Source organism: Corynebacterium sp. HMSC074C03 (assembly GCF_001838285.1).
Classification (GTDB): Bacteria; Actinomycetota; Actinomycetes; order Mycobacteriales; family Mycobacteriaceae; genus Corynebacterium; species Corynebacterium amycolatum.
On record NZ_KV836202.1, the window covers coordinates 57,672 to 173,014 of the forward strand.

At 58.6% G+C, this 115,343-nt stretch carries 97 protein-coding genes, 3 tRNA genes and 2 pseudogenes (1 of these 102 only partly in view); 50 read left to right on the plus strand and 52 right to left on the minus strand.

Features of this window, described 5'->3' with window-relative positions:
- On the plus strand, nt 1–1,734 hold the 3' portion of the coding sequence (locus HMPREF2847_RS03580) for an alkaline phosphatase family protein (protein WP_070851558.1). Its footprint begins 219 nt before the window's first position; 1,734 of the gene's 1,953 nt are visible here — the last part of the coding sequence; its start codon lies beyond the left edge, outside the window; its stop codon occupies nt 1,732–1,734.
- 13 nt (nt 1,735–1,747) lie between these two features.
- Here HMPREF2847_RS03580 and HMPREF2847_RS03585 read toward each other — a convergent pair whose 3' ends face one another.
- Both HMPREF2847_RS03585 and HMPREF2847_RS03590 read right to left on the minus strand, forming a co-directional pair.
- Nucleotides 1,748–2,086, minus strand: a complete 339-nt coding sequence (locus HMPREF2847_RS03585) for a hypothetical protein (RefSeq protein WP_070851559.1) — start codon at nt 2,084–2,086, stop codon at nt 1,748–1,750.
- On the minus strand, nt 2,083–2,310 hold the full coding sequence (locus HMPREF2847_RS03590; RefSeq protein WP_070429074.1) for a CopG family transcriptional regulator: 228 nt from the start codon (nt 2,308–2,310) through the stop codon (nt 2,083–2,085). Before HMPREF2847_RS03590 ends, HMPREF2847_RS03585 begins: the two co-directional genes overlap by 4 nt.
- A 271-nt stretch (nt 2,311–2,581) precedes the next feature.
- On the opposite strand from HMPREF2847_RS03590, the gene gyrA reads away from it, so the two are divergent.
- The 4 genes from gyrA to HMPREF2847_RS03610 all read left to right on the plus strand — a co-directional run bounded on the left by gyrA (nt 2,582) and on the right by HMPREF2847_RS03610 (nt 5,816).
- Nucleotides 2,582–5,098: a DNA gyrase subunit A gene (gene gyrA / locus HMPREF2847_RS03595; protein ID WP_246821932.1), complete on the plus strand. Its 2,517-nt coding sequence runs from the start codon at nt 2,582–2,584 to the stop codon at nt 5,096–5,098.
- 4 nt (nt 5,099–5,102) lie between these two features.
- Nucleotides 5,103–5,435: a DUF3566 domain-containing protein gene (locus HMPREF2847_RS03600; protein WP_038627114.1), complete on the plus strand. Its 333-nt coding sequence runs from the start codon at nt 5,103–5,105 to the stop codon at nt 5,433–5,435.
- A gap of 203 nt (nt 5,436–5,638) precedes the next feature.
- Nucleotides 5,639–5,712, plus strand: a tRNA-Ile gene (locus HMPREF2847_RS03605).
- A 31-nt stretch (nt 5,713–5,743) separates the two neighbouring features.
- A tRNA-Ala gene (locus tag HMPREF2847_RS03610) sits at nt 5,744–5,816 on the plus strand.
- A 283-nt stretch (nt 5,817–6,099) separates the two neighbouring features.
- On the opposite strand, the gene HMPREF2847_RS03615 is transcribed toward HMPREF2847_RS03610, so the two are convergent.
- Nucleotides 6,100–6,993 (minus strand): hypothetical protein, encoded by an 894-nt coding sequence (locus HMPREF2847_RS03615; protein WP_070851560.1) that lies wholly within the window; start codon nt 6,991–6,993, stop codon nt 6,100–6,102.
- A gap of 305 nt (nt 6,994–7,298) precedes the next feature.
- On the opposite strand from HMPREF2847_RS03615, the gene HMPREF2847_RS03620 reads away from it, so the two are divergent.
- Complete coding sequence (locus HMPREF2847_RS03620) at nt 7,299–7,835, plus strand: peptidylprolyl isomerase (RefSeq protein ID WP_369707163.1); 537 nt, start codon at nt 7,299–7,301, stop codon at nt 7,833–7,835.
- Nucleotides 7,836–8,533: 698 nt separating this feature from the next.
- Here the strand turns inward: HMPREF2847_RS03620 and crgA are convergent.
- Nucleotides 8,534–8,803: a cell division protein CrgA gene (gene crgA / locus HMPREF2847_RS03625; RefSeq protein WP_005511903.1), complete on the minus strand. Its 270-nt coding sequence runs from the start codon at nt 8,801–8,803 to the stop codon at nt 8,534–8,536.
- Nucleotides 8,804–8,938: 135 nt separating this feature from the next.
- Between crgA and HMPREF2847_RS03630 the strand changes: the two genes are divergently transcribed.
- Nucleotides 8,939–9,610 (plus strand): aminodeoxychorismate/anthranilate synthase component II, encoded by a 672-nt coding sequence (locus HMPREF2847_RS03630; RefSeq protein WP_070851561.1) that lies wholly within the window; start codon nt 8,939–8,941, stop codon nt 9,608–9,610.
- A gap of 3 nt (nt 9,611–9,613) precedes the next feature.
- On the opposite strand, the gene pknB is transcribed toward HMPREF2847_RS03630, so the two are convergent.
- From pknB to HMPREF2847_RS03665, 7 genes are all read right to left on the minus strand, one after another.
- Entirely contained in the window at nt 9,614–11,677 is a 2,064-nt protein-coding gene (gene pknB, locus HMPREF2847_RS03635) for a Stk1 family PASTA domain-containing Ser/Thr kinase (protein ID WP_070851562.1), read from the minus strand.
- A gap of 53 nt (nt 11,678–11,730) precedes the next feature.
- A complete protein-coding gene (locus HMPREF2847_RS03640; RefSeq protein ID WP_070851563.1) occupies nt 11,731–13,227 on the minus strand; it encodes a serine/threonine-protein kinase in 1,497 nt (498 codons plus the stop codon).
- Nucleotides 13,228–13,229: 2 nt separating this feature from the next.
- Nucleotides 13,230–14,666, minus strand: a complete 1,437-nt coding sequence (locus HMPREF2847_RS03645; protein ID WP_070851564.1) for a penicillin-binding transpeptidase domain-containing protein — start codon at nt 14,664–14,666, stop codon at nt 13,230–13,232.
- Nucleotides 14,667–16,028: an FtsW/RodA/SpoVE family cell cycle protein gene (locus HMPREF2847_RS03650; RefSeq protein WP_070851565.1), complete on the minus strand. Its 1,362-nt coding sequence runs from the start codon at nt 16,026–16,028 to the stop codon at nt 14,667–14,669.
- Entirely contained in the window at nt 16,025–17,380 is a 1,356-nt protein-coding gene (locus tag HMPREF2847_RS03655; RefSeq protein WP_070851566.1) for a PP2C family protein-serine/threonine phosphatase, read from the minus strand. Before HMPREF2847_RS03655 ends, HMPREF2847_RS03650 begins: the two co-directional genes overlap by 4 nt.
- Nucleotides 17,377–17,838, minus strand: a complete 462-nt coding sequence (locus HMPREF2847_RS03660) for an FHA domain-containing protein FhaB/FipA (RefSeq protein WP_016421758.1) — start codon at nt 17,836–17,838, stop codon at nt 17,377–17,379. Before HMPREF2847_RS03660 ends, HMPREF2847_RS03655 begins: the two co-directional genes overlap by 4 nt.
- Nucleotides 17,839–17,987: 149 nt before the next feature.
- Nucleotides 17,988–18,896 (minus strand): DUF3662 and FHA domain-containing protein, encoded by a 909-nt coding sequence (locus HMPREF2847_RS03665; RefSeq protein ID WP_070851567.1) that lies wholly within the window; start codon nt 18,894–18,896, stop codon nt 17,988–17,990.
- Between the two features lie 297 nt (nt 18,897–19,193).
- Between HMPREF2847_RS03665 and HMPREF2847_RS03670 the strand changes: the two genes are divergently transcribed.
- Nucleotides 19,194–19,277, plus strand: a tRNA-Leu gene (locus tag HMPREF2847_RS03670).
- A gap of 653 nt (nt 19,278–19,930) precedes the next feature.
- Nucleotides 19,931–20,746, plus strand: coding sequence for a hypothetical protein (locus tag HMPREF2847_RS03675; RefSeq protein ID WP_070851568.1), 816 nt, complete (start codon nt 19,931–19,933; stop codon nt 20,744–20,746).
- 38 nt (nt 20,747–20,784) lie between these two features.
- On the opposite strand, the gene HMPREF2847_RS11860 is transcribed toward HMPREF2847_RS03675, so the two are convergent.
- Together HMPREF2847_RS11860 and HMPREF2847_RS03685 are read right to left on the minus strand one after the other, a co-directional pair.
- Complete coding sequence (locus HMPREF2847_RS11860) at nt 20,785–20,907, minus strand: hypothetical protein (RefSeq protein WP_255468945.1); 123 nt, start codon at nt 20,905–20,907, stop codon at nt 20,785–20,787.
- 124 nt (nt 20,908–21,031) lie between these two features.
- Complete coding sequence (locus HMPREF2847_RS03685; RefSeq protein ID WP_070851569.1) at nt 21,032–22,294, minus strand: aminotransferase class I/II-fold pyridoxal phosphate-dependent enzyme; 1,263 nt, start codon at nt 22,292–22,294, stop codon at nt 21,032–21,034.
- On the opposite strand from HMPREF2847_RS03685, the gene HMPREF2847_RS03690 reads away from it, so the two are divergent.
- Nucleotides 22,293–23,666 (plus strand): aminotransferase-like domain-containing protein, encoded by a 1,374-nt coding sequence (locus HMPREF2847_RS03690; RefSeq protein WP_070832942.1) that lies wholly within the window; start codon nt 22,293–22,295, stop codon nt 23,664–23,666. The two genes, HMPREF2847_RS03685 and HMPREF2847_RS03690, sit on opposite strands and share 2 nt — an antisense overlap.
- 24 nt (nt 23,667–23,690) lie before the next feature.
- Here HMPREF2847_RS03690 and HMPREF2847_RS11865 read toward each other — a convergent pair whose 3' ends face one another.
- Nucleotides 23,691–23,813 (minus strand): hypothetical protein, encoded by a 123-nt coding sequence (locus HMPREF2847_RS11865; protein ID WP_255468944.1) that lies wholly within the window; start codon nt 23,811–23,813, stop codon nt 23,691–23,693.
- Nucleotides 23,814–23,949: 136 nt separating this feature from the next.
- Between HMPREF2847_RS11865 and HMPREF2847_RS03700 the strand changes: the two genes are divergently transcribed.
- Nucleotides 23,950–25,332, plus strand: a complete 1,383-nt coding sequence (locus HMPREF2847_RS03700) for a DHA2 family efflux MFS transporter permease subunit (RefSeq protein ID WP_070851570.1) — start codon at nt 23,950–23,952, stop codon at nt 25,330–25,332.
- Here HMPREF2847_RS03700 and HMPREF2847_RS03705 read toward each other — a convergent pair.
- Both HMPREF2847_RS03705 and HMPREF2847_RS03710 read right to left on the minus strand, forming a co-directional pair.
- Nucleotides 25,316–26,008 (minus strand): AAA family ATPase, encoded by a 693-nt coding sequence (locus HMPREF2847_RS03705; protein WP_049181219.1) that lies wholly within the window; start codon nt 26,006–26,008, stop codon nt 25,316–25,318. The two genes, HMPREF2847_RS03700 and HMPREF2847_RS03705, sit on opposite strands and share 17 nt — an antisense overlap.
- Nucleotides 26,005–27,018 carry an App1 family protein gene (locus tag HMPREF2847_RS03710; RefSeq protein WP_070851571.1) on the minus strand — a complete coding sequence of 338 codons (1,014 nt, stop codon included), beginning with the start codon at nt 27,016–27,018 and terminating at the stop codon, nt 26,005–26,007. Before HMPREF2847_RS03710 ends, HMPREF2847_RS03705 begins: the two co-directional genes overlap by 4 nt.
- A gap of 93 nt (nt 27,019–27,111) precedes the next feature.
- Between HMPREF2847_RS03710 and HMPREF2847_RS03715 the strand changes: the two genes are divergently transcribed.
- The gene (locus HMPREF2847_RS03715) at nt 27,112–27,438 is read left to right on the plus strand and encodes a transglycosylase family protein (RefSeq protein ID WP_005511827.1); all 327 of its coding nucleotides are present in this window, start codon (nt 27,112–27,114) and stop codon (nt 27,436–27,438) included.
- On the opposite strand, the gene HMPREF2847_RS03720 is transcribed toward HMPREF2847_RS03715, so the two are convergent.
- Entirely contained in the window at nt 27,435–28,664 is a 1,230-nt protein-coding gene (locus HMPREF2847_RS03720) for an HNH endonuclease signature motif containing protein (RefSeq protein ID WP_070851572.1), read from the minus strand. The genes HMPREF2847_RS03715 and HMPREF2847_RS03720 overlap by 4 nt on opposite strands.
- Nucleotides 28,665–28,958: 294 nt before the next feature.
- Between HMPREF2847_RS03720 and HMPREF2847_RS03725 the strand changes: the two genes are divergently transcribed.
- The gene (locus tag HMPREF2847_RS03725; RefSeq protein ID WP_070851573.1) at nt 28,959–29,480 is read left to right on the plus strand and encodes a GNAT family N-acetyltransferase; all 522 of its coding nucleotides are present in this window, start codon (nt 28,959–28,961) and stop codon (nt 29,478–29,480) included.
- On the opposite strand, the gene HMPREF2847_RS03730 is transcribed toward HMPREF2847_RS03725, so the two are convergent.
- Nucleotides 29,437–30,390 (minus strand): NAD(P)-binding domain-containing protein, encoded by a 954-nt coding sequence (locus HMPREF2847_RS03730; protein ID WP_070851574.1) that lies wholly within the window; start codon nt 30,388–30,390, stop codon nt 29,437–29,439. The two genes, HMPREF2847_RS03725 and HMPREF2847_RS03730, sit on opposite strands and share 44 nt — an antisense overlap.
- A gap of 54 nt (nt 30,391–30,444) precedes the next feature.
- Between HMPREF2847_RS03730 and HMPREF2847_RS03735 the strand changes: the two genes are divergently transcribed.
- Nucleotides 30,445–31,428, plus strand: a complete 984-nt coding sequence (locus HMPREF2847_RS03735; RefSeq protein WP_070851575.1) for an LLM class oxidoreductase — start codon at nt 30,445–30,447, stop codon at nt 31,426–31,428.
- Here HMPREF2847_RS03735 and mgrA read toward each other — a convergent pair.
- Complete coding sequence (gene mgrA / locus HMPREF2847_RS03740; protein WP_070851576.1) at nt 31,412–32,449, minus strand: L-glyceraldehyde 3-phosphate reductase; 1,038 nt, start codon at nt 32,447–32,449, stop codon at nt 31,412–31,414. The genes HMPREF2847_RS03735 and mgrA overlap by 17 nt on opposite strands.
- 146 nt (nt 32,450–32,595) lie before the next feature.
- Here mgrA and HMPREF2847_RS03745 point away from each other — a divergent pair, with 146 nt between their 5' ends.
- From HMPREF2847_RS03745 to HMPREF2847_RS03760, 4 genes are all read left to right on the plus strand, one after another.
- Entirely contained in the window at nt 32,596–33,924 is a 1,329-nt protein-coding gene (locus tag HMPREF2847_RS03745; RefSeq protein WP_070851577.1) for a PepSY-associated TM helix domain-containing protein, read from the plus strand.
- A gap of 73 nt (nt 33,925–33,997) precedes the next feature.
- A complete protein-coding gene (locus HMPREF2847_RS03750) occupies nt 33,998–34,348 on the plus strand; it encodes a hypothetical protein (protein ID WP_048731934.1) in 351 nt (116 codons plus the stop codon).
- A gap of 4 nt (nt 34,349–34,352) precedes the next feature.
- On the plus strand, nt 34,353–34,742 hold the full coding sequence (locus HMPREF2847_RS03755; protein ID WP_048731936.1) for a hypothetical protein: 390 nt from the start codon (nt 34,353–34,355) through the stop codon (nt 34,740–34,742).
- Between the two features lie 136 nt (nt 34,743–34,878).
- Complete coding sequence (locus HMPREF2847_RS03760; protein ID WP_241482040.1) at nt 34,879–35,097, plus strand: hypothetical protein; 219 nt, start codon at nt 34,879–34,881, stop codon at nt 35,095–35,097.
- Nucleotides 35,098–35,125: 28 nt separating this feature from the next.
- Here HMPREF2847_RS03760 and HMPREF2847_RS03765 read toward each other — a convergent pair whose 3' ends face one another.
- Entirely contained in the window at nt 35,126–35,461 is a 336-nt protein-coding gene (locus HMPREF2847_RS03765) for a type II toxin-antitoxin system HicB family antitoxin (RefSeq protein WP_048731939.1), read from the minus strand.
- A gap of 2 nt (nt 35,462–35,463) precedes the next feature.
- The gene (locus HMPREF2847_RS03770; RefSeq protein WP_048732076.1) at nt 35,464–35,685 is read right to left on the minus strand and encodes a toxin HicA; all 222 of its coding nucleotides are present in this window, start codon (nt 35,683–35,685) and stop codon (nt 35,464–35,466) included.
- A gap of 169 nt (nt 35,686–35,854) precedes the next feature.
- Between HMPREF2847_RS03770 and HMPREF2847_RS03775 the strand changes: the two genes are divergently transcribed.
- Entirely contained in the window at nt 35,855–36,190 is a 336-nt protein-coding gene (locus tag HMPREF2847_RS03775; protein ID WP_048731941.1) for a YciI family protein, read from the plus strand.
- 9 nt (nt 36,191–36,199) lie between these two features.
- Here HMPREF2847_RS03775 and HMPREF2847_RS03780 read toward each other — a convergent pair whose 3' ends face one another.
- The gene (locus tag HMPREF2847_RS03780; RefSeq protein ID WP_048731943.1) at nt 36,200–37,051 is read right to left on the minus strand and encodes an SDR family NAD(P)-dependent oxidoreductase; all 852 of its coding nucleotides are present in this window, start codon (nt 37,049–37,051) and stop codon (nt 36,200–36,202) included.
- Complete coding sequence (locus HMPREF2847_RS03785) at nt 37,048–38,265, minus strand: saccharopine dehydrogenase family protein (RefSeq protein ID WP_070851578.1); 1,218 nt, start codon at nt 38,263–38,265, stop codon at nt 37,048–37,050. The genes HMPREF2847_RS03780 and HMPREF2847_RS03785 overlap by 4 nt, the downstream gene beginning before the upstream one ends.
- A gap of 107 nt (nt 38,266–38,372) precedes the next feature.
- On the opposite strand from HMPREF2847_RS03785, the gene HMPREF2847_RS03790 reads away from it, so the two are divergent.
- Complete coding sequence (locus HMPREF2847_RS03790; RefSeq protein ID WP_070851579.1) at nt 38,373–39,581, plus strand: MFS transporter; 1,209 nt, start codon at nt 38,373–38,375, stop codon at nt 39,579–39,581.
- A 184-nt stretch (nt 39,582–39,765) separates the two neighbouring features.
- On the plus strand, nt 39,766–41,004 hold the full coding sequence (locus HMPREF2847_RS03795; RefSeq protein WP_222866918.1) for a Fic family protein: 1,239 nt from the start codon (nt 39,766–39,768) through the stop codon (nt 41,002–41,004).
- Here the strand turns inward: HMPREF2847_RS03795 and HMPREF2847_RS03800 are convergent.
- Together HMPREF2847_RS03800 and HMPREF2847_RS03805 are read right to left on the minus strand one after the other, a co-directional pair.
- Nucleotides 40,995–41,381 (minus strand): Rieske (2Fe-2S) protein, encoded by a 387-nt coding sequence (locus HMPREF2847_RS03800; protein ID WP_016421777.1) that lies wholly within the window; start codon nt 41,379–41,381, stop codon nt 40,995–40,997. The two genes, HMPREF2847_RS03795 and HMPREF2847_RS03800, sit on opposite strands and share 10 nt — an antisense overlap.
- A 30-nt stretch (nt 41,382–41,411) precedes the next feature.
- Entirely contained in the window at nt 41,412–42,134 is a 723-nt protein-coding gene (locus HMPREF2847_RS03805) for a YggS family pyridoxal phosphate-dependent enzyme (RefSeq protein ID WP_070601376.1), read from the minus strand.
- Nucleotides 42,135–42,218: 84 nt separating this feature from the next.
- Here HMPREF2847_RS03805 and HMPREF2847_RS03810 point away from each other — a divergent pair, with 84 nt between their 5' ends.
- A complete protein-coding gene (locus tag HMPREF2847_RS03810) occupies nt 42,219–43,385 on the plus strand; it encodes a glycosyltransferase 87 family protein (RefSeq protein ID WP_246821923.1) in 1,167 nt (388 codons plus the stop codon).
- Nucleotides 43,386–43,397: 12 nt separating this feature from the next.
- Here the strand turns inward: HMPREF2847_RS03810 and HMPREF2847_RS03815 are convergent, their stop codons facing one another.
- The gene (locus HMPREF2847_RS03815; protein ID WP_070851582.1) at nt 43,398–45,815 is read right to left on the minus strand and encodes an ATP-dependent RNA helicase; all 2,418 of its coding nucleotides are present in this window, start codon (nt 45,813–45,815) and stop codon (nt 43,398–43,400) included.
- A gap of 43 nt (nt 45,816–45,858) precedes the next feature.
- Here HMPREF2847_RS03815 and HMPREF2847_RS03820 point away from each other — a divergent pair, with 43 nt between their 5' ends.
- The 4 genes from HMPREF2847_RS03820 (at nt 45,859) to HMPREF2847_RS03835 (ending at nt 49,032) form a co-directional block, all read left to right on the plus strand.
- Nucleotides 45,859–46,752, plus strand: a complete 894-nt coding sequence (locus tag HMPREF2847_RS03820; RefSeq protein WP_070851583.1) for a cation diffusion facilitator family transporter — start codon at nt 45,859–45,861, stop codon at nt 46,750–46,752.
- A gap of 153 nt (nt 46,753–46,905) precedes the next feature.
- A complete protein-coding gene (locus tag HMPREF2847_RS03825; RefSeq protein ID WP_070851584.1) occupies nt 46,906–47,853 on the plus strand; it encodes an alpha/beta hydrolase family protein in 948 nt (315 codons plus the stop codon).
- A 12-nt stretch (nt 47,854–47,865) separates the two neighbouring features.
- Nucleotides 47,866–48,366, plus strand: coding sequence for a methylated-DNA--[protein]-cysteine S-methyltransferase (locus HMPREF2847_RS03830; RefSeq protein ID WP_048731960.1), 501 nt, complete (start codon nt 47,866–47,868; stop codon nt 48,364–48,366).
- A 3-nt stretch (nt 48,367–48,369) separates the two neighbouring features.
- On the plus strand, nt 48,370–49,032 hold the full coding sequence (locus HMPREF2847_RS03835) for a nitroreductase family protein (protein ID WP_048731962.1): 663 nt from the start codon (nt 48,370–48,372) through the stop codon (nt 49,030–49,032).
- A gap of 5 nt (nt 49,033–49,037) precedes the next feature.
- Here HMPREF2847_RS03835 and HMPREF2847_RS03840 read toward each other — a convergent pair whose 3' ends face one another.
- Nucleotides 49,038–51,098 carry an oxidoreductase gene (locus HMPREF2847_RS03840; protein WP_070851585.1) on the minus strand — a complete coding sequence of 687 codons (2,061 nt, stop codon included), beginning with the start codon at nt 51,096–51,098 and terminating at the stop codon, nt 49,038–49,040.
- Between the two features lie 183 nt (nt 51,099–51,281).
- Here HMPREF2847_RS03840 and HMPREF2847_RS03845 point away from each other — a divergent pair, with 183 nt between their 5' ends.
- Complete coding sequence (locus HMPREF2847_RS03845) at nt 51,282–52,043, plus strand: SDR family oxidoreductase (protein ID WP_070431859.1); 762 nt, start codon at nt 51,282–51,284, stop codon at nt 52,041–52,043.
- A gap of 24 nt (nt 52,044–52,067) precedes the next feature.
- On the plus strand, nt 52,068–52,799 hold the full coding sequence (locus HMPREF2847_RS03850; protein ID WP_070851586.1) for an SDR family oxidoreductase: 732 nt from the start codon (nt 52,068–52,070) through the stop codon (nt 52,797–52,799).
- Nucleotides 52,800–52,881: 82 nt separating this feature from the next.
- On the opposite strand, the gene HMPREF2847_RS03855 is transcribed toward HMPREF2847_RS03850, so the two are convergent.
- Both HMPREF2847_RS03855 and HMPREF2847_RS03860 read right to left on the minus strand, forming a co-directional pair.
- Nucleotides 52,882–54,579, minus strand: a complete 1,698-nt coding sequence (locus HMPREF2847_RS03855; protein ID WP_048731970.1) for an AMP-binding protein — start codon at nt 54,577–54,579, stop codon at nt 52,882–52,884.
- Nucleotides 54,580–55,118: 539 nt separating this feature from the next.
- Entirely contained in the window at nt 55,119–55,964 is an 846-nt protein-coding gene (locus HMPREF2847_RS03860) for an HNH endonuclease family protein (protein WP_246821924.1), read from the minus strand.
- A 325-nt stretch (nt 55,965–56,289) separates the two neighbouring features.
- Here HMPREF2847_RS03860 and gltB point away from each other — a divergent pair, with 325 nt between their 5' ends.
- Both gltB and HMPREF2847_RS03870 read left to right on the plus strand, forming a co-directional pair.
- Entirely contained in the window at nt 56,290–60,912 is a 4,623-nt protein-coding gene (gltB, locus tag HMPREF2847_RS03865) for a glutamate synthase large subunit (protein ID WP_070851629.1), read from the plus strand.
- On the plus strand, nt 60,905–62,446 hold the full coding sequence (locus HMPREF2847_RS03870; protein ID WP_070851588.1) for a glutamate synthase subunit beta: 1,542 nt from the start codon (nt 60,905–60,907) through the stop codon (nt 62,444–62,446). The genes gltB and HMPREF2847_RS03870 overlap by 8 nt, the downstream gene beginning before the upstream one ends.
- 8 nt (nt 62,447–62,454) lie before the next feature.
- On the opposite strand, the gene HMPREF2847_RS03875 is transcribed toward HMPREF2847_RS03870, so the two are convergent.
- Both HMPREF2847_RS03875 and HMPREF2847_RS03880 read right to left on the minus strand, forming a co-directional pair.
- Nucleotides 62,455–65,016, minus strand: coding sequence for a multicopper oxidase domain-containing protein (locus tag HMPREF2847_RS03875; RefSeq protein ID WP_070851589.1), 2,562 nt, complete (start codon nt 65,014–65,016; stop codon nt 62,455–62,457).
- Between the two features lie 132 nt (nt 65,017–65,148).
- Nucleotides 65,149–66,138 carry an LCP family protein gene (locus HMPREF2847_RS03880; RefSeq protein WP_141737765.1) on the minus strand — a complete coding sequence of 330 codons (990 nt, stop codon included), beginning with the start codon at nt 66,136–66,138 and terminating at the stop codon, nt 65,149–65,151.
- A 366-nt stretch (nt 66,139–66,504) separates the two neighbouring features.
- On the opposite strand from HMPREF2847_RS03880, the gene HMPREF2847_RS03885 reads away from it, so the two are divergent.
- Genes HMPREF2847_RS03885 through HMPREF2847_RS03910 form a run of 6 tightly spaced genes read left to right on the plus strand, consistent with a single transcriptional unit; the run spans nt 66,505 to nt 74,405 of the window.
- Complete coding sequence (locus HMPREF2847_RS03885) at nt 66,505–68,391, plus strand: polysaccharide biosynthesis protein (protein WP_070851590.1); 1,887 nt, start codon at nt 66,505–66,507, stop codon at nt 68,389–68,391.
- 9 nt (nt 68,392–68,400) lie between these two features.
- On the plus strand, nt 68,401–69,645 hold the full coding sequence (locus tag HMPREF2847_RS03890; RefSeq protein ID WP_070851591.1) for a lipopolysaccharide biosynthesis protein: 1,245 nt from the start codon (nt 68,401–68,403) through the stop codon (nt 69,643–69,645).
- 3 nt (nt 69,646–69,648) lie between these two features.
- Nucleotides 69,649–70,839 (plus strand): glycosyltransferase family 4 protein, encoded by a 1,191-nt coding sequence (locus HMPREF2847_RS03895; protein WP_070851592.1) that lies wholly within the window; start codon nt 69,649–69,651, stop codon nt 70,837–70,839.
- Nucleotides 70,839–72,017, plus strand: coding sequence for a DegT/DnrJ/EryC1/StrS family aminotransferase (locus tag HMPREF2847_RS03900; RefSeq protein WP_070851593.1), 1,179 nt, complete (start codon nt 70,839–70,841; stop codon nt 72,015–72,017). Before HMPREF2847_RS03895 ends, HMPREF2847_RS03900 begins: the two co-directional genes overlap by 1 nt.
- Nucleotides 72,014–73,741, plus strand: coding sequence for a hypothetical protein (locus HMPREF2847_RS03905; RefSeq protein ID WP_070851594.1), 1,728 nt, complete (start codon nt 72,014–72,016; stop codon nt 73,739–73,741). Before HMPREF2847_RS03900 ends, HMPREF2847_RS03905 begins: the two co-directional genes overlap by 4 nt.
- A gap of 10 nt (nt 73,742–73,751) precedes the next feature.
- Nucleotides 73,752–74,405: a sugar transferase gene (locus HMPREF2847_RS03910; RefSeq protein ID WP_070429100.1), complete on the plus strand. Its 654-nt coding sequence runs from the start codon at nt 73,752–73,754 to the stop codon at nt 74,403–74,405.
- Nucleotides 74,406–74,434: 29 nt separating this feature from the next.
- On the opposite strand, the gene HMPREF2847_RS03915 is transcribed toward HMPREF2847_RS03910, so the two are convergent.
- Both HMPREF2847_RS03915 and HMPREF2847_RS03920 read right to left on the minus strand, forming a co-directional pair.
- Nucleotides 74,435–75,130, minus strand: a complete 696-nt coding sequence (locus HMPREF2847_RS03915; protein ID WP_070429134.1) for a NeuD/PglB/VioB family sugar acetyltransferase — start codon at nt 75,128–75,130, stop codon at nt 74,435–74,437.
- Nucleotides 75,131–75,188: 58 nt separating this feature from the next.
- Entirely contained in the window at nt 75,189–75,716 is a 528-nt protein-coding gene (locus tag HMPREF2847_RS03920) for an HPP family protein (protein WP_224784065.1), read from the minus strand.
- Nucleotides 75,717–75,856: 140 nt separating this feature from the next.
- On the opposite strand from HMPREF2847_RS03920, the gene HMPREF2847_RS03925 reads away from it, so the two are divergent.
- Nucleotides 75,857–76,150 (plus strand): RNA-binding S4 domain-containing protein, encoded by a 294-nt coding sequence (locus HMPREF2847_RS03925; protein WP_070566500.1) that lies wholly within the window; start codon nt 75,857–75,859, stop codon nt 76,148–76,150.
- Nucleotides 76,151–76,153: 3 nt separating this feature from the next.
- Complete coding sequence (locus HMPREF2847_RS03930; RefSeq protein ID WP_070566502.1) at nt 76,154–77,035, plus strand: glyoxalase/bleomycin resistance/extradiol dioxygenase family protein; 882 nt, start codon at nt 76,154–76,156, stop codon at nt 77,033–77,035.
- Between the two features lie 249 nt (nt 77,036–77,284).
- Here the strand turns inward: HMPREF2847_RS03930 and HMPREF2847_RS03935 are convergent, their stop codons facing one another.
- On the minus strand, nt 77,285–78,469 hold the full coding sequence (locus HMPREF2847_RS03935; protein ID WP_070851595.1) for an isocitrate/isopropylmalate family dehydrogenase: 1,185 nt from the start codon (nt 78,467–78,469) through the stop codon (nt 77,285–77,287).
- A 44-nt stretch (nt 78,470–78,513) separates the two neighbouring features.
- The gene (locus tag HMPREF2847_RS03940) at nt 78,514–79,062 is read right to left on the minus strand and encodes a thiamine biosynthesis protein (RefSeq protein WP_070851596.1); all 549 of its coding nucleotides are present in this window, start codon (nt 79,060–79,062) and stop codon (nt 78,514–78,516) included.
- 202 nt (nt 79,063–79,264) lie between these two features.
- Between HMPREF2847_RS03940 and HMPREF2847_RS03945 the strand changes: the two genes are divergently transcribed.
- The 4 genes from HMPREF2847_RS03945 to HMPREF2847_RS03960 are packed head-to-tail and all read left to right on the plus strand — an operon-like array spanning nt 79,265 to nt 82,972.
- Complete coding sequence (locus tag HMPREF2847_RS03945) at nt 79,265–80,380, plus strand: heme/hemin ABC transporter substrate-binding protein (protein ID WP_070851597.1); 1,116 nt, start codon at nt 79,265–79,267, stop codon at nt 80,378–80,380.
- Nucleotides 80,381–80,391: 11 nt separating this feature from the next.
- On the plus strand, nt 80,392–81,471 hold the full coding sequence (locus HMPREF2847_RS03950; protein WP_070841496.1) for a FecCD family ABC transporter permease: 1,080 nt from the start codon (nt 80,392–80,394) through the stop codon (nt 81,469–81,471).
- A complete protein-coding gene (locus tag HMPREF2847_RS03955; protein ID WP_070841495.1) occupies nt 81,471–82,253 on the plus strand; it encodes a heme ABC transporter ATP-binding protein in 783 nt (260 codons plus the stop codon). The genes HMPREF2847_RS03950 and HMPREF2847_RS03955 overlap by 1 nt, the downstream gene beginning before the upstream one ends.
- A 32-nt stretch (nt 82,254–82,285) precedes the next feature.
- The gene (locus HMPREF2847_RS03960; RefSeq protein WP_070851598.1) at nt 82,286–82,972 is read left to right on the plus strand and encodes a biliverdin-producing heme oxygenase; all 687 of its coding nucleotides are present in this window, start codon (nt 82,286–82,288) and stop codon (nt 82,970–82,972) included.
- Between the two features lie 55 nt (nt 82,973–83,027).
- On the opposite strand, the gene HMPREF2847_RS03965 is transcribed toward HMPREF2847_RS03960, so the two are convergent.
- The 4 genes from HMPREF2847_RS03965 to HMPREF2847_RS03980 form a co-directional block, all read right to left on the minus strand.
- On the minus strand, nt 83,028–83,702 hold the full coding sequence (locus HMPREF2847_RS03965; RefSeq protein WP_222866917.1) for a hypothetical protein: 675 nt from the start codon (nt 83,700–83,702) through the stop codon (nt 83,028–83,030).
- A gap of 464 nt (nt 83,703–84,166) precedes the next feature.
- Nucleotides 84,167–85,930: a phospho-sugar mutase gene (locus HMPREF2847_RS03970; RefSeq protein ID WP_070851600.1), complete on the minus strand. Its 1,764-nt coding sequence runs from the start codon at nt 85,928–85,930 to the stop codon at nt 84,167–84,169.
- A 10-nt stretch (nt 85,931–85,940) separates the two neighbouring features.
- The gene (gene deoC, locus HMPREF2847_RS03975) at nt 85,941–86,591 is read right to left on the minus strand and encodes a deoxyribose-phosphate aldolase (RefSeq protein WP_070851601.1); all 651 of its coding nucleotides are present in this window, start codon (nt 86,589–86,591) and stop codon (nt 85,941–85,943) included.
- 120 nt (nt 86,592–86,711) lie between these two features.
- Nucleotides 86,712–87,998: a thymidine phosphorylase gene (locus HMPREF2847_RS03980; protein WP_070851602.1), complete on the minus strand. Its 1,287-nt coding sequence runs from the start codon at nt 87,996–87,998 to the stop codon at nt 86,712–86,714.
- A 169-nt stretch (nt 87,999–88,167) separates the two neighbouring features.
- Here HMPREF2847_RS03980 and HMPREF2847_RS03985 point away from each other — a divergent pair, with 169 nt between their 5' ends.
- Together HMPREF2847_RS03985 and HMPREF2847_RS03990 are read left to right on the plus strand one after the other, a co-directional pair.
- Nucleotides 88,168–88,587: a cytidine deaminase gene (locus HMPREF2847_RS03985; RefSeq protein ID WP_049189792.1), complete on the plus strand. Its 420-nt coding sequence runs from the start codon at nt 88,168–88,170 to the stop codon at nt 88,585–88,587.
- A 45-nt stretch (nt 88,588–88,632) separates the two neighbouring features.
- Nucleotides 88,633–89,850, plus strand: a complete 1,218-nt coding sequence (locus HMPREF2847_RS03990) for a NupC/NupG family nucleoside CNT transporter (RefSeq protein WP_049189791.1) — start codon at nt 88,633–88,635, stop codon at nt 89,848–89,850.
- Here HMPREF2847_RS03990 and HMPREF2847_RS03995 read toward each other — a convergent pair.
- From HMPREF2847_RS03995 to HMPREF2847_RS04005, 3 genes are all read right to left on the minus strand, one after another.
- Complete coding sequence (locus HMPREF2847_RS03995) at nt 89,845–90,942, minus strand: YihY/virulence factor BrkB family protein (RefSeq protein WP_070851603.1); 1,098 nt, start codon at nt 90,940–90,942, stop codon at nt 89,845–89,847. The two genes, HMPREF2847_RS03990 and HMPREF2847_RS03995, sit on opposite strands and share 6 nt — an antisense overlap.
- A gap of 143 nt (nt 90,943–91,085) precedes the next feature.
- A complete protein-coding gene (locus tag HMPREF2847_RS04000) occupies nt 91,086–92,114 on the minus strand; it encodes a sugar-binding transcriptional regulator (protein ID WP_070851630.1) in 1,029 nt (342 codons plus the stop codon).
- A 261-nt stretch (nt 92,115–92,375) separates the two neighbouring features.
- Nucleotides 92,376–94,409: a M13 family metallopeptidase gene (locus HMPREF2847_RS04005; protein ID WP_070851604.1), complete on the minus strand. Its 2,034-nt coding sequence runs from the start codon at nt 94,407–94,409 to the stop codon at nt 92,376–92,378.
- A gap of 106 nt (nt 94,410–94,515) precedes the next feature.
- Here HMPREF2847_RS04005 and HMPREF2847_RS04010 point away from each other — a divergent pair, with 106 nt between their 5' ends.
- Nucleotides 94,516–95,505 carry a glycoside hydrolase family 25 protein gene (locus tag HMPREF2847_RS04010; RefSeq protein WP_070851605.1) on the plus strand — a complete coding sequence of 330 codons (990 nt, stop codon included), beginning with the start codon at nt 94,516–94,518 and terminating at the stop codon, nt 95,503–95,505.
- Nucleotides 95,506–95,532: 27 nt separating this feature from the next.
- Here HMPREF2847_RS04010 and HMPREF2847_RS04015 read toward each other — a convergent pair whose 3' ends face one another.
- The 8 genes from HMPREF2847_RS04015 to HMPREF2847_RS04045 form a co-directional block, all read right to left on the minus strand.
- The gene (locus tag HMPREF2847_RS04015; protein ID WP_070851606.1) at nt 95,533–96,561 is read right to left on the minus strand and encodes a TIGR00730 family Rossman fold protein; all 1,029 of its coding nucleotides are present in this window, start codon (nt 96,559–96,561) and stop codon (nt 95,533–95,535) included.
- Nucleotides 96,562–96,601: 40 nt separating this feature from the next.
- Nucleotides 96,602–100,000, minus strand: a complete 3,399-nt coding sequence (locus HMPREF2847_RS04020) for an arabinosyltransferase domain-containing protein (RefSeq protein WP_070851607.1) — start codon at nt 99,998–100,000, stop codon at nt 96,602–96,604.
- Between the two features lie 132 nt (nt 100,001–100,132).
- A complete protein-coding gene (locus HMPREF2847_RS04025) occupies nt 100,133–102,166 on the minus strand; it encodes a galactan 5-O-arabinofuranosyltransferase (RefSeq protein WP_070851608.1) in 2,034 nt (677 codons plus the stop codon).
- A 74-nt stretch (nt 102,167–102,240) separates the two neighbouring features.
- Nucleotides 102,241–103,761 carry an MATE family efflux transporter gene (locus tag HMPREF2847_RS04030; RefSeq protein ID WP_246817651.1) on the minus strand — a complete coding sequence of 507 codons (1,521 nt, stop codon included), beginning with the start codon at nt 103,759–103,761 and terminating at the stop codon, nt 102,241–102,243.
- On the minus strand, nt 103,677–104,738 hold the full coding sequence (locus HMPREF2847_RS04035) for a PLP-dependent cysteine synthase family protein (protein ID WP_069359689.1): 1,062 nt from the start codon (nt 104,736–104,738) through the stop codon (nt 103,677–103,679). Before HMPREF2847_RS04035 ends, HMPREF2847_RS04030 begins: the two co-directional genes overlap by 85 nt.
- Before the next feature lie 18 nt (nt 104,739–104,756).
- A complete protein-coding gene (locus tag HMPREF2847_RS11220) occupies nt 104,757–106,145 on the minus strand; it encodes an alanine racemase (RefSeq protein WP_076772194.1) in 1,389 nt (462 codons plus the stop codon).
- Nucleotides 106,139–107,131: an ornithine cyclodeaminase gene (locus tag HMPREF2847_RS04040; RefSeq protein ID WP_046648446.1), complete on the minus strand. Its 993-nt coding sequence runs from the start codon at nt 107,129–107,131 to the stop codon at nt 106,139–106,141. Before HMPREF2847_RS04040 ends, HMPREF2847_RS11220 begins: the two co-directional genes overlap by 7 nt.
- Nucleotides 107,128–108,096 (minus strand): TauD/TfdA family dioxygenase, encoded by a 969-nt coding sequence (locus HMPREF2847_RS04045; RefSeq protein ID WP_070851609.1) that lies wholly within the window; start codon nt 108,094–108,096, stop codon nt 107,128–107,130. The genes HMPREF2847_RS04040 and HMPREF2847_RS04045 overlap by 4 nt, the downstream gene beginning before the upstream one ends.
- Before the next feature lie 164 nt (nt 108,097–108,260).
- Here HMPREF2847_RS04045 and HMPREF2847_RS04050 point away from each other — a divergent pair, with 164 nt between their 5' ends.
- The 5 genes and pseudogenes from HMPREF2847_RS04050 to HMPREF2847_RS11925 all read left to right on the plus strand — a co-directional run.
- Nucleotides 108,261–109,793 carry an ABC transporter substrate-binding protein gene (locus HMPREF2847_RS04050; RefSeq protein WP_070851610.1) on the plus strand — a complete coding sequence of 511 codons (1,533 nt, stop codon included), beginning with the start codon at nt 108,261–108,263 and terminating at the stop codon, nt 109,791–109,793.
- Nucleotide 109,794: 1 nt separating this feature from the next.
- Entirely contained in the window at nt 109,795–110,742 is a 948-nt protein-coding gene (locus HMPREF2847_RS04055) for an ABC transporter permease (RefSeq protein ID WP_246821926.1), read from the plus strand.
- Complete coding sequence (locus HMPREF2847_RS04060) at nt 110,739–111,530, plus strand: ABC transporter permease subunit (RefSeq protein WP_070851612.1); 792 nt, start codon at nt 110,739–110,741, stop codon at nt 111,528–111,530. The genes HMPREF2847_RS04055 and HMPREF2847_RS04060 overlap by 4 nt, the downstream gene beginning before the upstream one ends.
- 95 nt (nt 111,531–111,625) lie before the next feature.
- Nucleotides 111,626–112,037: pseudogene (locus HMPREF2847_RS11920) on the plus strand (ATP-binding cassette domain-containing protein); the annotation flags it as partial.
- A gap of 365 nt (nt 112,038–112,402) precedes the next feature.
- A pseudogene (locus HMPREF2847_RS11925) lies at nt 112,403–112,993 on the plus strand (ABC transporter ATP-binding protein); the annotation flags it as partial.
- A gap of 40 nt (nt 112,994–113,033) precedes the next feature.
- On the opposite strand, the gene HMPREF2847_RS04070 reads toward HMPREF2847_RS11925, so the two are convergent.
- Both HMPREF2847_RS04070 and HMPREF2847_RS04075 read right to left on the minus strand, forming a co-directional pair.
- Entirely contained in the window at nt 113,034–113,795 is a 762-nt protein-coding gene (locus HMPREF2847_RS04070) for a decaprenylphospho-beta-D-erythro-pentofuranosid-2-ulose 2-reductase (protein ID WP_069359684.1), read from the minus strand.
- A 25-nt stretch (nt 113,796–113,820) separates the two neighbouring features.
- Nucleotides 113,821–115,290 (minus strand): decaprenylphosphoryl-beta-D-ribose oxidase, encoded by a 1,470-nt coding sequence (locus HMPREF2847_RS04075; protein ID WP_005510894.1) that lies wholly within the window; start codon nt 115,288–115,290, stop codon nt 113,821–113,823.
- Nucleotides 115,291–115,343: the final 53 nt, after the last annotated feature.

Consider the following 115,343-nt stretch of genomic DNA (forward strand, 5'->3'; position numbering starts at 1 on the left):
CGAGGTGTGCGAGGGTACAAAGACAACTCCGCTTTACCGGGTGTATTCAACCAGAGTGGGGTCAGTCCATATCTAATCCGCAACGCCGCTAATCGTGGTGATCTCTCGGTGGAGTACATTGCGAGTCTGCCGCACGGTTGGGAAGACGGGCAGGTTGCACTAAACGGCGGCCGCTGTAACGGCTGGATCGAGGCCAAGGGTAAGGGCACGATGGCCTGCTATGACCGCCAGGACATTGCGTTCCAATTCGCTCTCGCAGAGACGTTCACCATCTGTGATGGTTACTTTTCCTCGATGCCTACGTCGACAAGCCCGAACCGCAACTACCTGTTTTCGGGTGACACCCGAAAGGAACCGTGGGGGACTGGAGCGGTTGGCAATGCGGCGTATGAGCCGACGCACCCGGGGTATAAGTGGCGCACTTATGCCGAGGAGCTCACGGAGGCAGGGGTGCCGTGGCGTGTCTACCAGGAGTGGGATAACTACACGGACAACAACCTGGATTTCTTTGCCGCGTTTCGAAATATTGGCCGCAAGGTTATCCGTGAGGCCGGGCTGCCTGGTCTCGACATGACGGATTTTCATGAGAAGCTACTGGAACTGGGCGATGGCACGCCGCCAACTACAGAGCAACAGGAGATGGTCGATCGCCTGAATGCCGCTGTGGAGAAGCTGCCTGACGCGGAACGGGATCTCTATGATCGCGCGCTGCACCGCCGCCCGCCGGGCACGCTAGCCGACGCTTTCCGACGAGATGTTGAATCTGGGCAGCTGCCAAAGGTGTCCTGGATTGTGCCTTCGTCTGCGGAAAGCGAGCACCCGGGAGCGTCCTCGCCGATTCAGTCGGCGAATATCACTTACCGCCTGTTGGATGCGTTGGCCTCCAACCCGGAGGTGTGGGCCAAGACCGTCTTCCTGATTAACTTTGACGAGTTTGATGGTTACTTCGACCATGTGGTGCCGCCGTTGCCGCCGAAGAATGAGCCGGGGGAGTGGTACCTGGGCAAGCCGAAGGGGCTCGGTTTCCGCGTCCCGATGACTGTCATTTCACCGTGGTCGGTGGGTGGTTTGGTGTCCTCAGAGGTCTTCGATCACACTTCGGTGATCCGTTTCCTGGAGCAAGTCACCGGCGTGAGCTGCGGAAATATCACTGATTGGCGTCGTCGGGTATGTGGTGATTTGGTATCCACACTGGACTTCTCGGCGTCTACGGGAATGCAGCTTCCAGAGCAGCCGGGACCAGCGCCGGAGTTTGTGAAGCGCTGGGAGGCGGAGCCGGCCGGTGACTATCCTGTGCAGGAGTCCGAGCAGGCGACCGCGCTGCCGACACCGTACCGGCTGCACGCCTACCTCAAAGGCGGCAATCTTGTGCTGGTCAATGACGGTTCCCGTGAGGCTGTTTTCGCTGTTTACAGTGGCAATAAGGTGGAGCATCACACGGTGCTCGGTACGTTAGAGCTGCGAATTGGACTCCTGGAGCGCGAACTTACCGTGTGCGGCCCGGACCGCTTCCTGCGTGTATTCAGCAAGACGGCGAAAGAGTTGCCGGAGGTCACTTTGGAGCACGCGGCGGGACGTGTTCTAGTTGGCGGGCAGGACCGGACGGCTGATTATGTCCGTGATGGTTGGTACGAGGTTGAGCTGGCTGAAGGTGAGGCCACGGCGTATTACACGGGCCGGCTGGAGTCCGGCAATCGCATTCCGACCAGCCCGTTTACCCGAAAGAGTGACTAGGCCCTGTCCCCGGCTAAGTGCCGCCTTTGACCAGATCCCACGTCTCTGCGAATGACAGCTCTTCGCCGTTGGTGGTGAGGAGTATGTGTGCAAGTAGTGCGCCCAGTGCGGTGTTGCCAAAACTTAGTGGTTTCACGTGAAACGTTGCGTAAGCGACCGCCTGCGCTGCCGCAGAAATCGCGGGAAAGCTACGGTGGCCAGCAATGACTCCTGAGCTGGCGGCGACAATAGCGCTGATTGTCCATGGTCTCGCAAGTGTAGCGTCGGCCAATTCCGGCACTGTGGCCACCAGTTCATCGGTGGCCGCCAGGATAGCGGCCTCGCTGAGAAGCTGAATCTGGAGCGCGCTCATTCCTGTGCTCCCCGGGGCCTCGGGGAGCACAACTTTCGCAGCAGCGCCATGTCAGTATCAATTACGCTTGCCGTAATTTCCCGAGCCTGACCTTGCTGAAGGGCTCTCGCTGCGGCGGATTCGATGGCGCGAATGGCGGCCTCGTGTTTAGACACGCCCTCCATGTGCGCCAGCAGCGCCAGGGCGGTGTCCTGTTCTTTCGTGAGCCTTAAGGTCATCGCCATCGCGCACTTGCTCCTTGCTGCCTAGCCGCGCTTCCTAACTGCGCTGGTTTGTTTCCGCTATCAGGCTTAAAAACCAAGCATCTGATACCACAATGGTATCGAAAAGTTGCACACGGCGTCGTAAAGCGGGCTCTAAAGCCCTGTAGAATGGATGCGAACCTCTTTTAAGTAAAGGAAGCAGTCATTGAGCGACGATAACAACAACGACGGCTCATCCTTCGGAAGTGGAGTATTGGGCCACCAGGTTCGCCCGATCGACATCAATGAAGAGATGCAGTCGAGCTATATCGACTACGCCATGAGCGTGATTGTGGGCCGTGCGCTGCCGGAGATTCGTGATGGTCTCAAGCCGGTGCACCGCCGCATTCTCTACGCCATGTTCGACAACGGCTACCGCCCGGAGCGCGGCTATGTGAAGTCCGCTAAGCCGGTTTCGGACACGATGGGTAACTACCACCCGCACGGCGACATCGCTATTTACGACACCATGGTGCGCATGGCGCAGCCGTGGTCCATGCGCTATCCGCTTGTCGACGGTCAGGGTAACTTCGGCTCCCGCGGTGACGACGGCCCCGCAGCTATGCGTTATACGGAGGCCCGTCTGACGCCGTTGGCCATGGAAATGGTGCGCGACATTCGCGAAAACACCGTCGATTTCCAGCCGAACTATGACGGTCGTACGACAGAGCCTGTTATTCTGCCGTCGCGTGTCCCGCAGCTGTTGATGAACGGCTCCGGCGGTATTGCCGTCGGTATGGCTACCAACATCCCACCGCACAACCTTCGTGAGGTCGCGGATGCCATTAACTGGTGCCTGGACAACCCGGATGCGGATGAAAAGACCACGCTGGATGCGGTCATGGAACGCATCAAGGGCCCGGATTTCCCAACTGCCGCCCAGATTGTCGGCGACAAGGGCATCAAGGAGGCCTACACCACCGGTCGCGGTTCGATCCGCATGCGCGGTGTGACCTCGATTGAGCAGGAGGGCACTCGTCAGTCGATTGTCATCACTGAGCTGCCGTACCAGGTCAACCCGGACCGCATGATTGCCAACATCGCAGATCAGGTCAAGGACGGGCGTCTGCAGGGCATTGCCTCGATTGATGACGAATCCGACCTGAAGTGGGGCATGCGTATCGTCGTCAAGCTCAAGCGCGACGCCGTACCGCGTGTGGTGCTGAACAACCTGTACAAGCACTCCCAGCTGCAGACCAGCTTCGGTGCGAACATGCTCGCCATCGTCGACGGTGTGCCGCGTACGCTGCGCATTGACCAGATGGTGACGCTGTACGTCGCCCACCAGATTGAGGTCATTGTCCGACGGACCCAGTACCGCCTGGACGAGAAGGAAAAGCGTGCCCATATCCTGCGTGGTCTGGTCAAGGCCCTGGATATGTTGGACGAGGTCATCGCCCTGATTCGTCGGTCCGCCACGGTCGATACCGCACGCACGGGCCTGATGGGTCTGCTCGACATCGACGAGATTCAGGCTGACGCCATCCTGGCGATGCAGCTGCGTCGTCTGGCTGCTCTGGAGCGCCAGAAGATTATCGACGAGTTGGCTGAGATCGAGCTCGAGATCGCCGACCTGAAGGACATCCTGGCTAACCCGGATCGTCAGCGCGCCATCGTCAAGGAAGAGCTGACCGAGGTCGTGGAGAAGTACGGCGACGACCGTCGTACCCAGATCGTGGCCGCTGAAGGCGACGTCACCGAAGAGGACCTCATCGCCCGCGAAAACGTGGTTGTGACCATTACCTCCACGGGCTACGCCAAGCGCACTAAGGTCGATGCCTACAAGGCACAGCGCCGTGGTGGCAAGGGTGTACGCGGCGCGGATCTGAAGCAGGACGACATTGTCCGCCACTTCTTCGTCTGCTCCACGCACGACTGGATTCTGTTCTTCACCAACAAGGGTCGCGTCTACCGTCTCAAGGCCTACGAACTGCCGGAGGCCACTCGCGCCGCCCGCGGTCAGCATGTCGCCAATCTGCTGGAGTTCCAGCCGGAGGAGCGCATCGCCGAGGTGCTGCAGATTCAGAGCTACCAGGACAGCCCGTACCTGGTGCTGGCCACCAGCGAAGGCAAGGTCAAGAAGTCCCGCCTGGAGGACTACGAGTCCGCTCGCTCCGCTGGCCTGATTGCCATCAACCTGCGCGAAGGCGACTCCCTCATCGGTGCTCGTCTGTGCTCTGCTGACGATGACCTGCTGCTCGTCTCTGAGCGTGGCCAGGCCATCCGCTTTACGGCTTCCGACGACGCGCTGCGCCCGATGGGCCGCGCCACCGCCGGTGTCCAGGGCATGCGCTTCAAGGGCGACGACAAGCTGCTCAGCATGGTCGTGGTCGAGGAAGAGCACAACCTGCTGGTCGCCACGACCGGCGGCTTCGGCAAGAAGACCAAGCTCAGCGAGTACACCCCGCAGAACCGCGGCGGTATGGGCGTGCTGACGCTCAAGTACGACCCGAAGCGTGGACCGCTGATGGGGGCCCTGGTGGTCGACAATGACGACGAAATCTTCGCTGTCACCTCCGCCGGCGACATCATCCGCACCAACGTCAACGAGATTCGCGCCACCTCGCGTGCCACCAAGGGCGTGCGCCTGGTCAACCTCGCTGATGGCGTGGAACTGCTGGCTATCGACCGCAACGTTGAGGATGAGGGTGAGGAGACCGCTTCCAAGGTCTCTGAGGCCGGAACCCTGGACGTAGTCCCGAAGCGCACCGGCGCCACCAAGAGCACCGGTGCCGCCGAGTCCGGTGACTCGGAGGCGGAGAAGGAGTAAGCGCATGGCCGAAACTAACTTGGTAGTCGACAAGGTGAGTCCCTGGTCCGCCATGCGCATTACGGCGGCCACTGGCTTCATTGGCTTCCTCGTCTGGCTTGCCGCGGTTGGCCTGCTCTACCTCTTGCTCTCCGGGATGGGATTGCTCGCTCCGATTAGTGAAATGATTGGCGGGGAGGATTCCATCAGCGCGGGTCTTGTCCTTGGCCTGGCGGCCGCTGTAGGAGCGCTGTGGTGGGTGCTGTCGATTGGGTTCATGGCCCTCGGCGCAGTCATCTACAACGCGTGCGGCGGTCTCGTCGGAGGTCTCAAGATTTCGCTTGCCGACGACAGCTAGGCTGCCTAGCCTCCCGCTGGCCCCGGTGTCACCCCCGTTCGGTGGCCCCGGGGCCGCGTTGGTTCAGAGGTGTTTTCAGCGATCTGGTCGTGGAGTAGCCGTAATAGCTACTTAATGACTGCTTTTTAACTCAATATTTAGGCCTCTGACCAGGCGATTTGTGAAGTGTCATGGTTACGGGTTAAGTTATATCTCGTTCCACGGGGCCTATAGCTCAGGCGGTTAGAGCACTTCGCTGATAACGAAGGGGTCGGAGGTTCAAGTCCTCCTAGGCCCACTACCGAACAAGGTATAATTGCTCGGTGTACGGGGCTTTAGCTCAATTGGTAGAGCACCTGCTTTGCAAGCAGGAGGTCAGGGGTTCGATTCCCCTAAGCTCCACAAGGAACAAAATCCCCCGGTCGTAAGGCCGGGGGATTTTTGCGTTTTGGGGATGTAGAAGGGGAGGGGGCAAGAACGCCGAGTTACTGACTGCGTTTATGACAAAAATGGCGTGAAAAATGGCTTGAAAGTGTCATAAACTCGCACAGTTTCACACTTGCAGCCCGTCTTTTGAAGTTGTCAGGTTTGCTGCTTAACCAAAAACGCCCGACCGTCGGCGCATCTACTGCACAGAACGATCGGGCGTGAAAAGGCTTTTGGCTATCTAGCCCCAGCCGCCTATTTACTTCTTGCGAGCCTGACCCGGCTTCGGAGCTGGCTTGGACGGCTTGGAAGAGATCTTCTTAGCGTCCTCAGCGTTCTTCTTCTCGGTCTTGACCTCGTCGACCTTGATCTGAGCCTGCTTGGAAGCCTCAGCAGCCTTCTCCTCAGTAGTCTTCTTGGCTTCAGCAGCCTTGTCCTTGGCCTCGTCGGCCTTGTCAGCTGCCTTGCCCTTTACCTCTTCAGCCTTTTCCTTAGCCTCGGAAGCCTTCTCCTCAACGGTCTCCTTGACCTCGGAGGCCTTTTCTTCGACCTTGTGCTTAACTTCCTGGGCCTTCTGCTGGTACGGAGCCGGGTCGACCGGGAGCTTGTCGTCCTTGCGTAGCTTCCAGACGATGACGCCGACGATTGCTGCAACAACAGCGAAGACCAGGGAAGCGGTTGCAATGCGGCCGTTCTTGGCGCGCTGCTCTTCCTTACCGGTTACCTTGTCGATAGCCTTCTGGGTACGCACCTCGAGGTCCTTGCGAGCCTTCTTGGCCTTCTTTTCCGCCTTCTTAGCTTCGCAGCGAGCCTTGCAACGGGTCTTCTTGCCCTTGCGCTTCGCGTCCTTCTCGGCCTGCTTCGCCGCCTTCCTAGCCTGCTTCTTGGTCTCCTTGGACTTCTTCTCAACCTTGCCGGTCAGTTCTTCAGCCTGCTCAGCGAGCTGATCGCGAGCGTCGGAAACCTTTTCCTTAACGTCTTCTGCCCAATCGGATGCCGCGTCCTTTGCGGCCTCGTTCTGTGCAGCTGCCACCTTCTTAGCCTCCTGCATCGTGTCGTAGAGCTCTGCAGCCTTCTTGTCCCGGTAATCCGAGTAGCTGTCGTAAGCGGACTTCAGTCCCTTGACAGCCAGCGAGATTGCGTTGGGGTTCATGACTCTCCTTAATTAGTGCATCGCCAACAGGCATCGCCTTTAATTTTCAATCAATGATTAATACTGCTGCAGCGCCAGTGCCTCTGAGACCAAGATGCTTCTAAGTCCAAGAGCTAGGGCCCAGTTAGGTCTAGCACCAAAATATTTGCAGCAGGCTCACATTCCAGCTTAGGCACTATTTGGCCTCCATGGGGGTCAACGAAGAACTCTTTTCCTTATCTTGGGAAAACATTTTCGCTGGTTTCTGCCACGGAGAAACTCACCAGTAGGAGCAATTGGCCACCAAGGTCGGTATCCTAAGGAACGTGACTATTAAGACTGCTACTGCAACTGTGCACACCAACCATGGCGATATCGTGATTGACCTGTTCGGCAACCACGCGCCGAACACTGTCGACAACTTCATCGGCCTGGCAGAGGGCACGAAGGAGTACAAGGGTCAGAACGCCTCTGGCACCGAGTCCGGCCCGTTCTACGATGAGGCCATCTTCCACCGCATCATCGCCGGATTCATGATTCAGGGTGGTGACCCGTTGGGCACCGGCACCGGCGGCCCGGGCTACATGTTCGACGATGAGATTCACCCGGAGCTCCAGTTCGATCGTCCGTACCTGCTCGCTATGGCAAACGCCGGCAAGCGCGGCGGCCGTGGTACCAACGGTTCCCAGTTCTTCATCACCGTTGTTCCGACCCCGCACCTCAATGGCGCTCACACCATCTTCGGTGAGGTCGCTGATGATGCCTCGAAGAAGGTTGTCGACGAGATCGCTCGTGTGGCTACCGATCACTGGGATCGCCCGCTGGAGCCGGTCGTGATTACCTCCATCGACATCGAGAAGTAATCCGCTAGCTTCTACGCTCTTTAACCCGTCCGGTTGTTCCGGGCGGGTTTTTTCATGCCCATTTTCGCTTTACGACGGCCCGTAACTTCAATGTTGTGTTTAGGGGTAGTGGGGGTAGTAGCACATCGTGTTGATTCTCCACATGTCCACAGCCCTGTGGAAAAAATACTCCACTGTTCACCTAGGTGAACACGGGCCAAGAAGCACGTTACGGGTTCCAATTTTCACAAATTACAACAATTCACAGTTGTCCACAGACTTGTGCACATGTGTGGATAATTCCATTCTTGTAATTTACGAACCAGCGTTCGAAAGTGGTCGAACTCCGCAGAATATTGGAGTTACGCACAACTTGACTTGCAACTATGTTACTTGTTCACAGAGTTATCCACAGGCTGTGGATACTGTGGACACAGGGGATAGAACCAAAGTTGTCATGCTTTACGGTTTCTGTCACGTAACCCGTGAGAAATTTGGGACGAAATCTCTCCACAGTTATCCACAAATTACATGATTGTTACACAGGTTTCTGTGGATAACTTTTTTGCGCGATCAGTAGGAGAGAAATCCTCATTCGTCGAAAAACGTGTGGGAAACGGGTGTATTGACGGGGGTGAATTGACCTGGGTTTTTAGGTATGAAAAAAAGGCGCATCCAAAAGTGGATGCGCCTGAGGGGGTGCGATGTATTAGAGCTGACTAACGCCAACCCATAGTCATCAGCAGACCAACAATGAAAAGACCAAAGCCGATGACGTAGTTCCATGCGTTCAAAGTCACCATGAACGGAATATGCGGACCCGCGATGTAGTTGACCAGCAGCCAGCCCAAACCAATCAGCATGAACCCGAACATCAGCACCTTGTACCACACCGGTGTCTGAGTGCTATTGATCTTGACCGGGGTACGGCTGACGGAGGAGCCACCGGATTGTGGTGAATTAGTGCTTTCAATCTTTGCCTTAGGCATAGCGCTTTAAACTCCTTAGGTTGTGGTCAGCAGGTTGCGATCAGCGCGGTATCAACACTCCCGCGATATATGCATAATTGTAAACTTTGCATCCGAACTTACCAGTGAAGTTCGCAGGCAGTAGAATTCCCAGTTATGCAGATTCTCGTCGTCGATAACTATGACAGCTTCGTATTCAATCTGGTCCAGTACATAGGCCAGCTCGGCGAAACGGTGACTGTCTGGCGCAATGATGATGCGCGTCTCCGCGATGTTGACGACGTCGTAAAGCAATTTGATGCAATCCTACTGTCGCCCGGTCCCGGTGAGCCGTCCAATGCTGGATGGACAGAGGACATTATTCGCGCGGTGAGCAGGCAGGACGATCCGACACCGGTGTTGGGTGTGTGCTTGGGTCATCAGGCGATTGGTGAGGTCTTTGGTGCGCAGGTCGTGCGTGCCGACGAGCTGTTGCACGGCAAGACTTCCCCGGTCACTCATGACGGCACGGGTGTTCTGGCCGATGTGCCCAGTCCTTTTATTGCCACGCGCTACCACTCGTTGACGGTGGATCCGAAGACACTGCCGGAGGAACTCATTGCCACGGCATTCACGGATTCGGGCATGCTGATGGCGATGCGCCACCGCGACCTGCCGATTCACGGCGTGCAGTACCACCCGGAGTCAGTACTCACCCAGTACGGGCACCGCATGCTGGTCAATTGGCTGCGGCTGGCCGGCGGCGAGTACACCGAGGAACTCCTGGCGGAGTTGGAAGAGCAGCAGGCGGTGTACCAGCGCGCCTTCTCAGACGTGCTGGCACACTAGCCGCTAGTTAGGCAGCAGATCCGGCAGCCTTATGGGAGGTTCCGGAGCAGGCCGTTCCTCTGAAGAGCTCTCCGGGGCGACCCCCAGCCGGTAGACGCGTAGGGTGACCTCGCCGTCCTTGTTGAGCTTGGATCCGGCCGACGGGTTGGCTTTCTCCACGTGGTCGACCTTGGACAGATCCAGCGTGGTGACTTCCTCGGTGCGGATAGTTCCCTCGAAGCCGGCATCGGTGAGTGCCTTCTCCGCATCGCGGAGAGTCTGGCCCTCAACTCGTGGCATCTTAATTTGGTTGCCGCGCGAAACGTGCAGCTCGACAGTCGTTCCGACGGTGAGCTCCGTGCCCTTCTGGGGAACCTCAACAACGGTTCCCTGTTCCTCAGTGGAGTCAACCTCCACCACCTCGACAACGAAACCAGCGGACTCGAGGGTCGTGCGGGCGGAATCCAACCTCTGACCAGTGACATCCGGAACAGTCTTGGTCTCGATACCGGAGGAGACAGTCAAAGTTACACGGGTTCCCTTCGACACCTGAGAACCGGCAGCTGGAGACTGCTCGATGACATTGCCGCGCGGAACGTCCTCACTCGGTTCCTCTTGCAGCTTCGGATTGACGACAAGCCCCGCCTCCTCGAGTAGGCGGCGAGCTTCCTCGGCCTGTTTGTCGCGTACATCCGGCACATTGGTCAACTCTGGGCCCGAAGATACGCGCAGCTTGATACGAGATCCCTGCGGCAACCCCGATCCGACACCCGGTTCCGTGGCAATCACCGTGTCTCGGGGGACATCTGGGTTCGGCTCATCGACGCGGTTGACTACAAAACCAGCCTCCTCGAGAACCTGCGTTGCCTCATTGACATTTAGACCCTCGACCTGCGGAATGGCAACGGTCTCGACCTCGGTGGACGAGTTGAAGAGCTGGTAGGCGCCGTAGCCGACACCGCCGAGAGCCACCATTGCAGCAGCCACCAGCGCGATAGTTTTTCCTGCGCTGCCCTTCTTATTCTCAGGCTCGTCAGTGTTAGCGATCTGAGCAGGGGCTTCCGGCTGGGCAGCTGCTTTCTCCGGTTCCGGCGTCGGTGCAGGAGCAGGGACAGGGGCCGGAGTTGCCTGCTGTGCAGGGGTCACCCGAGTCTCAGCATCCGACGGAGCTGCCGGAAGGAATTCGGTGGTCTTCGCGTCGTCGTCATGCGCGCCGTGGTGCGCCAGCGCCAACGGATCCTCGCCGCGTGCAAGACGACGCAAATCCTGGGCGAAGTCCTCTGCGGTGTCGTAGCGCTCCATCGGATCCTTGGCCATCGCGGTCAACAGCACCGCGTCGAGGCCCTGAGCCGTGTTCGGGTCGGTGTTGAGCTTCTCCGAAGGGCGCGGCGGCTGATCCTGAACATGCTGGTAAGCGACAGAAAGAGGGGTTTCACCGGTGAATGGCGGGGCGCCCGTGACGGCCTCGAAAAGTACGCAACCGACAGCGTAAATATCAGAACGTGCATCGGCGGTCTTACCGCGCGCCTGCTCCGGCGAAAGGTACTGCGCGGTACCCAGCACGGCCGCAGTCTGCGTCATCGTGGTGGAATCACCGAGCGCGCGAGCGATGCCGAAGTCCATCACCTTCACCTTGCCGGTGTTGGTCAGCATGATGTTCGCCGGCTTGATGTCACGGTGAATGATGCCGGCATGGTGGGATGCCGTCAGTGCGTCACACACCGATGCCATTATCGACGCGGCTTTCTTCGGGTCGAGCCGCCCCTCACGACGAACAACGTCACGCAGCGTCTCACCCTGAATCAGCTCCATGACAATGAAAGGCACGCGCCCCATCGGGCTATCCGTCTCGCCGGTGTCATACACCGACACGATAGACGGGTGATTCAGTAGTGCTGAGTTTTTCGCTTCACGACGGAACCTTGCGAGGAAGTTCTCATCCCTGGCAAGGTCGGCCCTCATCATCTTGACCGCGACAGAGCGACCGAGAACTGTATCTTCAGCGCGGTAAACATCGGACATGCCGCCAACGCCAATGAGCTCGCCGAGCCGATAACGGCCCGAGAGGAGATCGTCATTGCCAGACATTGTTCGTCAGTCCCTTCGGAAGGATTTCCACCAAAACACCTTGTACCTGAATATTACTGTGCATCTGGAGTCCCCAAGGTATTACCGGACCCATTTTCCGGGGGCAGTTGAATACCGGGCAGACCACCGCCAGTGGAGTCGTCGCTATTGTCGTTGCCCGAATCCTGAGTCGGTTCGGAAGTATCCGGGGCGGTCTCGCTGGTGTCCTGTTCAGTGGAGCTGTCAGAAGCACCATCATTGTTGCCACCGTAGTTTTCACCAGAGTTGTCGCCGTAGCTGCCACCGTCGTTATTTCCCCAGTTACCGGAATTGTCGTCCGACCAACCGGAACCGGAACCGTCGTTGGGGTCGGTGTTTTGCTCTGTGGTTTGCTGCTGTGACTGGTTCGGAATGTACTGCTCCAAGTTCGGAATGGTTGGCAGTGAACCGGTTGTCGACAGCGAATAGACAACAGCGATAGCACCGGCCAGCAACACTAGCAGCACCAACAGCACAATGCTGCCGCAGCCACAACCGCAGCCGCTGCGCTTCTTTGCCGGCTTTCGCTGCCGAGTGGGTTGCTGCGGTGGCCGCTGTGGTTGCTGCTGTGGTTGCTGCTGTGTTTGCGACACCGGCATGGGCGGTCGCGTCATGGCACCGAGTTCGGTGGTCGCCGGGTTGGCAGCGTTGGATTGACGGTGCACCGTTGGGGTCACACCACGCGGCTGCGGTGGGCGGTGCCCCGCGCGCACTCGCAAAACAGCCTGTGCCAGCTCGCGGCCATCGGCATAGCGACGCTGCGGATCCTTGCGCAGCATAATGCCGATAAGTTCGCGGATATGCGGATTGACCGTCGGCGCCAACGCAGGCGGTGCCTCGTTGATGTGTGCCACGGCAACCGCGACGGTGGAGTCGCCCTGGAAGGGGCGGGCGCCGGCCACCATTTCGTAGGCGACACAGCCAAGCGAGTAAATGTCAGTCGCCGGACTCACCTGTTTGCCCTGCGCCTGCTCCGGTGAGACATACTGCGCGGTACCGACGACCATGCCGGTACGCGTCAGAGGCACCGCTTCGGCGGCCTTGGCAATGCCAAAGTCGGTAATCTTCACGGTGCCCTCCGGCGTCACCAGCAGGTTGCCCGGCTTAATGTCGCGGTGGACAAGGTTCGCAGCGTGAATTGCCGACAGGCCGTGCGCAGTCTGCTCCAGCACGTCGAGCATCAGGTGCTCTGGCAGGGTGCGACGTCGCTGGAGCACCTGCGACAGAGATTCGCCACGGATGTACTCCATGACGATGTAACACGCGCCGTGGCTGCCGATATCGCCTTCCTCGTACGTGACAATCTTCACCACGTTTGGGCTGTTGACGCTGCGTGCAGCAGCGGCTTCGTTCTGGAAGCGCTGCCGGAACTCGTAGTTGTCCGAGTACTCCTGATTCAGAAGTTTGATCGCAACTAGTTCGCCGCTGGTGGCGTCGTCGGCAAGCCAGACGGTGGACATGCCGCCACGGCCGAGCAGACGGCGTACGTGATAGCGGTTGCCGACGATATCTTGAACTTGGTGGGCATCCATGCTTATCGACCCGCCTGTTCGACCGCGTTAATGAGCGCGCGGCCAATCGGGGCAGCGACGGATGCGCCGGTGGCGCCTTGGCCCTGACCGCCACCGTTTTCCACGACGACAGCCACGGCGACATCGGAGTCCGGAGCGAAGGCGATGTACCAAACGTGCGGTGCGTACTCGCCGCGGACAGCACCGTGTTCCGCGGTACCGGTCTTGGAGGCAATACGCGAACCGTTGCCGCCCGAGTGTGACTCGGAACCGCGCATCAGCTCAGTTACGGTTTCTGCGATCTCCGGCGAAATCGCCTCGTCGGCTTCAATCGGCTTGAAGGACTTGATCTCGGAGAGGTCGGCACCTCGCACCGATTTGATGATCTGGGGTTCCATGCGCACGCCACCGTTGGCAATCGTGGCGGCGATGATGGCGTTGTCCAGTGGCGTAAACGACACGTCGCGCTGACCAATGGAGGTTTGCCCCAGCGAGGACTGATCCGGAATCTCACCGACGGTGGAGGGCTGAATCGGCAGACCCGCGTCGTCGTGGGTCTCACCGATGCCGAATCGCTTGGCGACGTCCTTGAGCGCATCGGCCCCGTACTGCATACCGAGCTCCGCGAAGGCCGTATTACAGGACTGCGCGAAAGCCTGGCGGAGAGTCGTAGTAGCCCCGCCGCAGGTCGAGCCACCGTAGTTTTCCAACGTGGTGGTGGTATCCGGCAGCGTAATCTGCGGTGCGCCAGTGACCGAGGTGTCCGGGGAGGCGCCTTGCTCCAGTGCCGTGACCGTGGTCAACACCTTGAAAGTGGAACCCGGCGGCAGCGGACGCTGAGTGGCGTGGTTGAGCAGCGGTGCACCCTCATTGTTATTGAGGGACTGCCAGGTACTCTCGTCGCCGGCCGCGATGTCATTCGGGTTGAACGACGGTGTGGAGGCCATCGCGAGAATTTCACCCGTCGATGGGCGAATGGCGACGGCGGAGCCGACGTAGCCGCGTTCAGCGAGTTGTTGGTACGCAGTCCGCTGAGCGTTCGGCAACAGCGTCAGCTCTGCGGAAGCCCCAGAAGGTTCCTTGCCCGTGACCATGTCGAGGGCGCGGGAAGTAAACAGCGAAGGGTCGCTGCCGTTCAAGATCTCGTTTTGAGAGCGTTCGATACCGGCGGAGCCGTAGATGTCCGACAGGTATCCGACCACCGCGGCATATGCCTCCGGGTCGGTGTCGTAGCTGCGGTCATAGAAGCCGTTCTCGCCCTTGACCGAGTGGGCCAGAATGTCGCCGTCAGTGGTGATCTGGCCGCGAGGTTTGGACTTTTCCTCCAGGAACTGGCGGCTATTCAGCGGATTGTGGGCGTACTTATCCTGCTGGAAGCCCTGGATGTAGGTCAGGTTCGCCAGTAGAAGAACGAAGAGTCCGAGTACGACAACAAAGATTTGGCGAATGGTCTTATTCATCTACTGGTTCACCCCCTGAGCTGCGTTGGCATTGCCGTTGAGGCCAGAAGGGGTGCTTGGAATGCCCCAGGGGCGGTTGGCCTCGTCAGATACACGCAGCACGATGGCCAACATGATGTAGCTGGCCAGCAGTGAGGAACCACCGGCTGACATGAACGGTGTGGTCAGACCGGTCAGTGGCATCAGCTTGGAAACGCCGGCTGCAACCACGAACAGCTGAATGGCCATCGAGAATGCGACACCGGCCGCCAGCAGCTTGCCGAAGGAATCACGCACCGCCAAGCTGGCCGAAATAGCGCGGGAAATCAGAATCGCGAACAGCAGGATGATGGCACTCAGACCGGTAAAACCGAGCTCCTCACCAAAGGCGGAGAGGATGAAGTCAGAGTGTGCCACTGGGATGTTCTGCGGGTAGCCCTGGCCCAGACCGGTGCCACCGATGCCACCCCAGCTCATGCCGAACAGACCCTGCGAGAGCTGGTAACCGCCCTCATCGTAGGAACCCAACGGGTCCAGGAAGTGCGTGACGCGCGCCTGAATCTTGTCCGACACCATGTAGACGCCGACGCCACCGATGGTCACCAGCCCCATGCCTATGATGAGCCAGGAACCACGACCGGTGGCAGCGTAGAGCATTGCCAGCACAGTGCCGAAGAGCACCAGCGCCGGACCAAAGTCATTCTGCAGAGCCATGATGACGGTAGCAATGCCCCAAATCAGCAGAATCGGGCCCAGATCGCGAACACGCGGGAAATCAATGCCCAGGAAACGCTTGCCTGCGACATTGAACAGCGAACGCTTATTCACCAGCAGCTGCGCAAAGAAAATCAGCAGCATAACTTTGGCGAACTCACCAGGCTGCATGGAAAACGGGCCGATGGAAATCCAGATGCGGGCATCAGCATTAATCGACGACGGCCACACCAGCGGTAGCGCCAACAGAATCAAGCCGCCGAGACCCAGCAGATACGAGTACTGCGACAGCGAGTGATGGTTGCGCAGCAGGACGATCACGCCGATAAACAGTGCGACACTGAGTACGGTCCACATGATCTGGTTGCGCACTAACGAGGTGTCATTGGCCAGGTCGAGGCGGTGAATCATCACCAACCCCAAGGCATTGAGAGTGGCTGCAACCGGCAGCATCACCTGATCGGCGTTGGGCGCCACAAAGGTCAGTGCGATATGCGCCACTGCAAAGATCACAAAGAATCCGCCAATGATGTAAAAGACATCGGCGGTCAGAGAGTTGCCCTGAGCCAGTTCCAGCGAAATAAGTGCCAAAAGCAACAATCCTGCCGACAGCAGCAGCAGGAGCATTTCCTTCATCCGAAGCTGTCGCTTCGCGGTAGTTTCACTCATTTTCGCACCTGCCTACAGTTGACTCCTGGCTTCGAACCCAGCTTTTCATCCTTCTTGTCGGCGGAAGTTGCGTCCTTGTCGTCGTCGGACACGGACAGACATACTGGCAGTGCCGACTCCGCCAAACGGCCAATCTGGTCGCTGACACCGTCGTAGGAATCAGCCGGCAGACCTTCCAGCGAATTGCGTGCCGCCGGCGAGAGATCTTCCGGCGTCATGATGTGGCAGTTGACCTTCTCCTTCGGCGTCCCAGCCGGAGGCAGCTGAACTTTGTTGTCATCGGTCAAACAGATGAACTGATGCGGCTCTTGCAGATTGAAGCCCAGCAAACTACCGGGCACGCCGTGCATCAACTGCACCTGCCCGTCAACCACCGCGAGATGGTACATCGATTCCTTCTTCTGCCAGCCCCAAATACCAAGGCCGGCCAAACCGGCCACCAGCACCAGCACCACAGAAACAACTAGCCACTTGCCCTTGGAAGCCTTCTTCTCCGGCGCCGAAGTCACTGCAATTTCCTGCGACTTCCGCGGGCGGAGTGCCGCCGCGCGACCCGCTGCAGTATTGGGGCGGGGGAGTTCCTCCTCCGCACTCTGCAGGGCACCGGCCAGGGCGGGCTCGTAAGGCGTGCGTGCCGACGAGTCGACAACATCGGCAACCACCACGGTGATGTTATCCGGACCACCGGACTTCAACGCGTAGTCAATGAGCTTGGTAGCGGCCTCGTCCGGAGTGCCCTCCGAGAGCACATCCTTGATGGTGTCCGCGGACACTGGATCGGATAGACCATCCGAGCACAGCAGGTAGCGATCGCCCTCGTGAACATCGCGATAAGACAAAGTAGGCTCCACCGGGCGACCGGTGAGAGCCTTCAAAATCAGTGAGCGCTGAGGGTGAATTGCCGCTTCTTCTTCGGTGAGATTGCCCTCGTCCACCAGCGACTGCACATAAGTGTCATCCCGGGTAATGCGGATGAGCTCCCCGTCGCGCAGCAGATAGCCACGCGAGTCACCGACATGGCACATGCCCAGGCGGGTGCCGTCGAAAAGCAGAGCAGTCAGCGTAGTACCCATGCCTTGCGTAGAGGGGTTCTGCTCAATTTCATCCGCAATGGAGTTATTGCCCTCTATGCAGGCGCTGCGCAGGGACTCGAGCAAATCGGGGCCGGGCTGATCATTGTCCAGCCGAGAGACGGCCGCAATCATCAGCTGAGATGCGATTTCTCCGGCGGCGTGGCCACCCATGCCGTCGGCAAGCGCGAGCAGACGCGAACCCGCATAGGCGGAGTCCTCGTTGTTCTGTCGGATGAGGCCGCGGTCAGAGCGGGCCGTGTAATTCAGAGCAAGACTCATGGTTGCAACCTCAAAGTTGTACGGCCAATACGAAATTCCATACCCGAAGCCAGGCGTTCCGGCTGTTCCACGCGCTGGCCATTGAGGAATGTGCCATTGCGGGAGTCCAGGTCTTCCAGGTACCAGATGCCGTCGCGGTTGATGACGCGAGCGTGCTGGCCCGAGGCGAAGTCATCGTTGAGGACGAAGGCATTCGACTCTGAACGGCCAATAGTGATGTCGCGTTGGTTGTTTAGGTTCATGCGCGAACCCGCCAGCGGCCCGGAGGTGACAAGGAGCTGATGTGGAGTCTGCGAGCGCTGGAAACGCTTGGCCGGAGCACTGCTGGCCTGCCGAAGTGGGCGCAGCGGAGCCGAGCCTGTTGTTTCTGTACGCAGGGTGCGAAGCGTCATCCAAATGAAAAACCACAGGACGACCAGCACGCCGATGCGCGAAAGCAGAAAAACGATAGCTTCCACGTCCGAGGAACCTCCTTATGTAGAGCTGGTGGGTCCGCAAACCGAACACACGGACGTAATTATTCCAGGAATGTGTCGGCAAACCTAGGGCAGTGGCATGTGAACCTGGTGAACCTCACTACTTAGCGGATCTGAATCAGCGGATTTAACTAGCGGATCTGAACTTCGAGAACAGAATGCCCCAGCGAGATTTCGTCGCCGTCAGCCAGCAGCCAGTTCTCAATGGGTTCGCCATTGACAATGGTGCCGTTGGTCGAATGCAAATCGACGAGCACAGCGTCCTGGCCGTCCCACGTGATCTCGGCATGCTGGCGGGAAACACCAGTATCCGGGAGACGGAAGTCGGAAGCGGTGCCGCGGCCGATGATGTTCGAACCATGGCGCACCTCGAATACGCGCGAGGAGCCGTCTTGCAACAGCAGGGTGATGGTCTTTTCCTGGGACTGGTCTTCGTCCACGGCCGGGTTGCTCAGCTCAGTTGCCGCTTCCGGGTCGACCGCGGGGATGGGGCGGGAAGCGGTGGGGAACTGCTCGGCTTCTGGCTGCGGGTGGTAGGCGGCAGAGGTCTCTGCGGCTTGGGGTTCGTCATCGCTTTGCGACGGGGCTGCGTCAGTGTTGGCATTGTCGGCACTCTCAGCATTGCCGTCGAATGGAACGAACTCCGAAGTGCTTACGGTGTCCTCGGTGAAAGTGCTGGCCGTCTTCAGCTGGCCGGTGTGGAGCGACTCCACTGCCTGCAGGTGGACGCTGATGGTCCCGGTGAAACCCCAGCCGTTGTTACGGCAGTAGCGCGTCATGCGGTCAGCCAATTGATTCGGCAGGTTGGGCTCTGACGCGGAGAGGTTTTTGTAATCGGCGGCGCTGATGCCAATGCGGAAATCATTGGGTGCCAAGTACTGACCGTTGGCGTCCTGCATCAGGAAATCTTCAATTTCCTGCTTTAGGCATTCTTCTAACTCATTCGGGACAACCTTGCCGCCGAACACGCGCGCAAAGCTGTTGTCGAGCCCGCGCTGAAGCGAGCTATCGAGCTTGCGGATGCGTCCTAGGAAATCCATCTGACTAAAGAAATTCGCCTTCTCCCGCCAAACCGCGGCGGGTTACGTGAAAAATGTGCATAAAAATTATCGATACTTTAGCAACAGTATAGAGCCCTACACCTTCAGTTAAGGGCTAGGAACTGCTGAGGTTTATCAAATAGTGACGACGCTTGTGGGGTAGGTTGCTATTGCTAAGTGCGAAAAAGGCGCCTTAAATGCCGTTGGAAAGTGCTTGAAAAGTGGTGAAAAACGCGCGCTGGCCTGGGGATTTGGTGGTGTATTAGCGCGGGGTGTTATAGTTCTATTCGTTCCCACGGGCGAGTGGCGGAATGGCAGACGCGCTGGCTTCAGGTGCCAGTGTCCTTTACGGACGTGGGGGTTCAAGTCCCCCTTCGCCCACAGTGAAGATCCTCGGAAGTGTAAAAGCTTCCGAGGATTTTTTGTTTGTGGTGGGGGTTAGCGTGGGGGCTTGGATTGAAGCAGAGGCAGATGCTGAGCTGAGGTTGTTGGCTTGTCCTGTAACCCTCCTTTAACCCTGTCCGGCACTTATGGCCAGGTTTCGGGGACTTATCGATGTATTTCTCTCACTTATCGATGGATTCTCCTGACTTATCGATGGTTTTTCGGCACTTATGCGCACGCTGTGGGCCAGACCCTCTCACTTGTCGATGCGCTATTCACTTGTGGCCACGCTGCAGTGCATCGATAGGTGAATAGCGTGGCCACAAGTCGTCGGATGCGTCGGCCAGCTGGTATTGCAGCCGGCTCGCGAGAAGGGAAGTATAAATCCCAAAACTGATTTTGTATTGAAAGTGGAAGAAAACTCGAATAGTTTTGAGATGTGCATGAGGACAGTCGACCCCATCTGCGACATTGGTATAGCGGTGTTCAGTCATGAATTTGGCTCACGGCCATATTTTAACGATCATTTGGTATCTGTTTATATCGTGAAAAATCAACTCAAGAATGTGTAAGAAATATTAAGAGAGAGCTTGCATGGTGAGGAATCTTCTTCCGAGGAAAGCCTGTCCGTTCATAGTCGGAAGGTAAGCATGAAAATTATATTTAGAGCAATTCTGGTTACCGCAATTATTCTTGAAGTAGTTCTTTTCCTTCTTATGAATGTGGTATCTGGTTTGCCGGGTTGGGTATTCCTGTTACCACTTGCCGTTGTAGTTGCGGCTCTTCTCTTACTGTTTGGAGGTATGCGGCAAGACTATCTCAGAAATGGTAGGTCATGGGCTGCTTCGCTGTCCGAGACGTCAAAGAATTTTGGCGTACCTCGAAAAATACTAGCGCTACTTGTTTCGGAAGTTAGCTCACTGATAGCTGCTTTTACATTCTTTAGACCTCAGAAAAATGTCGACAGTGAAGTCAGATCCTTTACTGTGCACAAAAATCTTCGAACTGTTGTTTTTATGGTATTAGCGCTGAGCATTGTAGAAATCGGCATAGTGCATTTTGCTATTTCTAATACATTTTGGCGATATTTCTTGCTGGTAATTAGTGTTTATGCCGTAGTTCTTTTATCTGGATTTTACGTAACTGTTCGGAACCATCCACATCTCATAACACCGCAAGGACTCGTACTGCGAAATGGGCGAAGGCTTATTTGCGAAATTCCATGGTCACACTTACGCCATGCGAGCTCCGTAACGGCAGGTGAAGGAGGGGACGTAGCAATTGACGAAGACGGCAATCTCAGGGTGCCTGTTTTGAGTGAAGTGAACGTTAGGCTAGAAGTGGATTCGCCAGTCGTGGCAGAAGATCTTTACAAGGGGCTAATGATGGTTTCCTCGATTGAGATATACTGCGACGACAAAGACGCATTCCTCCGTAATCTCGCTGAGGAAAGGAATGCGCATTAAACGCTTGACAGCTTCCAGGTCCGGCAACCAACCCCGACCTATCGCCAGAACTTGGTCATCCCGCGCTTGTCCTCCATGTTGAACTCAATCATCTTGGTTAGCAGGTCCAGCGGCATGGACTCGGCCTTGCCGTCCTTCGGCCAGGGGAAGCGGACCATCATCTTGCCGTAGGAGAGGCCGCGGGCATCGAACTCGTCGGTGAACTTTTCAACACCTGCGCGGGTCGAAGATGGACGGCCATTATTGATGAGGATGCCCTGGCGGATTTAGCGATGTAGGTAGGGGCTAGCGCTTAGCGTACTTCTCCAGGTGAGCTGCGAAGCGAGCGGCGAAATGGTCAATTGTCTCGACCTCAGGAAGAAAAGTAATCCGGACATATGTCCCGCCTTTCACATTGAAAGCGCTGCCTTGGACGATGTGAATGTGTTCTGCTTCCAGAAACGAGAGAACGAAGTCCTCATCCTTATCAATTTCGTAAATATTGCCGTCTAGTCGAATGAAAATGTACAGCGCCCCTTGCGGCTCGATGAACGAGATTCCGGGAATCTTGCTGAGTGCTGTAGTGGCAGCAACTTTTTGTTCGAAGAGGCGGCCACCGGGTCGTACTAAATTGTCGATGCTGTGTTCTTTGCCCAGCACGGCAGCAATCGCGTGCTGGGCCGGAATTGAGGCGCACATCCGCATTGAGGCCAGTAGTCGAATTCCTTTAAACAGGGTGTCCTGTTCGCGAAATCCAGTTGCAGTCACCCATCCAGCTCTCAATCCGGCCAAGCGATGCGTCTTGGAAAGGCCGGAGAACGTTAAGCAGGGGACATCCTGCGCTAGGCAAGCTGTTGGAGTGAATGAGGCTCCAGGGTACACAATGCGGTCGTAGATTTCGTCGGAAAGCAGCACTAGATTGTGCTCACGTGCGAGCTGGGCAATCTGGGAGAGAGTCTCCGGTGAGTAGATGGCGCCTGTGGGATTGTTTGGATTGATGATGACAATCGCCCGAGTTTTGGCTGTGATGGACTCGCGTATGTCATCGACGTCTGGCTGCCAATTATTTTCTTCTAGGCAGAGATAGTGCACGGGGACTCCGCCGGCGAGGGTGGTGGATGCGGTCCAGAGTGGATAGTCGGGTGAGGGGATGAGGATCTCATCACCGTCGTTGATGAGAGCTTGTAGACATAGGTTTACCAGCTCCGAGACACCATTTCCGACGAGAACGTGATCGCTATCGAGGGCGGGGAAGTCCTCATTCTGCGAGTAGTAGTCCACGACAGTCTGACGGGTGTCACTCAGGCCGAGGGAATTTGAGTATCCAGAAGTTTCCTCGAGGCCACGGTGCATAGCGGAAAGTACCTCTGCAGATGGCCGGAAGCCGAATGGGGCAGGATTTCCGACATTGAGGGGAATGACCTTTACGCCCTGACGCTGTAGCTCGTCGGCCTTGTCCTGAATTGGTCCGCGCAGGTCATAGAGAACATTGTCGAGGTGATGCGAAAAATGGATTGGGCAGGATAGCACTGCGCGCTTCGATACGATAGCGCTACTATGTATATTCATGGTTAACAGTAGCACGTCTATGTTGGTCGGCGAGCTGGAAACGTGGATTGCGCAACACAAAGCCGGAGAAAAGCTGCCATCCAGCCGTGAAATAACGCGGTCGTATTCGGTTAGCCCGGTGACAGTGCGAAACGCTATCCACGAACTGGCTACCCGCGGACTGGTAGAAGTGCGAGTCGGCGTGGGGGTATTCGTCAGGCATCGCCAACAACTCCCACGGGCGGACTTTAGCTGGCAAGTCGGAGCGCTGGGACCTCAGCCCAATACCGGAAGGGTTCTGGCCGCCACCCAGAGAGCTTCCACTGATGAGGCAATCAGTCTGCATTCCGGTTATCCGGATGAATCTCTGCTGCCAACGAACTTGGTACGAAGAGCGCTTACCAGAGTCAGTAAATCGCACGATGCCTATCGACGAGCACCGGTGCGGGGGATGGCAGAACTGCGGCAGTGGTTTGCTTCGCAACTGGTACGAGCAAATGAGCGCGATGTGGTTATTGTTCCAGGCACACAGAGCGGGCTCGGTGCTATTTTTCGTGCCATTTCACCGAAGGAACTCATCATTGAGTCGCCTTCATATTGGGGTGCAATCCTGGCTGCTCGGCAGGCTGGGATTTCTCTACTACCAGTGGAAAGTGATGATGAGGGGCCAATCCCCGAGAGTCTGGAGAGGCTGCTACGAACGAGTTCTGCACGAGCTTTTTATGGTCAACCCACGTTCGGTAACCCTCATGGGAAACGGTGGTCGACAGCTCGTCGTAAAACAATTATTGAAATCATAAGAGCGTTCAACGCTTTCCTCATTGAGGACGATTGGGCACATGATTTCGCATTCGACGCACCTGATGTTCCGATAGCGGCGGATGATGCCGAAGGGCATGTCATCTATCTGCGATCGCTGACAAAGGTGATTTCGCCTGCAGTTCGGGTAGGGGCAGTAATTGCCAAGGGGCCGGTTCTTCAGCGGATACTCGCAGAAGTTTCAGCCGAAGCGTTGTACACCAGTGGAATTTTGCAGGCCGTGGCGCTGGACGTCGTCAAGCAAAGTGCGTACGCGACGCACCTCAAAAATATGCAGGTCGCACTGCGACAGCGACGAAATGATTTGCTTGAAGCTTTATCCAGATATGCGCCGTCGGTGGAAACTCCACACGTGCCTCAAGGAGGACTCAACTTGTGGTGCAGGCTTCCCGATGGCACAGACCCCCAAGAGGTTGCCGAACGTTGCGAAGGACGGGGACTGATAGTTGCGCCAGGACGGGACTGGTTTCCCTCCGAGGAAATCGGCCCGTATTTACGCCTGAACTTCGCGGGTCCCCATCCCGAGAGATTTGTTGATGCAGCGATGATTCTGGACAGCGTGGTTTCGGGCTAGCCACTAAATTCGACGGAGACCTTCCTACCGCCAAAACTTGGCCATCCCACGCTTGTCCTCCATGTTGAACTCAATCATCTTGGCAAGCAGGTCCAGCGGCATGGACTCGGCCTTGCCGTCCTTCGGCCAGGGGAAGCGGACCATCATCTTGCCGTAGGAGAGGCCGCGGGCATCGAACTCGTCGGCGAACTTTTCAATACCTGCGCGTCCGGGGCAATGGCCATGTGCTTCTTGGCGTAGGAGAAGCCGATAATGAAAGTGCCATCAACTAACATGACTCCGAGTGGCTACAGATTTGAATACTCAGTTTGATTCCAAAAAGGCGTGGCCAGCGCTGTGGACCGTTTTGCTCGGCTTCTTCATGATTCTGGTCGACGCCACCATTGTCACCGTTGGTATTAACACCATCCAGCATGAACTGGGCGGTGAGCTCAACCAGGTCATGTGGGTGACCAGCGGTTATTTGCTGGCCTATGCTGTGCCGTTGCTTATTACCGGCAGGCTCGGTGACCTCTGGGGAGTCAAGCACACCTATGTAGCAGGCCTGGTTATCTTCGTGTTGGCGTCGCTGGCGTGTGGGTTGGCGCCGTCGTTAAGCATGCTGATCATTGCCCGCGTGGTGCAGGGACTGGGGGCCGCGCTGTTGACGCCGCAGACGATGGCGCTGATTACGCAGATGTTTCCGCCGGCGCATCGCGGTGCGGCGATGGGGCTGTGGGGAGCGGCGGCTGGAATTGCCTCGCTGACGGGGCCGCTGGCTGGTGGCGTGTTGATTGAGCTGCTGAGTTGGCGCTGGATTTTCCTTATTAATGTGCCGATTGGCCTGATCGGGCTCGTTTTTGCGTTTCGCTATCTACCGACCTTTGAGACGCACCGCAACAAGATTGACTATCTGGGCGTTGTGCTCAGCGCGATTGGTATGTTCCTGCTGGTCTTCGGCATCCAGGAGGGGGAGAGTGCTGGCTGGTCCGGTTGGATCTGGGCACTGATTGCCGCCGGTGTGGTGGTTCTTGGCCTGTTTACGGTCTGGGAGGCCAAGACGACGGCCGAACCGCTGATGCCGCTGTCCCTTTTTAAGGATCGCAACTTCACCGTCTCCTCGTTGGCCATTGCCGTGATGGGAGCGCTGGTGGTCGCGGTTGGTTTCCCGATCATCCTCTTCGCCCAGAATGCTCGCGACCTATCGACCATCCAAGCCTCACTACTGCTCGTGCCGCAGGCGCTCATTTCTGGTGTCATGGCGCCGTGGACTGGGCGAATGCTGGACCGGCTGAAGTTCCGCGAGTTCGCGCTGATCGGTTTTGGGTCCTCGCTGGTGGGCATGCTTGGGTTCCACTACCTCATCCACGAGGACCTCTCCGTGCTGTGGCTGCTACTGCCGGGCGCCGCATTCGGTGTGGCCAACGCATTTGTGTGGGGCACGCTGTCGACGGCCGCGACCCGCAACATTGACCCGACCCTCGCCGGTGCTGCCTCCGGTGTGTACAACACCATCCGCCAGATCGGCAGTGTGCTGGGTAGCGCGCTGATCGCCACCGTCATGGCTGCGGCGCTCAGCAGCAACCGTGGCGACTTCACCACCGCAATGAGTAACGCCATGTGGTTGCCGGTAGCACTGTCGGCCCTGGGTGTTATAGCGGCGCTGGGGCTTAAGAATCCGAAGTAAAACGCTCCACCATGTAGTCCGCGATACCGACGGGATCGGCTAGGAAATCCCTGGTCGCCCGTACCGCGAGGGTGTCTTCGAAGTGGGTGGTGTCGGCGTCGTCAAGCGAAATGATCGTTGCTTCCGGTGCGGCGAGCAGGATGGGGGAATGCGTCGCCATGATGATCTGTGCGCCGGCTTCTGCGAGCGCGCCGAGACGGCCGAGGAGTTCCAGCTGGCGCAGTACCGACAGTCCGGCCTCGGGTTCGTCGAGGAAGATCAGCGATTCGGCACCGAAGCGGCGTTTGGCCAGCGCCATGATGGATTGGCCGTGACTCATCTGGGTGAGGTCCGCCATGCCGTCACCGCCGGGGAGACTGCCGATCGATGCGTAGAAACGCGCGAGGTTTAAGTGCGCGTCGCCGCGGAAGAAGAACGTATCCGGGGGATTGCGCTTGGTCAGCGCGAGCGGAATCGGGGAGGTGCGCTCCTGCGTTTTAAACCGCGAGCCGCCGTCCGTGTCGACCCCCATCGCCGACGCCAACGCCTCCAGCACTGTCGACTTTCCCTTACCGTTTTCGCCGGTCAAGATGGTAATCGGCGTGGTGAAGGCCATGGGGAAGGGCAACGCGAGCTTTACGACGTAAGCCGGGAGCTCGGCATCATCGTGAATACGGGCCTGGCGGAGGTAGATCATGGTTGCGGCAGTTGGTCGATCTGTTTGAGCAGCTTAAAGCCGTCGGCACCCTCGATGAACGGAACCTCCTTGTTCTCCAGCTTTTCAATTGGCACTGCCGTGCCGTGGGAGAGCACGTGTTCACTGGGCGTGAGGTTGCGGATTGCGATTGCCGCGACCTTATCCGGATGCTCCGCCGCGGCTGTGCCGTAGATGAGCGGGTCGTATTGGCCGTCATCACCGACGAGAATCCAGTTGATTTCGGGGAAGTCAATAAACAGGTCCCGCAGTCGCACCTTCTTATGTTCCTTGCCCGAGCGGAACAGGCCAGTGGGCGTTGGCCCCCAATCGGTGAGCAGTAGCGGGCCCTTCGGCAGGTTGTTTCGGTGCAGGAATTTTTTTAGTGTGCCGAAGGTGTTCCATGCGCCGGTGGAGAGGTAGATGACGGGAACGTCCGTGTCCTCGTCGGTTTTGCTCGCGTAACGACGGCGAAGTTGCGCATAGAACTCGTTGAAGCCAGCGACGGCCTTGCGCTCGTCTGTCTCCTTGACCCAAGAGTTGTAGGCGGCGATGAGGGCGCGCGGCAGCATGGTGACCAGCACCGTGTCATCAATATCGGAGACGATGCCGTATTTGGTTTCCGGGGAGAGGATGAGGACCTCCGCGGGAGTGTCGTTGATGGTGATTTCGTGCCAGCCGGGTTCGAGGCCGTGATTCCGAATCAGCACCTCGATGTAGCCGTTGCTATCCGTGGTGGTTTCCACCGTGCGATTGCCGGCAGTGATGGTGACGGGAAAGTCCGCGAGTTCGACGGTAAAGAACTGCCAAAACCCGCGTTTTTTGTTTCGTTCTTCGTCTCGTTTTTTGGCCGGATCCTTCATGAGGACACGGCCGAGTACGCGAACGCGCTCTGCATTTCCGTACCCGGTGAATCCGATGATTTCCGGTTCCCAACCAGCGTTTTTGGAACGCTTGGCGGCCAGCGCGTTGATTCTTCTCTCGGTTTTGCGGACGACATCTGCCACGGACATGCTTTCCAGGATACGGGTTGACAGGGCGGGGGAGGGTGCGCGTAGGTTGGTCGGCCAAGAGAAAAGTCAACCCTTTAGGAGTGTTCTCTCTTTATGCGTTTTTCCGGTAAGTTCATCGCATCCGCCGCCGTGGCAGCAGGCATGATTGCTGCCCCGACCGCCGCCGCTAACGCTGCATCAGTCAGCGCCTGGGATCAGGTTGCGGCATGTGAGTCCGGCGGAAATTGGCAGACCAATACCGGTAACGGCTACTACGGCGGACTGCAGTTCTCGCAGCAGACCTGGAGCGGCCACGGCGGTGACCAGTACGCACCAACGGCTGACCAGGCCACCAAGGAGCAGCAGATTGAGATTGGCGAGCGCGTGCTTGCCTCCCAGGGTGCTGGCGCATGGCCGAACTGCGGTGGCCCGCTGGGTTAATCCTCCCCATCATCAAAGACTAAATCTGGCACCGCCGCGAATGACAGCCACCACTTCATGTAGTGGTCATGGCGTGCTTTCGTCTTCTGAGTAGCGCGCTTGTCAAAAGTCTGTCGCCCGAACCCGGCTAACGGTCCGGCCGGGACGGTCGCCGCGGTAACGCCGTCGGCAGAGGACCACACCTCTGAGCCGTCCTCATAAGCCGTGATATCCCAGAGCTTGTGGGTTTTCAGGTTGTGGTGCTTCCGGCATAGGCAGTGCAGATTCTGTGTGTCGGTGGGGCCACCGGCTTCGGGGTCTTCCTGGTTGTACGGTGCGATATGGTCAATATCGCACTTGTACGCTGGGACTTCGCAGCCGGGGAAGCGACACGTGCCGTCACGACCGTGGACGCGGGCAACCTGCGCTGGGGTTGGGCGGTAACCATTGGTGGCGCTGTCTGCTGAGAGGCGGACATGCGTCACCTTTTGCATCCACTCTTCCGTGACCAGCGCGCCGAGCCAGCCGGCACCGTCCAGCCAGGCGTCATCACTGTGGGGTTCGCGGAAAACGTTGAGCACAACTTCCGCATTGGTGCGCTGGTGAATCAGTTCCACAAATGCATCCGCCTGCGTCATTTCTTCATTCGCGCGGAAGACCGTTTCAATTGCGCACATGGCGAAGTAGGCGCGATCCGGGCGCAGCGTGAGAATGATTTGGGAGTAGCTGTCGGGGCGTTCCACCAGAGTCACCGATTCCGTATCGGTGATGGTGGGAATTGTGCCGTCGGCGCGAGCACGGTCGTCCAAATCCGCAGCAATATCACCAATTTTGGTGGTAAGCGTGCGAGGACCAATCATCGCTTGACGACGCTTCCGTGGCGTAACCAATGCCAGAATTTTCTTCTCCGCATCGGGTATTTGGTCTGGCTCGATGCCGACCACGCCATGTGCAATGATGCCGAGTTGCCGCATGGATAACGCGTAGCTTTCCCGGGCGTAGGCCGCTAGCTGAGGCATTTTCTCCAGCAACAGACCAATGTCACAGATACGCAGTGCTTCACTGCGGGTGATTCCCAGGCGAACGCTGATGCGAGCGGCATGGTTTTCAACGTCATCATCGCCTGCCGGGCAGCAGGCTTCAATCAACTCAAGGTGGGTGCGGTTAGTAGCCCGCGCGAGTGCTGAGAGCTCATCTTCAGGATTTTCATGAGCCCAATATGGTTCGGGTACTTGTTCGGACTTCATTGGATCCCCCTGGTGTTCCAATGGTTGTCGGTTTTCTTTCGAACTTACTTGCTATCGTACAGGTGCCGTTCTGGTTTGTAAAGAGAAGTGGTGAGAGATTTTGAATGGTTTTTGTAGATGTCGGCTGACCGAAAAAGCGTTTGTTACCAGGTTGTTTGCAGGTGGCGCATGGAGAGTTGCGGAAAAATATAAATAAAACACCCGTTCGAAACTGGAAGCTTGATAATCTCGCATCTATAAAGGCGGAGCTGTAAGAACCAGTGCAGAAACCAGCGCAGAAAACGGGGCAGAACCATGATTATCCGGCAAGCAACACGGGAGGACGCCGAGGCAATCGCGGAGATTTACAACGAGGCCGTAATCAACACCGTCGTCATCTGGAACGATGACACGGTCAGTGCGGAGAATCGCATTGCATGGATGGACGCTCACTGGGACAAGGATTACCCGGTTTTCGTCGCCACGCTTGACGACGAAGTCGCTGGATATGCCACCTTTAGTGACTTTCGTGACTTCGACGGGTTTCGGTACACAGTGGAAAACTCCATCTATGTGCATCCGAACTTTCAGGGCCGGGGCATTGGCGGGGCGCTCCTACAAGTAACCATTGATGCTGCCCGGGAGGCGGGAAAGCACGTTTTGGTTGCAGCAATTGACGGCAGTAATGAGGGGTCGATTGCGCTGCACGAAAAGTATGGTTTCCAGCGTGTTGGGCTGTTGCCTCAGGTAGGGACAAAGAACGGGCGTTGGTTGGACATGTTGTTAATGCAGGTCATGCTGACAGACGAGCAGCCACCCGCTGAGCCGCGCGCTTAGCGAAGGGGCCAACGCCCATAATCGTGGCTGCACCGGGGCCAACCCAGTCGCCGTAGCCGACGAACTCGATGAGGTTGGAATCGACGCTGCGGAAGGGGCTGAGCGCAGGGCGGAAACCGGTGCACCAGATGAGGTGGTCCGCGTGGACGTCGTCAAGCGAAGAGAACATGGGTGTCCAAGTGAGGGCACCGGAGTCGCGGGCTTTGCGGACGGACGGCAGGACAACGATGTCGCCGATACTGTCGGAGGGGCCGGGGTCGGGTTCGCCACGTGCGATGGCGAGTGCTCGCTGACGGTTGCGTTTGAACAGGACGCGACCGTCGACGTCGTCGGGCATCCAGCGCGGTTCGTGGCGGGTGAACCAGGTGGTGTCGATGTCGGAAAGTATCAGTTCAGCGGCGATTTGGGCGCCGGAGTTCGCCGCGCCGACAACGGCAACGCGGGAGCTTTCGAAGGGTTCGGGGCCTGGGTAGTTGGCCGAATGCCACTGCTTTGCGGAGGTCGTGCCGGGGTAGTGTGGGACGAAGGGGCGGTTGCCGGTGGCGGCGATGAGCTGGCGGGATTTGAAGTCTCCGACATCGCTGGTGAGGTGGAAGGTGCCGTCGTGGGTGACATGGGTGACGTTAACCGGACGCTGAACGCGCAGTTCGTAGCGCTTTTCGTAGGAGCTGAGGTAATCAATCACATGGGAAGCGGGCGGGAAGCCGTCATAATCGGGCATCTGGATGCCCGGAAGGTTGGAGAAACCCGGGGTGGAAAATAGTGTCATCGAGGGCCAGACACTGCGCCAGGAGCCGCCGGGAGCCGGCTGATTGTCCAGAATGAGCGGATCAATGCCGTGTTTGCGCAGGTAGTAGGCGGTAGCGAGGGCAGCTTGGCCGCCTCCGACGATGATGACATCCTCAAGCATGGTTCCAGCTTAACTGCGGGTGCCGTGGCTCAAGCTGTACTACCGTTAAACACCATGAGCTCGTTGTTTGATCTTTCGGACAAGCCCATTGACGAACTACCCGGTTACCAGCGCACATTCGCGCCGGGCAGGCTAACTGTGGGGCTCAGTCTGCCCATCGAGCAGGACGCCGAAGCCGAACCCAAGGACGCGCTGAGCAATCAGATTCGGCTGATTCAGAAAGCCGAACGCGCAGGCATCGCGGCGGTGTGGGCGCGCGACATCCCGCTGCGTGTGGAAACATTCGGCGACGTCGGCCAGGTCTACGACCCCTGGATGTACCTCAGCTACATCGCCGCACACACCACTGACATTGCACTCGGCACCGGTGCAATCGTCGTGCCTTTTCAGCATCCGCTGGTGATGGCCAAGCGCGCTGCCACGCTGGACAGGCTTTCCGACGGCCGTTTCCTCTTCGGCGTTGCCACCGGTGACCGGCCCGAGGAGTTCCCCGCCTTTAACCAGGACAAAGGCAAGCGCGGTGACCGCTTCCGCGAGCATATCGAGGTCTATGAAAAGGCTATGAGCACTACCTACCGGCCAATCCGGTGGTCTGAGGGCAAGATGGGCGGATCCGATGTGGTGCCCAAGCCGCTGGCACGCCGAGTTCCGCTGTTGGCCACCGGCTCCTGTCAGCAGAGCCTGGAGTGGAAGGCCGCGCATACCGACGGGTGGTTCATGTACCACAAGGGTTTGGAGATGCAGAAGAAGAACATCGCCAACTGGCAGGAAGCGGTGGCCAAGGAGTGTGGCGTGGACGTGTTCAAGCCCTTCCTGGAATCACTGTGGATCGACCTGCATGACGACCCCGACGCACCTGCGCAGGGCGGTCACTTCGGGTACCGCCTTGGCCGCAACAAGCTCATCGAACTGCTGCACTCCCAGCGACAGCTCGGCATCAGCCACGTCAGCATCAACTTCCGCACCTCTAAACGGGATGCGGAAGAGCAGATTGATGAGCTGATTGAGTATGTGCTGCCGGCTATACAGACTCCGTAGCGCCCTGCCACTGATTAATCCCGCGGTCGACAGCCCACTTGTCGATCTCCGCGAGTTCTTCATCGCTAAACGGTGCAGCGTCCAGGGCGCCGAGGCTGTTCTTCAGCTGCTCCACTGACGAAGCCCCAATTAGGGCGGAGGTCACTTCGTCACGGCGAAGAACCCACGAAATGGCCATCTGTGCCAGAGACTGGCCTCGTCGTAAAGCCATGGCGTTGAGCTCACGGATGGCGGTGAGCGTGTCGTCGTTGAGGAACCCCGAGTTCATCTTGTGCGCCCCGAGACGCGAGGACTCCGGCACGCCGTCCAGATAGCGGTCGGTGAGAAGACCCTGCGCAAGCGCGGAAAAGGCGATGACACCCATGCCTTCGTCGGTGCAGGTTTCCAGCAGCTCGTCCTCGATCCAACGGTTGAACATGGAGTAGCTCGGCTGGTGAATAGTCAGCGGAGTGCCCAGCTCACGGGCGATTTTCTGCGCACGGCGAGTCAGCTCGGGGGAGTAGGAGCTCACGCCGACGTAGAGCGCGCGTCCCGAGCGGACGAGGAAGTCGAGGGCGGCGATGGTTTCCTCGATAGGCGTATCCGGGTCGGGGCGGTGGTGGTAGAAAATGTCCACATAATCCAAGCCCATGCGCTTCAGCGAGGCATCGCAGCTGGCCACGAGATATTTCCGCGATCCGCCGAAGCCGTAGGGACCATCCTGCATGTACCAACCGGCCTTAGAGGAAATGATCATTTCATCGCGATACGGAGCGAAATCCTTGGCCATAATGCGACCGAAATTCGCCTCCGCAGAGCCCTGTGGTGGGCCGTAATTGTTGGCGAGATCGAAGTGCGTGACGCCGTGGTCGAACGCGGTGCGCAGGATTTCACGCTGCGTCTCGAGCGGCCGGTCGTCACCAAAGTTATGCCAAAGTCCCAGCGTAATGGCTGGAAGCTTTAGCCCTGTGTCGCCGGAGCGGTTGTACGGCATGGTTTCATAGCGGTTGTCATTGGCGTGGTACACGTCTGGATATGCCATGTGTTCGAGGGTACGCGGGCTTTACGACGAATAGTTGCGCACGAGGTGGCCTTCAACGGGGCGCGTGGCCAAATGGTTACCCCTGGAAGTTAATAAAAGTGAGCTTGCTGGGGAACAAGTGAGGCGGTTCGTCCGACTAATAGAGCATGACTTCAATAGCCACAGGCGATGCCGCTGGAACGCCAGCCGCAAACCCCGTCGCAAAGACTCAGAAAAATGGTGGGCCACGAGCATTACTGCACCGAATCCATGTCGTTGCAGGCATCCTCGTTGCGCCGCTACTTGTTATTGCAGCTGTCACAGGCGTGGCGTATGCCCTCGCCCCGAGCATAGAAAAGGTGGTTTACCACGAAGAACTAACTGCAACTTCAAGCCTTCCCGCACAGCCTCTGGAAAAGCAGGTTGAGGTCGCGCAGCGCGTGCATCCTGAGCTGCCGGTGACCGCAGTGCAGGTCCCGGAAAAGCCGGGACAGACAACGCGAGTTATGTTCAACGATGAGCAGTTGAAGTCGGAGTCCTACCGACATGCGGTGTTCGTCGACCCAGGCGACCTGAGCATCAAGGGTGACCTGGTGCAATACGGTTCCTCGGCGGCGCTGCCACTGCGGGCGTGGATTTCGGAAGGGCACCGCAGGCTCTGGATTGATAGCAACTTTGGTCGCCTCTACTCTGAGACGGCAGCATCCTGGATGGGCGCACTGGCTATCGGTGGCCTCTGGCTCTGGTGGGATCGCTCGCGCCGCAAGCGGACACAGGGAACAAGTAAGAGGGCGCATCATATGCGTCGTCACGCGAATGTTGGTCTGGCGGTCAGCGTTGGACTTTTGTTCCTGACCGTCACCGGCCTGACGTGGTCGTGGGTGGCTGGAACGGGTATTGCTAAGCTGCGCGAGACGATGGACTGGTATGCGCCGAAACCAGCCGTGACTGCGACTGCGCCAGCGAATTATGACTGGTCAGAGGCGAATAGTGTTATGAACCTCGCACGTGCCGAGGGGCTGTCCGGGAAAGTCGAACTGACACCACCGGAAGCTGGCACGGTGTGGATGGCCAAGGAAGCCCGCGAGGAATGGCGGATGGGCATTGAGACCGTCACCGTTGACGGGTCGACCGGAGCGATGGTCGATCGGATTCATTTTGCGGACTGGCCGCTGCCGGCGAAGCTGACCGAATGGCTGATTAACGCGCACATGGGCATCCTGTTCGGTTGGGTGAATCAGCTGGTCTTGGCTCTGATCGGTGTTGCTCTGCTGGCGATGATTGTGCGCGGCTACGCCATGTGGTTTGGGCGCGGTCGAGGCGGTCGTCCGGGCAGGCTCCCGGCGCCGACGCGCTGGCGGGACATTCGCCCGGGCGTTGCAGCAGCTGTGGTGGCGTTGCTGATTGCCTACTCGGTGGTTGCACCACTGTTCGGTGTGACGCTCGTTGGCTTCGTGATTATTGATTGGGCCTGGCGGAAGCTCCGGAGAGGTTAGTGTAGGTTCTATCGCCTTCGGGTTCCCTGCGTGAGCGGGGATGTTCCCAACAATACATGAGGTAGGCCACCTTATGCAGGCCGTTATCCCCGGATTGTCAGACCTGGAAGCCGCATACAAATTCAAGCGAGCAACCAAGAACAGCGTCGGCAACCCAGAGGATTACTCAATGAACTGGGGCGAACGCTCATTTAAGTCGGATACCGACTTGCACCCCTACACGCTCAAGACCTACCGCGAACAATACGAATCGTATTACCGAATGAAACTCACCGAGCGCGACACCCCCGCCGAGGTGATTACTATAGGTATGCAAGCGCTTTTCGACCCCTACATGTTCGACGCCCTAGATAAGGCAGACATCCTAGACTTCACACTAGGAGCCATGCTTACCCTCAACGGGAAAATGAACGGAAAGGCATAAGCAAATGTCATTTTTTGCAATCCAAGGAACATTGGACACGGGTGAAACATACGAGGTTGCCTGTATCAATGGGCGCATGACAGCCACCCCGGAAATCGTCGATGCAATGGCAGACACGACGGATCTAATCCCCGTGGAAGACATCCCAGACGGCCTGAAACTACCGCCGAAGCACTCACCCTATTCGTGGTGGTGGTTTGGTAAGAGCTTACACACGTCAGGCACCCCACCGCTGGTAACGGGAGTCATGCCGGAACCGCCAGAGGATGTAAAAGCAATCCTCAATGAACCGCACATCGCAGCCGGCCCGGTAAAACAGGAAGAAACTAATCTCAGTATCGAACTTCCGCCAACATCCCCGCTTAACCACACATGGGGAGGAAACAACTTTTAACCACCGAAAAAGGTGAGGGGAGAAGATGGCGCTACTACGCCACCCCCACCAGAAACACACACAACGCGGTAGTAGTAGCTACCGCGTTTATAATCTCTAACCAGACACCCAACACAACACACGGGGAGAACAAAGCATGTCCGCACCAACTTTCACCGAACAGTCCGCCGCATACCGTGAGGGCGCGCAGGCCTACAACGAGGGCAAATCTTGGCGCGATAACCCGCATGCCCCCGAGTCAGGTCTAGCCGCCCCGTGGCGCATGGGGTTCAATACCCGCAAGCAGCAGGCAGCGGAGATCAGGGCACAGCGAGCCGCCACTGCGAAACAGGAATTGGCGAAAGAACAAAACTAGGCTCTGCCCGAAAACGCCCAATCAAAACCTACGCAGCGCCTGCGAGTGTCTGCGCTACATAAGCATTGAGCGAGACTCCTTCGCGGGCAGCTGCCATTGCCAGTTTCCGGTGCAGTGAACTGGGGATTCGGACGTTGAATCGCCCCGAGTAGGAACGGTGACCGAAGGGCTCTGGGACTGCTTCATCGGAGGCTTCCATATCCATAAGAACCTCAGTAACGAGGTCTCGAAGTCTTTGTTCCGCTTCCGACGAGTTTTCAGCTACCCACGACAGTGAAGGAAACTCCAGTACCGTCGCCACATATTCTTGATCAGGTTCTGACCAGAAGACCTGGTAGGTGTACTTTTCAGCAGGATAAGACATTGTTATTTTCCTTCGAGTAGAAGTTTGTCGACGGCGGCTAGTACTTGATTGACCTGGTAGGGCTTTGCTTTCCCATATCGATTTTGAATGTTGACCCGAGGGTCGCCGCGCCACGGTGTTTTGTATGTTTCATGGTCGCCCCCGCGCGAAGGGCGTCGTTCGAAGTAAAAGTCGCAGACCTTCTTCAGATCTTGGTAAGAAACGTTGGCGTTCGAAGCGCGCATAGATGTAAGAATTTTTTCTATTTTGTCCCCCACGTCTTGGATAGTACCATCTGTAGTACCGCCCTGGTCAAGGGGTAAATAGCAACCAAAGCCAAAATTCCCCAAAACATCCCGGTTCCAACCCCACCCAATCTGTTACACTTAGCAAAACGAAACTCAGGAGCTTGGTGTGCAGTACTTTTTCACGGTCCATGGCCGCAGAGATATCAACGCGTATGACTCTGACGAGGAAATGCACGCTGCCTTTGAACGGATTGGACGCTTCAATCAGAAGCTGCAGGACGAAGGTCACTGGGTTATGTCCGGAGGGCTGGTTCCACCAGAGGATGCCATGACGGTGCTGCCGGATGGTTCGCACAGCGATTTGCCGTACTACAACGCGATGACGTTCCCGTCGGCTTTTTGGATCGTCGAAGTTGCAGATGAACACGAGGCCATCAACCTGGCCCACGAAGCCTCAGAGGCGTGTGCGCAGGCCGTCGAAGTGCGCGCTATCGCCGAATAGCACACTTACTCACCGCAGTCCGTGCACTCGGCGCATGATGGTCAACATCGCTTGCGTCGGGATCCGCCGCATGAAGGGCACTGCTACGCTTGCCGACGACCCCCGCGCCACCAGGGCCAAGGGGCGTTCGGCGGCCACCTCGCGCATAACCACCTCAGCAATCTCAGAAGCGGGAATGCCACGTTCCTCATTGGCATTCAACTTCGTCAGCATGCGGTGGACATCAGCAGCGTAAACGGAACCCTCATCGCCATACGTCGTCCGACGTGTGGAAATTCCCGTGTTGATGGCACCCGGCTCGACAACCGTCACCCCAATACCGAACTGCGCGACTTCACCCCGCAACGAAAGCCCAAAGCCGCGGATAGCGGCCTTAGTCGCCACATAGGAAGAACGATAGGACAGCGGTAACCCGCCGAGCATCGAACCAACCAGCACAATTCGGCCACGACCAGCCTCACGCATGCCGGGCAGCAGCTGCTGTAACAGCTCCACCTGCCCCAGAACATTGACCTGGAAGAGACGCTCAAGCGCCTCGCGGGGTAGCTCCTCGAAAGCGCCCGACTGGCTCTCACCGGCGTTGGCGACGACGACGTCGTAAGGCCCGTGAGCGACCACAGCGGCGATATCGTCAGCGCTGGACATGTCGAGCGCCACCATCCGCACGCCCTCGGGGTGCGGCGCATCGGCGCCTCTGCGGGACGTGCCAACGACCTCGAAACCGGCCTTGACCAGTGTCTCCGCGCATGCCCAGCCGATGCCGGAGGAAGCGCCGGTCACTAACGCACGGCCACCACCTACACTCGGCAGCTTCGGTCCGCGGGTGAGATTTGCAAAAGCACCGGTCAGGCCACCAATCATCGAGCCTGCACCGCCTCAATGGTCATGCCGCCGGCGCGGAGGCGGCGGGACAGGGCGTCGCCAAGCGCGACAGTAGGAGTGAGCACGCCAGTGGTGTCCGGCAGATCGTCGTGGACGAGCGCGAGGGCGGCGCTGGAAATCATAATCGCGGTGCCTGCGTACCCTGGGTCTTCCTCAAGGGACACCTTGGAACGCCAGTGAATACCGGAGGTGTCGACCGTGTAGGCCTCGATGGTGAAGCGGCCCTCGGCCTGTGCTTCAGCGCTCGGGCCCTCGCCCGGCTTCGGTAGTTTTTTATCAATGAGCTTGGCCGTCGGCCCAAATGCCATCGCCGCCAGCGCCAACCTGCAGACAGCCGCGAAAGCATTCGCGCGCACGAAAGCCTTCGGACCGCGGCCGACATTGAGTAGCTCGCGGTAACGGAAGGAATCACCGTAATCCGCCAGCATCGCCGAGCGCTGAACAATGCGGGTGTTGAAAGGCGACATGAAGAAGGGGGCTCGCCAGTGGCGGCGGAAGCGCGCCGGACGCAGGTCGACGCCGAACTTACCCTGGTCGGGTCCCGGCTCAGCCAGCGCGTACTGATCGGCGATGATGCGACGCAGCTTGGGATCCTTCTTGGCCTGTTCAAGCTGAACGCGGACCGAATCGATAGTGCCGCCGGAGACACCACCCTTGACATGCTTGAACAGCAGGGTTGTCTCACCGAGCTTGGTGTGGGCCGCCTCGTGGAGCTCGCGGACAGCGACATCGGAGGGAATTGAGTCGAAGCCGCAGGAGTGGACAATCTTCGCTCCGGTCTGCTGCGCCACTTCGTGGTTGTTTGCAATGGAGTCGTGGACGAACAGCACTTCGCCACACAGGTCGACGTAGTGAGTACCGGCCTTGGCACACTCGGCCACCAGGGTGCGACCGTACTTCGCGTACGGACCCACAACGGTCAACACCACCTTTGTACTGGCCGCAAGCTGAGCCACCGCCTGTTGGTCGGCGGCATCCGCAACAATGACCGGCCAGTCCGATACGCCTGCATTCTCCGCGACGTCGGCAAGCTTCTGGGCGTTCCTGCCTGCGAGCGCCACCTTCGTCTGACCGGCGTGTTTAGCCAGATAGTCCACAATCAAGCGTCCCACGAAACCCGTGGCGCCGTAGACGACGATGTCGTACTCGCGGTCGTGATTGCGACCCTGTGGCTGTGCGGAAAAAGTAGTCATGCCTACGAAACTAATAAAACGAAAGCGATACCGCGGGCGAATTAAAAAGGTTTTTCTAGATCCGGGTATTCAGCGATGGGTTTGGCGGGAGGGCTAACGTAGGACAAGTGACTAGCGCTAACGAAAACCCCGAACAGATCGAAGGACTGCGGCCAGAAGATCCCGGATTCCGCCGCGCGCTTATCGCTGTGCTTTTCGCCGGCCTGGCATCGTTCCAAGCGCTCTACGCAACGCAGGCGCTGCTGCCCACGCTTGCCGACGAGCTATCGGTCGACCCCGCCACCGCCGCGCTGACGGTATCCGCCACCACCGGTGGCTTGGCCTGTGCGATTATCCCGGTGTCCATTTTGTCGGAACGCTTTGGACGCAGACGCGTGATCGTCATCAGCGCATTTGTGGCAACGCTACTGGGGCTCGTGGTGTCAATCGCGCCGGGCATCGGTTCGATGATTGCTCTGCGCCTGCTGCAGGGCATTGTCATTGCCGGTGTTCCCGCAGTGGCTATGGCTTATGTCAGTGAGGAAGTCCACGCCGACCATGTCAGTCGCGTGATGGGGCTATATATCTCGGGCACGACGGTCGGTGGTCTGCTCGGCCGTATTATTCCGTCCATTGTGCTGGAGTTCGCCTCTTGGCGGGTGGCGATTGCGGTCTCGGCGACGGTGGCGTTCATCTTCGCCATTCTGACCTGGTACTTCTTGCCGCAACAGCGCAGGTTCCAGCCGAAGCAGCTGTCGTTTGCAGGGGAGGGGCAGGCCATAGCACGGCACTTGCGCGACCCGCGTATTCTCGCGCTGTGCGCCCTGGCGTTCCTGTTCATGGGCTCGTTTGTCTCCCTGTACAACTACCTGGGCTTCCGACTGGGCGATAAGTTCGGACTCTCCCCGGCACTGGCAGGGTTCGTATTTATTCTCTACCTGTCGGGCACGTGGTCGTCGGCACGCGCGGGCGTGTGGGCGAAGACGGTGAGCCGCCGTCGCCTCATCGCCATTGCGACTCTGGCCGCGTGCGTGGGCCTGGGGCTGGCGCTGCTGCCGTGGCTGTCCGCGCTAATTGTGGGCGTACTTGTATTCACGGCATCGTTCTTCGTGGCGCACTCGCTGTCCTCGTCCGGCGTGGGGCTGGTGGCGCAGCGCGACCGCGCCGAGGCGTCATCGATGTACCTGTTCAGCTACTACGCGGGCTCATCGATTGTCGGTTGGGTATCCGGCATGGTCTTCAGCCGCTTTGAGTGGGCAGGGCTGATTCCGTGGCTGGTGGTGCTGTCCTTCATTGCTGGTGCATGTGCTGTGGCGGGGTTGAAGCCGCGGCGATAGGTGGCGAAACCGGCAGCAAGGCGCATTTAGGCACCGCGTAAAGAACCCTTAATGTAAAAAACAGTGATTTTTTACATTAAGGGTTAGTTTTTAGGGCACTATATGTAAAAAGCATCATGTAAAGAACACCGGGGAAAGAAGGAAGTTCGCCGTGAAGCACTATCCGCTTAAGAGGATCTTCCACATGTCCGCACATGATGCGGAACAGACAGTGGAAGGCGAATACCAGTCACGCAAAGACTCCCCGTCGACGATTCAGTGGCACTTTCCGCTGGGGCAGTGGCCACTCTTTTGCTGCATTACAAGCGATCTCGCAGCCAAGATTGAAAAGATTCTGTCTATAGAGCTACAGATCTCACAGTTGTGGAATCGCCTGCCGGGTGCCGCGCGGACTCACTATCTCTTCAATCTGCTCCTGGCCGAGGTGGTAGCCACCAATGAAATTGAGGGGATCCACTCCACACGGCGAGAAGTCGCGGAGGCGTTGGACAACACTTCCGGAACCCAGCACAAGCGGTTCCATGAGTTCAGCCAGCTCTATTTCCGGCTGGCCAACGATGAGCGGATTGAGTTTCCGATAACGCTTAAAGAACTCCGTCAGCAGTACGATCAGCTTCTCGGCGATGAGATTGCCGCCGAAGATGAGTTAGACGGTGAACTCTTCAGGGCAGCAACGGTCACGATTACCGATGGGCAACGACAGGTTCACCGCGGTGTGGAAAGTGAAGCGGCCATTCACCAATTTCTCAATGAGTTCCTGGAAACGGTGAATTCCTCAGAGGACAATCGGCTTATTCGAATCCTGGCAAGCCATTTCATGTTCGAGTTCGTTCACCCGTTTTATGACGGCAATGGCCGGATGGGGCGTTTTCTGCTGTCAGTGGCATTGCGGGAGACACTCTCAACAGCAACAGCGCTGACTATTTCCCGCCAACTCGCTGAGGATAAGGCGAAGTACTACAAGGCTTTTACCACTACGGAAGACCCGATGAACCGGGGCGAAGTCACATTCTTCGTCGAGGCGATGGCTGATGTCATTCTGAATGCACAGCAGTATCTACTGGAAGAGCTGCAGATGAAGTCTTACCAGTGCGAAAGGCTTGAACAGCGGATAGCTGAGCTATCTAACTCGCCCGAGCGGGTGCTGCCTGTGTCGCTTACAGGAAACGAGATTGGCACGCTATACGTCCTGGCACAGGGTCGGTTGTTCGGGCCCGAATATGGAATCAAGCTCGAACACGTCGCTGACACCGTCGGCAAGGAAAAGCGGACAGCGCGAAAGTATCTCGCCGAGTTAGAGGCGGCAGGATTGGCAATGCCCACGAGCCGCCGCCCGCTGCGATTCCAGCTGGCACCGGCGGGAGTAGATCTCTTAGGCCTTGAACCCGCCGACCATGAATCTGTTTCCGGAGCCTACTTCTGACCCACAATCAGCTCAGTGCCATCGGCTGACAGCGGAGCCTGGCCAGCGGGCTTACGCGAGGGGCCAGAAACAACCTGACCAGTAGCAATATCAAAGTGGGAGTTGTGGTTCGGGCAAATCATCACACCATTGCTGACCTCAGTGATGCGACCATTCTGGTGCGGGCACGAACTGGAGAAAGCGGCGAACTTGCCCTCCTCCGGCTGCGTGACGACGTAATTGCCGATAACCACACCGCCGCCAACCGGAATGTCGGCAGCGTCAACCTTCTCCACCGCAGACTTTGGTGCACAGGCGGCTACGAGTGCGCCAGCTGCAGTGGCGGCAGTTCCCAGGAGGAAACGACGACGGGAGCACGGGGAGACATCAGAACTCATGGCACTGAGATTACCTTCATTTGATTACCTTTATTTCTTATACGAGCGTTCACCGAAGATAGCGCGTCCCACACGCACGGTGGTCGCTCCCTCGGCGATGGCTTCGCGGTAGTCGCCGGACATACCCATTGACAGTTCGTCGAGGCTGACACCCTCCGGCAAATCCCCGAGCAGACTGTCGCGCAGATCGCGCAGCTCCGCGAATGCCTCGCGGACATTTGGGTCATTCTGGGCCGCGATGGTCATAAACCCGCGCAGGCGCAGGTTCGGGTACTCGCCATCGGGGCCGAACATGCGGACAAACTCCGCTGCGTGGCTCGGCGCCAGGCCCGACTTCTGCGGCTCGCGGGAGACATTGACCTGAATCAGCACATCAAGTGTGCGCTCGGCATCAGCCAAGCGGCGCTGCAGCGCTCCGGCCACCTTCGGTCGGTCCAGCGCCTGAAACTCATCAGCACAGCTGACCAAGTGGCCGGCCTTATTCGTCTGCAGTGGACCGATGATGGCCATATGTGGTGCTTTCTCGCCGAAGGCCTCCCGGAATACCTCCGCCTTGGCCACCGCTTCCTGGACGCGGTTTTCCGCCAGGCCAGCGCAGCCGGCTGCCGCGAGCTCCGGCCAAGATTCCACCAGGGCGTCGACAGGCACAGTCTTGCTGACGGGCAGCAGACGGACCTCGGAGGGCTGACGCCCGGCTCGTCGGCAAGCGTCGTCGATCTCGGAGCGAACCTTGCGATAGTTTTCCACGAACATACCTCCCACTCTAAGGCCTGAGTAGGAAGAACAGTGCGGTAGTGTCGAATCATGCTCATGGACAGACTCTCGACGCTTTCCGTCATGCAGAGACGGATCTTGGCAATTGTATTTGGGCTGGTGTCGCTGGTCGTTGTCATCGACTTCATCTATCTTGCGGCAACTGCCTACATGATGGACCTCGAGGTCTTCCAAGACGCCGGCTGGGCGCTACGAAGAGACCAGGATCTCTACTCACCAGAGTTTCCCACCAGATCGGGTTTCCGCTTTATCTACCCACCGTTTGCAGCGCTGCTGTTTTACCCGCTGACCTGGGCGGGGCCGGTCACCCTGCAAATCATCTGGACGTTCGCCACGCTGGCGGCGGTGTGGGCGATGCTGTGGATGGTCTTCACTCGTCTCGGCTCTGAGCGTCCGAAGCTGATGGCTATCTGCCTGCTCGGGGTGGTGATGCTGCTTGACCCGCTGCGCGCTAACGTGCTCTTCGGGCAGATTAACGTCTTCCTCGCGCTGCTGGTGGTCTCCGATGTGTTGGGCTTTTTGCCCAAGAAGCTGCGTGGATTGGGCGTGGGTATCGCGGCGGGTATCAAGATCACCCCTGCGGCATATGCGCTGGTGTTCCTCATGCGCCGTGACTTTGCGGCCGTGGCCAAGAGCTTCTGCTGGTTCCTGGTGACCGTCGCCATTGGTTTCGCCGTGCGCTTTAAAGAGTCGATTTACTTCTGGACCGATGAGTTCTTCGCCGGCAACCGCGGTGGCGCCCCGGCTTACGAGGCCAACCAGGCGTTCAGTGGTCTGCTCGCCCGCGCCGGGGTGGAGGGCACTGCGCTCGATATTGGCATCTACGGTTTCTTCCTCTTTGGCGCCATCGCCGCTGCTTTCGTGGCGTGGATCTACCACCGCAATGGCTATCAGGTCGCAGCCCTCGGTTTCGTCGCGCTGGCGGTCAGCTTTGCTGGACCGTACGCGGTCAGCCACCACTGGTCGATTGTCATGGTCTTTGTGCCGCTGGTGCTCTTCGTCCGCGAGATTGGGAACATCGTTGTCGGCACCTTGTTCATGATCGCCCACTGGTGGGCGCCGTACAAGGTCTTCGTGGGCAACGACTTCGGCCATGCCGCGGGCGTGGGGCAGTGGTTCTACGGCAACATGCAGGGAATCATGGGCGGCGTGCTCTTCTTCACCTGCCTGGGCTACGCAATCTACCTCTGGTACAAACCCAGTCGCGTGCGGGCGCAGGCAGTTGCTTAACGACGAGCCTGCTTAACGACGGCGCTTCGTTCTCGCAGTAGCCTGCTCCTCCCACGGGTTCTCCGGCCACGGGTGCTTGGGGTAACGGCCCCGCATCTCGGAGCGAACCTGTGCGTAGGCGCCATTCCAGAAGCTTTCCAAGTCTCCAGTGACTGCGAGTGGTCGCTGAGCCGGTGACAGCAAATGCATTGTCACCGGCTTTTCCAATACCTGCGGGGTCTCCGCCAGGCCAAAGCACTCCTGCAACTTCACAGCCAGGACAATCTGCGCCTCTTCGTCGGTGGGGTCCTCCGGGTACTCCAGGCGAATCCGAGAACCGGATGGGACCTCCAGGCGTTCGGGCACCAACCGGTCGAAGTCCGTAGCCTCCGGCCAGGGCAGCAGGCGGCGGAGGTGCTCGGCATCCAAAGTCGGAGGGGTCGGGCGGTCCAGCTCGCCAGCGAAGAGGAGCTCGGCCTGGGCCGCAAGCCCTGCGGGGGAGACATCCGGCCATGGGGCACCGCGATGAGTGTGGAGAAAGGCCATGCGGCGGCGGAGCTGTTCGGTGTCGCGGTCGAGGTTGGGGGCGGCGTCGGCAAGCGTGTTGGCAAGCCAGGTGGAGTTGGCGGCAATGCACTGCTCGGGCGTCGGGGAGACCTGGCGGGAGGACAGTTCGATGGCGCCGAGCAGGTCGCGCTCGCGGGCGCGAACGCGGCCCTGTTCGACGCGCGCCGTGGTCTCCGTGTGGGCGAGGTGGCCGGCGGCGAGCATGGCAATTTCTAGGTCGATCGCCTCGCCGTCGCGGATTAGCGCGCGGCCGTGGGAGAGCCGCGAGATGTTGGCGGCCGCGATCCACTCGTGGCCGTGCAAGTCAGAACCGCGGGCAAGTTCCGCTGCGGTGCCGCCGGTGAAGAGGTATTCGTCGGAGTTCGCACTGCGCCGTCGCCCGATGAAATCCGGCCAGGCCAGGGCCGTGACCAGCGCGGGGATGTCCGAGGGCAGCAGGTTGGCGGGGGCTTCAGTATCCAGCTCAATGCGGTGCACCTGCTTGGACAAGCCGCGGGCATCGGTGAGTTTCTCCACCGCGCGTGCGACCGCGCCGGCGTGCTCCGGCATCATGGCCGTGGCGGTCAGCAGCGCGCGTCCCATGCGCGGATGCACCGGCAGGGTAGCCAGGGTGCGGCCGAGCTCTGTGATATCACCGACCTCATCAACAGCACCCAGGCCAGCGAGAATGCGGTTTGCAGCCTCCGTGTGGTGGGGTGGTGGGGAGTCGAGAAGCTTGAGTCCCTGCATCCCCGGCGTGCCCCACGCCGCGGCGTCGAGGAGTGCCTGTGTCAGGTCGGCGACCTCGATTTCCGGCGCGGGCCAGGCGGGAAAGGACGCGAACTCCGACTGAGAGACGCAGCGCACCACGATGCCCGGACCCTCACGTCCCGCACGGCCCGCGCGCTGGTTCGCGGAGGACTGCGCACACGAGCTGGTGACCAGGCCGGAGAAGCCACGCGCGATGTCGAGCCGCGGTCCGCGCGCGAGGCAGGCGTCGACAACGGCGCGCACACCCGGCACGGTCACGGATGATTCCGCAATCGCGGTGGACACAATCACGCGCCTACCGTCCGCTTGTCGACGGAACACGCGGTCCTGCTCTTCGGAGCTCTGCTGGCCATGCAGCGTTAGCACTGTCGCATCTGAGGCGTCGGCGATATAGCCTGCGCAGCGTTCCACCTCGCGGATCCCGGGGAGGAAAACCAGCACATCACCGGCGGCTTCCTCCACCAGTTTCCTGGCCTGCGCTGCCACGTGCTGCAGGAAATCGTCGGTCACACCGCGTGCATCCAGCCGCTGCGGGAAGGGTGAGTAGCGAATATCCAGCGGGTGGATTGCCGCCTCCGCAGCCACGATGGGAGCCGGGGTGGAGCCGCCGAGCAAGGCCGCGAACTTCGGCGCATCCACCGTCGCAGACATAGCGACAAGGCGCAGGTCATCGCGAACATCGCGTAGGTCGCGCACCATCGCCAGCACCAGATCGGTGTCCAAGCCGCGCTCGTGCACCTCGTCGATGAGCACCGCGCTGGCATCCACGTCGCCGTCGCGCAGCAGTCGACGCAGCAGCACACCGGGAGTGACAAACTCCACGCGGGTGGCGCGGGAAACTTTTGTGTCGCCACGCACCGAGTAGCCAACTTCCTCACCGAGCTTCGTGCTCGACAGCTGTGCCAACCGCCGCGCCGCCGAGCGCACCGCCACGCGTCGGGGAGCCGTGACCACAATGCGGCCGCCCAGGGTGTTGGCCACCGCCGGCGGAACCAAAGTGGTCTTGCCGGTGCCCGGTGGGGCCTGGACTACTACGTCGTGGTCGCGCACGGCGCCGGCAAGCGAGACGAGCTGCGACGCGAACGGCAGGTCTGCAGAAATGTTCTGCAAATTGAACTGGAAATCGATGCTCATAGAACTGGTAGTAACTCCGGACAGGCGGGTAAAGTGCCCGCATATGCAGGACTTATCTCGTTTTGGTTGGCTTTCAGTGGGGGCGGCGGTCGTCACCATCGCGCTGAAGTTTTGGGGCTACACTCTGACCGGATCGGTGGGCCTGCTTTCCGACGCGACGGAGTCGATTGTCAATCTGGTTGCGGCAGTTGTCGCAATTATTGTGCTCAAGGTTATCGCGCGGCCCGCGGACCGCGACCATGAGTTCGGCCATTCCAAGGCAGAGTACTTCTCGGCCGGGCTGGAAGGTGCCATGATCTTCGTGGCGGCGGCGGCGATTATTTATGTCTCTATCGAGCGTTTGGTGCACCCGCAGCCGATTGAGCAGATCGGCCTGGGCCTCATCGTGACCGTGATTGCCTCGGTGGTTAGTGGTGCGGTGGCGCTGATTCTGCTTAGGGCCGGGCGCCAGCATAACTCCCTGGCGCTGACCGCCGACGGCAAGCATCTTATGACCGATGTGTGGACCTCCGCCGGTGTTCTGGCGGGTGTGGCTCTGGTGTGGATTACTGGCCTGTGGTGGCTCGACCCGATTATCGCGCTGGCGGTGGCCGTAAACATCCTGGTCACTGGTTTCAAGCTGCTGCGCGATTCCGGTAACGGCCTGATGGACAAGGCCATGGAGGGCGAGGACCGCGTGGCGGTGGACGAGATTTTGGCCTCGCACCGCAATCGGAGTCGGGGCATTGACGTTCACGAGATTCGCACTCGTGTGTCGGGGCATCAGCAGTTCATTGAGTTCCATGTGCTGGTGCCGGGCGCGTGGAGCGTGGAGCACGGGCACGATGTGCTCACCGCGATGGAGGATGAGCTGCGGGAGCGCTTCCCGGGTGTGCATATTTCCTCGCATCTGGAGCCAATTGAGGACGAACGCGCCTATGGGGATGTGCAGTTGTAACGCGCGTGAGGCAGCTCGGTAGAGGCTAAAAGATTGCGCAGTACCCAAAGTGAGCTAAATTCCACGAAAGTGCTGAAAGTGATGCGTCTTACACTTTAAGATTGTGTATACAAAATCATGCACTGTTTAAGTCCACTCGAAGGAACTGCATAAATGACCTCCGAAGCCTCAACTACTCCCACAGGAAATATCGGTTTTTCCGCGAAGAGCCCAAAGTTGCCGGAGCCGTGCCCTCGCCAGGACATCATTATTCCGGCTAATGACCGCGTCCTGCTGCGCGGAACCATGTTCCGTCCGAAGGAGAACCCGGAGAACATTTCGAACGGCATCATCACCGTTCACTCCGGTACTGGTGTGCCGCAGGGTTTCTACCACCGTTTCGCTGAGACCGTGGCAGAAAAGGGCTACGGCGTCATCACCTATGACTACCGCGGAATTGGCCAGTCCGCTCTGAAGACTGACCTGAACAATGAAGACATCCGGATGTCGGACTGGATCACCAAGGACATTCCGGGTGTGATCGAGTGGGCCAAGGAGACCTACCCGGACGTGCGGCACTTCGCTGTCGGCCACGCGGTTGGTGGTCACGGCATCGCCTACGCCGGCTCCGAGGGCACCTATGACGCAGCAGCGCTGGTCAACTGCCGCGGTATGCGTATTTCCAAGGTGCCATCCGTGGCGGGCAAGGTCCGCGCATTCTTCATCTTTAACATTCTCGGCCCGATCAGCGGTTTCATCACTGGCCACATTCCGGCGTCGGCGTGGCGTCTGGCTGTTGAGCCGCCGAACGGTGTCATGCGTCAGTGGGCGCGCTGGGCTCGCAAGGAAGGCTACTTCTTCGACGACTCCGAGTTCGACTTCGCTAATCGCTTCTCCAAGGCTCCGCAGCCGTTCCTGTCCATCCGCGTTCCGGATGATTACTGGACTGAGGAGTCCTCGGCAGACCTGATCACCAATGTGATGAGCTCTGCTGAAAAGATTGAAAAGCGCCAGGCTCAGCCGGCTGGTGGCAAGGGCGTGGGCTACGGTGGTTACTTCCGCTCCGGTCACGAGAAGGAGTGGGACGAGCTGCTGGACTGGTTCCAGACCAACAAGGACTAAGTAGGAGGTTTCATGGCGATTGCCAAGGTGGAAACGCCCTTCGGCGCGCTTGGAATCGCCACCTCCGCTCGCGGGGTCGTCGAAGTCAATCTCTTAGGTCCCGTGCTTGACGACGACCCCAGCGCCGCCGACCCCGAAGCGCAGGCGGTGGCGGAACTGGCGGCGCAGCAGTTCCGCGAGTATTTTGCCGGGCAGCGCCGTGAGTTTGCGCTGCCGCTGGACTGCGACGTATTCACGCAGGATTCTTTCCGCGCTCGTGCTCTGACCGCACTGCGCGATGTGCCGTATGGCCAGGTTGTGACCTATGGCGAGCTTGCCGAGATGGCCGGCTCACCCCGTGCCGCCAGGGCTGCCGGGTCGGCCTGTGCCACCAATCCGCTGGGTATTCTGATTCCCTGTCACCGCGTGGTGCCCGCCAGTGGGGGAGCGGGATCTTTCGGTGCCTATGCCGGTGGCCGCGAAATGAAGCGCTGGCTACTCGAACTCGAAGGTTGGCCACCCGCTAATCTCTAATGCATGACTTCACATTCTCCGCGCGACCAGTTCGCCACCGAATTTGAGAACATCGTCCGCAACCGTCGTGCCACACGCGTCTATGCTGACGAACCTCTTAACGACGCTGACGTGCGCCGCCTCCTGGAGCTATCTTTGGAAGCTCCCAGCGCCTTTAACATTCAGTCCCGCGCGATTGTGCGTATCGAGGACCCTGAGGTGCGTCAGAAGGTAGTGGAAGCTGCCGGCGGTCAGAAGCAGGTTGCCAATGCGCCGCTGCTACTCGCTTTCATTGGTGAGCCGACCGGCTGGAAGCGCGGTATTCCGCGCCTGATTGAGACCAACAAGGCCACTGGCCTGTGGGACGAAGTTGCCGCCGCTGAGCGGGAGGCCTCGATGATCTCCTTCCACGAGGCCCGCGAGAAAAAGGGTCTCTCCCGCGAGTTCGCAATCCGCGACGCCATGATTGCCGCTTCTTTCGCTATGGTCACTGCCAGCGCCTTTGGTTGGGCTAGTTCCCCGATGACGGGCTTTAGTGAGCAGAAGGTCAAGGAAGCTATCGGTGCCGGTGACACCGATGTGGCGGTAGCGCTGTTGCTGGCTATCGGTGTCCCGGGTGAGTTCCCGGCTCACCCGGGCCGTTTCGAGTTCGAGCAGCGCGCCTACACCGACCGCTACGAGGCGTAGCGGCCCTACAGCGCGAGCGCTACTTCGACGGCCTGGCGGATGGCACGCTTTGCGTCCAGTTCAGCGGCCACGTCTGCGCCACCGATGATGGTGACATTGGAGTTATCGCCGGTGACGCTTTCGCGATCCTTGTCGCCCAGGCAGTCCAGATTGGATACCTGGCCAGTACAGACAATCACGTTGTCAACTGCGATGACCTGTGGCTTTTCATCGATGGTGATGTGTAGGCCCTCGTCATCAATGCGGTTGTAGGTGACGCCGGTGTACTGCTTGACGCCGGCCTTCTTAATCTCCGCACGGTGAACCCAACCAGTGGTCTTGCCCAGGCCCTTGCCGATGCGGGAGGTCTTGCGCTGCAGCAGGTGCACCTCGCGCTCGACCTCAAACTCCTCAGCCGCGCCAGAGACCGTGCCCGGCTTGGTCAGGCCCGCGCGGAACTCCGCTGGGTCACCGACGCCCCAGGCGTCCTTCCAGGCCTCGATGGTCTGGTTCGGCTTGCGCGTGAGGTACTCACACACGTCCACACCGATACCACCAGCACCGATGACGGCCACCTTGTTACCGGCCTGCTTCGCACCCGAGAGCAGCTCGTCGTAACGAATGACCTTCTCGTGGTCGATACCGTCAATGCCCGGGATTCGTGGGGTGACACCCGTGGCCACAATCACGTGGTCAAACTTGGTTTTGAGCTCGTCGACGTCGGCACGCGTGTTCAGGTGAACCGGAACCTCGAGCACCTCCAGTCGACGTGAGAAGTACTTCAGCGTCTCGCCGTAGTCCTCCTTGCCCGGAATCTGTGCGGCGAGGTTGAACTGGCCACCAATCTGGTCGGCGGCCTCGAAAATCTCCGGATGGTGACCGCGCTGAGCTGCGGCTTCCGCGAAAGCGAGTCCAGCCACACCAGCGCCGATGACGGCGACGCGCTTGGCCTTGTCCTTCGCAACCGGCACGGATACCAGCTCGGTTTCGTAAGCCGCCTTCGGGTTGACCAAACAGGTAGAGCGCTTGTTGGCGAAGGTGTGGTCCAGACAGGCTTGGTTACAGGCGATACAGGTGTTGATTTGGTCAGCCCGACCATCGCCAGCCTTGATGGCGAAGTCCGGGTCAGCCAGTAGTGGGCGGGCCATGGAAATCAGGTCCGCGTTGCCGTCAGCGAGGATCTTCTCCGCAACCTCGGGGCGATTGATTCGGTTGGAGGCTGCGACCGGGACGTCGACAAGCGAACGGAGACGACCAGTCAGATCCGTGAATGCGGCGCGCGGCACGGACGTAACGATGGTGGGGACGCGTGCTTCGTGCCAGCCGATGCCGGTGTTGAAGACATCGACGCCAGCCTCGACCAGACGCTGCGCGAGTTCAGTGGTCTCGGACCAGGTCTGGCCGTCTTCCACCAGGTCAAGCAGCGAAATACGGTATTGAAGCAGGAAGTCTTCGCCCACTTCGGCGCGAATGCGGCGGACAATTTCGATGGGCAGGCGCATGCGAGCCTCGGCGCTGCCGCCCCAGTTGTCCGAGCGGTGGTTAGTGCGCTCGGCCAGGAACTGGTTGAGCAGGTAACCCTCGGAGCCCATAACCTCAATGCCGTCGTAACCAGCACGTTTCGCGAGCTTCGCGGCGCGGACATAAGCGCCAATGGTGCGTGAGACATCAAAGCCGGTGAGGCGATGAGCCTTAAACGGGCTAATCGGTGACTGACCGGTATTGGCGGAGCGAGCCAGCGGACTGTAGCTGTAACGACCGGCGTGCAGCACCTGCAGCACGATGTGGCTGCCGTGGGAGTGCACGAGGTCAGTCACACGGCGGTGATTGTCCGCCATGCGCTTCGACGCCATCATCGAACCGGCCGGAGTCAGCCAACCCTCGATGTTGGGAGCATAACCGCCGGTGACGATGAGTCCCACGCCACCTTCGGCACGCCGACCCAGGTAGGCAGCCAGCTTGGGGATATCACGGGTGCGATCTTCCAGACCGGAGTGCATTGAACCCATGATGATGCGATTGCGCAGAGTTAGAGGACCGACGTCGAGAGGGGAGAGAAGATGTGGGAAGTGAGGCTGGTCAGACATGCAACCAGTATCGCGGTTTTAGCGGCTGTGCATGCGGTGAATCGGAAAAATTCCTGCACAGTTTTATATACGTTTCACGTGGAACATCAGGTGTAAAGCACACGCAGTCTTCGGCGGAGGAAGGTGTCCTATGACTACAGTCGGGGATATCAGTAGACGCAGGTAGCAAGGAGTTGAGCCCTCATGACCTCTGAAACTTCAACTAATGGCAGGAAAGTAGCTGTAGTTACCGGTGCTTCTTCCGGTATTGGTGCAGCCACTGCCAAGCAGTTCGCAGCTGAAGGTTTCCGCGTTGTGTTGGGAGCCCGCCGCGAGGACAAGCTCGAGGCTGTCGCGGAGGAGATCCGCGCTGCCGGTGGTGAAGCGACAGTCTACAAGGTCGACGTCACCTCCGACGACGATGTGGCGGCGCTGGCTAAGGCCGAACCGCGCGTCGACGTGCTGGTAAACAACGCCGGTGGTGCCTGGGGTATGGAGTCGGTCGAAGGTGCTGTCGAGGAAAAATGGCGTTGGATGTACGACGTCAACGTGCTGGGCACCCTGCGCGTCACCCGCGCACTGCTGCCCGCACTGAAGACCACCAGCGGCATTGTGCTCACCGTCGGCTCGATTGCCGGTCGCCAGGTCTACACCGGCGGTGCCGGCTACAACGCCGCCAAGCACGCTGAGCGCGCTCTGGTGGAAGTCCTGCGTCAAGAGGTTGCTGTCGATGGCGTGCGCGTCACTGAAATCGATCCGGGGCGCGTCCACACCGACTTCTCACTCGTGCGTTTCGACGGCGACGAGACCAAGGCCGCAGCGGTCTACGACGGCGTTGAGTCGCTGACCGCCGATGATGTTGCCGACATCATTGTGTTCGCGGCCACCCGCCCGAATCGCGTCAACATCGACTTCCTGCAGGTGACCCCCATCGACCAGGTGGGCGGCGCGAAGCCGAAGAAGTAAACCGACTACATAGAGGAGCCGTATATGAGCATCGATATTGCCGCTGACACCAAGATTGCCCTGGTCACGGGCGCAAGCCGTGGTATCGGCCTGGCGGTCGCCAAGGATCTCTCCCGTGATCACCACGTCATTGTGGGCGCTACCAGTGTTGAGTCTGCTGAGAAGGTGGCATCGCAGTTGCCGTCGGCAAGCGTATTCGTTGCTGACCTGGGTGATACCGACGCCGTAAACGCGGAAGTGGCAAAGCTGTTGGAGACGCTCGGTGGGCGCGGGCTGGATGTGCTCGTGCACTCGGCGGGTGTGTACGTCGATGGGGACGTGGCGGAGGTTTCGCGTGCGGACTGGTCGCGGATCATGGATATCAACGTCGTCGCCGTCGCCGACCTGACCCGCCAGCTGCTGCCGGCGCTGCGCAAGGCGGAGGGCACGCTGGTGACCATCAACTCGGGCTCGGGATTCCGCGCTTCAGCTGGTACTTCACCGTATGCGGCCTCGAAGTTCGCGCTGCGGGCCTTCACCGATGCGCTGCGTGAGGAAGAGCGTGGCGCGGTACGAGTCAGCTCCGTGCACCCCGGGCGCGTCGACACCGATATGCAGGTTCACCTGCAGTCGAATTGGCACCGCGATGATGCGGATTGGCGTTACGACGGCACGCAGTTCATGCGGCCGGAATCGATTGCAGCCGCAGTACGCCTGGCCGTTGATACCGGAGCGGACGCCAACGTGGATGAAATCCAGGTGCGCCCGCGCGGATAGCCGTGTAAAAGGTAGCTGAGATAAGCAAAAAGTGTGCCCATGCGGCGGATAGCCGGTGGGCACACTTTCGTGTACACGCTTCTTACTGAGCGTCCAGGTTCAGGCGCTCGTGCATTGCCTTGACCTCGCGCGGGACAACCTTGCCGATGGCGTTGCGCGGCAGGGAGTCGACGAAGAAGACGCGGTCCGGAGTGGAGTGCTCGGCCAGAGTTTCGCGGACGTACTCGCGCAGCATGTCCTCGGTGAGGTTCTTGCCGGCCTCATTGTCCTCGCGGACGACGTAGAGGAACAGGTCAGCGAAAATCTCGTCGTTTTCGTTGCTGCCGTGGCAGAAGACGTCGGCGATACCCGGCACCGGGCCGAGAATTTCTTCGACCTCGCGTGGGAAGATGTTCTCGCCGCCCTTGATCACCATGTCGTCGGAGCGACCACAGATGTACAGGTAGCCGTCCTGGTCGATACGGCCGAGGTCACCGATCTGGAACAGGCCATCGACGGTGGTGAACTTGTCCTTCTTGTTCAGGTAACCGATGAAGGAGAGCTCCTGAGCGGTGTGGATCATGCCAACCTCACCCGGCTCGACTTCCTTGCCGTCGTCCCCCAGGATGCGAACCTTGGCGCCAATTGCCGGTCGACCTGCGGAGTCCGGGCGAGCTGCGAGGTCCGCTCCGGATGCGATGGAGCACAGGCCGGCCTCGGTGGAGCCGTAGAAGTTACAAATAACCGGACCGAAGCGGTGAGTCAGCGCGGAGACGAGCCAGCCCGGGATGGCGTTACCAGAGGAGACGATGAAGCGGAACGGGCCAATCTTGCGGTTCGGCTCCTCATCCAGAACGTCCTTGATCTGGCGCAGGAAGAAGGCCGCGGAAATCATGCCGTTACAGCCGTACTGCTCACACTGGTCAACAGCCTTCTTCGGGTCGAAGACACGCATGGTGACAATGGTGGAGCCGGTAGCCATACCAATCAGCACATTTGCCCAGCCCCAGGCGTGGAACATGGATGCGGACTGGTGAATGACCATGTTGCGGCGCCACGGAATACGCTCGGCGATTGCCCCCACAGTTGCCGGTGTCTTCGGCTCATTGCGCAGGACACCCTTCGGGATGCCGGTTGTGCCGGAGGACATGATGATGATGCGTCCCTGCTCCGGCTTCGGATCTAACTTGGCGTTCGATGTACGACCTTCTTCAATGAGGTCTTCCATGAACAGGAAGTTCTTGCCCGCGTTCTTGCGGGTCTCCGGCTTGGTCACGGAGGTAATAACGACGGTGACATCGTCGAGGTCTTCCGGCAGATTGCCCAGGAACTCGTCATCGACGAACAGGAACTTGGCCTTGTTCTGGTCAACGACGCCGCGAATCTGAGTCGGGCCGGAGCCGATATTCATCAGCATAATTTCGGAGCCGATGAATCCCTTGATGGCCATCGGCAGGATGATGCCGCGGCCGTTACGTGCGATAACGCCGAAGCTGGACTTCTGGGTCATGCCACGGTCCATCAAGGCGCGAGCCAGGGCGTGAGCGTTGTCCAGCAGCTGAGAATAGGTCAGCTCGCCGTCATCATCGACAAGGGCGAGGCGATCCGGGTAGCGCAGCGCACTCATGGAAATAAGGCTGGCGACGGAGAACTTCAAGCGACGCAGGTAATCGAGGATCTTCGGCGCCGTCTTCGGAGTCATGTACAGGGCGCCGGTACGCAGGAGTGGTGGAATCGACTGGGCAAAAGCCTTGATTTGGAGCCCAAGTGGTACTTCCGGAGCCTTCATTTCAGCTGCCATGGGTGAGAATCCTCCAAGATGATGGACAAGCGATTAATAGCGCCAAGCGACTCTTTAGTCACATTGACACCATCAGTCACGATAGTGCGATTTTGTAACAACCAGACTTTAACAAACCTGTGCCGCGTCAAAAAGTAGTTTCGACGAAGAAAAGTAAAAATACGCAATCAGTGTGCGCAATGCTTTACGACGGATACCTTTTTCGCGAACGGACTCGAGGATACAGTGTTATCAAACGGTTATAAACCGATGGAAAGCGCCGAATGTAACGAGATGATAACACTGTGGTAACGAAATCAATTCTGATATTGACCTATATAACTCTATGAGCCCTGGGGTTTTCGGCTGGTTTGTTTGAGGGGGCGGGCAGTGGCTGAATGGCGGTCGCCCCCAGAAATTAGGGGGCTAGGAATCTTCAAAAAAATAGAAATGTTCGCGACTAGGAGGGGTGGAGGTTGCGAACACGTAGCTAAATAGGTGGCATATTCGCCGGCTTGAGCCTAGAAGCGTGGTGTCGGACCGTGCTGGAAGCGGTTGCCCTAATTCAGGGTTAGAGCGGCAAGCGCGGGCTCATCCTCTGTTGTGCAGGTGGAGAGCCAACGGTCGATGGCATCATACTCCGCCTGCGTGATCCACAGGTGGTATTTGTGTTTTACCGCCACCTGGCGAGCGACATACTGGCAGCGAAATGGTTTGTTGGCGGGTACCCAGGAGGCGGCATCGCTATCCCGCTTTTGTTGATTAGCGGGACCATCGACGGCCAAGAGGTTGAGGGGGTCATTGGCAAAGTCCTGCCGAACCTCAGGTGAGAGCTGCTGTGCTCCCTTTTGCCAGGCGTCGCTCAAGGCTACAACATGGTCGATTTGCACGGCGGAAGAGGTGTCGCGGCCGCGCTGGAACTCAATCATCGTGCCGGTGTAGGGATCCAGTAATTGCCCCGAAACTACGACGCAATCGCGAGTATTTGGTTTGTACTCCTTATTAATAAGGTCACGATTCAAAATGTCGTTCCGTGTGTCACATCCGTTGTGGCCAAACTCGGCAGAGACGTCATCACTCCAACGTTGCCCGAATTCATCGCGCGCATAGCCGGTTTTCGGTGCGCGCCCTTTTATCTCCAGCTGGTTGAGGGCGCTACGGATGCCGTCGATAGGCGATGTGCCGGGCGCTGGGGTGCCGGGGGAGTCTGGGGTGTGGGGCGCTTCAGGAATCTCGGGCGCGGGTTCCGCTGGCTCGGGCGTGAATGCGGGTGCCGGTGCCGGGCTGTACGACTGGCTCTCTGGAGTGGGGTCTATGGGAGCCGTGCAGCCGCTGAGGATTGTCGCTGTGCCGATAAGGAGGGCGAGGCCCTGTAATGGCGAGCGGAAACGACGGTTGGCGAGCATGGAGCTAACCATAGCGGTAGGAGCGGATTGGGTATGGAGGGGGTTTGCTAAAGAATCGAACAACTGTGCGTGGATAGTGGGGGTGGTAGCTCGATTAGGGGGAGTTGAAGTTAAAACCGGTAGTAAAAGCCCGGTTTTTATCGAATGGCACTGTCAACCTAGCTCCTTCGGGGGTGGGAAAATACAGTTACTTCCCTAAATACGTATTGCAATACGCTTAAATGAAAGTACATTGTTAAAACAGTTGGAAATATAGATAACCCGTGTCCCCCAATTGGCACATTGCACCTATAAGGGGAAAACAGCCATGACAGCTAAGACAGCCATGACTCTGACCGAAACAGCGGCCACATTGCCTCGTGGTCCTCAGAGGGAAGGTCTCTACCACCCGTCGAACGAACACGATGCGTGTGGCGTGGCCTTTGTCGCCGACATTTACGGTCGCCAGACCCATGACATTGTGGAAAAGGGCATTCAGGCACTGGTCAACCTCGACCACCGCGGTGCCGCTGGTGCCGAGAAGACCACTGGCGACGGTGCCGGCATTCTCATTCAGGTTCCGGATGCCTACTACCGCGCTGAGCTGAGTAAAGAAGGCGTCATTTTGCCACCGGCTGGCACCTACGCCACCGGTATTGCGTTCCTGCCGCAGTCGCGCATGGCCACCCTCGATGCCATCCGGGCTATTGAGGACATCTGCGCCGAAGAGGGCATCGAGATCTTGGCATGGCGCGATGTGCCGATTAACGCTGGCGGGCTTGGCCAGATGGCCCGCCAGGCTATGCCGGTGCTGCGTCAGCTCTTCGTTACCGCGAAGAACTACGAGGGGCGCCAGCTCAGCGATATTGATCTCGACCGCAAGATGTTCTTCCTGCGTAAACGCTGCGAGCGCGAGCTGGGTGAACAGGGCGCCGGCGAGGGCTCTGGTGGTGACACCGTGTACTTCCCGTCGCTGTCCAGTCGCACGATCGTCTACAAGGGCATGCTGACTACACCGCAGCTGAAGGATTTTTACCTTGACCTGCAGCAGAAGGAAGTCACTTCCGCGCTTGCCATCGTGCACTCGCGCTTTTCCACGAACACTTTCCCGTCCTGGCCACTGGCACACCCGTACCGCTACGTCGCTCACAATGGCGAAATCAACACCGTGCGCGGCAACGAGAACTGGATGCGCGCCCGCGAGTCGCTGATTCGCTCTGGCAAGCTGGGCAATATCGACCGCGCACTGCCGGTGTGCGATCCCAACGGTTCTGACACTGCGCGTTTCGACGAGGCCCTGGAGCTACTGCATCTCGGTGGTCGTAGTCTCCCGCATGCGGTCATGATGATGGTTCCGCAGGCCTGGGAGCACGACGATAACCTCAGCCCGCAGGTTCGCGCGTTCTACGAGTACCATGCCTGCCTGATGGAGCCGTGGGACGGCCCCGCCGCCATCTGCTTTACCGACGGCCAGGTCATCGGTGCCACCCTGGATCGCAATGGCCTGCGCCCGGGGCGCATCTGGGTGACCGACGAGGGCCTGGTGGTGATGGCCTCCGAAGCTGGTGTCTTGGATATCCCGCCGGAGCACATTGTGCAGCGCACGCGCGTACAGCCGGGGCGTATGTTCCTGGTGGACATGAAGGCCGGCCGCATTATTGAGGACAAGGAGATTAAGTCCACGCTGGCCGCCACTGGGCCCTACGAGGAATGGATCAAAGAGGGCCTGGTCGACATCGCCGATTTGCCACGAGAGCGCTACCAGTACATGCCGCATGCCCGCGCGGTGTTGCGACAGCGCGTCTTCGGCATCACCGAGGAAGACGTTGACCTAATTATCCGCCCGATGGCACTCACCGGCGCGGAGGGCCTGGGGTCGATGGGTTCGGACACGCCGATTGCAGCACTGTCCAACCGCCCTCGCATGCTGTTCGACTTCTTCTCGCAGCGGTTCGCGCAGGTGACCAACCCGCCGCTGGACTCGCTGCGCGAAAAGTCCATCACCAGCATGAATACGTTGCTGGGGGCAGAGACCAACATCTTGGAGCCCACTGCCGATGCCGCCCGTCGTATCCGGCTAGAGCAACCAATCCTGGACAACCACGAATTTGTCACCCTGTGTCAGGCGGGCAAGAACGAGGAGTACTCCGAGTTCTGCGCCGAGGTCATCTCCGGCCTGTACCCAGTCGCCCGCGGTGGCCGTGGCCTGCGCAACGCTATTCGTCGTGTCCGCCGTGAGGTCTCTGAAGCCATTGACCGTGGTGCCCGACTGATTGTGCTGTCTGACCGTGAGTCCAACGAGCGCTTTGCGCCGATCCCGTCGCTGCTGCTGACCTCCGCGGTCCACCACCACCTGGTGGAGGAACGCACTCGCACGCGCGCCAGCCTCATCATTGAGGCTGGCGACGCACGCGAGGTGCACCACATGGCCATGCTGCTGGGCTTTGGCGCCGATGCCATTAACCCATACATGGCTTTCGAAACCATCGATGAGCTGCGTATGAAGGACCAGCTCGGTGATCTGACGCTGGATCAGGCCTGCTCGAACTACTGTAAGGCCGCCTCCAAGGGCGTGCTGAAGGTCATGTCCAAAATGGGTATCGCCTCACTGCAGTCCTACCGTGGCGCACAGCTGGCCGACACCGTCGGTCTGTCGCAGGAGTTCCTGGACGAGTACTTCACCGGCGCTGTTTCTCCGCTGGAGGGCATTGGCCTCGACGAGGTCGCAGAAGACGTTGCAGCTCGTCACCGCAGCGCATTCCTGCCGCGTCCGGAAGAGCAAGCACACCGCGAGCTGGATCTCGGCGGCGAGTACAAGTGGCGTCGCGAAGGCGAGTACCACCTATTCAACCCGGAGACCATCTACACGCTGCAGCATGCGACCCGCACTGGTCAGTACGCGGTCTTCCGCGACTACACCAACAAGGTCGATGAGCAGACCAAGCAACTGGCAACCCTGCGCGGCATGCTCGAGTTCGCCTCGGACCGCGAGCCGATCGACATTGATGAGGTCGAGCCGGTTTCCAGCATCGTCAAGCGTTTTTCCACTGGTGCGATGAGCTACGGCTCCATCTCTGCGGAGGCACATGAGACGCTGGCCATCGCTATGAATCGCCTGGGTGCGATGTCCAATTCCGGCGAGGGCGGCGAAGATCCAGACCGTTTCGAGATGGAGGCCAACGGCGATTGGAAACGCTCTGCCATCAAGCAGGTAGCATCGGGCCGCTTCGGTGTGACCAGCCACTACCTGTCCAACTGCACCGACATCCAGATCAAGATGGCCCAGGGTGCAAAGCCCGGCGAAGGTGGCCAGTTGCCACCGAACAAGGTCTACCCGTGGATTGCGGAAGTGCGCATTACCACCCCGGGCGTGGGTCTGATCTCGCCACCACCGCATCACGACATCTACTCGATTGAGGATTTGGCGCAGCTCATTTACGACCTCAAGAACGCCAATCCGCGCGCCCGCATTCACGTGAAGCTCGTCTCCGAGCAGGGTGTGGGTACTGTCGCCGCTGGTGTGTCGAAGGCGCATGCCGACGTTGTGTTGATCTCCGGCCACGATGGCGGCACCGGCGCCTCGCCGCTGACCAGCCTCAAGCACGCCGGTGGTCCGTGGGAGCTGGGGCTCGCTGAAACCCAGCAGACCCTGATGCTCAACGGGTTGCGCGACCGCATCCGCGTGCAGTGCGATGGCCAGCTCAAGACCGGTCGCGATGTCGTGGTCGCGATGCTGTTGGGCGCTGAGGAGTTTGGTTTTGCCACCGCTCCGCTGGTGGTTGAGGGCTGCGTCATGATGCGCGTCTGCCACCTGGACACCTGCCCAGTCGGTATTGCCACCCAGAATCCGACGTTGCGGAGCAAGTTCACCGGCCGTGCCGAGCACGTGGTCAACTTCTTCACCTTCATCGCCCAGCAGGTCCGTGAATACCTCGCTGAGCTGGGTTTCCGCACCATCGATGAAGCGGTCGGACATGCCGAGTGCCTGCGTCCGCGCAAGAATTTGGGCAACCTTCCGCGCGTCGCAAAGCTTGACCTGGAGCGAATCCTGCACGTTGCCGAGAGCCCCTTCTTCGTGGACCAGGATTCCTACTGCACGAAGGCGCAGGACCACGGGCTTGAGGGTGCGTTGGACGAGCGCCTCATCGACGAAGCGCAGCCCGCACTGCGCACGGCGCGCGCGAATGGGTTGGCGCCGACGCCAGTGGCGCTGCACCACGCCATCAGCAATGTGAACCGTTCCGTGGGCACGCGGCTCGGGTACGAAGTCACCAAAGTCGCAGGTAAGCAGGGGCTTGCCGACGACTCCATCGTCGTCAACCTGCTCGGTTCCGCCGGTAACTCGCTGGGCGCGTTCCTGCCGGCCGGTGTGACTATCAAGCTGGAGGGCGATGCCAACGACTTCGTCGGCAAGGGTCTGTGTGGCGGCAAGATTGTGGTCCGACCTTCACGTTCGGCCCCGCCAACCGCGGATGTGGCTACCGACACGATTGCCGGCAACGTCATTGGTTTCGGTGCCACTAGCGGTGAAATCTTCGTTCGCGGCACCGTCGGTGAGCGCTTCTGCGTGCGTAACTCCGGTGCGACGGCTGTGGTCGAGGGTATCGGTAACCACGGTTGTGAGTACATGACCGGTGGCCGCGTCGTAGTGGCGGGTCCGGTCGGTCACAACTTCGGCGCCGGTATGAGTGGCGGTATCGCTTACCTGCTGGATAACGAGGCGACGCGAGCGAACATCAACACCGAGTTGGTCGACATCGTGCCTCTCGACGATGAGGACATCAGCTGGCTGGAGGCAACGCTGTCGAAGCACCGCAAGCTCACGGGTTCTAAGACTCGGTTCCCGGCTGCACAGTTCATCAAAATTATGCCGCGTGATTACGCCCGAATTCTCGACGTAGTCGCGAAGGCAAAGGACAACGACGCTGACATCAACGAGGCAATCATGGAGGCAGTAAGCAATGGCTGATCCGAAGGGTTTCATGAAGTTCCAACGCGAAGAGCCTGCTCATCGCCCGGTTCCGCTGCGTCTGATGGACTGGAAAGAGGTCTATGAGGAGGCTAGTCAGGAGCACCTGCAACAGCAGGCTTCTCGCTGCATGGACTGCGGCGTGCCGTTTTGTCACTCGGCCTGCCCTCTGGGCAACATCATTCCGGAGTGGAATGACCTGGTTCGTCAGAACCGCTGGCAAGAGGCTTTCGAGCGCTTGCACGCCACCAACAACTTCCCGGAGTGGACGGGCCGACTGTGCCCGGCACCGTGTGAGGGCGGCTGTGTGCTCGGTATCAATGATGATGCCGTGACCATTAAGAATATTGAGCTGGCCATCGTTGAACGCGGCTTCGATGAGGGCTGGGTGCAGCCGATTGTGCCGACTTTCGACACCGGCCAACACATCGCTGTCATCGGCTCCGGGCCGGCGGGCCTTGCTGCAGCACAGCAGCTGACTCGCGCCGGGCATGATGTCACGGTCTTCGAGCGCGACGACAAGATTGGTGGTCTGATGCGCTACGGCGTGCCGGACTACAAGATGGAGCAGCGTTTCCTCGACCGTCGTCTCGAGCAGATGGAAATCGAGGGCACTGAGTTCCGCACCAACATCTCACCGACGGCTGCTGACCTGGCCGAATTCGATGCAGTGGTCCTAGCTACCGGCGCGTCACTGGCCCGCGACCTGCCTGTCGATGGCCGTGATTTGGAGGGTATTCACCAGGCTATGGAGTACCTGCCGGGTGCCAACCGCGTTGCCGCAGGCGAGCTCGACACCCCGCCGATTGATGCGAAGGGCAAGAAGGTCGTTGTCATTGGCGGCGGTGACACCGGCATTGACTGCTTCGGTACCGCGCTGCGCCAGGGAGCGGCGTCCGTCACGCAGTTCGATATTCGCCCGCGTGCGCCGAAGTCCCGTGCGGCGTCGACTCCGTGGCCGATGTATCCGCTGGTCTGGCGTGTGGCGACTGCCCACGAAGAGGGCGAGTACACCATCACCGGTTCCGAACCACCAGAGGTTACCGAGGCACTCGGCTTCAACGCTCGCGTCACCGGCGAGACCCTGGGCAAGCGCGTCTTCAACGTCAACACCGTCTCCTTCCACGGCGAGGACGGTCACGTGACCGGCCTGTCCGCCAACGAGGTCGAGGTCATCGATGGCAAGCGTGTGCCCATGGAGGATACGGATTTCGAGCTCGACGCCGACCTAGTTCTCATCGCGCTGGGCTTCTCCGGTCCGGAGCGCGGCAGTCTGCCCCATGAACTGGGGATTCAGTTCAACGATCGCGGTGTGATGATGCGTGACGACGACTACCTCGCCGTGCGCAGCGACATCGAGCAAAACTTCGACGGTCCGGTGTTCGTGGCCGGTGACAATGGCCGCGGGGCCAGCCTGATTGTGTGGGCTATCGCCGAAGGTCGCGCCTGCGCCGAGGCCGTGGACCAGTACTTGATGGGCGAGTCCAATCTGCCGCGCGCTGTCGAGCCGGAGGATGCTCCAATTAAGTTGTAAACCCTGGTTTAGTTCACCACTATGTTGCCGCGTGCCCCCATTTCGGCATGCACCATCTGGTGGTCGACAAAGCGGTACGTGCCAGGCTCCGGGAATTCGGCCTCAACATAACCACCCTGCGCGGCACCGAGGTCAAGGGCTTGGGCACCGCCCACGCCGTCGTCAAGCAAAAGCGCGCCCTCCTTGTACACGCGATGGAACTGCGTGCCGACGATATGGAAGCTCGTGCCCTTGTTGGGGCCGGCGGCAAGTACCCAGAAACGTACCGTCTCACCTGCGCGAATGCGAATTGGGTGGGTGAGATACTGGTCGGGGTAGCCGTTGAACTTGTAGATATCGGGGTCCTCGGCCATGGTCTTGTCGGCGTCGGGGCCGTCCTCGCCCCAGTAGCTTTCCGACTGCACCAGAAGAACCTCGTGGTCAACATCAGTGAGATTCGGTGGGTCGATGATGACGGCACCGTGCATACCGGCAGCGATGTGCATGGACATGGGCATGGTTGCGCAGTGGTACATCCAGATGCCCGCGCGGTCAGCACGGAAGCGGTACTCAAGCTTCTCACCAGGGGCGATGTCGCGCATTGGCTCGTCCGGCGAAACAATGCCGGCGTGAAAGTCGATGGAGTGACTCATGGTGCCGTCATTAATGAGCGTGACGACGAACTCGTCGCCCACCTTGCCGCGCAGAGTTGGCCCCAGCGGTTTGCCGTTGAATACCCAATGCTGCTGCTCGACGCCAGGGGCAGCGTAGCCTGTGAATTCGCTGGCCCGCAGCGTGACGTGGTGAACCGAGGCGTCCTCGGCGGGTTCTAATAGCGGGTTGATGGTGGGCGAGTCTGGGCCGGGTTGCTCGCCGACATTCCCGAGTGCGCCTGGTGTAGCGTGGTCGGAGTGGCCGCTGTTCCCGGTGCGGTGTGAATGATCCGAGCCACCTGCATTGACCGTGAGCGTCATGCCCATCTGTCGGTGACCAGCAATGGTGCACCAGCCGTCAATGTCACCGGGAACAACCGGCACTTCAATGGTGGCGGAGTTGCCAGGGGCGACACGTCCGGTGTCCTCGCCGGTGGCCAAGCGCAGATCGTGGACCTGGGAATCAGCGTTGACCATGGTGATGACCAGTCGGTCGCCGGGGTTTGCCTCTATAACGTTCGGGGTATAGGTCATATCGTTGGCGGTAACCGTGACCTCGACGGTTTCTCCGGTGGGCGCAACATCGCTGGTGGTTTCAATGCTTCCCGTACCGCCACCGCTCAGCGCAACACCAATAGTCACTACCAGGCCCAATACAGCCAGAGCGGCGGTAGTTTGAGCACCGAGTCGACGTGCAGTTGCGTGCAGTTCGACCGGCTTCGGCGTTGCTTCTTTGTTGGCCCGTGCCTTCTGACTTTCTTTCAGCGCACCAATCTGAGCCTTCGCGGCACGGCCGACAAGTGGCAGATAGGACACCAAGGCAAGGGAGACCATTGCGGAGACCGCTACTTTGGTCCAGGACGGCAGCGGCATTAGCCACAGTGCCAGACCAATATTGATGGTCGACCAGCGGAATGCTCCCGCGCGGTCAAGTTCCTTCATACCGGCGGAGACTGGACCAGCACCTCCGCCGATGGTAGCGGGCAAGAGTTGGCTCATCATGCCGATAAGCAATTGTGCGCCGAAACCGATTACCAGCGGCAGCGTAAGGGATGAGATTACGAAGCTGCCGTCAAGCGCCTTGACTGTGGCAACTGTGAGTGTGCCGATCAGCCAGACGACCGCAGCCGCAACAGACAGCGCCGGGTAGCTGAGGCGGTCGCGGGGGTCTTTAGCGACAGTCATGACGTTGTGCGCCCACGGAATGGCGGCTATGACCCAGCCGATAGTGATGATGCCAAGGCCGACGGAGGCGAACCAGTTGAAGCTGGTCAGTGCACCGATTGTGGTAGTCGCGATACCTATGAGCTGTACTGCTAGTGCCAGCTTCGGGCGGGAATGCGGCGACATCTGGGTTCGCCACAGCGCTGGGAACATGGTGATGAGCGTGCCGCAGGCCGCGAGCCCGAGGAAGCCAATGAGGTTGATGGCTTCATGTGCCAGTAGGAGGTCGTCGTGAAGCGCTTCGCCCTTCGGAGATGCGAGGATGGCGCCGAGCGTGGCGCCGATCGGCAGTAGGCATGCCGACGCGACGTAGTACGCAACGGAGATGGCGAATGGTCGATTGCGCTTCGCTACCAGGTCGCGTCCGAGGGAAATCGCATGCCATGCGACGGCGACGCCGACGACCGCTGCGCCGGCGGTGGTCACTGGCCACCAATCACCCAGCTTTCCGATGACTGTTGTGCCAATACCTACGTTGAGCAGGTAAATGTTTGCTAACTGAATGTGCCGATTGCCATCGGGCACATCGATTTTCAGTAGTTTCTCGGTGAAGTGGCGGCCCCAAATGAGGATGGAGTTGGTGACGGCGCCGAGGGTAAAGAGGTGCACCAACAGCCAGCGCCCATCGGAGACAAATGGGTGGACTAATGCGGCCACAATGATGGCAGCGAACCACCAGCGCACCGGCATACTGGCCTTGCGATGCCAGGACATGCGGTGACTCTTGCCAGGTTTAGAAGGTGGTTTGGTTGTGGGGGCTTGGGGTTCTGGTGTGGCGGGCGACGACATATATCAATAATACGCATACTAGTTGCGTATTTAATAGGGGTGCATGTAAGAGTGCTTTTATTTGGGCAGGTCTTCGCCGTTTTTGTAGGCCTGCCAGAACTGTGTGGTCTGCTGTGTCCAGACCGCATTGACACCATCGTCGGCAGGGCCTGTCGGTAGTGTCGCGGTGGACACCGGTGTGGACGCGGCGCGCTGCATCAGGCTGCGGACATCATTCAGACTGACAGTAGTGGCCGTTCCATTAGTTAGGGCGGTGAGGAGGGCAGTGAACTCCTTCATGGAGTTCACGGAGCCGCTGCTGTCAATGATTCCTTCGCTGCGGTAGTAATCCAGTAGCGCTCCCAGAATTTCCTGCTGGTGGTTGATGCGCGAGAGGTCACTGCCACCCGTTTCGGTCTTGCGAGCGCGAAGCTGTGTGACCACACCTTGGCCGGAAAAGTGCTGCTCACCTTTGCCTTCGCGGACGATGCGACCGCCGTCATCGACGGGGAGGTCTGCGCCGCCGAGGCTATCGATGATGCCGGTGACACCGTTGAAAGTGGTGGCGATGGTGTCATCGATGGGAATCCCAGCTTCTTCAGTAATCGCCATGGCTGCGCAGTCCATGCCCGCTTGGGCTGATCCGCGGTCATCGACATCGGCGACGGATCCGTAGGCGAATGCGGAGTTCAGTTTGTCCTTTTTGCCGGAGTGCTCGGTGGCGTGAGAACCAGCGCAGTCGGGTAAATCTACCAGGGAATCTCGCGGCACAGAGACAATGTCAATCCACTCCGGATCGTGACGCATACGCATGAGCATGATGACATCTGAGCGGTGTCCCACCATGGATGAGTCTTGACTATCGACACCAAGGATGAGCAGTGTCTCTTGGTGCGTGGCCGATGTGTCGGCGACGTTCTGTGTCTGACTCATCCGGTTTTGAATCAGCATCAGGGTAGCAAGCAACAGCGCCATCACCGTTAGAACTGAAACGGCAGTAATCAGTGCAGCAAGGAAGGGCTTTCGGATGATGAAAGCGCGTGCCCGACGCGTTGATGATGTGCTCACGGGGGAAGTGTAACCCTTTTGTCAAAAACGATTGTTTGAGTATTCACGCAAATACTTCCTTGAATAAGCATCTCAATAAAGAGGTGATTTTGCATTAATTGCAATCGTCAGGAAGTGGTTACGTTAGAAGTTAGTTTGTACAGCTAGTTATATGAATGTAAACAGATTGAAGCTTCGGTAAATAGTTGGTGAAACATTGTTTTACCAGGGAGAATGATGGGTGGAAAGGGTGGCTTTTTGGCTACCCGAACGATGGGGTAGCCCTTTGGGGTAGGAGCTGTAAATGTAGTTTATATCGCATAGTATGCCAAGCCTGTGGAACGCATTGTGCGTTAGGAAATTTAACCAGCAGTAAAAGGCATAAGAATGTTTATCCGAGACTGGAAGCAGCTCGCCTGGTGTGTATTTGATGTACTCGCTTGGCTGGTTGCGCTGTCCGCCGCTAACGGAATCGTCCGCGGGGAATTGGTATCTTTCTCTGAGATATCAGGCACTAATTTTTTGGTTGTCGCCGTCGCCGTAGTCGTCATTGTCCTGCTAGGCCTGCTGCTCGGGGAGTACACTAACCCGCAACGCGTATGGCCCGGCAGTCGAACTGAAGATATTGTTCTGCTGACCATCAGCATGGGTGGCGCTACCGCAGCCACTGGTTTGGCTCAAATTCTGAAGACCGTCCCGGAAATTGCGTGGTACGTTCCGTTCGCCGGTGGGTGTGTCGCAACTTTGGCAAGTATCTATACCCGAACTCTCGCTCGCTGGATCACCAACAACTTTGGTTCCCGCCAGACGGATGATCGCTTGATTGTTCTCGGTGCAGGCCGTCGAGCCAAGTTTTTTATTAACAGCCTTACGGATTCCGGTATTTCCCGTGAGAACCGCTTCCACTTGGTTGGAATCGTCGATCCCGAAGAAAGCGGCGAGAACCATATTTCTCGTATCCATGGTCTCCGCGTGATTCGTGGCATTGATCAGCTGGGCGAAGTCGCATCGCGCACTTCGGCGGAGTCGGTCATTATTGCGACTGATGAGCCACTGTCCACTGAGTGCATCAACGTCCTCAACCACATTTGTGAGGAATCGTCCCTGCGCCTGCTCATTCTGCCGCCGGTGGAGGAGTACTCGCGCCACCGTGGCGCTGTCGCTACCTCGCAGGTGCGCGAAATTAACATCGCCGACCTCATTGGCCGTCAGCCCCTACACCTGGATGAATCCAAGGTCGCTTCGATAATCCGCGGTAAGAAGGTGCTGGTCACAGGCGCTGGCGGTTCTATCGGTTCCGAGATCTGCCGACAGGTTCACCGCTTTGAGCCAGCAGAACTTATCATGCTGGATCGCGATGAGGGCGGCTTGCATGCCACTCAGCTGTCGCTGACGGGTTCGGCGCTTCTCGACGGCTCCGATACCGTCTTGGCTGATATCCGTGACGCGGAAATGCTGACGCAGATCTTCACCGAGCGCAAGCCCGATGTTGTCTACCATGCTGCAGCTCTCAAGCACCTGCCGCTGCTGGAGAGCTACCCTGCAGAAGCAGTGCAAACCAATGTCATCGGAACCCAGAACGTCCTGGATGCAGCCGCTGCGGCCAATGTTTCAACCGTTATTAATATTTCCACGGACAAGGCTGCGAACCCAGCCTCGATTCTGGGTGAATCCAAGCGCGCCGCAGAACGTCTGACTGCGCACATGGGGCAAACTCACGAAGGTGTCTGGGCATCTGTCCGATTCGGTAACGTGTTTGGCTCGCGTGGCTCGGTCATTACGACTTTCCAGCGTCAAATTGAAGAGGGCGGCCCGGTTACGGTGACGCACCCTGACGTTCAGCGCTACTTCATGACCATTCCGGAGGCATCGCAGCTGGTGCTGCAGGCTACCGTTATTGCAGAGTCTGGTGAGACTCTGGTGCTGGAGATGGGTAAGCCGGTCAAGATTGCTGAGCTGGCGGAGAACCTTATCAGGCTCCATGACGCAGACGTAGAGATTGTCTACACGGGTCTTCGCGAAGGTGAGAAGATCTCCGAGGACTTGGTTGATGACCGCGAGGTTCCCAAGATTGGTGATCGTCATCCGCTGATCACTGAGGTACGTGTTGAGCCGGAACGGCTGAATTCGCGGATTCTCCCGTGCACACATAATCACGATGCTGCACGTCGTTGGCTTGCAGAGCACGGTGGGGCGCAAAGCAGTATTGCGGCGTATCCCGCTGATGCACAATCACTTGCAACCGCTAGCTCGAAAGCAAAACAGTTAGGATGACTCCCCACCGTGACAACCACCAGCTCCTCTAACTCCGGGCAGCTGGCGCAAAGAGTTCGAACAGTTGCGACGATTTCGGCAGCTTCAGCGCTCGCCGCAGTCGTCGCCTTTGTGGTCAGTATTCTTTCCGCGCGAGTGCTGGGGCCCGCCGGTCGAGGCGAGGTCGCTACCGTTTTGCAGTTCGCCTATATTGTGGCGCCCTTCGTCGGCTTTGGGGCCGATCGGCTTTTGCTGCGCCGCGATGATTACGACCACGGTCTCATTCCGAGTGGTTTCGCCATGACTGTGGTCGCTCTGATTGCCTGTGCCATCGCAGGTGTCGTCTACGGACCGTGGACGGCAATGGCCGGCATTGTCGCCTTGGTTACCGTGTCATTTTCCATGCTTCGTGCGATGGCTATCAGCCGCCATCGAGTGTCTTTCTTCGTCGCAGTATTCGTCTGTTTCCAGGGCTCAGTGCTGCTGATTAGCACTGCGCTGTATTTCGCTGGAGTCGAGGACTGGCGCTGGTGGGCTGCGGCCTACATCTTCCCGGCGCTGCCCCTGGCAATCTGGTCGCTGGCGAAGTCACGCGAGCATACCGATTCCCGTGTCGGCGGAGTGGTAGAGACGGCTCGTACAAATGCCCCGTTCATCGCATCGGGTCTCGGACCGCTGACGACCACACGCTTGGGGCGCGTTTTACTGCCGGCGCTGGCCTCGCCGGCGTCGTTAGGCCTTTTCGTGGTCGTGGCGACGGCGACAGAGCCGCTGTACTGGGTCGCGCAGTCAGTCGCCGATCAGCGCACCAGCGACCAGAGGGGTCGCGAACTCACCCCGTCTCGTGTGCTCCGACACCTTGGCATAGTCACTGCAGCGTACGGCGCGCTTGGTGCGCTCGGTGGTATGGCACTCTACTTCCTCATCGTGCCGGTATTCGGCCATGAGTTTGAGCCTGCTCGGGAGTTGGTGCTGCCACTGACTATCGCGGCCGTGGTGCTCGGCTGCTACCGACACCTGTGCGGTGAAATTCTCGGCAGCGACAATCCCCGTCGAATTGGCCGAGTGGAGCTCATTTCCGCCGTTATCGCTGTCATTTGTTACCCGATTGGCATTCTTCTCGGAGACGCCCTCGGTCTCGCGTGGACCAGCGCAGTTGTCTACTTTGCAGCAGCCGTTGTTGCCGCAGTGGCGTTGATGCAGCCGAGCAGAGGCCCGAAAAATCCATCAACCACCAACGAAGAACTTCCCGTCGACGTAATCGAGGAAAGCTAAACAATGCGAATCACTTATATCCACCAGCACTTTGTTCTCCCCGGTGAGCCGGGTGGTTCCCGCCCCTACGAGTTTGCCCGCCGAATGGCCGCTGCAGGCCACGAGGTGACAATGATCTGTGGTCGCGATGAGGCCATGGATAAAACTGTTGATGGCATCCACGTGCGTCGTCTAGCGATTCCGTACCGCAATGAAATGTCGAAGCGCGAGCGCATCGTCAGTTTCTTCAACTTCCTGGTGCGCGCTTCCGCGGTTGCTGCCCGTGTGCCTGCCGACGTGATTTACGCGTCCTCGACTCCGCTAACTGTGGCGGTTCCGGGAATTGTGGCGAAGTTTACCCAGCGTGCGCCGTTGGTGGCGGAGATCCGTGACCTGTGGCCAGAGGTGCCAATCAAGTTGGGCTACCTCAATAATCCGGTGGCGATTTTCCTGGCCAAGCAACTGGAGAAGGCATTTTATGCGGCATCGAGCGAGGTCGTGGCGCTGTCGCCGTCGATGGCCGATGGCGTCAAAGAGGTAGCTCCGAAGAAGTGCGTGACTGTCATTCCGAATGCGTCGGACTTTGAGCGTTTTGATGTCCCGGTCGAGCAGCGTGCAGCTTTCCGTAAGGAGCAGGGCTGGGGCGATGACGTGGTGGCGGTCTACGCTGGTGGTTTTGGCATGTCCTACCAGCTGGAGTGGCTTGTGGATTTGGCGGCGCAGCTGCGTCGTGATGGCGTGGAGAATGTGCGCTTTGTCCTGCTGGGGCAGGGAAGCGACTCGGATGCGTTGTACCAGCGCGCTGAGAACGCTGGCCTCGATGCCGATGCGATGTTCCTCGGCCGTCAGCCGAAGGAAGATGTCGCCAAGTACGTGTCTGCCGCCGATATCGCGCTATCGCCGCTGCGTGATGACCCCTGCCTGGAGGGCAATTCCCTGAACAAGGTCTTCGATGCCATGGCCGCATCGCGTCCGGTGGTGTTCAACCACGGTGGCTGGCTGGAGGAAGCCGCAACCGAGCACGATGCCGGCTGGCGTCTCTCGCGCGATATTCCGACTGCGGCCAAGCGATTCGCTGAGATCATCTCCGACCGCGAAGAGATGCGCGCAGCGGGACAGCGAAACCGCGAACTGGGTGAGAAGCGTTTTGCTCGTGACAGCCTGTACAACCAGCTCATCGAGGTACTCAACCGCGTTCGAAAGGTTCAGAAGTAATGACTAACGCCGACACTAACAAGCCCAATGAGCGGATCTTTCTTTCGCTCGCGACAGTCACCGAAGCAGAAGAACAGGCCGTCGTTCGTGCACTCCACTCTGGTTGGGTGGCTCCGTTGGGTCCCGAGGTAGACGCGTTTGAAGCGGAGATTGCCAAGCGCTGCGGTGTTGAGCACGCGCTCGCGCTGTCGTCTGGAACTGCTGGCCTGCACTTGGCGCTGCTCGCGCTGGGGATTGGTGAAGGTGACTACATCCCGGTTTCCACCATGACCTTCGCGGCCACGACCAACGCCATCGCTTACGTCGGCGCTACGCCGGTGTTTGTCGATGCCGCAGAGGACGGCAACATCGACCCTGAGCTGCTGCTCCGCACCGTCGATGAACTGCTTGCCGAGGGCAAGAGCGTTCCCGCCGTGATGATTGTGGACCTCTTCGGCCGCTGCGCCGACTACCCGGCCTTCGCGCCACGCCTGGAAGAACTCGGCATCGCGCTCATCGAGGACGCCGCCGAGGCGCTCGGTGCCAGCGTCGATGATCAGCCGGCCGGCAGCTTTGGCCGTGCCGCCGCGCTGTCTTTCAACGGCAACAAAATCATGACCACCTCCGGCGGTGGCATGCTGCTGTCCAACGATGCTGATCTCATCGCCCGCGCGCGCTACCTGTCCACGCAGGCGCGTCAGCCCGTCGCTTGGTACGAACACACCGAAATCGGCTACAACTACCGTCTTTCCAATCTGCTTGCCGCGCTGGGGCGGGCGCAGCACTCGCGTCTGGACGACATGATTGCTCGCCGCCGCCAGATTCGCGACGCGTACCTAGATTTGCTCGCCTCGCTTGACGACGATGCCCCTGGTAAAGGTACCCGCTTGCTATCTGACTCCGATGAGCGTTTCACCGAGAACTGCTGGCTGACCTCGATTGTGCTGCCGCAGGAGGCCGTCGATAAGGGTGTGCTGAGTCCGGACAGCGTGATTGCAGCGCTGGGCGAGGCCAACATCGAGGCCCGTCATCTGTGGAAACCGATGCACCTGCAGCCAGTGTACGAGGGCGCGCGGGCCACCATCAACGGCACCGCTGAGAATCTTTTCTCCCGTGGCATTACTCTTCCTAGTGGTCCGGCGCTGGACGATGATGACGTCGCGCGGGTGATTGGTGTTCTGAAGGAAGTGCTGGGATGACCAAAGCTATCGACACGGGAATAGCCCGGATATCGCAACTGACAGCTATCGAGGCGGTTCTGTGGCTGTTCTCAGTCGTCGTAGTGACATCGTGGACGGATCCGCTGCAGGGGGCGCAGATCGGTACCATTTTGTTGGCTTTTTTCTGCCTGCGTACTTTCTTGGGCAACGGCGGTCGGACAATCACACCGTTGGGCGTATTTGCGCTTGTGACCCTGTTTACGGCAGCTTTTCCTGCTTACGAAGCGTGGGATGACACAAGAGTTTCAAGCGAAGCGTTGCGCACGGCCGTTGGCCTCACCTACTTGCTGACCTTTCTCGTGACCATGATTTCTTGGCGCTTTGGTCGAGAAATTCGTTTCGATAAAAAGGTGCTTCCTGGCCGGTGGCTTTTCATCCTCATCGGCCTTGCGCTGTACGCGTTTTCGTACCAATTCCGCGCCTCTAATCTACTGCCTGGCATCATTATTGAAAGCCCGGCAATTGTGGGAATCCTGTTGGTTTCCTTTGGTGCCTGGTGGTCGCGATCGGTGATTCTCCTGGTTTTGTCATTGCCAGTAGTGCTAGGCATGTCGGCGGTGTACGTCCTAGATATTCATAGTGGACAAGGCCGCTTGCGTATCGCAGCTGTGGGGCTTGGGCTCTTGGTGTTGTTCGCGATTCGTGTGCGGGGTTTTTGGATCAAGCTTCTGGCCATTGTTATGGGCCCTGGTGCGTTGATGGTGTTTGCAACGCTGCGTAAAGCTCACCAGGAGAGCATCAATAAGGGTAATTCAGCTAACCGCACTGGTCTGGAATCTTTGACTGATCCATTTGTTACCTTCGCAAATCTGGTCGACCTGCATGAGCAGGGACGCTTTGAATTTCAAGGCGGAAAAAACCTGCTGACTCCGCTAACGCCGATTGCGCCGGAGAGCTGGGATTTGCCTCGTGCAGTGGGGTACGAGTTGGTTAAGTATTGGAAGCCAGAGAAGGCAATCCCGAAGTACGACTGGTATTCGGTGGCCGCTAACGCTACCGGTGAGTGGTACTGGATGTGGGGCAGCATTGGTGTCGTCATCGGCGGATTAGTACTCGGACTCGGCATTGCCCTGTTTAACTGGGCAGTTACTCGCGGACATGCTGCACTGCAGACGCGCTGGTGGGCGCCAGCATTGTTTATTACTGCAGTGACTTTCGCGGCTGGTCTGGGTGACCTTATTTGGGGCGGCCTGCATATTTACTGGTTCCGGACGCTGCCGCGAATTGGTCTTGAAATCGCAATCGCATTCTTCGTTGCCTTTGTGGTGGGAATCGTTTCCTTGTTCCGCAGTGACAAGACTAGGTTGACCGAAAGTACCGAGGAAGAGGAACTCACTTCTGAGCCAGTGCAGGCGGTAAATGCTATCGAGCGAGTTGCCGATGAACCTGTATCTGAGACGGATTCGGAGCCGGAACCAGTCTCTGAAGTGGAACCAGAACCAGTACCCGCAGCCGAGCCCGAACCAGTCATGGTCGCCGATAGCGGAGAGCAGGTTGTTCCGGAGTCGGGGCCAGCGGTGACCGTCGTCAAGCAAAGCGCGCCTGACAACAAGAATGACAACACCAAACTGCGCGTTGCGGCAGCCGCGTTTGCGACGGCTGGGGCGGCAGGTGCGATTGGTTGGCTGGTTAGGACGCGCCCGAACGCGGAGGTCGATGCGCGTGCCGAAAAGCTCTTGCACGAAATGTTCAACGAAAAGTAGGAGATAACCAGTGGATTCATTGGGCATCCGCGCGCAGCGAGCAGTCAAGCGTGGCATCGACATCGCAGCCTCGGCGGCAGGTCTGATTGTGCTGTCCCCGGTGCTGGGCGCCACGGCCTTGGCAGTGCGAACCTCTATGGGCAAGCCAGTCCTGTTCCGTCAGGAACGTCCGGGCAAGGACGGCGAACTGTTTAACATGCTCAAGTTCCGGACGATGCATCACCTCGATCCGGCAAAAGGGCTTGTAGACGACGCCTCGCGCCTCACCGAGGTGGGAAAACTCCTGCGCTCCACAAGCTTGGATGAGCTCCCGGAGCTCATTAACGTCCTGCGCGGCGACATGAGCCTCGTCGGCCCGCGCCCACTGCTTGTGAAATACCTTGACCTCTACACGCCTCGCCAGGCACGTCGCCATGAAGTTCGACCGGGCATCACTGGCCTCGCACAGGTGTCAGGGCGCAACGGCCTTTCCTGGGAGGATCGCTTTGAGCTGGACGTTCAGTACGTCGACAATTGGTCATTGCTTGCCGACGCCAAAATCCTCCTCGACACCATCCTGGTCGTGCTTAAGCGGGATGGGATTGCGGAGGAAGGCCAGGCGACGATGACGGAGTTTACTGGCCAGCAGGAGAAGGAGAGCACTTGCCAGGAGACTTCTAGCTAGCGTTGGGCTCTTAAGCTAGCGCATTTTTGTTATCGCAGTGTTTTCTTAACCTTTGCGGGAACCCCGGCGACTAGCGTGTATTCGGGCACATCCTTGTTCACTGCTGCACCGGAACCAACGTATGAACCTTCGCCGACGGCCACGCCCGGATTGATAACGGAGTTAGCCCCAATGGTGGATTCCGCACCGAGAGTGACGAATCCAGAGATGGCGGCCAGCGGGAAGATACTTACAAAATTATTTGTCACGGCATCGTGGCCGACCTCCACGTTTACGTGAACTTGGCAGTGAGCGCCGATTTCAATGTTGCAAGTGATTCGCGCACCAGGGCATACAACTGTGCCCGGACCGATGCTGACCACAGCACCAATTGTTGTGTCAGGATGAACCAAAGTTGCAGGAATAAGTCCAGTGGAATCTGCACGGTGAGCAATCGAGCGTCGAGCAGCGCCGTTGCCGATTGCAACTACGTAGTGCACGTCCTTAGGCAGATCCTTGAGAATATTGGTATCGCCTAGGTACTCGATGCCTAGCTTGTGGAAATAGGTCATATCCGGGGTGCCATCATCAATGAGCCCCAAAATCTCCCATTGCTGTGGCAGTCCGTTTTCCACGGCGTAGTCATTGATATCGCGGATATGGCTAGCCACTTCGCGCCCAAAACCGCCAGCGCCGACGATGACAATCTTTTCGGTCGTCGTGTTGTTAATCCACTGCTTTGGCATGAGTGTCATTATCCCACTGATAGCCGTTTTTAGCCGGAGCGCTTGGCCCCGAATCCACCTACCACCAGTAGGTGGGATACCGAAGGCCGCGCAGTCGATTTGCGAGGATGCCAAGCACCACGATCATGATTGACGAAGCGAAAATGAAGCCTATGAAGCGGAAGTCGTTGGCAAGCCCATGGCCGTGTGGCATCAGTACGGTGACCATAGCAGTAGCGGTGGCAGGGGAATGAGCCGCGCGAGCAAGAAGCATGAGCGCGAAGGCAACGCCGGCGGCAACCGCTGCAGCAATGATGGTCGAACCCAGCATGTGCAGAATTGCGATGCCAGTCGTGCAGCCGATGAGGTGTCCGACCACGACATTTCGTGGCTGAGCCAGGGGCAGGTTCGGTGCGCCGACGATAAGCGCCATGGCAGCGCCAATAGGAGGCAAAAATAGCAGGTCAGAGACAGAAGTTGAGATGAGTGCCAGGGTCATCAGCGGCAGGCTCACGGCGACCGAGGCGGCGACAATATGGCGCAGCGGCGGGCGAGGTGGTGCTTCGCTGGCGATAAGGGGCCGTCTCGTTGGCCGTGAATAGGACATGGAAAGCATGTTAGGATGCGCTGCTTCGCTCCGCAGAGGTTCAGAGTTTTTATTGAAATAGAGGTTTCATGAGACGCTCTGAACCTCTCTGAACCAGCCAAACTCCGACCATTTTCGCCGGGTATGACACACTTAAGGGCATGGAGCCTATCGATGTCGCAATCCGGGACGAGTCCATCCGTCTCGGGCAATTCCTGAAGTTGGCCAACCTGGTGGAAACGGGCGGTCTGGCCAAGGAACTCATTGCTGAGGGCCAGGTCAGCGTGAACGGTGAGGTCGACACTCGTCGTGGCAAGGTGCTGCGTCCAGGGGACGTCGTCTCTATTGCTGGTATGTCGGCACGCGTGGCCACTGCCGATGAAGTCGATGATGACTACTTTGATGAGGCCACCGCCGATGATGACTTTGATCCTGAAAAGTGGAGGAACCTGTAACTCATGCCCGCATTTCCCGCCGAATTTGGCATGCCCCTGCGCGTAGATTTGCTCTCCGCTGCACCGCGTAAGACCGAGCGCTTCTACCGCGGCGTTCTCGGATGGGCTTACCGCAACACCGCGCCGATTCATGAGGATGCCCGCGAAGCTTCCGTTGGTCGACGCATCGCCATGCTGTCCGGAATGCCGGTGTCAGTGCTGCTGGAGGCCGATAAGGACGCTGAGGATGCCTTCGTCAACCAGTGGCGTGTGAACTTCCATGTCGACTCTGCCGCTGGTGCCGTCGAGAAGGCGCGCGAGCTCGGCGCCGAGGTCTTCCAGGAACCGACTCCGCTTGTCGACGGATCCACAATGGCCGTCGTTTCCGACCCCGCCGGTGGCCTGATTGGACTACTGGAACAACCGGGTGAGCAGGCCTTCATCGCAGCGGGCGAGCCCGGCACCCCGGTGTGGTTCGAGCTGGTTGCAGGCCCGGAGGAGACCTTTGAGCAGGTCGCGGACTTCTACCACAACTTCTTTGGCTGGGAAATCGCCGTGCGCAACAAGAACGAGCACGGCACTTTCGCAGTCGCGATGGAAGACGGGGCACCGTTCGCAGGTTTGGTAGCCAGCTCGGTTGCCGCACAGACCGATGCGGCCGATAAGAGCTTCGTTGGCTGGCTAGCGTACCTCGGCGTGGAGAACATCGACACCGCTGTCGCTAAGGCTGAGGAACTGGGCGGTTCCGTGCTCGTCGCCCCGCAGGCCACCGAGTTCGGTCCGCTGGCAACCGTGCAGGACCCGTGTGGTGCGGCAGTTGTGCTCTGCGAGGTGCCGCTGCCGCCGGAGGAGGACATCCGCGAGTCCGACCCGCTGGAAGGCATTGACCTCAGCCAGTTCCAGTAGGGGCTCAGAGTTCTTCGTCGTCGTCCTCGGGGGCCCGTTTCCCGGTGTAGTTAACGTGTAAAGGATCGTCTTCGTTAGTGATCTCACGTAAAGGCACAGCTCGCGCAGCACTATATCTGTTTCTACTCATATTTCTTGGCCCTCCCCCTATGAGTAATCCCAGTCATCGGCGCTCTCCTTATCAGCGGAGGGTCAACGGCTGGGATTGATAGCAACCACTTTAATTACGCTTCGTAATCGAGTCAATGCCTACAACCCCAGCTCCGCCCGCACCGCAGCCACAAACTCACTAGTTGTCGCGATGCCGCCGAGGTCCAACGTCGGCGCGGTGCGTGTGGCGGCGTAGACGGCCTGGCGCAGCTTGGCTGCGGGCGCAAGCTCTGAGGCCGGTGCCCCAAGATGTTCCGCGCACATTGCCGCTGAGAGCAAAAACGCAGCCGGGTTAGCAACGCCGCGACCCGCAATGTCAGGTGCCGAACCGTGTACCGGCTCGAAAACTGCAAAGTCGTCGCCCACATTCGCCGACGCCGCCAGCCCCAGCCCGCCAATCAGCCCAGCGCCGATGTCACTGAGAATGTCGCCGATAAGGTTCTCCGCGATGATGACATCAAAGCGCGCCGGGTCGGTTACCAGCTGCATTGCCACGGCATCCGCATTGGCAAAATCGAATGCGACCTGCGGATACTCCTTCGACACCTGCTCAACCGCCCCGCGGATCACACGCGCAGAGTCCCGCAGGATATTCGGCTTGTCCGCCACCGTCACCGTCGGCGTGGCCTCCGAATCTGGGTGCGTCGCCTGCCGCGCGAGAGCCAACTTGGCCGCCTGTCGCGCAAGGCGGTGCCACGCAAAGGACGTCGTCACGCGCAAAGAAACCGCAACGTCGCCACGCTTATCGACGGCGCGAGCCACCGTTGAGTCCTCCACCACCTCTGCCCACAGGTGGTGGTGCGGAGAGTCGGTCGGGGCGTCGTGAGGCGGAAGGAGATAGTCGTGACTGTAGAGGCCCTCGGTGTTTTCTCGGACGATGGTGAAGTCGGCAGCCGCGCCGGGCAGGGTGACCGGGCGAATGTTGGCGAAAAGATCGAGGCGCTGGCGCAGCTGGAGAATAGGGGAGCGGTAGGTCAGACCAGTGCCGCGCAGGTGTGGTGCCAGTTCATCCTCGGCCTCGCGAGCGGGCTTGGAGGTAATCGCGGCGAGGAGAGCGGCATCGCTGCGTCCGAGTGTTTCCCAGGTCTCCTGTGGGATGGGATCGCCGTGCGCGCACCATTGTGACCAGCCAATTTGTGCCTCTATTAGCTCCCAGTGGGGGAAAACGTCGGCGATGAGCCCTCGGCAGGCATCGGTGATTTCGGGGCCGATGCCGTCGCCGGGCAGGAGTGTGATGCGGCGTGGTGCCGCCTCTTTGGCAGTCGCAGGCTGGTCGGTTTCCATGGCTCTTAGCCTAGGTCTGCGACGCCTGCGCGTGTGTGGTTTGGCTACTTTGCGAAAGTAACCGGAATTTCGGTGATGTCCTCGAAGCCCTCGCTGTGGTCACCGAAGAGCTTCAGCACGCAGTCCTGCTGGGTGCAGTCCACGGCCTCGCCGGTGGGGACGACGCTGAGCTCGAAGTGCGCGGTGTTGTCGTCGGCGATGGTGGTGGTGCCGCCGGACTTCTTGGTAATCCACTGCTGTGACTGAGTGCCGGCACTGCGGTCACCGGTGCAGTCCGGGACGGGGTTGCCCGGAGCCTTCTCTGCGGCGCAGAGTGCGGCGTAGTAGCCGTAGTCGGGGGCGAGGCCAGCGAGGTCGACGGTGATGACATCGCCCTCGGACAGGTCGTTGACCGGCTCTGCCTCCATGGTTACTTCACCGGCGGTGGCGTCGGTTTCTTGAGCCTCAGCCGAACTGGTGGTTTCCGAGGCGTTGGCAGCATCCTGCGCGGCACCGTCTGCGTCATCTGAGCCACAGGCGGCGAGAAGTGGAAGTGCGGCGACGGCCGGAATAGCCAGGAAAGCCGCGCGACGCTGGAATGTGCGAGTAGTCATAGGAGGTAACGTCCTTCCGACAAACTGTAGAAATTACTATGCTTATTTAAGGGTAGGCTAACCTAGACCTAAAAGATAGCCTAAGATTCTTTGGGTGAGTAGAGCAAAGTCCTTTCTAAGCTCTTTGTTACTAGTGTTAGTCGTTATTTAGTCATTCTTTTGTCGTCTATCTCCGTGCAGCGTTAGCTCACAGAGGGGGAGTATGTTCACCGTGCCTGCCTGTCGCGTTCGCAGCCTTGCCGGAGCACTTCTGAGTGTGGTCCTGGTCGCAGGACTAGTCGCCTGTGGTTCCGATGATGCCGCGAGGGAGGGGGGATCGTCGTCAAGCGCTGGCGTGACGACGGTGCCGCGCACCGACAACATTTCCGCTCACGGCGCCGCGCATGCGAATCTACCTTCGGAAAACCCCGAGGTGCTGGTGAAGGACCCGAAACCGGCGGCGGACAAGGACTACCAGCGTATTCTCACTCTTGACCGGGCGGGAGCGCTCAGCCGTGCGGTCTACACGCTTGGTCTCGGGGATCGCTTGGTGGGGCGCGACTCCACCTCCGATTTCCCGGCGATGAAGGATCTGCCGAACCTCACTATCGGCGGGCATGCGGTCAATGCCGAGTCGGTGATGAAGCTAAAGCCGGAGCTCATCATTACCGATGGCTCGATTGGCCCCAGCCGTGTCTTCGACACGTTTGAAAAGGCGGGGATCACCGTCGTCCATGTGTCGGACGAGCGCACTCCCGAGACCATCAACACGCTTATCGACGAAGTTGCGGATGCCGTCGGCCTGGCTGACCAAGTTGGCCCGGTGAAGGAGCACCTGGATAAGGAGATGGCGGCTGCGACCGAGTACGCGCAGGCCAAGGCCGATGGCCGCAAGATGATGATCCTGTATGTGCGCGGAACCGGTGTGGCCATGATTGCGGGACCAGACTCCGGTGGGCGTTCCCTGATTACTCGCCTCGGCGGCGTTGATGCTGGTGAGGGCGTTGGTATTCAGGGCGCGTTCACGCCGATTACGCCAGAGTCGCTCATCGCAGCGGCCCCAGACACCATCCTGGTTATGTCTGGTGGCCTCGAGTCCGTTGGCGGGATTGAAGGCTTGAAGGAAATCCCGGGCATCGCCCAGACCCCGGCGGGCCAGAATGAGTCCGTTGTGGACGTGCCCGATTCGCAGCTGCTGTCCTTTGACTCGCAGTCGCCGCGTGCGATTCGCGCCATTGCGGATGCTCTTTACGGTGGCGGTGCTGGTGATGGTGCAGGTGATGGCGCTGGTGCTGATGTAGGCGCTGGTGCGAGTGCCGATAACGCTGCGGGGAAGTGACTAGCTGAGCAATGCAGACAACCGCGAACAAAACTAGTCCGTTCAGGCAGGCAGCCGTTTTCATCGGGCTCGCCCTAGCGCTGGTGCTGGCAATTGGCTGGTCGGCCTCCGTGGGGCAGTTCGGTGCCACCATCGGGGAATCACTGAGCTCAATGGTGAGGCTAGTGTTCAATGCCGGTCTCGGTGACGCGCCAGAGCCCATCGACACCGTGCTGTGGCAGGTGCGACTGCCGCGCATCGCGCTGGCCTGCCTCGTTGGTGCGGGGCTTGCTCTCGCAGGTGTGGCGCTGCAAGCGGTGTTCGGCAACCCGCTTGCCGAACCCGGTCTCATCGGCGTTTCCTCCGGCGCCGCCGTCGGCGCTGCTACCGCCACAGTTTTGGGCACCGCCGCCGGGCTCTCCGGGGCGCTCGGCGGAGTGTTGAGTGTCTTCGCCAGCAGCTGGGCCATTGCGGTCTCAGCTTTTATCGGTGGTGCGGTGGCCACGGCTATTGTGGCCGCAAATGCGCACGGTGGTCGCGATATCGCCCGAATCATTCTGGTCGGTGTGGCTGTGAACTCCATCTGTGGTGGTTTGGTGTCGCTCCTGACATTCGTAGCCTCCACGGCTGCCCGCGACCGTATTGTGTTCTGGCAGATGGGTTCCTTTGCCAGCGCCACCTGGACGCAGGTTGTCATCATTACGCTGGTGACAGTTCCGGCCGTAATTGCCATGTGGGTCAGCTACCGCAAGCTGGACATTCTGAGCCTCGGTGAAGCGCAGGCGCGCCACCTGGGTATTAACGTCATCACGCTGCGTCGCGCCATTATTTTCGGCACGTCTCTGGTCGTGGCGGCTGGAGTGGCATTTTCCGGCATCATTGTCTTCATCGGCTTGGTGGTGCCGCACGCTGCACGACTGCTGCTGGGGCCGGCGCATCGCACGCTGATTCCCGCATGCATCCTCGGCGGAGCGCTGGCCACAACGCTGGCCGACCTCGCGGCCCGCACCATGATTACCGGTGCGGACCTGCCACTGGGAATGCTCACCTCGATCGTCGGCGGCCCCCTGTTCTTCTGGCTGCTCCTGCGTTCGAAGAGGGCGGTGCACTAATGGAAATTCACTCTGGACTGGGCATTTCTGCCGACAATGTCAGCATCACCCTGGGCGGGCACCGCATCCTGAACGATATTTCCGTGGTCGCCGAGCCCGGAAAAGTCACCGCGCTGGTCGGCCCTAATGGTGCTGGAAAGTCGACACTGCTCGCAGCGCTTTCCGGCGACCATGAGCTCAGCGGCGGCGACGTCCGAATCGGCGAGCATTCCATTACCGAGCTCTCCATTGCCGAGCTAGCCCGCTACCGCGCCGTCCTGGTGCAGAGCCAAGAACTGTCTGTACCATTCACCAGCCGCGAAGTCATCGACTTCGGACGCAACCCATGGGGCTGCCCGAACGAAGAGTTGCTCGCGGAAGTCATCGCTGAATGCGACGTCGCGCACCTCCTTGACCGGGAAGTACCGACCCTCTCCGGCGGCGAGCGCGCCCGCGTCCACAGCGCGCGTGTGTTCTACCAGGACACTCCCGTCGTGCTTCTCGACGAACCGACCGCGGCCCTGGACCTCCACCACGCCGAAAAAATCATGGGAATGATGCGCGCCCGCGCGGCGGCGGGCAAAGCCGTGGTCGTGGTCCTGCACGATTTGTCCGCCGCAGCGGCGTATGCCGATCACGTTGTGGTGGTGGCGCAGGGGCACGTCGTAAAGCAAGGCCCGCCTGCGGAAACCCTGGATGCACAGACCGTCAGCGAAGTCTACGGCATCGGTGTGGAAGTGCTTCGGGATTCCGCGGGCAACCCCGTGCTGGTGCCTCAGCGCGGACAAGACCTCTCACCCTAGTCTCCAAAACCCCACAGAGAAAGAAGAAAACCATGGTTGAAAACGCGATTAAAGAAGGTGACAAGCTGGCTGCTCAGCCCTTGGCAGAGCGGCTCAAAGTGGAGACTTCCGGTGTTCACAGTGAAGCGGAAAACTCCGACTTCATGTCGAGACTGCTTGCGGGTGAACTGGACGCGCAGGCGGCCATCGATTTAACCGGTCAGCTCTACTTTGTGTACGAAGCGTTGGAGCAGGCAGTGCGGTCCACTGCGGAGTCGGAGCAGGTCAGCGCGGTCTACGATGCGCAGCTGGAGCGTCTGGAAGCACTGGCAGCCGACCTTGAGCACTTGGTGGGGGCTGATTGGCGGGAAAAGATCTCGCCTGTGGAGGCGACAAAGAACTACGTGGCCGAGCTTCGTGAAATCGAAAGCAACGGCAACGCCAACGCCGCATTGGCGCACCATTACGTTCGCTACTTGGGTGATCTTTCTGGTGGTCAGGTGATTGCGTCCATGCTGGCCAAGCACTACGGCATCGGTGCGGAGGGAACCCGATTCTATGACTTCTCCGCGATTGGAAAAATTAAGCCCTACCGCGACAGCTACCGACGGAGTCTGTCTGAGCTGGGCATTTCGGATGCCGACAAGGATGCTGTTGTGGAAGAGGCGAAGAAGGCATTTCGCCTGAATCGGGCGATTTTCCACGACCTGGACGGCGGTCTCGACGACGCCGTGGCGTAGGTTGCGGCGGAGGGCGCGGACTGGAGTGTTGCGACTGTGGCTGTGGGGGTGTGCATTAGCCGATGTACACCACTGCGTTACGGCCGCCCGTGCACTTGATGTTGCCGCCAGCAGGACGGCACCACATGTTGTAGGTCAGGCCAGTCGTTGGGCTGTAGGCCGTGATGGTGCCGGATTCCGCACCAGTGGAATTGCGGTAGCGGACGTAGGCGCTGTGTACATTTCGAACGAACGGATCGCTCGTTGAGGATGTGCCCTTCCATGCGCTGGAGAGGTTGCCGCCAGCCAGGCCACGTGACGAGCCCGAGGACCCAGCAGAGCCACCGGAGTTCGCGGAGTTTGGAACGACCACGGTCTCAGTCTGCGTGACCGGTGGGTTGGGCTGGCTCGAAGCATCGGCAGCGACCTGTGTAGTGGCAGCCGTCTGTGTGTCGGCCGCAGTCACCGAGTCATCTTTGCCTAGGGTGACATAAAGTACCGCGCCAATCAGACCTAACAACACCACACACAGCACTGAGATGAGCGCAATCAAGGCACCGGAAGTGCGTGAGTTCTGCTGCGGATACGCCGGGGCTGCGTAGGCGAAAGCTGGTGCTGGCTGCGCAGCGAATTGGGGCTGCGGTTGAGGTTGGGGTTGAGGTGCCTGGTTCGGGTAGACGGGGCCGAAAGAACCGGTGGAAGGATTCGAATTGTAGTTGGGGTCTGAGCTGGGGAACTCGTTATACGACATGCTGGACGTACCAATCACGAGGAGGGGATGTTCCCCTGTGATGAGCCCAACCCGCGTAGCGAATGGTGTTCCATCCCCTGGGGACACGGTTAACGTCTTTTATTGTATTACCGGGAAAACTTTAAAGCATGTTATGGGACGCATGTCATCCCAAAATGCGGCAAGGATGCGTTTAGCTAAACCCGAAATGAGGTGGTGAGCCTCAAATGAGGTTGTGGCCATCGAGGAACTGCGTAAGTTTATGTCAGTTTCGGTACTGATTTCTGCTTGTTTTTGTCATAAACGCAGTCACTAACTTATGACCCGACTTATGAGCTGGCCCGAGACACCGGGACTGCACATGCGAAACTGGGGTGCGCATGAGACTTCACGGCCACTTTTCGACCGTTTCGTTCATGAGCACCCCATTTTGTTGCGAGGTGGGGCTGGTAGCTACCAAGTGGTTAGCGGTCAGCGGTTAGTGGTTACATCCCCAGGATTTCCTTGAGCTCGGCCTTAATCTGGTCGAGCCGCTCGGCCGCAGCCACGTGCGGAATCGCGGCCGGCGCGGCCGGCAGCACGACCTCCAAGTAGCACTTCAGCTTCGGCTCCGTGCCGGAAGGCCGGGCAATGACGCGGTCGTTGGCCTCGGTGAGAATGAGAATGCCGTCGGTAGGCGGGATGTGATAGCTCTCGCCCTTGGCATCGACCATGTCTAGGCCGTCATTCATGTCCGTGACCTGCGTGACCTTCGATCCGGCCAGCTGTGCAGGCGGGTTGGCGCGCAGAGTGTCCATGCCCTTGGTAATCAGCGAGCGGTCCTCGACGCGGAAGGTCAACGGGGCGGTCTTGTAGAGGCCGTGGGCGCAGGCGACCTCATCCAGCAGGTCCTGAATGCCCAGCCCCTGGCCCTTCAACCGCGCCACCGCGTCGGCGACACGCACCGCCGCAGATACGCCGTCCTTGTCTCGCACGACTGCCGGATCGGTGCAGTAGCCAATGGCCTCCTCGTAGCCGAAGATGAGCCCGTCCACACCAGCGATCCACTTAAAGCCGGTCAGTGTAGCGCGATAATTCAGTCCGTGACCTGCGGCAATCTTGCCCAGCAGGCGTGAGGACACAATCGAGTTAGCCATCGTGGCCGGGAACTCTGCTCCCTCATCATTGCTCACGGTCGCAATCCCACGAGCCTCGGCATCCGCAGCGATGACTTCACCCAGAAACGCACCGATGTCATCGCCGGAGAGCTGTCGCCAGCCACCGTCGACGCTGCTATCCGGAATAGCCACCGAGCAGCGGTCCGCATCCGGGTCAGCCGCGATGATGACATCCGCGTCTTCGGCACGAGCCAGCTCAAACGCAAGATCCAAAGCACCGGCTTCCTCCGGGTTCGGGAACGATACCGTCGGGAACTCCGGATCCGGCGCGAACTGCTTCTCGACCACGCTGACATTCGAGAAACCTGCCGCGTTCAGCGTGCGCACGATGGTCTCGCCGCCGACGCCATGCATCGGGGTGAGGACAATCTTCGCTGCCTGCTTCTCTTCGCTTGACGACGTCGTTGCGAGCGCAGCCGCCCGTTTCACATAGGAATCAAGCAGTTCAGGACCAACCTGCTCGACGGCATCGAAGTCACGCGGGACTTCATCAGCTGGTGGTGCAGCGGCGATGGCTTCCGCAATTTGCTTGTCATGGGGCGCGATAATCTGGACGCCTCGGCGGGAATCCGATTCCACCGCGCGGCCACCGAGGTAAACCTTGTAGCCATTGTCCTTCGGCGGATTGTGGCTGGCCGTGACCATAATGCCGGCATCGGCATTGAGGTGGCGCACGGCAAAGGCGGTCACCGGTGTGGGCAGCTGCTGTGGCAGGGCCAGGGCCTTGCCGCCGGCTGCGGCGACGACCGCGGCGGCATCGCGGTGAAAATCAGCGGAGCCGTGGCGGGCATCGCAACCAATGACCACGGTAAAGTCATCGCCCACAATGTTCTTCAGATGCGCGACCAAGCCGGCGGTGGCACGGATGACCGTGGCGCGGTTCATGCGGGACTGACCAGCTGCAACGACACCGCGAAGACCTGCAGTGCCGAATTCGAGTGGCCCGGCGAAACGGCTTTCCAGCTCGGCAATCGCATCGGGGTTGGCGGCCTTGGCTTCGTCGTAAAGCGAGGAGAGCTCGGCGGCGGTGGCCTCGTCCGGATCGTGGGCGATCCAATCGGTGATGGTGGCTTGTAGCTGTTCGGAGAGCATCGGTGTTCGCCTACTTCAGACCATCGAGGACAGCGGCGGAGGAGGAAAGGCCCAGGCGGGAGGCGCCCGCAGCAATCATTTCCTCGGCGGCAGCGGCATCGCGGATGCCACCGGAGGCCTTGACACCCAGGCGGTCGCCCACGGTTTCGCGCATGAGCTTCACAGCGTGAGCGGAAGCGCCGCCGGCCGGGTGGAAGCCTGTGGAGGTCTTGACGAAGTCTGCGCCCGCGGACTCGGAGGCCTTGCAGGCTGCGATGATTTCCTCATCGGTCAGGGCGGCCGACTCGATGATGACCTTCAAGATCTTGCCCGGAATGGAGTCGCGAACAGTCTTGATTTCGGCCTCGAGGTCGTCGAAGCGGTGCTCCTTGGCGAAGGCGATGTTGATGACCATGTCGACTTCTTCAGCACCATCGGCCACAGCGCGAGCGGCTTCAGCAGCCTTGACCTCGGTCTTTACCGCGCCGGAGGGGAAGCCGACGACAGTGGCGATGTGCAGGCCCTCTGGCACCTCGACTGGGAGCTGCGAGGGGGAGATGCAGATGGAGTAGGTGCCGAGCTTGGCGGCCTCGGCGATAAGAGCCTTGACCTGGTCAGAGGTGGCTTCTGGCTTGAGTAGGGTGTGGTCAATCATCTTGGCAACATCAGCGCGGGAAGTCATTGGAGAAATCAAGTCCTTTCGGAAAATTAGGAGAGAGCTTAAAAGTTAGGTGCTTAAAAGTAGGGAGGTGGCGGGCTCGGGGCGGGGAAGTAGCGCCGGCGCGAGCCCGTTAGAGATTTTCTAGGACACGCGATCGAGGATAATCTCGCGCTCGGCTGTCGGCGCGGTGTCGCCGATTTCAATGCCCGGCTCGATGGACTCGAGAGCGCGCTCGAACTTATCCGGAGTTTCAGTGTGCAGCGTGAGCAGCTTCTGGCCCTTGGCCACCTTGTCTCCCGGCTTGGCGAAAATCTCAATACCGGCAGTGGCCTGCACCGGATCATCCTTACGAGCACGTCCCGCGCCCAAGCGCCAGGAACCAACGCCGAGAGCCAGTGCATCCAGCTTGGTCAGGTAACCGTCAGCCTGCGCAACCACATCGTGCGTGTGAGGTGCCACCGGCAACGCGGCATCCGGATCGCCGCCCTGAGCGCGGATCATCTTCTTCCACGAATCCATTGCGCGGCCGTCCTTCAGTGCCTGCTCCACGTCGGCATCGTGTACGCCGGCCAGCTCCAGCATGTTTCGGGCCAGTTCACAGGTCAGCTCCACGACATCTGCGGGGCCACCACCTGCGAGAACTTCCACTGATTCGCGGACCTCGAGAGCGTTGCCGATGGTCAGGCCTAGCGGAGTGGACATGTCCGTCAGCAGTGCGCGGGTGTTCACACCCGCGTCGTTGCCCAGGTCAACCATGGTGCGAGCCAACTCGCGGGCCTGATTCAAATCCTTCATGAAGGCGCCCGAACCGACCTTGACATCCAGCACCAAGCTGGAGGTGCCCTCCGCAATCTTCTTGGACATGATTGACGAGGCAATCAGCGGAATGCAGTCCACCGTCGAGGTGATGTCACGCAGCGCGTAGATTTTCTTATCCGCAGGTGCCAGGCCCGCACCGGCTGCTGCGACGACCGCGCCGGAATCCTCCAGGATTTGCATCAAGCGATCATTCGGAACATCGGCCTGCCAGCCCGGAATTGACTCGAGCTTGTCCAGGGTGCCACCAGTGTGGCCGAGGCCGCGACCGGACAGCTGTGGGACGGCCACGCCGTAGGAGGACACCAGTGGGCCCAGCGGCAGTGTGATCTTGTCACCGACACCACCTGTGGAGTGCTTGTCCGTGGTGGGCTTGCTCAGCGAGGCGAAGCTCATGGTCTCGCCCGAGTCAATCATCGCCTGAGTCCAATCCACAATCTCGCGGCGGTTCATGCCGCGGATGAAGATGGCCATGTTCAGCGCCGCCATCTGCTCATCGCCCACGACGCCGCGAGTGTAGGCGTCAATGGCCCAGGAAATCTCTTCCGGACTGAGCTCACCGCCATCACGCTTTACCTTGATGACGTCAACTACATCGAACTTTTCAGCCATTGTTCGCTCCTTTTATAGGCGATTGTGCTTAGCGATATTGGTCTTGTGAACTCTGCTGATTCCGATTATCATCAGCACTAGAACAAATGTCAATAGTTAACTTTCCATTTGTACCCACATAAGTATGTTTGCATAAATACCTCGAACAGGCTCGGGGAGGGAGAGCACAATGTCCCACATCTCAGACGAAGAACTGCTGGCTAAGGCCTACGCAGCCACAGAAAACTCGTACGTCCCCTATTCAGGTTTTCCGGTCGGTGCCGCACTTCTGCTTGACGACGGCACGGTGGTCACAGGCTGCAACGTGGAAAATGCATCCTATGGGTTGACCAACTGCGCAGAGCGCACAGCGGTGTTCCGCATGGTCGCGGAGCATGGCGGCAACCATAAGATTGCTGCCTGCGCCATTGTCGGGCGAAAGGCGGCACCGTGCCACCCCTGTGGCGCCTGTCGGCAAGTCCTGCACGAATTTGGGTGCAAGCGCGTCATAGTGGAGTCCGAGCGCCCGGAAAATGGTGGTTTAGGCGCTCCGGCCAGCATTGACTTCGAAAAAATTCTCCCTTACGCCTTCGGTCCCGAGGACCTGTAGGCATCATCACCACAGCCTCTTTTATCAAGAAAGAAGACCTTAGTCATGGATAGACTGCAAGGCTTACTGGGCATCATCCTCGTCATCGGATTTGCCATTGCTATCTCAAAGAACAGGAAAGCCATTAACTGGCGCACACTCGGCGTTGGCCTGCTGCTGCAAGCGGTATTCGCGCTGGTAGTGCTGAAGTGGGAACCTGGTTTTAATGCGCTGAAGAGCGTCGCCGGCGCCATTGAGAAGATGATCGATTTTACAAATGAGGGAACCTCGTTTGTCTTCGGTAATCTTTTCGACGACACGGGTAAAAACTTCGTCTTCGTGCTCAACGTGCTGCCAGTGATCATCTTCCTGGGCGCAGTCCTCGGTGCCCTCTACTACCTGCGGGTAGTGCAGTACTTCGTTGAATATGTCGGTTCCGCACTGAAGTTCATTATGGGAACCTCGAAGGTGGAGTCCGTCTTCGCTTCCACGGTGATTTTTCTCGGGCAGTCGGAGGCTCCGCTCGTCGTTAAGCCGTATATTCCGAAACTGACCAAGTCGGAGCTGTTCGCATGTATGTCGGGCGGTTTTGCGTCGGTGGCCGGATCGACCTTGATTGGCTACTCCCTGCTCGGTGCGCCGCTGGAGTACCTGCTGGCGGCATCGGTGATGAACGCGCCGGGCTCGCTGCTGATTGCGAAGACTTTCTGGCCGGAGACAGAGGAATCCGATCTGGATGCGTCGGTGAAGGATGTCCGCGATACCGAGTCGAAGAACGTCATTGATGCGCTTGGATCGGGTGCGCTGGCCGGCGGTCGTATCGCTGTGGTTGTGGCATGTCTGTTGATTGCGTTCATCGCTGTGATTGCGATGCTGTCGGCGATGATTGGCGGCATCGGTGGCTGGTTCGGTCAGGATAACTGGTCTCTGGAAGGACTGTTCGGCCTAATCTTTGCGCCAATTGCATGGCTGATTGGTGTGCCGTGGGAGAACGCAGGGCTGGTCGGTAGCTTCATTGGCGAGAAGACGATTCTGAACGAGTTCGTCGGCTACACCTCGTTCTCTGAGCACGTCGACTCGCTGGATCCGAAGTCCATCATGCTGGCGACCTTCGCCCTGGCCGGCTTCGCTAACCTGTCGTCCATTGCGATTCAGATTGGTTCCTTCGGTGCGCTATCGCCGGAGCGCCGCGGTGAGATTGCCAAGAACGGTCCACTGGCGCTGATCGCGGGTCTGTGCACCAACCTGCTCAACGCAGCAATCGTGGGTGTGATTGCGCTATAGCTCTTCCTCAGTTCGGAATTCGGCCGCCTGCTTTTCTAGATTCTGATGGATTTTCTGCTCGCCCTCGGCGGCAGCGGTAGCCCGAGGCGGAAGCTGGATGTATCGCTCTGAGGGCAGGCCAGCGCGCAGTTGGCGCATCCTCTCAACCTCGGCATCCAGCTTGAAGCCGAAGACCACGACCACATTAATGCTCCAGAGTGCGGTCATCAGCGCGATAACCGCACCCATGGCGCCATAGGGATTCGAAGCCGCAAAGTTGAATAAGTACAGCTGGAGCGCCTTGCCGATGATCAGCGAGCTAATAATTGCCAGTGCCGAACCTGTGCTGAGCCAGCGGAATTTGCGCATGCGCACGTTCGGCGTGAAGTAGTACAGCGAGCCAATCAGAATCATCGACATCAAGATAATGACCGGCCAGCGCACCCAACTCCAGACGGAGATGCAGAAGTCAATAATTTGGCGCGTGGTCGATTCAATACCCAATGGGCGGGCAACCGGTTCGACAATGGTGATAACTAGCTGGTCATTGACAATAATCGCAATGAGCAGTACCACAGTGCCGATTAACAGCAGCAGCGTAATGGCGACCATGAGCAGGTGGTAGCGAATCAGCGTGCGACCTTCGGAAACACCGTAGATGGAGTTCGCCGTGCGCGAAAAAGCGCGCGTGTAGGCCGAGGACGAAATCAGTGCAAAGACAATACCGATAGTCAGTGCGACAAGACCGCCCGTGGCGGAGCCGATAATCGTTGAAATGACATTGCGGATCGGTTCGGCATACTCAGCCGGAATGTAGCTGCGGATGAAATCTTCGGTCAGTCGGTTGAGGTCTTCTGTATAGCCGGCCAGCATCAGCGTGGCAATCGAATAAATCGCAAGCAGTGCGGGCGCGAAGGTCAACACCGTGTAGTAGGTCAACTTCGCGGCAGCGTCGAAACCGAGCTCCAAGAAAAATTCGATACCCGCACGCTTGAGGGCGTAGAGCGCTCCTTTCCACCCCACGGGTGGCAACTTCTTCGCGGACTGGGCAAATGATGCGTCCGCCGACTCGTAGGCCTGGAGTGTGTGCTTGATTTGCTGTGCTGGTGACACCTAAAGAATCGTCCTCTCCGACCGGACAGCGGCTGCAACATATATGCGGACATGTGCGCTCGCTTAAGTCTATCGGTCGAAGAGGACAAAGACGCTTCTCGGGCCCGGGTGTCAGTTCTTTGTACTGATGCGTTCCGGGACGGTTATTCCGTGGCAGTAAGAGGGGTGGAGCTATCGGGGGAGCCCGGTGAGCCCGGTGAAGCCGGTGAAGCCGGTGCAGCTGGTGAGTCCGGTGAGTCGAGCGCAAGCAGGCGTTCAGCGGTGGCATCGTCGATGACCAGGTGAGTAGCCAAATTTGTTCGAAGGGCCACGTCGATGGCCGCGGCCTTGTGTGCGCCACCGGCCACAAGTACCCGAGTGGGGATCCGGCGCAGGTCAGAAAGACTGATGCCTACCGTGCGGGCATCGACCTCTGGCAGCGCAATGCCACCGTCAGCGCGGTAGAAGCGTGAGCAGGCATCGCCCACTGCGCGCTCCACGAGCAAGTCCTTTTCGGTTGCCGACAGCTGTCCCAAGTTCAAGGCCAGCGAATCATGGTCGACGGCGCCGACGGTGAAAACGGCAATGTCCACCGTCCGGCCAAGGGCCAAAACGCTGGCAATGAACCGATCCTGTTCCACGATGCGCTTGGTCTCGACCGAATCGAAAATCACCGGCAGCGGCAGTGTTCGGGCGTAGGCGTGGAAAGCGTGGCAGAAAGCGCCAATAGTGCGGATGTCGTTCGTGGACTTATCGGAGTGGCTCATTCCTCCCTTGAGCTGCACAATTTCCACGCCCGAGACATCCTTGGACTTCAGTTGCGTGGATACGGAGTACATGGTCTTACCCCACGAAACACCGAGAAGGGTACCGTCTACCACCAGCTCGTCGAGAAGCTCGGCGCCCACGCGCCCCAACTCGCGGAGCAAGACTGCATTGCCAGCGCGTGCCGGTTGCGCCAGGCGCACATCGTTCAACTTGTAGCGATCCCGCATCTGCGTAGCGGTCTCTGAGGCTTCCTCGCGCGGATCATGGATCTCAATGCGCACGTAACCGCGCTCACGGCCAAGGTTGAGCAGTTTAGAGACCGTTGGACGGGAAACCCCGAGTTCGGTTGCAACCTGAGACTGTGTGAGCCCCTCGCCGTAATAGAGTTTGACGGCGGTGAGTGCCTGGATGTCGCGACTGTCCACAGCGGCCTCCTCCAACAAGAGCACTTAGCAAGCGCACTTGTAACAGGAACCTCGCTTGATTGTGGCCCTGCCCGACTTGATCATCGGGAAAGCGTGCGCCTCACCTGTGATTTTAGTTCCATGTTTGCAAAAACAAAAAGTCAGCTTTTGCATTTGTAGTAAACGGTGAGGCGTTGGCTTTCCCCGGAGGGTGTCGGAGGGCATCGGAGGACCCCCGAAGGTGTCGGAGGGGAACGCAGCGCAGGTTGGGTTCTCGCAGAATTACCAGATATTCACGCGCTCATTCGGCTCACGCCACATGCCGTCGCCCGCTGAAGTGTCGAAGGCCTCATGGAACTCATCGATGTTGCTGGCAATGACGTTGCAGCGGAACTCCGCTGGTGAGTGCGGGTCGATGGCAAGCAGCTGACGCGCGAACTCCGGGCGAATCTTAGATCGCCAGACCAGTGCCCACTGCTTGAACAGGTCACGGTAGGTCTCTGGGGTGTCCTCCAGTCCAAGTTCTTCACCGCGGGCAGCGAGGAATCGGCGGAAAGCGACGACGGCAATGCCGAGCCCGCCCAAGTCACCGATGTTCTCGCCCAGGGTGAAGCGACCGTTGACACCGGGTAGGTCAGCGCCCTCCTCGGACTGCTCGCGCAGTGCCTGCGGCACCAGTCCCTCGTACTGATCCACCAGTGCGGCGGTCAGGTTCTCAAAAGCTGCGCGATCCTCATCGGTCCACCACTGGTGGAGGTTGCCGTGCCCGTCATACTGCGAGCCTTGGTCATCGAAACCATGCCCAATCTCGTGACCAATAACGGCACCGATGCCACCGAAGTTCTCCGCCGGGGAAGCGTCCGGTGAGAAGAACGGCGACTGCAAAATCGCAGCCGGGAACGTGATGTCATTGACCACCGGATTGTAGAAGGCGTTGACCGTCTGCGGAGTGCCATGCCACTCATCGCGATCGGCCGGAGTGCCTAGCTTTGTTACCTCATAATCATGTGCAAAAGCACTGGCAGAACGAGCATTTTCCATCAGTGAATCCCCGAGCTCCATCGCCGAGTAATCACGCCAGCGCTCTGGGTAGCCAATCTTGGCCTTAAACAACGACAGCTTCTCCAGCGCCCGCTCTTGCGTCGCCTTCGTCATCCACGGCAGCTCCGAAATGCGCTCCCGGTACGCCGCCAGCAGGTAGTCCACCAGTTCCAGGACCTGCTCCTTGTACTCCGGTGGGAAGTGCTTTTCCACATACAGCTTGCCGACGTCATGTCCAACCGCCCCGTCGGCAAAGGCAACACCACGCTTCCAGCGTGCACGCTGCTCGGTCGACCCCTGCAGGGTGCGGCCGTAGAAGTTAAAGCTCTCCGCAGAGAAGTCATCCGACAGGTAGGCAGCACGCTGGTGGAGAACGCGCCACAGCGCCCACAGGCGCAGATCTGCCAGGTCAGTGTCCTGCCACAGCTTGCTCAAGTGCTCGAAGTACGACGGCATCATCACCACGATGGTGTCGATGGCAGTCTGGTTCGTCTCATTCACGCCGGTAGCCGCGAGCCATTCCGCGACCGGGAAGCCGGTGGGGAGATCAGCAATAGCGGTCTTGTTATAGGTCTTCAGTGCGTCGCGGGTATCGACCACATTCCAGTGACCAGCGGCAATGCGCTTTTCAAAAGCCACGATGCGCGCCGCCGCAGCGGCCGGGTCTACCAACTCGAATGCAGCAAGTGCAGTGGAGAGGTCTCCCGTGCCGTCGTCATGCGAGGAGAGGAGCTTCAACATAGCGGCAACATGCTGCTCATAGGCGGCGAGAGTGTCGGCGTGACCAGGCTCGCGGTAGTAAGCCTCATCCGGGAGGCCGAGGCCCGACTGCAGCAGGTAGAGAGCATCTAGGTCAGAGCCGGAATCCTTTTCCACCCAGTACCCGAGCGCACCACCGACACCGAGGCGGTCGAGGCGGCCGAGCGCCAACGCCAGCTCATGCGCGTTCTCGGCGGAGGCAATCATTTCTAAATCCTGCGCGAGCGGAGCAGCGCCGGCGTCATTAATAGCGGCTTCGTCCATAAAAGAGTTGTACAAGCGAGCGACGCGGGAATTCGGATCCGCATCGGCGGCAGTGGTGATGAGCTCGCGGACGTTTTCCTCCGCCTCATCCCTCAGCTTGTAAAAGGCGCCATCGATGGGGCGGTCAGCCGGGATGACATGATTGCTAATCCACTCACCGTTGGTGGCCAAGTAGAGGTCATCCTGTGGGCGAGAAGTCGTTGAGAATTGGGACGTTGCGGACTGGGTCTCAGTATTAGTGCTATTTGTCATGCCGCCAGTCTAGGGGCAAGGGCGGATTGAAGCTGTGACTGGAGGGGCGGGATAGGTTTAGGCTTACGAATGGGGCGGAAGAGGTTTAGGGGGTAAGGTGCAAACCATGAAATTTCTTCCACTTTCCGCGACCGCGGTGCTGAAGCGACGCCCGGGCCGCGCCACTTTGGCAAGTATCGTGGCCGTTGCGCCGCTGACCTTGGGTGTTATTGCACCGGCTGACGCGCAACCCCAGGACGCATCTGCACACTCCAACCCGTCCGCTGCTGATTCCAAGGGGTCGCTCGACTTTTTGACCGAATCACCGAGCATCACCGATGCGCCGCTTGCGTCGGATGCTCAGGAGCCGCAGGGCTCTGATGCCAACGGTTCGTCCACTAACTCTGAGTCGAGCGCTGAATCTCAATCCGCCGAGAATGCATCGTCGAACTCGGCGCGCACCGGCTTCCACATGGGGCCGACCGGTGTGGACGTCTCCAAGTGGCAGCGCCCAGGTGGTGTCGCGCTGAAATGGGACGAGGTCGCAGCCAGCGGCCAGAAGTTCGCTTTCATCAAGGCCACCGACGGTGTCGAAGGTGACCAGAAGTACTTCCTCGAGGACTCCATCGCCGCCGCGAAGGCCGGTCTGTACGTGGGCAGCTACCACAAGGCACACCCGGATCGTTCCGCAACCGCGCAGGCTGACCAGTACGTAGAAGCACTGCAGCAGCGCGATGAACAAATCTCCACAGACAAGACACTGCCGCCTGTGCTTGACATCGAGCTGGACAATGGCCTCAACCCAACCCAGCTGCAGAAGTGGACCAAGGACTTCCTCGAGCGCGTTGAGGAAAAGACCGGCGAAACCCCGATGATTTACACCTACCGTTGGTTCTGGCAGAACCCGATGGGTAACTCGACCGACTTCACCGACTACCCGCTGTGGCTCGCCGCCTACGAAGACAGCGCTCCGACCTCGCTGCCGGGCGGTTGGGAGAGCATGGCCTTCTGGCAGCGTTCCTCCACCGGCCGCGTCGATGGCATCCCGACCCTCGTGGATGAGGATGTCTTCAACGGCACCGAAGCTGAGCTGCAGCAGCTGGCTGCTGCTCACTAGCAGTGTGTTGTGGGGCCTGGGGGCAGGCTAAAACTTCGTCCGCCCCGCACGCCACGCAATCAACGCAGGCAGGAGCTTGTCGACGTCGTCGACGACGATAAGCGCATCGAGAAGCTCCGGCCGCACAAAGCCCGCATCCACAACTTTGCGCAGGAGCGCCAACAGGGGCTCCCAGAAGCCTGAAGGTCCCAGCAACGCCACTGGCTTGGCATGAATCCCCAGGTGCTGCTGGGTCCACACCTCGAAGAACTCTTCCAGCGTGCCCGCACCGCCGGGGAGTGCAACAAAAGCATCGCCGAGCTCATACATGCGCGACTTTCGATCGGCCATAGTCGCAACAGTTTCCAGGTGAGTCAGCCGCGGATGGGCAATTTCCTTCTTGACCAGGACCTCGGGGATGACACCTGTGACACTGCCGCCGTCGTCAAGCGCTGCGTTAGCAACCGTGCCCATAAGACCAATCGCCGCGCCACCGTAGACGAGCTCCACCCGATTTTTCGCGAGTGTCTGGCCGAGACGTTCGGCGGTGACGCGCCAAGCGGGATCGTTGCCGAAGCCGGAGCCGCAGAAAACAGTTAGTGACGACAGTGCGCGCTGTGGCTGTTCACGGCCAGCGGCAAGCTGCGGCAGCTCTTCGCGGAGCTTCGGCAGAGTGGTCTCGGCCAGCATAGGGGCGATTTTCCCGGTCGGCAGCCAGGGGTCGAGCCAGCGGACCTCTTCAATCTCGGCATGGGGCTGAACGTTCGCCAGCTCATCGGTGAACTCTCCGACATAGCGCACATGGTGGCCGACGACCTCGAAGCCCGCCTCGTTGGCGGCGGCTGCGCGGGCGATATTCCACGGACGCAGTTGCGATAGCTCGATGTCCACGCCGAGCTCCTCGGAGACCTCGCGCGCGGCAGTGACCTCCGGGTTATCGACGGACTCACCCGGCTCGAACTTGCCGCCGGGCAGCATGAACGTATCCGTACCCCGCTTACGAACGCACAAAACCCGCCCCACCGGGTCAGTCACAACCATTGCGGCGACAACGATGGAACGGGTTTGTGCAGTCACTCGGGCTCCTTAGGTGAAGGAAGCGCCGAGGCTCTTTCGCCTAGGGATCCTTCACAATCATCTTCCCGGGCGAGTATAGACCCGAGCGAGTGATATCTTCATACTCAATTTCGGCGACATCCGGCTTGACCTTGTCTTTATTCGGACGCGGCGAGAGCTTCTCGACGGAACCCCAGTCGCGGCGCCAGTCGTTCTTGAGGTAAGTCGGTACGGACGTAGCCTCATTCACAGCGTCGGAGAATCCGAGCGGACCACCGCCATCGACCGACTGCCAGACATCTGCGCCGACGACCTTCAGACCACGGTCGGGAGTGATGCGGTACTCCGGAAGTTCCGCGACACCGGCGTAGTGGTCGAACGGACGCTGGCACGGGAACTGGAAGGCAACCGGCCAGTCCGGGATAGTCGCAGTTTCCGGTGAGATGACATCGGTCATCGACTGCAGTTCGGCCAGGCGAGGCGGGGTCAGCGCCAGCCACTGGTCCTCGGAGACATCATTGTCCTCCGCGACCAGTCGCACAGCGGTGGCTCCCTCTGGGATCTCCTCGGTCAGGAAGCGCAGGTTACGCCAGGTCGGAGCAGGGCCGATATCAATCGGCTCCGACTCGGAGAGGACCTCGAAGCCGTCCTCATCGCCGCCCTTGCGACCGTACTGTGCCACCAGCTTGCGACCCGGCTGAGCAACACCGTTGATGTCGTGGTGGAAGATACGGCCGGCCGCCGATACGACGAGTAGCGGGTGGTCCTCGTCAATCTCAGGCAGCTGGAACCAGGAAGTTTCCAGGCTTGCCGGACGCTGAATGTCCTCGGAGTAGGAGCCAAGCACCGGCACCTTATCCGGATTCAAGCCAAATGGCAGCTCGACCTGCGAGCCGTTGACACCCTTGTCGGCGCGCTTACCGCCGTCGGTGCCCGACGCGGAACCGCCCTCAACTGTGGCTTCCGGATCAGAAGATTGATCATCAGTGTCGGCAGTACTTGCCTGGCTCTGGCTGGTGTCCACAGCTTCGGCCTTCATGTTTGACGGGACGCCGTTCGGTTCGAAGCCACGGCTCTTGCCGCCACCGCGCAGCGATTCCGCTAGCGGCTTGCCATCGACGGTATTCAGGAAGCCATCGTTCGGATCGGTTTCCATCAGCACATCGCTCGCCAGATTACATGTCTGACCAGCCAAGGAGCGGATATTACCCGCGGCGACCGAGTAGGCCGGGTACTGCGATACTGCGCCCTTGCCCAGCGAAGCCACCATGAACATCGTCACCAACAGTGTCGTCACCGCAATCGGGGACGATGCAACTGCATTGATGCGGCGCGCGCGTGCCGACTTTTCCTGCGACTTCGGCTTGGCACGGAACTCCTGGACAAAGTTCATTACTGCACCAGCCAGCAGCAGTAGCAAGGCCAGAGCCAATACTGCTGAACCCAGCTGGTGGCCGCGCAACTGAATGGTCTTGTCGAACCACGGCACACCGTAGGACGACACATACCACCAGCCGTTAATACCCATCAGCGAGAAGGCAAGGATGAAGGTGAAACCACCGGCAAAGAACAGCTGGTTGCGCGGGTTACCTGCTACCCAATGGCTAATGGCCATAGCGGCAAGTGCTGCCAGGGAAGCCGCGATGCCCGCGTACACGCCGAAGTGGTGCGTCCACTTTGTCGGCGTGAAGGTCAGGAAGAACATGGTGCCGATGAACATGAACACCAGGCGTGCCGACGGACCGGCCAGAGCCCCCGGAACGGTGCGGTGACGAAGCAGCGCGGCAATCGTGATGCTCAAGCACGCCAGTGCAATCAGAACCGGGAAACGACGCGGGAACGCGCCGTCGACCGACTGCAGCACCAGCCAGTAGTAGCGGACGTACTCGTTGTACCAAGGCTCCGACGGGCCGATGATGCTGCGGACGCGAATGGACTCGCGGACCGTGGCCAAAGTCTGGTCGCCGAAGACACCGACCAAGATGGCGGTGCCCGCGGCCAGGAATGGTGCAATCTGCATCAGTGGGGCCTGCCAACCACCATCGAGAGCCTTATGGCGCTCAACGACAATGCGCACCAGCATCGGGATGCCTGCGAGCAGGGCAGCAACTGCCATTAGGCCCGTTGGGCCCGAGCCCAGTGCCAGCGTGGCGATAACCACTGCGACTGCAGCTGGCAGCAGGCGTCGAGTTAGAATTGCGCGCTCGATAAATACCCAGGTCAGCAGGGATCCCAGAGCAATGACCGGCTCCGGGCGCAGTCCGTTGTTGTACGGCAGCCAGAAGGCCAACAGCACACCAGCAGCAGACCAGTAGGCCACCCGGCGCTGGGCAATCTTCTCGCCGAGGCGCGGGATAACCATTCGGGAAATAATGAACCACACCAGCAGTGCGGACAGCAGCGCAGGAAGTCGCATCCACAGAGACGAGGTGGACACCTTCACCATCAGCGACAGCAGGTCGTAGTAGGGGCTGCCGAACGGTGACTCAGGAGCGCCGAACCAACGGTAGTAGTTCGCCATGTAGCCCGACTCGTCGGAGACGCGCGCCATGGTGAAGATGTAACCGTCATCGGAAGTGTTGCCACCGATGAAGTGCCAAACAACCAAAATCGTGCCAACCAGGATGTCCAGCGGAGTCGGCTTCAACGCACCGCGCTTGAACAGCGGAGTGAAGGAGGAACCGTCGATACGGTCAATGCGAGCTAACGCGACCAGAGAAGCCAGCGTCAGAAGCAGACCCAAGTACATGACGATGTACTTCACCACTGTCGGGTGTGAGGTGTAGCGGGAGTCGATGTTCATGTGGACATCGAGTCCATCGGCTACGGCCTTGGCCGCGTCGCCGTCAGCGGGCAGGTCAGTGTAGATACCGGTGACCTGCGGACGGTAATCGCCGTGTGCGATGGCGGTGAGCTTCTCACCATCTGAGTTCTTGGCGCCGTCGATGTTGACGGTGGTCTCATGCTCGTTTGAGCGGATCTCCAGGATCTTGCCCTTGTTGCTGGCAAGCTCCTTCTTATCCAGGCTCATCACCACGCTATCGCGCAGAATGACGTCGAGGCCGTCCTTGCCCGAACGCACCATCAAGCCCCGTTTGGTCGGCTTATCCGCGGTCGGCGGGATAGTCGACAACAGGGTTGTCCGCTTGTCGGAAAGTTCATCCGTCAGCGACAGAGGCAAATCGACGCTCAGGTCCAACGGTGCCTGCGCCATGAGTGGCGCATCCACTGAGTTCAGTGTGTCGCGCTGAGGCCAAGACACGGAGGACTGAGTATTCACGACCGGGAGGAACGGTGTGATGACAAAGCAAATGAAACCGACGATTCCAGCGATAATCGCTGTCCAACGAGTCAGTGTCGTAGGAGAGGGGCCGTCCATAGGCGGTCTCTCCACGCGGTCGATGGTCACTTCGGGTGAACCGTCGACACTTTCTTTGATTTCTTTAGTTTCGGCAGTCACAAGGAAAGATACTACGGTAATTGGCCTTTTTCTTTGAGTTTGCAACGCGAAAGCTACATCACAGTTTCCACATTAGTAACAGGAATCACGTTTGCGGCAGGGGGTAGCCGCCCAGTATCTACTTGCCAACACCTATTTGCGAACCGCCACTACAAACGGGCCGACCTGGTTTAGCTCCCAGTGCTTCTCAAATGCAGAGCGGGCAAAATTCAGGCTCCGGAAGACCACATTCGGATTGTTCGGATAGATATCATCCGCGATGTCCAACGTCAGCGGAGCGGCATCCTCGCCATCAGGCGTCTCAACTTCGCCCCGCAGCACAATGGCATCTGGTCCGCGCCACGGCGTTTCGTCCATTGTCTGCACGAGCTCATCGGGGTCGCGAATCTCCGACCATTCCTCCAACGCCTGATTACGGCGGTCAAACTCACCCAGAGGGTTAGCGTAGTGGCTGGTCAGTGCCTGGAATCCGTACCAGGGATAGAGTGCCTGGAAATTCTTCTCATCCGTCAGCACCACTGTCTGGGCCGGATCGAGCCCAGCCTCCTTCAGCGTTTGGTCCACCGCTGAGTACCACGCCCCGGCATTCGGTGGGAAGCGGTCCGCGCGCTCGCCGTTACCGTCGGTGTCGGTATGCGCCAAGTCGATGGCGCCATGCAACTTATTCGGAATCGACTGTGCGTAGCCAATGCCCGCCAGCAACAAGACTGCCGCCATTACCGCGGAAACACGCTTGGCAATGTGAGCTGGTGCCGCTTGCGGCCAGTACTTCTCGATGCCGTTGAGACGGGCGTCGGCAAGCGCGACCACACCAGCCGCGATTAACATGAACGTAATCGGTGCGGTGAGGCGAAACCCCAGCAGCGTGCGTCCGAGCAATGTCGCCACCATCGAGGCCACTACCCAGCCGTAGAGCACCAGCGTGCCCAGGCCGAGCGCGCGCGCATCCGGCTCTGTGGCGCTGACCAGCATGCGCACGACGCCGATGAAACACAGCACACCGATCACGCTGGCAGCGAGCATCGGCAAAGGCAGCTGCGCGCCCTCCGGCGGCAGGTAATGCGTCGCTGTCGCGCCCGAGCGCGGTGCCCCCGTCGCAACCGCCAGCATGTACGGACCCCACACCGTCGCCGCAATCAGCATCGATCCCACGCCCATTATGATCAGGCGCACTACAGGCATCCACGAGCTTGACGACGTCCACGCGACCACGGCCAACACGACCACAATAAGCGCGCCTACGGCAGTGTAAAGAGTGTAGAAAGTCGCAGAAATACCCAGGAAGACGAGCACGCCAAACATGGCGGACCAAGCGCCGGTGAGACCGCGCCAGGCCATCACGGTCATCGCCGGAAGACCCATAGCAACGACTGCGGCGTAGGGCTCATCGGCGACAGTGGCCAGGGCGACGGCCGTGGTTGTCAGCGCAATGCCAGTGGCTACTGGCAGGGAGCCACTCAGGCGTTGCCACACCGGAACCAAAACACAGCCAGCAGCGGCGAGTGTCATCAACGCCCAGGGCTGGAAGACCTCCCAGCCGGCAATGCCCAGGATATTGGCCAGGCGTCCGCCCAGGAAGAACCAACCAGCGGGGTAGAAAGACGGGATGTCGATGTACGACATGTCATGCAGGCCAGGCTCCGCGGCCATCCTGGTGAGGTATTCAGTGCGGAACTCCTGGTCGACAGAAAGGCCGTCCAGCCACAGCTTGGTCGAGCCCAGCGGCAGGCCGACGGCAGAGACCACCAGAATGGCCGGTGACATGTAAGCCATCAGGTACGTCAACCACGTTAGCCACCGGGGGCGATTGTCTTTGCCCTTGGTGGCGAAGAAATACAGCAGGACGGTGGTGAGCGTCAGCGTGATGACAATCAGCGCTGTTGCGACCGCCCTGGTCAGCTGCGAGCCGCCGAAGGCCGGCAGCGACAGGCGGTGGAACACAAACCAGGACGCCAGAGCGATAACCGAACCGCCCACAAGCGCTGCGACCAGGTAGAGGAAGGCAGCCTTGAGGGAGAGCTGGTCATCATTGAAGATCTCGTAGCGATCTTCGTCGGTGAACTCGCCTGCGAGCCGGTTTGTGGAAAACTCTGTAGTTTCGTCAAAAGCTGGCGAAGCCTGTTGGGCTTCGCTGCATGATGAGGTGTCGGCCTGCTTGTCAACCATGCTTTTAAGTGTTGCACACGAACGTGAACGACCGGATACCTGCGACGTGGATATCGCTTTGAGGGACGAGTTCTTTAGAGTTTCACGGTAAGGTCTTTACGCGTCGCGAGAAGGAAAGCTCTCCAAAGGATTATTGAAGAACTGGCAAGCCCGATGACCAATCCCCACCACACCCCGTGAGGCCCTAGACCGATGGGAAAAGCAAGTATTAAAGCAGCTGGCAAACCTATAATCCAATAACCAGTGAGGGATGCCTTCAAACCAGTAGTGGTGTCGCTAATCCCGCGCAGGAGACCGATAGCTATGTTTTGTGCAGTATCGACAAATTCCATCACTGCGCCAATAGCCAACAACCCCAATGCGATGCTTAATGTCTCGGTGGCATTGGATTTCTCGGAGCTGTTTATAAATGGGGAAAGTACGAGGCGGGGAGCGCAAAGAAAGCTGACGGAAGCAACAGCAACGATGGCAGCCATCATCGTTTGAGTTCGAATGCCGACTTGGCGTGCAAGGGAGTTGTCATTCAGACCCCAAGCGCGACTCACAAGAATAGAGCTGCCGTGGGAGAACCCAACACCAATCTGGAAAACAATAAAGGTTATTTGATAGACGACGTTGTGCGCTGCGAGTGCTTCTGTGCCAAAGGATCCCATGACCATCGCCAGCACAGAAAACATGCCCGCTTCGGCTCCGTAGGTTGCTGAGACTGGAAGCCCCAGACGAAGCTGAGTGCGGACGAGGTGACGGAGCCTTCCGTGCATCGTGTCTCTGTCGGCACTCCAGAAATCGAGGGCAAGAAAAGTTGAGAGGTCGGGATCTCGGATGGTGATTCGCAGGTAAATTAGGGCCGACAATAAATGAACCAGTGTGGTGGACAGTCCAATACCTAGCAGCCCCAATGCAGGAATAGGCCCGAACCCGAAACCGAGTGCGTAGTTCAATGCTGCATTCACTACAATCATCGCCACGGTGATGTGCAGTAGAGATTTTGGTTTGCCGAGGCCTACACAAAACTGACGGGAGACTTGGAACCACAAACAAGGAACAAGACCTGGCGCGAGCAACCACATCATGGAAGTGGCTGCGGAACTAATCTCAGCGGACTGGCCGAAAAACGGTAGGGCGTAGGCAATCGCCATCAGAACCAGTGCTCCCACTAGACCGCTGACAGTTGCTAATAGCCAGCCGGTGCGTGAGAGGTTGCGAATTTCGCGTTGCAGCGTAGCGGCAGATAGTTCGGAGTCCGCTCGCTCGCGAGATTTGCTTTCGTAGAGTGAATGAGCCGACGCAATTCTATTGCCCAGCGGTGTTAATAGGCCCACGGCCATTGTGCGTATCTGGTTAAACCACACAACTGCCAAACCTCCGCCAGCAAGAGCCCCGAGGCTAAGTTGGCCCATCATGAAAGTGTCGGTGGTTGAAATTGCGATATTCGCAAGCTGTGTGCCGGCAAGGGGAAGAGACAACGCCAAAATCTGGCGGTTTAGTTTCTGAGAGGTAGCTCCGGGCACTACTTTTCCTTCGACCATGAAACTCGTGTTGAATTTAGCGAAATTGGGCTTTCCCCAGCGCGCAATGACATAACTTGTTCCCAAATTTTGGACTCGAGAGCTACATCGAGCAAATCGCGTTCGGCCATCCACTCATCGTTGAACACGGTATCTAGATACTTTTCCCCTCCATCGCACACCATGGTCAATGATGTAGAACCAGCGGGAAAGCTCGGTAGGAGCTCGAGGGCTGCCACTACGGCTCCACCGGCAGATCCTCCCAGTAGAAGTCCCGTATGCTTTGCGATCGCCCGACATGCAGCGAAAGCTGCCTTGTCGGATACCTTTGCTCCGTAGTCGAGTAAGTCGTAGCGAACCGAAGTGCCGATAACTGCACCTTCGGGGGTGCCCGTTCCAGATTGCCAATAGTCGTGTCCAGGAGCACCGAATGCAATGGAACCTTCCGGTTCGACGCCTATAATAGTGGGACGGTGTCCCAATTGATGGAGACGTTCAGTAACTCCAAAGAGACTTCCACCTGTGCCTACAGCACTGATGATATGAGATGGACTTGCTCCGAGATCATTCAAAATTTCATCAGCTGCAGGGTAATAACCCATTGAATTTGCAACATTGTCGTGCTGCTTCATGAATACCCAGCCGTGTTGTTTGCTGAGCTCCTCAGCATGGTTTTCTCTAGCCGATGTGGCGAGCGAATCGTCATCTTGATTGGAAACGAAGCACATCTGTGCATTCATTGCACGCATGGAGTTCAATTTATCTTTACAAGAATGATTATCGACGACTGCTACGAAGTCGTATCCGCGCTCAAGTGCAAGAAGTGCTAAGCCCTGTCCAGTATTACCGGAAGTCGATTCAACGATAGTGCCATGCTCTTGAAGTCGGTTATCCTGCTCTGCCGCCTTAATCATCGACTGGGCCATCCGGATTTTCGCACTTCCAGTTGGGTTGAATTGCTCGAGCTTAAGCAAAACGCGACTTTTCTGGGGAGTACAGACAAGCTCGAACAGAGGAGTATTGCCAATGAGTTGAGACATCTGCGTATAAATTCTTTTTGGCATCTTTATTTGGCCTCTGTTCTAGCGATCTTCCGTGATGGTCATGGTGACAGGATTAAAGGCGTATTTCTGAGGAATCCGATATCCGTGGAAAGCAGACTCGTTCGAGTCCATTTGATACCCGGCTGTGTCGGGATAGACTAGGAAATCTCCAGGTCGAGGCCTGTCGGGGAGTTGAATCATTCTTTTGCTGAGATAATCGCTGTCTAAGCACGTTGATCCGGAAACTGCTGTTGCGGTAGCTACTCCCGAGTCGATAATGACTCCGTTACGCACAAGGTATGGGTCCGGATAATACTCCGAGTTGAACCATTGCTCTGAGAGGCTGAGACTAGTTCCACGTACGACAGTTACTGTCCGTGCAGCATTGGGCAATGCGTGACACGAAAGAACAGGAAAGAAACTAGCACCCGCGAACTGGCATAAAGACCGTCCAGGCTCTGCCAAAATCTTTATGTTGTGACGATGAGCGCGCTGAGCCATGGAGTCCGAGCTGCGTCGAGTGGACTCCATATCTCGACGTGTCAGTGGGCGATGTTGATTAGCTATAAACCGTAGTGAGTATTGTCCGGATAAAGGTGATCCGAACGGATATTGGTCTTTAGGTTTATCCGAATCTATGAACATTTCGTTTTTTAGTCGAGATTGCAGGTTTCGCCAGACTCCATACTCGACTGAGCTTGTGGGAAATCCACCTCCAATGGAAATAGTGTCGGCCCGTGGAGACAGGGAGCGCACCTTGAGTAGGGTGTCGATTGCCAGATGCGACATGTTTATCCTCTCGTGGAGGTCATAACCGTTGCAGTGGAAACTTAGGCCGGTAATTTCGATGTTGGCACGGCCTTGGCTAAGACGAGCGGTTAGAGACAAGGCGGTATCGATGCTCATACCAAACCGTGTGGAGGGGGTTTGGTTCGCAATCCGGAGAAGAACTCGGAGCTGATTAGGCGTATCGATTTCGTCGACAAATTGGGAAATTATTCTTGAATCTACTTCATTGGAAATCGTTAGAGTTGCATCGTGGCAAACTGCCAAATGGATAAGTTCTCGACTCGGTGTAGCACCAGTAATGATTAATTTATTTCCTGGTACACCAGCGGCCAGAGATGATTGGAACTCTTCGACGCTGGCGACATCGATTCCACTGTCGAAACCACGAAGAGCACTCAGTGCTATCTCGCGACTGAAGTGCGCGGACTTATTTGCCTTTTTGCCAAACCGGATACCGAATTTAATGCCGACTTCCTTAGCGGTTGTATGCCAGGCTGAAAGTGTTTGAGCAAATTGGTTTGGGCAAAGGACATGAAAAGGGGTGTCGGAAAGCTCAGCAATGAAGTCAAGTTTCCCTGAGCCAATCAGAGCCGTTTGCCAGCTTGGAACATCAATCTTGCATGATATGGCACTTACCACAGGGATATCTCCGTCCCGAATCCCTGCTTAAGACCTTCCTTGGCGAGGATTTGGCCGACAGCGATATCGGTTAGAACTAGTCCGCTGTTATAGCAAAACGTAGTTTCGTCAATACGAGGCAGTTTGCGCCCTTTGCGGAGCAAATCGGATAGTTCGGCATGGACATTCGGCAACCGACCATCGGTGTCAGCGTAATCGCGACCGGTAACATTCATCTGTTCGATACTCGTCGTGATGACTCTGCTCGCTTGATGACAGATATCAGGGGCGATTCCGTAGCCCACAACAACGACGGTTGCGTGCCGGGGAATATCGGATGCTGTGACAGTACAACGAGTCTCAGGTCCAGCGGCCCCGATAATGAGATCACAGTTTGAACTCACAGTTGTAGGATCGTCTACAATCTTGATTCTTATTTTTCGGCCAAGCTTCACTGCTGCTGTTGATGCAATCTTGGCGCCTTTCTCTAGTCCCACGCTGTGGCTGCCGGCGAGATAAATCGTGTTTAATGTTTCAAAGGTTTCAAGGAGAAAAGGGGCTGCGTTTTGTCCTTGGGTTCCCGAACCGATGATGAGAGCGCTCTGAGGAATTGCACCAGCATACTGTGCCAATAGCGCTGAGACTGCCGGGGTTCTGAGAGTTCCTGCCGCAGCGCCGTCGAGAAGTGCAATAGGATATCCGCTGGAATCGTCGTACAGTGTGAGGGTCGTGTAATAGCTTCTATCCCTGGCGCTTTGTTGGTGAGTTTTGCTCCAATGGGTATAGGAAGTCTTGAATCCGACGGAATTTGAAGAACGACTTCTGCCGACCATCGAGTAACTCACGCTTTCAGGTACTTCAACTTTGATTTTCCCTGGGCACAGAGTTCCTGGCTGGTCGAGCTCGATGAGAGCGGATTTCACCGACTCGAGTACGGACTCGGGTGAAATTTTTATTTGAGCTAATTCTGATCTGCTGAGGACGGTCAGGTTAGTTCGCTGTTTCATAGGATTTCACCATCCATAAATCGGATGTGTTGGCCGTAGCCGGGTTCGTTGATTTCATTGATGGGGCGTGTGTTTTTGGTTCCCATAATGTTGATGCGTAGCATCCAGCGGTCGGTCCCGTCGTAGTTGGCTACGAAAGGTACTCGTCCGTGGGCGCATCGGTCATTGTTGATGATGACCATCTGACCTGGCTTTATAGGCACCGTATAGGTGACAGTGTGAAGAGCCTGTTGAAGCTTCTCAAATGCCTCCCACCACTGTAAGGTTCCAGAATTTTTGTCTGTGTAGGCGGGGTCAAACCTCATGCCTAAATTGCCATCAGTTTTCCAGATTGATGTCATGGCAGTAGGAGCTGCATATTCGTAATCACCGTAAGATGCATCTGGAATAATGATGGCTCCGTCCCCGGTTAGAATTTTTTTCGAATCTACATCGAGTAGATGCCATGCTTCATCGATGGGGGCCAGCGTAGTGCCGACATTTTTGGGGTTACGAAGACCAAATAAAGCGAAGTGCGTCGCGCGCCGCGGATGAAAAGCATCTTCCGTGTGCAGAGTCAATGTGGTGTTGCTGCTGGCGCCAACTTGCTGGTTCTCCTGGCCGCGGGTCGGCACCAAGTCTGTGGTGATACGGCCTTTCTGCTGTCCGAACCATCCGAATGGGCGACCGACAGCGCTAGCGATAATCGCAAGAACGAATCTCCAGGTTCGGACCTTGCCAACGCATTCCTGCCACGTGGCTGGGGTAGGTCCGTGAACTGCAGGGAAGGGAAGTCCATGGATGGAAGTGGCATGGGCAGTAGGGGAGAGCAGAATTAGTTCTTTCAGTTCCTCCAGCTCATCAGTCAAAAGATGATTGATGGCATTGTACGAGTCGGGAGAGCTAATCTTCTGTGTCGCAGCCAGTTCGTCGGCAGCTTTAACGATCCTGTGTGAGAGTTCTTGGCTCAGGTGCAAATTCTGCATGACAAAGAGATTAGGTGAGGGTAACCTATGCTGTAAAGGGTGACCTAGATAATTATTCTTAAAAGAATTTCGTTAGTAGGCTTGCCTAAGCTTTACTGCTGCTGTAGTTGTTAGTAATGTCTTTTCTCCTGTGGGCAGTCTTTCTTAGAGATTAAGGAACCATCATGACCAATTTTTCTCGACGCCAATTCCTCGCTGCAATGGCAGTTATTGGGACAGGCACTTTTCTGACGGCGTGTACGTCACGAGAGTCGACGGCAGGGGATGGGGCTGCCAGTGGGGATGAAGTCGAAAACGTTAATGTGCTGCGTGTTGGGGCTCTCGGGAAAGCGGCAAGCGCTCAACGAGACCCTTACCAGCTTTTGCCTAATGATTCAGATATGCTTATTAGCTCCCTGATCTGGGAGGCTCTGACGGTGCCGGGCGAGAAAGAAACTGTAGTGCCACGCCTGATGCAGGAATGGAAACAGAATAATCCGACTGAGTGGGAATTTATGATTGCCGACGGTGCTACCTTCCATGATGGTTCCTCGGTCACATCTGAAGATGTCGTGTGGTCGTTGAAGAAGATGCTTTCGGATGAGGAAAACTCATTCCGGCTTCCAGTGATGCCTGATAGCATTCGTGCTGCTGGAGCCAACGTCGTTGTGATGGAAACTGCGGAACCGAATTCACAGCTTCCGATGCTTGCGCGATTGATGACCTTCGTGATGAAGAAGGGTTCTTCTGCTGAAAAGCCCATTGGATCGGGGCCGTTCCAGCTGGTCAGTTGGGAAAATGGTTCTGCTAAGCTCAAGCGTTTCGATAACTATCACGGAACAGTAGCAGGAGTTGCTGAGGTCCATGTCATTCCATTTGAAGACTCCACCGCAATGACTAATGCGCTGTTGTCCGGGCAAATTGACTTAGCTCAAGCTGCGGGTCCTATTGCGGCCCGATCCGTCGAAGGAAATGAAGATATAAAGATTGTGCGCCGGATGAATGACTCGGTTATTCCACTAATCATGCGTACCTCAGATGGGCCTTTCTCAGATGTGAGAGTTCGTCAGGCGCTGCGCCTTGCAGTTGATCGGGAGCAAATCATCCAACGAGCTCTCTCCGGTTATGGAACCCCTGCAAACGACATTCTTGGAACGGCAGATTCGAACCTGGATTCTTCGTTAGTGCGTAAGCGTGACGTTGTGAAAGCGAAGAATCTCCTCCAAGAGGCAGATTTTGACCTTGAGAAAACGTATGACTTGTACGTTACCCCTGAGGCTCCGGGTCAAGTAGAGGCGATGAAGGTTATCGCTAATCAGGTGAAAGAAATCGGCATGACTCTCAATGTAGTGGAGCAGGATTCGGGTACTTTCTACGACGAGACATGGACCAAGGCAGACCTATATTGTGGCTATTGGGGAACTAACGATTCCGTGCTCTTCTTCGCCGGGAAGGTTCTCGACGGTGACGCGGCCTCTAATGAGACCGCATTTGATGATGCTGAATTCAACGAGATCTATGACCAGGTACTGGAAAGCACCGATACTGAGAGAATTAACCAGCTAAGCCGCCAGCTGCAGAAGATTGAGTTCGAGCGATCCGGGTATCTGGTCTGGGGTGCATCCGACGGCGTCGATCTTGCGAGAGCGAATTTGAGTGGTCTGCCTAAGGCTCCAGGCTATGGTCGTGTCCTCCTTGAAACTGTCAAGAAGGCTTAGTGTGTCAGCGGAAATCGCGCGTTGGCTTATTCCTCGGCTGATAATTCGTGGAGGCTTACTTTTCGCAGTTCTCGGACTTGTTTTTGTAGCGATTGATCGACTGCCCGGTAATGCTGCCTCCGCAATCTTGGGCGCAAACCGGACCCCGGAAGCTCTGGCAGCGCTAGAAAGAAACCTGAATCTTGATAAGCCGCTTATGGCCCGCTTCCTGAGCTGGCTGGGAAGTGCGTTTGCGGGCGACTTTGGTACTTCCGTAAACGGAGTACCGATTATTAATCTGCTGAGTTCAGCGCTGCCTGTGACGCTGGCAACAACTGGTATGGCATTTTTAGTCACTGCTGTTCTTTCGGTAGCAATCGCCATTTTTTGGGCTTCACGTGCTGAAAAACCCTGGATTTCGCACATTATTGACCGATCGACAGTGGCATTAATTGCGCTACCAGAGTTTGTCGTTGGTGTGTTTCTGGTAGCGGTATTCTCTCTCTGGCTTGGTTGGTTTCCCGCGGTCACTATCACCGCGGAAGGCTTGCCAACCCAGATAAGTATGTACGCATTACCGGTTATGGCGCTGGTAATTCCTCAGGCGGCCTGGAATTCGAGAATGCTTTTCGCAGCGTTCGAGGATGCTTCTCACAACACTGCGGTCCGCAATGCTGAGCTAAACGGAATCGTGGGAAATCAGCTGGCACTTCGACATATCCTGCCGCTATCCGCACCGACATTTGCTACTTCAATGGCTACAACAGCAGGTGTTTTGGTAGCAGGGACAGTCACAGTCGAAGCGTTATTTAACCATCCTGGAGTGGGGCTTTTGGTGTCTAATGCAGTCGCGCAACGGGATATCTCGGTGATTCTTGCCGTACTTGCTGTAACAGGGGCGATCATATTGGTGTTGCTGACTGTGGCAGATGCAATAAAAGTCGCATTCACCCCGAAGGTGCAACTATGATTCGAAGGTTTTTAGCGGGGGCCTTTATCGCCCTAGTGTTAGGCGGACCGGTCGCTGCTGGTTTGTTTGGCATTGAACTGTCGGCGCATGGCGTGCCCTTCGCTAACGGTAACGAGGAGGGCTTCCTAGGAACAGAACACCTGGGGAGAAGTGTGGGCGCTGCGGTGCTTGTTGGCGGCCAGTCCTTGGTCGTAACTGCAATAATCGTCGGTTCTTTAACCACGGTATTTGGCACCCTACTCGGTATCTTGGGGGCGCTAAGGCCAAAACTGGGTTTCTTTATTGAAGCAGTGGCGGATGCCACGATCTTGGTGCCGGCGGTAATTCTTTTGCTTTTAACCGCTGTGTTATATCCCAATGGAGGATTGCCTTTACTTATCAGCGTTTCTGTCGCAGTCGGTACTCCATACGCCGCCCGCGTAGTCGCTGCCGCAACCTATCCCGTTGCTAGCGCTGGCTATGTTCAGGCTGCACAGGGCAGTGGCGCAACGACCGTCTCGATAATTTTTCGGGACATCATTCCCAATATTTCGGCTGTACTTCGTTCGGTGTGGAGTCTTCGCATTATCGAGGCACTGTATGTTCTGGCAACAGCGAGTTTCCTTGGGGTCGGGAGAAGTTTAGGTGAATTCGCTTGGTCAGCGATGGTGCGTGACAACGCAAGCGGAATATCTCTTAACCCGTGGTCAGTGCTTGCACCGGCTGCTGCATTGGCTGCGACATCGATTGCTGTAGTGGCACTAATTAATGGGGACCAGAAGGAATTGAAGGATGTGTCTATCTCGTGATTGATGTAGATATTTCCGTGAGGCAAGGTCGGCACGTTATCCTACCCCGCACAGTGCTCACTGCCCGAGCGGGTGAAATTACGGTTTTAACTGGGGTGAGCGGCTCCGGGAAGACCTCACTTTTAAAGGCATTGATTGGTGCGGTACCGGAGAGATCGGAAGTAATTGGTGAGGTTTCTGTCGAGTCCAGTGAGTGGCGAGACGTAAACCCGCTGGAGCTTTCATCATGTGAATTAGCTCATTTTCGCCGTGAGCACATTGCTTTCGTAGGACAGGATCCGGGCGCCGAGTTGCCACCATTGATGTCAGTAGCCCGGATGCTCCGGGAGCTAGCTCCAGCGACCGACGTTGCAGCGTTGCTGCAGCGTGTAGATCTTCCAGCCAGCATTGCTTCCCGACGTATTCACCAGCTTTCTGGTGGACAGCAGCGACGGGTGGCACTGGCTCGGGCACTATCGCGTTCGCCTGAAGCCATCGCTCTTGATGAGCCCTTCGCCGGCCTTGACTCCGATACTTCGACGGTAATCGCTCATCTGCTAAGAGGCCTCGCGGATAGTGGCGTTACGGTCATTTTCACCGCCCACCAGGTTCCTAAGCTTGCGATTTGCATTGACTCGGTCGTGGCTGTCGGGAATGGAACGGAAAAAAGCGATTCGATCACCCAGCGCGTGGAACGCCAGAGTGTAGAGACGACTTCTGGCCACAGCCCGCGTTCAGTAACGAAAGGCATCCAGGTCACAGAACTCTCCAAAGCCTCGATTGGTGAATCTATGCCGGGGGCGGGGGCAGGGGCGGGCGCGTCTCCAGTCTTAAGAGTTTCCAACCTGAGCTGCGTGAATAATGAACGCGTGACTCTTTTTCAGGGCCTCTCTTTCGCTGTACAGCGTGGCACTATGGTTGGGGTCAAGGGACCGTCGGGAAGCGGAAAGTCGACACTACTTCGGTGCCTAATCGGGCTAAACCACGCAGAGTCGGGTGAGATTGAATGTGCTGGTGTAACTCGTGAAGCTAAGCGTACATGGCCACGGAAGAATCGTTTGATGATGCAGATAGTTCCGCAGGATCCTGCCTCTACGTTGAACCCGAAAATGACCGCGCTCGATGCCGTAGCGCGTGCAGCCCGGGTGTCGGTAAGGGGACGCCGTGACGCACGCCGAGCGGCAATAGATTTACTCGATAAAGTCGGTATCGATAAGCAGCTCGCACAGCGTAAGCCAAGTGGACTCTCTGGAGGGCAGAGGCAGCGTGTTGCAATCGCACGTGCTCTAGCCGTGCGCCCAAAGCTCCTGCTCTGCGATGAAATTACCTCGGCGCTTGATTATCAAGCAGCGACCAAAGTGATGAGCGTTCTGCAAGAACTCAACAGCGAGGGAATGGGCATAGTTCTAGTCAGTCACGATGATGAGCTGCTGCAATCGTATTGCTCCACGGTTATCCCAATTGGAACTGCAGCTGTGGGTTGAGACCAAAGCCCTGCTATTCGGGCCTTGGCCCCTCCAGACCTTAAATAGGCAGCTTCTTGAAGATCGGGCGCGGAATGTGCTTCAGCACCATCATCACCAGCTGGAATGCTGGCGGAGCCCAGACCAGGGTCTTGCCGGCCTCGACGGACTTCACCGCGAGCTTGGCGACATCTTCCTTATTCACAGTCAGTGGCGCCTCGTCCACGTCAGCGGACATACGGGTACGGACCTGGCCCGGGCGGATAACCAGGGTCTTGACGCCGTACTCCTCCAGGGCCTCACCCAGGTTCAGGTAGAAACCATCCAGGCCGGCCTTGGTGGAACCGTAGACAAAGTTGGAGCGACGTACGCGCTCACCAGCAACGGAGGACATGGCAATGAACTGGCCGTGGCCCTGCGCCTTGAACTTCTGACCAACCAGAACACCCATCGACATCGCACCGGTGTAGTTGATGTTCGCAGCCAGGACCGCCTTGCGCTGGTTCTGCCAGAGCTCCTCGGCGTCGCCAAGCATGCCGAACGCGACGATGCAGATATCCACGTCGCCGTCAGCAAATGCCTTCTCGACGACCTCCGGGTGGGAGTCGAAGTCCGTTGCGTCGAAGTCGAGGGTGACCACCTCGGAAGCACCGGCGGCCTTCATCTTCTCAGCGGAGGCCTCGCGCAGCGGATCGTTCGGCAGGGAAGCCAGGATGACCTTGGCCGGGCCCTTCTTCAGGAACTCGGCGGTAATAGCCAGGCCGATTTCACTGGTGCCGCCGAGCAGCAGGATGGACTGGGCAGCGCCTACAGCATTAATCATTGGGGCTTAAATCCTCTCGGTTCTTTTAGTGCAGTTCCAGTCGACGCGACATGTCAGAGGCGAAGACACCGTGCGGGTCGATCTCGTTGCGGGTGTCCAGCCAGCTCTGCATCTCGGGGTACATCTGGTGGAAGTTAGCGGCGGAAGTGCGCGACTCCTTGGCCAGGTAGAGGCGGCCGCCGAACTCCATGACGCGACGGTCGAGGTCGTCCAGGAACTGGCCGAGACCCGGCTTAATCGGGAAGTCCACGCAGACGTTCCAACCCGGCATCGGGTAAGACAGCGGAGCGCGATTACCCTCGCCGAACAGCTTGAACACATTCAGCGCCGAGTAGTGGCCGGAGCGCTGGATATCGCGGACAATCTCCTTGAACGGCTCGACGGCCTCGCGCGGAACAACGAACTGGTACTGCAGGAAGCCCTTGGAGCCATAGCCACGGTTCCACTCACCGATGAGATCCAGCGGCTGGTAGAACTGCGTGAGGTTCTGCACCTGGTTCCGGTAGGTACCGGACTTCAGCCACCACAGCTCACCAATGCTGATCATGGTCAGCTTGTTCATGGTGAAGGACGGGAAGATATCCGGCACGGTCACCAGCTGCGGAGCGTTGAACTTCAGCGGGTCCTTGGCCAGCTTCGGGGCGTATTCCTCCAGCTGAGCCAGGGTTGCCAGCGAACCGCGGGAGATTGCGGCGCGTCCCAGCTTCGGCTCCGGCGAGATGGCATCGAACCACGCGGAGGAGTAAGTGAAGTTCTCCTCGGAGCCATCGGAGTGGAACTCGATGGTTTCGTCCAGAGTGTGGGTCATGTCGCCATCGGCGATGAAGTACGCCGTCTCGGTCTTGGTCATCTTGATCCGAGCGCGGACAATAATGCCGGTCAGGCCCATGCCGCCGACAGTTGCCCAGAACAGCTTGCCGTCCGGGTCATCTGCGGAGCCCTCCGGCTCGAGATGCAGAATACGACCGTCGGCGACCAGCAGCTCCATCGACAGCACATGGTTGCCGAAGGAACCTGCGGAGTGGTGGTTTTTACCGTGAATGTCCGGGCCAATGGCACCACCGATGGTGACCTGGCGAGTACCCGGCAGTACCGGCACCCACAGGCCGTAGGGCAGCGCGGCCTTCATCAGCTGGTCCAGCGTGACACCGCCGTCGACATCAACAATCGCCGACTCCTGGTCAATGGAGTGGATTTTGTTGAGCTTCTGCATGTCGATGACAAGACCGCCCGAGTTCTGGGCGGGGTCGCCGTAGGAGCGGCCCATACCGCGGGCAATCACACCGCGGCGCAGGTGGGCAGGCTTGTCGGAGTTCTGGTCTGCGACAGCCTTGACGGCGTTAACAATTTCATCCAAGTCCGGCGTCGACAGCACCTGGGACTTAGCGGGGGCGGTACGACCCCAACCGGTTAGGGTCCTGGCTTCTGTGTGTACGGCTCCGTAGGCACCGTTCGAAGCATCGGTGCTGGACTTGCCGTTAGTGTTAGTGGACATCAAGGCTAGGCTACCCCCTTGCACCGGCTCCGTCGCCCGTGACGCTCCGAGGT

Coding starts and splice junctions, on each gene's coding strand:
- HMPREF2847_RS11860 (WP_255468945.1), bottom strand. CDS start 20,907: ATGATGGTCCGCTTCCCCTGGCCGAAGGACGGCAAGGCCGAGTCCATG.
- HMPREF2847_RS03955 (WP_070841495.1), top strand. CDS start 81,471: ATGGAAATTCACTCTGGACTGGGCATTTCTGCCGACAATGTCAGCATC.
- HMPREF2847_RS03640 (WP_070851563.1), bottom strand. CDS start 13,227: ATGGATGCCCACCAAGTTCAAGATATCGTCGGCAACCGCTATCACGTA.
- HMPREF2847_RS03725 (WP_070851573.1), top strand. CDS start 28,959: ATGATTATCCGGCAAGCAACACGGGAGGACGCCGAGGCAATCGCGGAG.
- HMPREF2847_RS04035 (WP_069359689.1), bottom strand. CDS start 104,738: ATGCCAAAAAGAATTTATACGCAGATGTCTCAACTCATTGGCAATACT.
- HMPREF2847_RS03690 (WP_070832942.1), top strand. CDS start 22,293: ATGGTTAACAGTAGCACGTCTATGTTGGTCGGCGAGCTGGAAACGTGG.
- HMPREF2847_RS03770 (WP_048732076.1), bottom strand. CDS start 35,685: ATGCGCGCTTCGAACGCCAACGTTTCTTACCAAGATCTGAAGAAGGTC.
- HMPREF2847_RS03915 (WP_070429134.1), bottom strand. CDS start 75,130: ATGCCAAAGCAGTGGATTAACAACACGACGACCGAAAAGATTGTCATC.
- HMPREF2847_RS03835 (WP_048731962.1), top strand. CDS start 48,370: ATGACTTCACATTCTCCGCGCGACCAGTTCGCCACCGAATTTGAGAAC.
- HMPREF2847_RS03665 (WP_070851567.1), bottom strand. CDS start 18,896: ATGGATTTCCTAGGACGCATCCGCAAGCTCGATAGCTCGCTTCAGCGC.
- HMPREF2847_RS03750 (WP_048731934.1), top strand. CDS start 33,998: ATGCAGGCCGTTATCCCCGGATTGTCAGACCTGGAAGCCGCATACAAA.
- HMPREF2847_RS04005 (WP_070851604.1), bottom strand. CDS start 94,409: ATGACAAATAGCACTAATACTGAGACCCAGTCCGCAACGTCCCAATTC.
- pknB (WP_070851562.1), bottom strand. CDS start 11,677: ATGTCTGGCAATGACGATCTCCTCTCGGGCCGTTATCGGCTCGGCGAG.
- crgA (WP_005511903.1), bottom strand. CDS start 8,803: ATGCCTAAGGCAAAGATTGAAAGCACTAATTCACCACAATCCGGTGGC.
- HMPREF2847_RS03895 (WP_070851592.1), top strand. CDS start 69,649: ATGCGAATCACTTATATCCACCAGCACTTTGTTCTCCCCGGTGAGCCG.
- HMPREF2847_RS03960 (WP_070851598.1), top strand. CDS start 82,286: ATGGTTGAAAACGCGATTAAAGAAGGTGACAAGCTGGCTGCTCAGCCC.
- HMPREF2847_RS03970 (WP_070851600.1), bottom strand. CDS start 85,930: ATGCTCTCCGAACAGCTACAAGCCACCATCACCGATTGGATCGCCCAC.
- HMPREF2847_RS03850 (WP_070851586.1), top strand. CDS start 52,068: ATGAGCATCGATATTGCCGCTGACACCAAGATTGCCCTGGTCACGGGC.
- HMPREF2847_RS03590 (WP_070429074.1), bottom strand. CDS start 2,310: ATGGCGATGACCTTAAGGCTCACGAAAGAACAGGACACCGCCCTGGCG.
- HMPREF2847_RS04060 (WP_070851612.1), top strand. CDS start 110,739: ATGATTCGAAGGTTTTTAGCGGGGGCCTTTATCGCCCTAGTGTTAGGC.
- HMPREF2847_RS03840 (WP_070851585.1), bottom strand. CDS start 51,098: ATGTCTGACCAGCCTCACTTCCCACATCTTCTCTCCCCTCTCGACGTC.
- gyrA (WP_246821932.1), top strand. CDS start 2,582: ATGCAGTCGAGCTATATCGACTACGCCATGAGCGTGATTGTGGGCCGT.
- HMPREF2847_RS03870 (WP_070851588.1), top strand. CDS start 60,905: ATGGCTGATCCGAAGGGTTTCATGAAGTTCCAACGCGAAGAGCCTGCT.
- deoC (WP_070851601.1), bottom strand. CDS start 86,591: ATGACTTCCCGCGCTGATGTTGCCAAGATGATTGACCACACCCTACTC.
- HMPREF2847_RS03980 (WP_070851602.1), bottom strand. CDS start 87,998: ATGGCTGAAAAGTTCGATGTAGTTGACGTCATCAAGGTAAAGCGTGAT.
- HMPREF2847_RS03985 (WP_049189792.1), top strand. CDS start 88,168: ATGTCCCACATCTCAGACGAAGAACTGCTGGCTAAGGCCTACGCAGCC.
- HMPREF2847_RS03730 (WP_070851574.1), bottom strand. CDS start 30,390: ATGCTTGAGGATGTCATCATCGTCGGAGGCGGCCAAGCTGCCCTCGCT.
- HMPREF2847_RS03765 (WP_048731939.1), bottom strand. CDS start 35,461: ATGTCTTATCCTGCTGAAAAGTACACCTACCAGGTCTTCTGGTCAGAA.
- HMPREF2847_RS03720 (WP_070851572.1), bottom strand. CDS start 28,664: ATGAAGTCCGAACAAGTACCCGAACCATATTGGGCTCATGAAAATCCT.
- HMPREF2847_RS03630 (WP_070851561.1), top strand. CDS start 8,939: ATGCAGATTCTCGTCGTCGATAACTATGACAGCTTCGTATTCAATCTG.
- HMPREF2847_RS03710 (WP_070851571.1), bottom strand. CDS start 27,018: ATGTCCGTGGCAGATGTCGTCCGCAAAACCGAGAGAAGAATCAACGCG.
- HMPREF2847_RS03920 (WP_224784065.1), bottom strand. CDS start 75,716: ATGTCCTATTCACGGCCAACGAGACGGCCCCTTATCGCCAGCGAAGCA.
- HMPREF2847_RS03825 (WP_070851584.1), top strand. CDS start 46,906: ATGACCTCCGAAGCCTCAACTACTCCCACAGGAAATATCGGTTTTTCC.
- HMPREF2847_RS11865 (WP_255468944.1), bottom strand. CDS start 23,813: ATGATGGTCCGCTTCCCCTGGCCGAAGGACGGCAAGGCCGAGTCCATG.
- HMPREF2847_RS03965 (WP_222866917.1), bottom strand. CDS start 83,702: ATGTCGTATAACGAGTTCCCCAGCTCAGACCCCAACTACAATTCGAAT.
- HMPREF2847_RS03820 (WP_070851583.1), top strand. CDS start 45,859: ATGCAGGACTTATCTCGTTTTGGTTGGCTTTCAGTGGGGGCGGCGGTC.
- HMPREF2847_RS03885 (WP_070851590.1), top strand. CDS start 66,505: ATGTTTATCCGAGACTGGAAGCAGCTCGCCTGGTGTGTATTTGATGTA.
- HMPREF2847_RS03940 (WP_070851596.1), bottom strand. CDS start 79,062: ATGACTACTCGCACATTCCAGCGTCGCGCGGCTTTCCTGGCTATTCCG.
- HMPREF2847_RS03875 (WP_070851589.1), bottom strand. CDS start 65,016: ATGTCCTGGCATCGCAAGGCCAGTATGCCGGTGCGCTGGTGGTTCGCT.
- HMPREF2847_RS03760 (WP_241482040.1), top strand. CDS start 34,879: ATGTCCGCACCAACTTTCACCGAACAGTCCGCCGCATACCGTGAGGGC.
- HMPREF2847_RS03745 (WP_070851577.1), top strand. CDS start 32,596: ATGACTTCAATAGCCACAGGCGATGCCGCTGGAACGCCAGCCGCAAAC.
- HMPREF2847_RS03900 (WP_070851593.1), top strand. CDS start 70,839: ATGACTAACGCCGACACTAACAAGCCCAATGAGCGGATCTTTCTTTCG.
- HMPREF2847_RS03810 (WP_246821923.1), top strand. CDS start 42,219: ATGCAGAGACGGATCTTGGCAATTGTATTTGGGCTGGTGTCGCTGGTC.
- HMPREF2847_RS03780 (WP_048731943.1), bottom strand. CDS start 37,051: ATGATTGGTGGCCTGACCGGTGCTTTTGCAAATCTCACCCGCGGACCG.
- HMPREF2847_RS04025 (WP_070851608.1), bottom strand. CDS start 102,166: ATGGTTGACAAGCAGGCCGACACCTCATCATGCAGCGAAGCCCAACAG.
- mgrA (WP_070851576.1), bottom strand. CDS start 32,449: ATGGCATATCCAGACGTGTACCACGCCAATGACAACCGCTATGAAACC.
- gltB (WP_070851629.1), top strand. CDS start 56,290: ATGACTCTGACCGAAACAGCGGCCACATTGCCTCGTGGTCCTCAGAGG.
- HMPREF2847_RS03855 (WP_048731970.1), bottom strand. CDS start 54,579: ATGGCAGCTGAAATGAAGGCTCCGGAAGTACCACTTGGGCTCCAAATC.
- HMPREF2847_RS03845 (WP_070431859.1), top strand. CDS start 51,282: ATGACCTCTGAAACTTCAACTAATGGCAGGAAAGTAGCTGTAGTTACC.
- HMPREF2847_RS03860 (WP_246821924.1), bottom strand. CDS start 55,964: ATGCTCGCCAACCGTCGTTTCCGCTCGCCATTACAGGGCCTCGCCCTC.
- HMPREF2847_RS03735 (WP_070851575.1), top strand. CDS start 30,445: ATGAGCTCGTTGTTTGATCTTTCGGACAAGCCCATTGACGAACTACCC.
- HMPREF2847_RS04070 (WP_069359684.1), bottom strand. CDS start 113,795: ATGATTAATGCTGTAGGCGCTGCCCAGTCCATCCTGCTGCTCGGCGGC.
- HMPREF2847_RS03945 (WP_070851597.1), top strand. CDS start 79,265: ATGTTCACCGTGCCTGCCTGTCGCGTTCGCAGCCTTGCCGGAGCACTT.
- HMPREF2847_RS03950 (WP_070841496.1), top strand. CDS start 80,392: ATGCAGACAACCGCGAACAAAACTAGTCCGTTCAGGCAGGCAGCCGTT.
- HMPREF2847_RS03585 (WP_070851559.1), bottom strand. CDS start 2,086: ATGAGCGCGCTCCAGATTCAGCTTCTCAGCGAGGCCGCTATCCTGGCG.
- HMPREF2847_RS03715 (WP_005511827.1), top strand. CDS start 27,112: ATGCGTTTTTCCGGTAAGTTCATCGCATCCGCCGCCGTGGCAGCAGGC.
- HMPREF2847_RS03830 (WP_048731960.1), top strand. CDS start 47,866: ATGGCGATTGCCAAGGTGGAAACGCCCTTCGGCGCGCTTGGAATCGCC.
- HMPREF2847_RS04045 (WP_070851609.1), bottom strand. CDS start 108,096: ATGCAGAATTTGCACCTGAGCCAAGAACTCTCACACAGGATCGTTAAA.
- HMPREF2847_RS04075 (WP_005510894.1), bottom strand. CDS start 115,290: ATGTCCACTAACACTAACGGCAAGTCCAGCACCGATGCTTCGAACGGT.
- HMPREF2847_RS03755 (WP_048731936.1), top strand. CDS start 34,353: ATGTCATTTTTTGCAATCCAAGGAACATTGGACACGGGTGAAACATAC.
- HMPREF2847_RS03615 (WP_070851560.1), bottom strand. CDS start 6,993: ATGAACCCCAACGCAATCTCGCTGGCTGTCAAGGGACTGAAGTCCGCT.
- HMPREF2847_RS04040 (WP_046648446.1), bottom strand. CDS start 107,131: ATGAAACAGCGAACTAACCTGACCGTCCTCAGCAGATCAGAATTAGCT.
- HMPREF2847_RS03645 (WP_070851564.1), bottom strand. CDS start 14,666: ATGAATAAGACCATTCGCCAAATCTTTGTTGTCGTACTCGGACTCTTC.
- HMPREF2847_RS03805 (WP_070601376.1), bottom strand. CDS start 42,134: ATGTTCGTGGAAAACTATCGCAAGGTTCGCTCCGAGATCGACGACGCT.
- HMPREF2847_RS03905 (WP_070851594.1), top strand. CDS start 72,014: ATGACCAAAGCTATCGACACGGGAATAGCCCGGATATCGCAACTGACA.
- HMPREF2847_RS03990 (WP_049189791.1), top strand. CDS start 88,633: ATGGATAGACTGCAAGGCTTACTGGGCATCATCCTCGTCATCGGATTT.
- HMPREF2847_RS03930 (WP_070566502.1), top strand. CDS start 76,154: ATGCCCGCATTTCCCGCCGAATTTGGCATGCCCCTGCGCGTAGATTTG.
- HMPREF2847_RS03600 (WP_038627114.1), top strand. CDS start 5,103: ATGGCCGAAACTAACTTGGTAGTCGACAAGGTGAGTCCCTGGTCCGCC.
- HMPREF2847_RS03655 (WP_070851566.1), bottom strand. CDS start 17,380: ATGAGTCTTGCTCTGAATTACACGGCCCGCTCTGACCGCGGCCTCATC.
- HMPREF2847_RS03795 (WP_222866918.1), top strand. CDS start 39,766: ATGTCCGCACATGATGCGGAACAGACAGTGGAAGGCGAATACCAGTCA.
- HMPREF2847_RS03650 (WP_070851565.1), bottom strand. CDS start 16,028: ATGAGTGAAACTACCGCGAAGCGACAGCTTCGGATGAAGGAAATGCTC.
- HMPREF2847_RS03705 (WP_049181219.1), bottom strand. CDS start 26,008: ATGATCTACCTCCGCCAGGCCCGTATTCACGATGATGCCGAGCTCCCG.
- HMPREF2847_RS03925 (WP_070566500.1), top strand. CDS start 75,857: ATGGAGCCTATCGATGTCGCAATCCGGGACGAGTCCATCCGTCTCGGG.
- HMPREF2847_RS04050 (WP_070851610.1), top strand. CDS start 108,261: ATGACCAATTTTTCTCGACGCCAATTCCTCGCTGCAATGGCAGTTATT.
- HMPREF2847_RS03675 (WP_070851568.1), top strand. CDS start 19,931: ATGAAAATTATATTTAGAGCAATTCTGGTTACCGCAATTATTCTTGAA.
- HMPREF2847_RS03800 (WP_016421777.1), bottom strand. CDS start 41,381: ATGAGTTCTGATGTCTCCCCGTGCTCCCGTCGTCGTTTCCTCCTGGGA.
- HMPREF2847_RS03685 (WP_070851569.1), bottom strand. CDS start 22,294: ATGAATATACATAGTAGCGCTATCGTATCGAAGCGCGCAGTGCTATCC.
- HMPREF2847_RS04010 (WP_070851605.1), top strand. CDS start 94,516: ATGAAATTTCTTCCACTTTCCGCGACCGCGGTGCTGAAGCGACGCCCG.
- HMPREF2847_RS03785 (WP_070851578.1), bottom strand. CDS start 38,265: ATGACTACTTTTTCCGCACAGCCACAGGGTCGCAATCACGACCGCGAG.
- HMPREF2847_RS03815 (WP_070851582.1), bottom strand. CDS start 45,815: ATGAGCATCGATTTCCAGTTCAATTTGCAGAACATTTCTGCAGACCTG.
- HMPREF2847_RS03935 (WP_070851595.1), bottom strand. CDS start 78,469: ATGGAAACCGACCAGCCTGCGACTGCCAAAGAGGCGGCACCACGCCGC.